The organism is Pseudomonas sp. HK3, from assembly GCF_052920985.1.
On record NZ_JBREXD010000001.1, the window covers coordinates 173014 to 288356 of the forward strand.

Annotated in this window: 108 protein-coding genes and 4 pseudogenes (2 of these 112 only partly in view); 43 read left to right on the forward strand and 69 right to left on the reverse strand. The window is 41.8% G+C overall.

Annotated elements, in window-relative coordinates:
* Window positions 1-417 carry the 5' end (the start) of a murein biosynthesis integral membrane protein MurJ gene (gene murJ, locus ACU6U9_RS00720; protein ID WP_446733174.1) on the reverse strand. 1158 nt of this gene lie to the left of the window's left edge, so 417 of the gene's 1575 nt are visible here — the first part of the coding sequence; the start codon lies at window positions 415-417; its stop codon lies off the left edge, out of view.
* Between the two features lie 188 nt (window positions 418-605).
* Here murJ and rpsT point away from each other — a divergent pair, with 188 nt between their 5' ends.
* The 3 genes from rpsT (at window position 606) to ACU6U9_RS00735 (ending at window position 2423) form a co-directional block, all read left to right on the forward strand.
* Window positions 606-872, forward strand: coding sequence for a 30S ribosomal protein S20 (rpsT, locus tag ACU6U9_RS00725; protein WP_446733175.1), 267 nt, complete (start codon window positions 606-608; stop codon window positions 870-872).
* 266 nt (window positions 873-1138) lie between these two features.
* Window positions 1139-1492: a hypothetical protein gene (locus ACU6U9_RS00730; protein ID WP_446733176.1), complete on the forward strand. Its 354-nt coding sequence runs from the start codon at window positions 1139-1141 to the stop codon at window positions 1490-1492.
* 364 nt (window positions 1493-1856) lie between these two features.
* Complete coding sequence (locus ACU6U9_RS00735) at window positions 1857-2423, forward strand: acyloxyacyl hydrolase (protein ID WP_446733177.1); 567 nt, start codon at window positions 1857-1859, stop codon at window positions 2421-2423.
* Window positions 2424-2733: 310 nt separating this feature from the next.
* Here ACU6U9_RS00735 and ACU6U9_RS00740 read toward each other — a convergent pair whose 3' ends face one another.
* From ACU6U9_RS00740 to kdsA, 3 genes are all read right to left on the reverse strand, one after another.
* Complete coding sequence (locus tag ACU6U9_RS00740; protein WP_446733178.1) at window positions 2734-3921, reverse strand: capsule biosynthesis protein; 1188 nt, start codon at window positions 3919-3921, stop codon at window positions 2734-2736.
* Window positions 3922-3923: 2 nt separating this feature from the next.
* On the reverse strand, window positions 3924-6023 hold the full coding sequence (locus tag ACU6U9_RS00745) for a capsular polysaccharide biosynthesis protein (protein ID WP_446733179.1): 2100 nt from the start codon (window positions 6021-6023) through the stop codon (window positions 3924-3926).
* Between the two features lie 354 nt (window positions 6024-6377).
* A complete protein-coding gene (kdsA, locus tag ACU6U9_RS00750; RefSeq protein WP_446733180.1) occupies window positions 6378-7217 on the reverse strand; it encodes a 3-deoxy-8-phosphooctulonate synthase in 840 nt (279 codons plus the stop codon).
* A 115-nt stretch (window positions 7218-7332) separates the two neighbouring features.
* On the opposite strand from kdsA, the gene ACU6U9_RS00755 reads away from it, so the two are divergent.
* Both ACU6U9_RS00755 and ACU6U9_RS00760 read left to right on the forward strand, forming a co-directional pair.
* Entirely contained in the window at window positions 7333-8346 is a 1014-nt protein-coding gene (locus ACU6U9_RS00755) for a hypothetical protein (protein WP_446733181.1), read from the forward strand.
* A complete protein-coding gene (locus tag ACU6U9_RS00760; protein ID WP_446733182.1) occupies window positions 8343-8987 on the forward strand; it encodes a CatB-related O-acetyltransferase in 645 nt (214 codons plus the stop codon). The genes ACU6U9_RS00755 and ACU6U9_RS00760 overlap by 4 nt, the downstream gene beginning before the upstream one ends.
* An 83-nt stretch (window positions 8988-9070) precedes the next feature.
* Here ACU6U9_RS00760 and ACU6U9_RS00765 read toward each other — a convergent pair whose 3' ends face one another.
* The 13 genes and pseudogenes from ACU6U9_RS00765 to rplU all read right to left on the reverse strand — a co-directional run bounded on the left by ACU6U9_RS00765 (window position 9071) and on the right by rplU (window position 21852).
* Window positions 9071-10504 carry a hypothetical protein gene (locus ACU6U9_RS00765; RefSeq protein ID WP_446733183.1) on the reverse strand — a complete coding sequence of 478 codons (1434 nt, stop codon included), beginning with the start codon at window positions 10502-10504 and terminating at the stop codon, window positions 9071-9073.
* Window positions 10494-10865, reverse strand: coding sequence for a hypothetical protein (locus ACU6U9_RS00770; RefSeq protein ID WP_446733184.1), 372 nt, complete (start codon window positions 10863-10865; stop codon window positions 10494-10496). Before ACU6U9_RS00770 ends, ACU6U9_RS00765 begins: the two co-directional genes overlap by 11 nt.
* Before the next feature lie 91 nt (window positions 10866-10956).
* Complete coding sequence (locus tag ACU6U9_RS00775; protein ID WP_446733185.1) at window positions 10957-11634, reverse strand: hypothetical protein; 678 nt, start codon at window positions 11632-11634, stop codon at window positions 10957-10959.
* A gap of 3 nt (window positions 11635-11637) precedes the next feature.
* Complete coding sequence (locus tag ACU6U9_RS00780) at window positions 11638-12909, reverse strand: nucleotide sugar dehydrogenase (RefSeq protein ID WP_446733186.1); 1272 nt, start codon at window positions 12907-12909, stop codon at window positions 11638-11640.
* 21 nt (window positions 12910-12930) lie between these two features.
* Window positions 12931-13464, reverse strand: a complete 534-nt coding sequence (locus ACU6U9_RS00785) for a hypothetical protein (RefSeq protein WP_446733187.1) — start codon at window positions 13462-13464, stop codon at window positions 12931-12933.
* Between the two features lie 19 nt (window positions 13465-13483).
* On the reverse strand, window positions 13484-14563 hold the full coding sequence (locus ACU6U9_RS00790; RefSeq protein WP_446733188.1) for a polysaccharide biosynthesis/export family protein: 1080 nt from the start codon (window positions 14561-14563) through the stop codon (window positions 13484-13486).
* A gap of 2 nt (window positions 14564-14565) precedes the next feature.
* The gene (locus ACU6U9_RS00795) at window positions 14566-15795 is read right to left on the reverse strand and encodes a hypothetical protein (protein WP_446733189.1); all 1230 of its coding nucleotides are present in this window, start codon (window positions 15793-15795) and stop codon (window positions 14566-14568) included.
* Entirely contained in the window at window positions 15782-16450 is a 669-nt protein-coding gene (locus tag ACU6U9_RS00800; RefSeq protein ID WP_446733190.1) for an ABC transporter ATP-binding protein, read from the reverse strand. The genes ACU6U9_RS00795 and ACU6U9_RS00800 overlap by 14 nt, the downstream gene beginning before the upstream one ends.
* Complete coding sequence (locus ACU6U9_RS00805; RefSeq protein ID WP_446733191.1) at window positions 16447-17223, reverse strand: ABC transporter permease; 777 nt, start codon at window positions 17221-17223, stop codon at window positions 16447-16449. The genes ACU6U9_RS00800 and ACU6U9_RS00805 overlap by 4 nt, the downstream gene beginning before the upstream one ends.
* Before the next feature lie 782 nt (window positions 17224-18005).
* Window positions 18006-19126 (reverse strand): annotated as a pseudogene (gene proB, locus ACU6U9_RS00810) (glutamate 5-kinase).
* Window positions 19127-19748: 622 nt separating this feature from the next.
* Complete coding sequence (gene cgtA / locus ACU6U9_RS00815) at window positions 19749-20975, reverse strand: Obg family GTPase CgtA (RefSeq protein WP_446733192.1); 1227 nt, start codon at window positions 20973-20975, stop codon at window positions 19749-19751.
* 194 nt (window positions 20976-21169) lie between these two features.
* Window positions 21170-21430 carry a 50S ribosomal protein L27 gene (rpmA, locus tag ACU6U9_RS00820; RefSeq protein ID WP_446733193.1) on the reverse strand — a complete coding sequence of 87 codons (261 nt, stop codon included), beginning with the start codon at window positions 21428-21430 and terminating at the stop codon, window positions 21170-21172.
* 110 nt (window positions 21431-21540) lie between these two features.
* Window positions 21541-21852 (reverse strand): 50S ribosomal protein L21, encoded by a 312-nt coding sequence (rplU, locus tag ACU6U9_RS00825; RefSeq protein WP_446733194.1) that lies wholly within the window; start codon window positions 21850-21852, stop codon window positions 21541-21543.
* 339 nt (window positions 21853-22191) lie between these two features.
* Between rplU and ispB the strand changes: the two genes are divergently transcribed.
* Together ispB and dsbD are read left to right on the forward strand one after the other, a co-directional pair.
* On the forward strand, window positions 22192-23160 hold the full coding sequence (gene ispB / locus ACU6U9_RS00830; protein WP_446733195.1) for an octaprenyl diphosphate synthase: 969 nt from the start codon (window positions 22192-22194) through the stop codon (window positions 23158-23160).
* A 90-nt stretch (window positions 23161-23250) separates the two neighbouring features.
* Entirely contained in the window at window positions 23251-25038 is a 1788-nt protein-coding gene (dsbD, locus tag ACU6U9_RS00835) for a protein-disulfide reductase DsbD (protein WP_446733196.1), read from the forward strand.
* A gap of 74 nt (window positions 25039-25112) precedes the next feature.
* On the opposite strand, the gene ACU6U9_RS00840 is transcribed toward dsbD, so the two are convergent.
* The 15 genes and pseudogenes from ACU6U9_RS00840 to ACU6U9_RS00910 all read right to left on the reverse strand — a co-directional run bounded on the left by ACU6U9_RS00840 (window position 25113) and on the right by ACU6U9_RS00910 (window position 36962).
* Window positions 25113-26006 carry a histone H1-like repetitive region-containing protein gene (locus ACU6U9_RS00840; RefSeq protein WP_446733197.1) on the reverse strand — a complete coding sequence of 298 codons (894 nt, stop codon included), beginning with the start codon at window positions 26004-26006 and terminating at the stop codon, window positions 25113-25115.
* 235 nt (window positions 26007-26241) lie between these two features.
* Entirely contained in the window at window positions 26242-27207 is a 966-nt protein-coding gene (gene lipA, locus ACU6U9_RS00845; RefSeq protein WP_446733198.1) for a lipoyl synthase, read from the reverse strand.
* On the reverse strand, window positions 27204-27848 hold the full coding sequence (lipB, locus tag ACU6U9_RS00850; protein WP_446735039.1) for a lipoyl(octanoyl) transferase LipB: 645 nt from the start codon (window positions 27846-27848) through the stop codon (window positions 27204-27206). The genes lipA and lipB overlap by 4 nt, the downstream gene beginning before the upstream one ends.
* A complete protein-coding gene (locus ACU6U9_RS00855; RefSeq protein ID WP_446733199.1) occupies window positions 27848-28123 on the reverse strand; it encodes a YbeD family protein in 276 nt (91 codons plus the stop codon). The genes lipB and ACU6U9_RS00855 overlap by 1 nt, the downstream gene beginning before the upstream one ends.
* 62 nt (window positions 28124-28185) lie before the next feature.
* Window positions 28186-29328, reverse strand: a complete 1143-nt coding sequence (locus ACU6U9_RS00860) for a D-alanyl-D-alanine carboxypeptidase family protein (protein WP_446733200.1) — start codon at window positions 29326-29328, stop codon at window positions 28186-28188.
* Window positions 29329-29397: 69 nt separating this feature from the next.
* Window positions 29398-29649, reverse strand: a complete 252-nt coding sequence (locus ACU6U9_RS00865) for an SPOR domain-containing protein (RefSeq protein WP_446735040.1) — start codon at window positions 29647-29649, stop codon at window positions 29398-29400.
* Between the two features lie 6 nt (window positions 29650-29655).
* Window positions 29656-29913, reverse strand: a pseudogene (locus tag ACU6U9_RS00870) (septal ring lytic transglycosylase RlpA family protein); the annotation flags it as partial.
* Between the two features lie 76 nt (window positions 29914-29989).
* Window positions 29990-30157 (reverse strand): hypothetical protein, encoded by a 168-nt coding sequence (locus tag ACU6U9_RS00875; RefSeq protein ID WP_446733201.1) that lies wholly within the window; start codon window positions 30155-30157, stop codon window positions 29990-29992.
* A complete protein-coding gene (gene mltB, locus ACU6U9_RS00880) occupies window positions 30154-31122 on the reverse strand; it encodes a lytic murein transglycosylase B (RefSeq protein ID WP_446733202.1) in 969 nt (322 codons plus the stop codon). The genes ACU6U9_RS00875 and mltB overlap by 4 nt, the downstream gene beginning before the upstream one ends.
* A 4-nt stretch (window positions 31123-31126) precedes the next feature.
* A complete protein-coding gene (rodA, locus tag ACU6U9_RS00885) occupies window positions 31127-32257 on the reverse strand; it encodes a rod shape-determining protein RodA (RefSeq protein ID WP_446733203.1) in 1131 nt (376 codons plus the stop codon).
* A gap of 55 nt (window positions 32258-32312) precedes the next feature.
* Window positions 32313-34169, reverse strand: coding sequence for a penicillin-binding protein 2 (gene mrdA / locus ACU6U9_RS00890; RefSeq protein WP_446733204.1), 1857 nt, complete (start codon window positions 34167-34169; stop codon window positions 32313-32315).
* An 81-nt stretch (window positions 34170-34250) separates the two neighbouring features.
* The gene (rlmH, locus tag ACU6U9_RS00895) at window positions 34251-34718 is read right to left on the reverse strand and encodes a 23S rRNA (pseudouridine(1915)-N(3))-methyltransferase RlmH (protein ID WP_446733205.1); all 468 of its coding nucleotides are present in this window, start codon (window positions 34716-34718) and stop codon (window positions 34251-34253) included.
* A 6-nt stretch (window positions 34719-34724) separates the two neighbouring features.
* Complete coding sequence (rsfS, locus tag ACU6U9_RS00900) at window positions 34725-35060, reverse strand: ribosome silencing factor (protein ID WP_446733206.1); 336 nt, start codon at window positions 35058-35060, stop codon at window positions 34725-34727.
* A 5-nt stretch (window positions 35061-35065) separates the two neighbouring features.
* Window positions 35066-35725, reverse strand: coding sequence for a nicotinate (nicotinamide) nucleotide adenylyltransferase (gene nadD / locus ACU6U9_RS00905; protein ID WP_446735041.1), 660 nt, complete (start codon window positions 35723-35725; stop codon window positions 35066-35068).
* Window positions 35706-36962, reverse strand: coding sequence for a glutamate-5-semialdehyde dehydrogenase (locus tag ACU6U9_RS00910; RefSeq protein ID WP_446733207.1), 1257 nt, complete (start codon window positions 36960-36962; stop codon window positions 35706-35708). The genes nadD and ACU6U9_RS00910 overlap by 20 nt, the downstream gene beginning before the upstream one ends.
* Window positions 36963-37168: 206 nt before the next feature.
* On the opposite strand from ACU6U9_RS00910, the gene ACU6U9_RS00915 reads away from it, so the two are divergent.
* From ACU6U9_RS00915 to ACU6U9_RS00925, 3 genes are read left to right on the forward strand one after another with little or no spacing between them, the layout of a single operon-like run.
* The gene (locus ACU6U9_RS00915) at window positions 37169-38071 is read left to right on the forward strand and encodes a GGDEF domain-containing protein (RefSeq protein WP_446733208.1); all 903 of its coding nucleotides are present in this window, start codon (window positions 37169-37171) and stop codon (window positions 38069-38071) included.
* Window positions 38064-39041, forward strand: coding sequence for a GGDEF domain-containing protein (locus ACU6U9_RS00920; RefSeq protein WP_446733209.1), 978 nt, complete (start codon window positions 38064-38066; stop codon window positions 39039-39041). The genes ACU6U9_RS00915 and ACU6U9_RS00920 overlap by 8 nt, the downstream gene beginning before the upstream one ends.
* A gap of 1 nt (window position 39042) precedes the next feature.
* Window positions 39043-39657, forward strand: a complete 615-nt coding sequence (locus tag ACU6U9_RS00925; RefSeq protein ID WP_446733210.1) for a DedA family protein — start codon at window positions 39043-39045, stop codon at window positions 39655-39657.
* 140 nt (window positions 39658-39797) lie between these two features.
* On the opposite strand, the gene ACU6U9_RS00930 is transcribed toward ACU6U9_RS00925, so the two are convergent.
* From ACU6U9_RS00930 to mpl, 5 genes are all read right to left on the reverse strand, one after another.
* On the reverse strand, window positions 39798-40457 hold the full coding sequence (locus ACU6U9_RS00930; protein WP_446733211.1) for a thrombospondin type 3 repeat-containing protein: 660 nt from the start codon (window positions 40455-40457) through the stop codon (window positions 39798-39800).
* A 155-nt stretch (window positions 40458-40612) separates the two neighbouring features.
* Entirely contained in the window at window positions 40613-40843 is a 231-nt protein-coding gene (locus tag ACU6U9_RS00935; protein WP_446733212.1) for a hypothetical protein, read from the reverse strand.
* Between the two features lie 96 nt (window positions 40844-40939).
* Entirely contained in the window at window positions 40940-41275 is a 336-nt protein-coding gene (locus ACU6U9_RS00940; protein ID WP_446733213.1) for a hypothetical protein, read from the reverse strand.
* An 88-nt stretch (window positions 41276-41363) separates the two neighbouring features.
* A complete protein-coding gene (locus ACU6U9_RS00945) occupies window positions 41364-41984 on the reverse strand; it encodes a flavin prenyltransferase UbiX (RefSeq protein WP_446733214.1) in 621 nt (206 codons plus the stop codon).
* Window positions 41974-43341 (reverse strand): UDP-N-acetylmuramate:L-alanyl-gamma-D-glutamyl-meso-diaminopimelate ligase, encoded by a 1368-nt coding sequence (gene mpl, locus ACU6U9_RS00950; protein ID WP_446733215.1) that lies wholly within the window; start codon window positions 43339-43341, stop codon window positions 41974-41976. Before mpl ends, ACU6U9_RS00945 begins: the two co-directional genes overlap by 11 nt.
* Before the next feature lie 271 nt (window positions 43342-43612).
* On the opposite strand from mpl, the gene ACU6U9_RS00955 reads away from it, so the two are divergent.
* The 4 genes from ACU6U9_RS00955 to ACU6U9_RS00970 all read left to right on the forward strand — a co-directional run bounded on the left by ACU6U9_RS00955 (window position 43613) and on the right by ACU6U9_RS00970 (window position 47234).
* Entirely contained in the window at window positions 43613-44884 is a 1272-nt protein-coding gene (locus ACU6U9_RS00955) for a hypothetical protein (RefSeq protein ID WP_446733216.1), read from the forward strand.
* A gap of 11 nt (window positions 44885-44895) precedes the next feature.
* Window positions 44896-45321 (forward strand): phosphate ABC transporter substrate-binding protein, encoded by a 426-nt coding sequence (locus ACU6U9_RS00960; RefSeq protein WP_446733217.1) that lies wholly within the window; start codon window positions 44896-44898, stop codon window positions 45319-45321.
* A gap of 246 nt (window positions 45322-45567) precedes the next feature.
* Entirely contained in the window at window positions 45568-46797 is a 1230-nt protein-coding gene (locus ACU6U9_RS00965) for a hypothetical protein (RefSeq protein WP_446733218.1), read from the forward strand.
* 14 nt (window positions 46798-46811) lie between these two features.
* Window positions 46812-47234: a phosphate ABC transporter substrate-binding protein gene (locus ACU6U9_RS00970; protein ID WP_446733219.1), complete on the forward strand. Its 423-nt coding sequence runs from the start codon at window positions 46812-46814 to the stop codon at window positions 47232-47234.
* A 54-nt stretch (window positions 47235-47288) separates the two neighbouring features.
* Here the strand turns inward: ACU6U9_RS00970 and ACU6U9_RS00975 are convergent.
* The 4 genes and pseudogenes from ACU6U9_RS00975 to ACU6U9_RS00990 all read right to left on the reverse strand — a co-directional run bounded on the left by ACU6U9_RS00975 (window position 47289) and on the right by ACU6U9_RS00990 (window position 53775).
* Window positions 47289-48440 (reverse strand): annotated as a pseudogene (locus tag ACU6U9_RS00975) (IS4 family transposase).
* Between the two features lie 133 nt (window positions 48441-48573).
* Window positions 48574-50259 (reverse strand): hypothetical protein, encoded by a 1686-nt coding sequence (locus ACU6U9_RS00980; RefSeq protein ID WP_446733220.1) that lies wholly within the window; start codon window positions 50257-50259, stop codon window positions 48574-48576.
* A gap of 240 nt (window positions 50260-50499) precedes the next feature.
* Window positions 50500-52203, reverse strand: a complete 1704-nt coding sequence (locus ACU6U9_RS00985) for a protein kinase domain-containing protein (protein ID WP_446733221.1) — start codon at window positions 52201-52203, stop codon at window positions 50500-50502.
* 96 nt (window positions 52204-52299) lie between these two features.
* On the reverse strand, window positions 52300-53775 hold the full coding sequence (locus tag ACU6U9_RS00990; RefSeq protein WP_446733222.1) for a NarK family nitrate/nitrite MFS transporter: 1476 nt from the start codon (window positions 53773-53775) through the stop codon (window positions 52300-52302).
* Between the two features lie 436 nt (window positions 53776-54211).
* On the opposite strand from ACU6U9_RS00990, the gene ACU6U9_RS00995 reads away from it, so the two are divergent.
* The 8 genes from ACU6U9_RS00995 to ppa all read left to right on the forward strand — a co-directional run bounded on the left by ACU6U9_RS00995 (window position 54212) and on the right by ppa (window position 64676).
* Window positions 54212-55411 carry a hypothetical protein gene (locus tag ACU6U9_RS00995; RefSeq protein ID WP_446733223.1) on the forward strand — a complete coding sequence of 400 codons (1200 nt, stop codon included), beginning with the start codon at window positions 54212-54214 and terminating at the stop codon, window positions 55409-55411.
* Window positions 55412-55499: 88 nt separating this feature from the next.
* Window positions 55500-56303: a type IV pili methyl-accepting chemotaxis transducer N-terminal domain-containing protein gene (locus ACU6U9_RS01000; protein WP_446733224.1), complete on the forward strand. Its 804-nt coding sequence runs from the start codon at window positions 55500-55502 to the stop codon at window positions 56301-56303.
* Window positions 56304-56556: 253 nt separating this feature from the next.
* Entirely contained in the window at window positions 56557-59103 is a 2547-nt protein-coding gene (gene nirB, locus ACU6U9_RS01005) for a nitrite reductase large subunit NirB (protein ID WP_446733225.1), read from the forward strand.
* Between the two features lie 9 nt (window positions 59104-59112).
* Window positions 59113-59439: a nitrite reductase small subunit NirD gene (gene nirD / locus ACU6U9_RS01010; RefSeq protein ID WP_446733226.1), complete on the forward strand. Its 327-nt coding sequence runs from the start codon at window positions 59113-59115 to the stop codon at window positions 59437-59439.
* Window positions 59440-59614: 175 nt separating this feature from the next.
* Window positions 59615-59998 carry an FAD-dependent oxidoreductase gene (locus tag ACU6U9_RS01015; protein ID WP_446733227.1) on the forward strand — a complete coding sequence of 128 codons (384 nt, stop codon included), beginning with the start codon at window positions 59615-59617 and terminating at the stop codon, window positions 59996-59998.
* Window positions 59995-60885, forward strand: coding sequence for an NAD(P)/FAD-dependent oxidoreductase (locus tag ACU6U9_RS01020; RefSeq protein WP_446733228.1), 891 nt, complete (start codon window positions 59995-59997; stop codon window positions 60883-60885). The genes ACU6U9_RS01015 and ACU6U9_RS01020 overlap by 4 nt, the downstream gene beginning before the upstream one ends.
* Window positions 60882-63614 carry a nitrate reductase gene (locus tag ACU6U9_RS01025; RefSeq protein ID WP_446733229.1) on the forward strand — a complete coding sequence of 911 codons (2733 nt, stop codon included), beginning with the start codon at window positions 60882-60884 and terminating at the stop codon, window positions 63612-63614. Before ACU6U9_RS01020 ends, ACU6U9_RS01025 begins: the two co-directional genes overlap by 4 nt.
* Window positions 63615-64139: 525 nt before the next feature.
* Window positions 64140-64676, forward strand: coding sequence for an inorganic diphosphatase (ppa, locus tag ACU6U9_RS01030; protein ID WP_446733230.1), 537 nt, complete (start codon window positions 64140-64142; stop codon window positions 64674-64676).
* Window positions 64677-64775: 99 nt separating this feature from the next.
* Here ppa and ACU6U9_RS01035 read toward each other — a convergent pair whose 3' ends face one another.
* A complete protein-coding gene (locus ACU6U9_RS01035; protein WP_446733231.1) occupies window positions 64776-66512 on the reverse strand; it encodes an aldehyde dehydrogenase family protein in 1737 nt (578 codons plus the stop codon).
* A gap of 221 nt (window positions 66513-66733) precedes the next feature.
* Between ACU6U9_RS01035 and ACU6U9_RS01040 the strand changes: the two genes are divergently transcribed.
* Window positions 66734-67876: a hypothetical protein gene (locus tag ACU6U9_RS01040; protein WP_446733232.1), complete on the forward strand. Its 1143-nt coding sequence runs from the start codon at window positions 66734-66736 to the stop codon at window positions 67874-67876.
* Between the two features lie 24 nt (window positions 67877-67900).
* Window positions 67901-68905 (forward strand): DUF6976 family protein, encoded by a 1005-nt coding sequence (locus ACU6U9_RS01045; protein WP_446733233.1) that lies wholly within the window; start codon window positions 67901-67903, stop codon window positions 68903-68905.
* A 78-nt stretch (window positions 68906-68983) separates the two neighbouring features.
* Here the strand turns inward: ACU6U9_RS01045 and ACU6U9_RS01050 are convergent, their stop codons facing one another.
* Together ACU6U9_RS01050 and ACU6U9_RS01055 are read right to left on the reverse strand one after the other, a co-directional pair.
* Complete coding sequence (locus tag ACU6U9_RS01050) at window positions 68984-70333, reverse strand: aminotransferase (RefSeq protein WP_446733234.1); 1350 nt, start codon at window positions 70331-70333, stop codon at window positions 68984-68986.
* A gap of 86 nt (window positions 70334-70419) precedes the next feature.
* Window positions 70420-71877 (reverse strand): NAD-dependent succinate-semialdehyde dehydrogenase, encoded by a 1458-nt coding sequence (locus ACU6U9_RS01055; protein ID WP_446735042.1) that lies wholly within the window; start codon window positions 71875-71877, stop codon window positions 70420-70422.
* A gap of 142 nt (window positions 71878-72019) precedes the next feature.
* Here ACU6U9_RS01055 and ACU6U9_RS01060 point away from each other — a divergent pair, with 142 nt between their 5' ends.
* From ACU6U9_RS01060 to ACU6U9_RS01080, 5 genes are all read left to right on the forward strand, one after another.
* A complete protein-coding gene (locus ACU6U9_RS01060) occupies window positions 72020-72949 on the forward strand; it encodes a LysR family transcriptional regulator (RefSeq protein WP_446733235.1) in 930 nt (309 codons plus the stop codon).
* Between the two features lie 246 nt (window positions 72950-73195).
* Entirely contained in the window at window positions 73196-74479 is a 1284-nt protein-coding gene (locus ACU6U9_RS01065) for an NAD(P)/FAD-dependent oxidoreductase (RefSeq protein ID WP_446733236.1), read from the forward strand.
* A gap of 486 nt (window positions 74480-74965) precedes the next feature.
* On the forward strand, window positions 74966-75370 hold the full coding sequence (locus ACU6U9_RS01070) for a DUF4150 domain-containing protein (RefSeq protein WP_446733237.1): 405 nt from the start codon (window positions 74966-74968) through the stop codon (window positions 75368-75370).
* A 166-nt stretch (window positions 75371-75536) separates the two neighbouring features.
* Complete coding sequence (locus ACU6U9_RS01075; protein WP_446733238.1) at window positions 75537-76517, forward strand: contractile injection system protein, VgrG/Pvc8 family; 981 nt, start codon at window positions 75537-75539, stop codon at window positions 76515-76517.
* Window positions 76486-78156 (forward strand): phage baseplate assembly protein V, encoded by a 1671-nt coding sequence (locus ACU6U9_RS01080; protein ID WP_446733239.1) that lies wholly within the window; start codon window positions 76486-76488, stop codon window positions 78154-78156. Before ACU6U9_RS01075 ends, ACU6U9_RS01080 begins: the two co-directional genes overlap by 32 nt.
* 517 nt (window positions 78157-78673) lie before the next feature.
* On the opposite strand, the gene ACU6U9_RS01085 is transcribed toward ACU6U9_RS01080, so the two are convergent.
* Window positions 78674-78832, reverse strand: a complete 159-nt coding sequence (locus ACU6U9_RS01085) for a YqaE/Pmp3 family membrane protein (RefSeq protein ID WP_446733240.1) — start codon at window positions 78830-78832, stop codon at window positions 78674-78676.
* Between the two features lie 294 nt (window positions 78833-79126).
* Between ACU6U9_RS01085 and ACU6U9_RS01090 the strand changes: the two genes are divergently transcribed.
* Window positions 79127-79777: a DUF2959 domain-containing protein gene (locus ACU6U9_RS01090; RefSeq protein WP_446733241.1), complete on the forward strand. Its 651-nt coding sequence runs from the start codon at window positions 79127-79129 to the stop codon at window positions 79775-79777.
* 75 nt (window positions 79778-79852) lie between these two features.
* Here ACU6U9_RS01090 and ACU6U9_RS01095 read toward each other — a convergent pair whose 3' ends face one another.
* The 6 genes from ACU6U9_RS01095 to ACU6U9_RS01120 form a co-directional block, all read right to left on the reverse strand.
* A complete protein-coding gene (locus ACU6U9_RS01095) occupies window positions 79853-80236 on the reverse strand; it encodes a VOC family protein (protein WP_446733242.1) in 384 nt (127 codons plus the stop codon).
* Window positions 80237-80426: 190 nt separating this feature from the next.
* Entirely contained in the window at window positions 80427-80825 is a 399-nt protein-coding gene (locus ACU6U9_RS01100) for an acyl-CoA thioesterase (protein ID WP_446733243.1), read from the reverse strand.
* A gap of 36 nt (window positions 80826-80861) precedes the next feature.
* On the reverse strand, window positions 80862-81413 hold the full coding sequence (locus ACU6U9_RS01105) for a GNAT family N-acetyltransferase (protein WP_446733244.1): 552 nt from the start codon (window positions 81411-81413) through the stop codon (window positions 80862-80864).
* A gap of 225 nt (window positions 81414-81638) precedes the next feature.
* Window positions 81639-82733: a 3-deoxy-7-phosphoheptulonate synthase gene (locus ACU6U9_RS01110; RefSeq protein ID WP_446733245.1), complete on the reverse strand. Its 1095-nt coding sequence runs from the start codon at window positions 82731-82733 to the stop codon at window positions 81639-81641.
* A gap of 157 nt (window positions 82734-82890) precedes the next feature.
* Window positions 82891-83055 carry a hypothetical protein gene (locus ACU6U9_RS01115; protein ID WP_446733246.1) on the reverse strand — a complete coding sequence of 55 codons (165 nt, stop codon included), beginning with the start codon at window positions 83053-83055 and terminating at the stop codon, window positions 82891-82893.
* 48 nt (window positions 83056-83103) lie between these two features.
* A complete protein-coding gene (locus ACU6U9_RS01120; RefSeq protein WP_446733247.1) occupies window positions 83104-83601 on the reverse strand; it encodes a winged helix-turn-helix transcriptional regulator in 498 nt (165 codons plus the stop codon).
* Window positions 83602-83742: 141 nt separating this feature from the next.
* Here ACU6U9_RS01120 and ACU6U9_RS01125 point away from each other — a divergent pair, with 141 nt between their 5' ends.
* The 3 genes from ACU6U9_RS01125 (at window position 83743) to ACU6U9_RS01135 (ending at window position 86864) form a co-directional block, all read left to right on the forward strand.
* Complete coding sequence (locus ACU6U9_RS01125; protein ID WP_446733248.1) at window positions 83743-85011, forward strand: D-amino acid dehydrogenase; 1269 nt, start codon at window positions 83743-83745, stop codon at window positions 85009-85011.
* Window positions 85012-85065: 54 nt separating this feature from the next.
* Window positions 85066-86148 carry an alanine racemase gene (gene alr, locus ACU6U9_RS01130; protein WP_446733249.1) on the forward strand — a complete coding sequence of 361 codons (1083 nt, stop codon included), beginning with the start codon at window positions 85066-85068 and terminating at the stop codon, window positions 86146-86148.
* Between the two features lie 224 nt (window positions 86149-86372).
* Window positions 86373-86864 (forward strand): hypothetical protein, encoded by a 492-nt coding sequence (locus tag ACU6U9_RS01135; protein WP_446733250.1) that lies wholly within the window; start codon window positions 86373-86375, stop codon window positions 86862-86864.
* A 128-nt stretch (window positions 86865-86992) separates the two neighbouring features.
* Here the strand turns inward: ACU6U9_RS01135 and ACU6U9_RS01140 are convergent, their stop codons facing one another.
* On the reverse strand, window positions 86993-87868 hold the full coding sequence (locus ACU6U9_RS01140; protein WP_446733251.1) for a LysR family transcriptional regulator: 876 nt from the start codon (window positions 87866-87868) through the stop codon (window positions 86993-86995).
* 97 nt (window positions 87869-87965) lie between these two features.
* Between ACU6U9_RS01140 and ACU6U9_RS01145 the strand changes: the two are divergent.
* From ACU6U9_RS01145 to ACU6U9_RS01155, 3 genes and pseudogenes are all read left to right on the forward strand, one after another.
* Window positions 87966-88468 (forward strand): annotated as a pseudogene (locus ACU6U9_RS01145) (lactoylglutathione lyase family protein).
* A 118-nt stretch (window positions 88469-88586) separates the two neighbouring features.
* Entirely contained in the window at window positions 88587-89306 is a 720-nt protein-coding gene (locus tag ACU6U9_RS01150) for an AzlC family ABC transporter permease (protein WP_446733252.1), read from the forward strand.
* A complete protein-coding gene (locus tag ACU6U9_RS01155) occupies window positions 89303-89617 on the forward strand; it encodes an AzlD domain-containing protein (RefSeq protein ID WP_446733253.1) in 315 nt (104 codons plus the stop codon). The genes ACU6U9_RS01150 and ACU6U9_RS01155 overlap by 4 nt, the downstream gene beginning before the upstream one ends.
* 8 nt (window positions 89618-89625) lie before the next feature.
* Here ACU6U9_RS01155 and ACU6U9_RS01160 read toward each other — a convergent pair whose 3' ends face one another.
* From ACU6U9_RS01160 to ACU6U9_RS01190, 7 genes are all read right to left on the reverse strand, one after another.
* A complete protein-coding gene (locus tag ACU6U9_RS01160; RefSeq protein ID WP_446733254.1) occupies window positions 89626-90345 on the reverse strand; it encodes a glutamine amidotransferase-related protein in 720 nt (239 codons plus the stop codon).
* Window positions 90346-90475: 130 nt separating this feature from the next.
* Window positions 90476-91195, reverse strand: coding sequence for a glutamine amidotransferase-related protein (locus tag ACU6U9_RS01165; protein WP_446733255.1), 720 nt, complete (start codon window positions 91193-91195; stop codon window positions 90476-90478).
* A gap of 54 nt (window positions 91196-91249) precedes the next feature.
* Window positions 91250-92071, reverse strand: coding sequence for an ABC transporter permease subunit (locus ACU6U9_RS01170; RefSeq protein WP_446733256.1), 822 nt, complete (start codon window positions 92069-92071; stop codon window positions 91250-91252).
* A complete protein-coding gene (locus ACU6U9_RS01175; RefSeq protein WP_446735043.1) occupies window positions 92071-92952 on the reverse strand; it encodes an ABC transporter permease subunit in 882 nt (293 codons plus the stop codon). Before ACU6U9_RS01175 ends, ACU6U9_RS01170 begins: the two co-directional genes overlap by 1 nt.
* 71 nt (window positions 92953-93023) lie before the next feature.
* Window positions 93024-94196, reverse strand: a complete 1173-nt coding sequence (locus ACU6U9_RS01180) for an ABC transporter ATP-binding protein (RefSeq protein WP_446733257.1) — start codon at window positions 94194-94196, stop codon at window positions 93024-93026.
* A 77-nt stretch (window positions 94197-94273) separates the two neighbouring features.
* Window positions 94274-95368 (reverse strand): polyamine ABC transporter substrate-binding protein, encoded by a 1095-nt coding sequence (locus tag ACU6U9_RS01185; protein WP_446733258.1) that lies wholly within the window; start codon window positions 95366-95368, stop codon window positions 94274-94276.
* A 369-nt stretch (window positions 95369-95737) separates the two neighbouring features.
* Entirely contained in the window at window positions 95738-97090 is a 1353-nt protein-coding gene (locus ACU6U9_RS01190) for a glutamine synthetase family protein (RefSeq protein WP_446733259.1), read from the reverse strand.
* Window positions 97091-97307: 217 nt separating this feature from the next.
* Between ACU6U9_RS01190 and ACU6U9_RS01195 the strand changes: the two genes are divergently transcribed.
* The 3 genes from ACU6U9_RS01195 to ACU6U9_RS01205 all read left to right on the forward strand — a co-directional run bounded on the left by ACU6U9_RS01195 (window position 97308) and on the right by ACU6U9_RS01205 (window position 100522).
* On the forward strand, window positions 97308-98021 hold the full coding sequence (locus ACU6U9_RS01195) for a GntR family transcriptional regulator (RefSeq protein WP_446733260.1): 714 nt from the start codon (window positions 97308-97310) through the stop codon (window positions 98019-98021).
* A 241-nt stretch (window positions 98022-98262) separates the two neighbouring features.
* Complete coding sequence (locus ACU6U9_RS01200) at window positions 98263-99633, forward strand: aspartate aminotransferase family protein (protein WP_446733261.1); 1371 nt, start codon at window positions 98263-98265, stop codon at window positions 99631-99633.
* Between the two features lie 70 nt (window positions 99634-99703).
* Window positions 99704-100522, forward strand: coding sequence for a LuxR C-terminal-related transcriptional regulator (locus ACU6U9_RS01205; RefSeq protein ID WP_446733262.1), 819 nt, complete (start codon window positions 99704-99706; stop codon window positions 100520-100522).
* 237 nt (window positions 100523-100759) lie between these two features.
* Here ACU6U9_RS01205 and speB read toward each other — a convergent pair whose 3' ends face one another.
* Window positions 100760-101689: an agmatinase gene (speB, locus tag ACU6U9_RS01210; RefSeq protein ID WP_446733263.1), complete on the reverse strand. Its 930-nt coding sequence runs from the start codon at window positions 101687-101689 to the stop codon at window positions 100760-100762.
* 122 nt (window positions 101690-101811) lie between these two features.
* Between speB and ACU6U9_RS01215 the strand changes: the two genes are divergently transcribed.
* On the forward strand, window positions 101812-102732 hold the full coding sequence (locus tag ACU6U9_RS01215) for a LysR family transcriptional regulator (RefSeq protein WP_446733264.1): 921 nt from the start codon (window positions 101812-101814) through the stop codon (window positions 102730-102732).
* Window positions 102733-102753: 21 nt separating this feature from the next.
* Here the strand turns inward: ACU6U9_RS01215 and lhgO are convergent, their stop codons facing one another.
* A complete protein-coding gene (gene lhgO, locus ACU6U9_RS01220; protein ID WP_446733265.1) occupies window positions 102754-103962 on the reverse strand; it encodes an L-2-hydroxyglutarate oxidase in 1209 nt (402 codons plus the stop codon).
* A 394-nt stretch (window positions 103963-104356) separates the two neighbouring features.
* On the opposite strand from lhgO, the gene ACU6U9_RS01225 reads away from it, so the two are divergent.
* Together ACU6U9_RS01225 and ACU6U9_RS01230 are read left to right on the forward strand one after the other, a co-directional pair.
* Window positions 104357-105604 carry an ATP-binding protein gene (locus ACU6U9_RS01225; RefSeq protein WP_446733266.1) on the forward strand — a complete coding sequence of 416 codons (1248 nt, stop codon included), beginning with the start codon at window positions 104357-104359 and terminating at the stop codon, window positions 105602-105604.
* Complete coding sequence (locus tag ACU6U9_RS01230) at window positions 105594-106142, forward strand: response regulator transcription factor (RefSeq protein WP_446733267.1); 549 nt, start codon at window positions 105594-105596, stop codon at window positions 106140-106142. The genes ACU6U9_RS01225 and ACU6U9_RS01230 overlap by 11 nt, the downstream gene beginning before the upstream one ends.
* 177 nt (window positions 106143-106319) lie before the next feature.
* On the opposite strand, the gene ACU6U9_RS01235 is transcribed toward ACU6U9_RS01230, so the two are convergent.
* The gene (locus ACU6U9_RS01235; protein WP_446733268.1) at window positions 106320-106988 is read right to left on the reverse strand and encodes an energy-coupling factor ABC transporter permease; all 669 of its coding nucleotides are present in this window, start codon (window positions 106986-106988) and stop codon (window positions 106320-106322) included.
* A 121-nt stretch (window positions 106989-107109) separates the two neighbouring features.
* Here ACU6U9_RS01235 and ACU6U9_RS01240 point away from each other — a divergent pair, with 121 nt between their 5' ends.
* Window positions 107110-108636, forward strand: coding sequence for a SulP family inorganic anion transporter (locus tag ACU6U9_RS01240; protein ID WP_446733269.1), 1527 nt, complete (start codon window positions 107110-107112; stop codon window positions 108634-108636).
* A gap of 88 nt (window positions 108637-108724) precedes the next feature.
* On the opposite strand, the gene rimI is transcribed toward ACU6U9_RS01240, so the two are convergent.
* From rimI to ACU6U9_RS01275, 7 genes are all read right to left on the reverse strand, one after another.
* Window positions 108725-109174: a ribosomal protein S18-alanine N-acetyltransferase gene (rimI, locus tag ACU6U9_RS01245; protein ID WP_446733270.1), complete on the reverse strand. Its 450-nt coding sequence runs from the start codon at window positions 109172-109174 to the stop codon at window positions 108725-108727.
* Window positions 109175-109194: 20 nt separating this feature from the next.
* Window positions 109195-110004 (reverse strand): hypothetical protein, encoded by an 810-nt coding sequence (locus ACU6U9_RS01250; RefSeq protein WP_446733271.1) that lies wholly within the window; start codon window positions 110002-110004, stop codon window positions 109195-109197.
* 4 nt (window positions 110005-110008) lie between these two features.
* Window positions 110009-111544, reverse strand: a complete 1536-nt coding sequence (locus tag ACU6U9_RS01255) for a 2-isopropylmalate synthase (protein WP_446733272.1) — start codon at window positions 111542-111544, stop codon at window positions 110009-110011.
* A gap of 154 nt (window positions 111545-111698) precedes the next feature.
* Complete coding sequence (locus ACU6U9_RS01260) at window positions 111699-114023, reverse strand: DUF6160 family protein (RefSeq protein ID WP_446733273.1); 2325 nt, start codon at window positions 114021-114023, stop codon at window positions 111699-111701.
* Window positions 114023-114532: a hypothetical protein gene (locus ACU6U9_RS01265; protein WP_446733274.1), complete on the reverse strand. Its 510-nt coding sequence runs from the start codon at window positions 114530-114532 to the stop codon at window positions 114023-114025. The genes ACU6U9_RS01260 and ACU6U9_RS01265 overlap by 1 nt, the downstream gene beginning before the upstream one ends.
* A complete protein-coding gene (locus tag ACU6U9_RS01270) occupies window positions 114480-114605 on the reverse strand; it encodes a DUF6160 family protein (RefSeq protein WP_446733275.1) in 126 nt (41 codons plus the stop codon). The genes ACU6U9_RS01265 and ACU6U9_RS01270 overlap by 53 nt, the downstream gene beginning before the upstream one ends.
* On the reverse strand, window positions 114595-115343 hold the 3' portion of the coding sequence (locus tag ACU6U9_RS01275) for a hypothetical protein (RefSeq protein WP_446733276.1). Its footprint extends 409 nt past the window's final position; 749 of the gene's 1158 nt are visible here — the last part of the coding sequence; the start codon falls outside the window, past its right edge — the gene reads right to left on this strand; it ends in the stop codon at window positions 114595-114597. Before ACU6U9_RS01275 ends, ACU6U9_RS01270 begins: the two co-directional genes overlap by 11 nt.

Sequence of the window (115343 nt, forward strand, 5' to 3'; positions counted from 1 at the left end):
GGTCAGCGCAAACTTTTCTGGGTTGGATGCAAACCCTGGTGCAAATACCCAAGTTAACAAAGGTGCTGCGGCCACCGCCACAATGGTAAAAGGCCCAATTATGGCCAATAGCGTCCCCGAAACAGCCTTAACTAACCCCTTTACGTCCTTGTCTTGCACCTTGTACTCGGACAAAACCGGCACAAACGCAACACTAAACGCCCCTTCTGCGAATAAACGGCGAAAAAAGTTAGGAATTTTAAACGCCACGAAAAATGCATCCGCGCGCGCCCCAAAATACGATGCCACCAGTACATCACGGACCAAACCCAGCACTCGCGACACCAATGTCATGGCACTGACAATTGACGATGAGCGTAACAGGCCCGATTTTACTGGGGTTGGTTGAGGATTGGCAGGTTGTTCAGAATTACTCATACAAGCAGACTTAAGCCATTGTTTTTATTAAAAGTTGAGCGTCATTGTAATCTGAGCCTGTCATTGGCACGAGCCTTAAATATCATTTAGCCTTAAACAGACAAAGGGTTTGACAAAAAGCTCGCTACTCCGGATAATTCGGCACCCTTAAATCTAATGTAAATACACTTTTTCGAAGGAGCCTGATAGTGGCAAATTCAGCTGGATCACGTAAACGCGCTCGTCAGGCGGTTAACCGTCGCTCTCATAACGCTAGCCTACGTTCAATGGTTCGTACTTATCTTAAAAAAGTACGTGCAGCCATCGATACGAAAAACTACGACGAAGCTCAAACCGCACTAACTGCTGCAGCACCATTTGTAGATAAAATGGTAACTAAAGGCATTATGCACAAGAACAAAGCGGCTCGCGTTAAAAGCCGTTTGAACGCTGCGGTTGTTGCCCTTAAAGGTTAATCGCTCAGTGCGGGCTTGTTTGTAAGCCCAATAAAAAAAGCCAGCATTGCTGGCTTTTTTTATGCATGTCATTCTCGCTCTAATACCATGAATCAATCACAACTTTCACCCTACCAATGAATATGACAACGCATTCAACAGAACTCAAAGCTATGTACAAAATGTCTATTAGCTTATTTTTACCCTAAGCGCCTTTCTGCATCGCCACCTGCCAATCATGAGCTAGAGTTATCAACAGACTCCCTCAACCTTGGCAGGATTTACCGATGAAAATAATACTCGCCAGCTTAATTGTGACCTTGGCCACCTATGCACAAGCCTGCAGCGCTCAAGATATGCAAATGAGCATTTTCAGCGAACAACAAACATTTGATCAGTTCAGCCAAAACACAGTGCAACCCACCTGGCTCATCGGGCAAACAGGCAAACTACAGGTTATGGGTTTTACACAGGTTACTCGCACGCACCGGCATTTAGATAACGACCACCAAGACTCGACTACTAGGCATCATCTTGGCTTTGGTGTGCATCAACAAATAACCTCATTCTTTTACACTCAAATGGTTATAACCGAACACAATGGAGGACAGCCTACTGTGAAACTCGGAGTTGAGTTTTAACTGATCACTCACCTAAACGTTAGGTGATGATAATTGAATACCCCCTAACAAAACCGCCATTCAAAAATGAGTGGTTTTTTAATGTCTAGCTCATACTAATTAAAACGCCATCCTCATCAAAACGAAAAGTTTGGGCTGCATATTAAAATACCAATACGTCAATTTTTCCACGTATAAAAACGCCAATAAAATCGTCTTTTTGACTTATTTTATCTAAGTGTAATGTATTGTTATTTTATTAGACTATTTTGAAACATAACAAGAATTCTGACAGATCCTGACTAATCTCACAGTATAAGGACCTGCATATTTACGCAGACAGCACCAAGGATGCAGGTCGATTCGTAACCAATAGGATGTTGTTATGAAATCGATGATACTAAGCATCACATTTGCAACCATGCTCAGCAGTGTATATAGCCACAGCGATAGCTATTCCTCGCAAAGAAGTCTTGATGACATTATCTCCAACATGCTGCTGAAAAACACCATAGGGTTGCGTTATGGCTCCCCTAGCGGCAAACAAATTATCCCCATCAATACTAAAGAGTTTTATTTTCAGCATCGCCTGCACCCCATAACCGGCTCACTTATTACACCTGCATTTGAACTCAGTGTCAGCCAACTAAATGTTGGGGAAGAAAAAGGCTATGTGTACGGAATGGGACCGGCCATGAGCATTCCCATTGGTGGCTCCAATGGGAATTTGCATTTTACCGCCCACGGTAAAGTGCATTATTTAACAAGAGATGATTTCGGCAGAAAACAATACGGTGGCCCCATACACTGGACTTATGGCTTTGGCGTGAAAACCAATCTAACGATCAATACATTTGCCAGCTACATGTGGCAACACATGAGCAATGGGGATGTGTATGACTATAATCCTGCACTGGAAACACATACCGTGACACTAGGCATTAATTTTTAGGGATGACAACCTAGCATACAAAAATTATAAACCTCATTTGCACTTAAAACGCTAGCAGCACTTTTATGCGTTATCGGTAGAAGAGTGCCTACACCTGACCTAAAGCTTTTTTACAACCCGCATTAATTAGAACAGCGAGCATATTGGATATTGCACACAACAGGCTAAGCAATCATTGAATTAAAGAAAGGCTAATCAAACTATCTAAACGACTATTTTAATAGTCGCGTGCAAGCACCCTCCCACAATAAACAATAAACAATAAACAATAAGCAATAAGCAATAAGCAATAATAACGAATTGAATTCGCTTATTTAAAATCCAACATATTATGACTTTGCATGTATTTAATTATATTGTCGCAGGTAAAGTGGAATTGACAATAAAAACTGCCGTTGATTTGACCATAATCCAACAAGTATGCACGAAAGCGATCTGAGAACTCTGCATCTGGTTTTTGCGGGCTCACCCAAAACTCGGCTAATGCCTTTTGATCGGTAAGTCCTGGCATATTAAAAAATGCATTACCCATTACTTTAACCGGTGCCTGGTGATAAAACGCTTGCAATGCTGTCGTACTGTTAATGGTCACAACACCTTTACACGCTTTTAATAACGTCGGCAAATGCTGATCATGTATGTAAGTAACGTGTTCAGAAATACCTAAATCTTTTGCGAGTGTTTTAATATAAGCGGCATAATTTACATGCCCCCTATCCATCGGGTGGTGTTTAATTACCAAGCGCTCAGAGCCCTGATTTAACGCAAATGACAGCATTACTTCTTGGATAAAGTGCTCAATGGATTCGTACTGGCTATGAAACGCAATCTGCGCATCATTATGTACCTGCAAAGGCACTAAAAAGAAATCACCTTTACGCGCAATACGAGCAGCGGACGACTCCGTAAATTTATACAACTGCTTTCGCGCATACGCACGAATCCAAAACAGAGCCTCGCTCAACGCGCTATAACATCTGTGATGTAAATAGTCAGGAAAGCCCATTTTCTTAAGAGTACTTTGTATATAATACGCAGCCGCATAACGAGCACGCTTAAGAAAATTACCAGGCATCACCACCTCATCATGAATGATATGCATGGGCTGGTATGCATCAACACCTAGATGCTTAATTGGGCTGTGACCGTTTACACCGCCCTCTTCTAACGTGATGTAGTTAGGCCTTAAATAACCCTCTTCTAACGCGATATATTGAATATCGTTGTTTAAACAAATTCGCTTTGCTTCATGATGATAAAAGCGACAATCGCCATAAGCCATCACTAACTGAATATTGTTATCACGAATAAATCGAGCTAAAAAATGAGGCCATTGATCAGGACGCCCACTAAAAGACACCGCATGATTGTGCTTGTAATAGGATTGATCACCCGCATTAAAATGAATCTTGTGCACGTCCAAACCAACTTGGATAAACGATTCAGCGAGATGATCAAAAAATGGCCCTAGAGGCCCTTGTAGCAGCAGTACAGGCAAACTTAGCTCCTAGACCCAAAACGAAGTTTGAATGGACGATGTGATTTAAATAATGCTTGAGATAAGTAACCTATTTTACGTGATTGTCGGGCAACCCAGCTAGTTTTAAGTTGCATACTTTGCGGTCGATCACATACTAAAGCATTAATCGTAGATTCAACTGTGGTGATTTGTCGCGTCTCCCAGCTCACATAACGCCCATAAAGCACAAGTGCGATATAAGCTAACTCTTCTATTGATCGAATTCGATTTCGCCGAGGGAGGTCACACTTATCGTAGGTTAACCCCCAACCTGCATAAAAAGGTAAACCATAAGTAGTAACGTTTATACCTCGTGTAAGCGCCTCAAACCCCGCCAATGAACAAATGGTACATAGGCGATCACTAATACCAAACAAATCCGTCAAACTGGTATCGGTCACATAGGCGTCAGCATAATTAAATACAGTCTGCTCATCTATGCGACCAGGGCGAACACCACTGTAAACATCCGGGTGCTCTTTATAAATAATATATGCCCTAGGGAAGTCCCTTCTCACCTGTTGCAACAAAGTTAAATTATCGCGGATCGATTCGGCACCAAACTCCATGGATAAATCTTGCTGAAATTGGCCTGTCACTAACACTATTTCTTTACCATTGGCCTGGGTAATAAAACGCGCAACATCGCTGCTGCTTTCAACATTGTATTTAGTGATATTCGAATCACGTAATTTTACCAACAAGGAGGCAGCACGATGCTGCTCATAAGCATTAAATTCATAATGTTCTAACAAGGTTTCTAAACGGGAAGCTTGCTTGCCATTGTAATAAATCCCCTGATCATCCAGCACAAGAGAGCTAGGGCGACGTAAGTCCGCACCTAAGCCTACCGAACGAATAAAGCCATCTTCAATACGCCAACAAGACGTCACATCTGGTTTCTTCATCCCCCACAACAGCGTCATATCACTATTTTTAGGCAATCCAAAACGTAAACAAGATGCCGAAGCTGAAACGAATTCAGGAATAAAACTACGTTTCCACAAACTGACATTAGGTACAGCCAGTACATCACACTGCATGTCTCGTGTTGAAAAATGCGCTTGTAAGTAATCTAGGATTTCTTCGATTTCACATTCTTGCTGCGTATCTGGATGCAAATAAATAGGGTAATCAATCAAGGCTGCTTGTAGTAATTTTTCAAGCGAAACCTGCTCCCTTTGATAACTTAAGGGTTTCTCACATTTATCGCTTGTTAAGCCCCGCCCAGCATAAAATGGCCAAGCAAAACAGGTTACCGTTTTATGCTGCCACAGCGCCTCAAATCCCATTTGACTGCTTACTGTTGCCACTTCCCTCGACATGGCAATTAAATCACTCGGGGCGATATCATCACTTAATATATGAATTCGCGATGCAACCGTTTTATCTAATTGCTTCGCGTTTAATGCATCAAATAAATAACCAGACTTTTTACCCAATAAAACATCTGGGTGGATTTTTATCACAGCATGCAAATTTTCATCTTGCTGTAAACGATCAATCGCCCAAGCTAACATGCAATTAAAGCTTTTAGTTGAACCACCTGAAAACGCAATAGAAGCATCACCAGCGGTTTGATCTAACAACAATAAAAAAGGCGAATTACTTTGATTTAAATCCAGCAGCCAAGCTGGATAATTTTTAGGTTTGCAGCGTGCTTGATTATATTTGCTGACTTTTAATTTAAGCAGTTGTGCACGCAGTCGATTAATTCTAGCACTGTCAACATTAGCTTGCTCAATGAGCAACACATCCAAACCCGAAGGCTTCGATGCATCGTAATACATACCCGTTTTATCAATAATATAAGACAAACGCTGATAAGGCTTAGACTGGCTAGGGTGGTTTAACCAACTGATAAACCCATCTTCTAATGCCCAATAAGGCAGCTGATGTTTTTGCGCTAACACACGTGTTTTTAAGGTATTGGGTTTATAACCCCAGCCCACTAAAACCGGATTTGATTTTGCAAAAAGCTTAGGCGATAAAAACGACAAAAGACGAACCTTGTTCGTCTTTAATAAATGGCTAACTTGAGGGTTGCTAGCAATGCCGCGAGATGCTGTAAAAAAATTCATTACTAAAATCTAATTTCACTCATAAAGCTTAATACAGTCACCTATGTGAATATTAAAATCCTAGGCTAGATTATCGCCTGCAAGCAACCATAAAAGGCAGGAGGCTGCTTGCAGGTGACCAAAAACTTACTCAATAATCACAGGCGCAATAACTTAACTTGTACGAGGGTGCCCCGCGCCCGATAATCAAGGTAAAGGATTTAACCAAATCATCAACCGCTTTCATTCAAGCACAGATAAAAAGTGGCTTTAACGCATTACCTGCTCGCTACCGTCGGGCAATGCCCGACCTACTCCTGTACAAGGTACACCCGAAAAATCAAATGTACGAGGGCGCCCCTGCGCCCGAAAAATTTACTCAATAATCACAGGCGCAAATGATTTAACCAAATCATCAACCGCTTTCATTTGCGCTAAATACGGCTCAAGCTTATCCAACGGTAAGGCACATGGCCCATCGCATTTGGCTTCATTAGGATTAGGGTGAGCTTCTAAAAACAAACCAGCAATACCTAACGCCATACCCGAGCGCGCCAATTCAAATGCTTGAGCACGGCGACCACCAGCACTATCCGTGCGACCACCAGGGCGTTGCAACGCGTGGGTGGCATCAAAAATAACCGGAGCCATCACTTTCATGTCGTCCATACCCAACATATCAACCACAAGGTTGTTATAGCCAAAGCTAGAACCACGCTCACACAACATAATGCGCTCGTTACCCGCTTCTTTGAACTTGGTAATAATATGACGCATTTCATGAGGCGCTAAGAACTGAGGCTTTTTGATATTAATAGCCGCACCAGTTTCAGCCATAGCAACTACTAGGTCAGTCTGGCGAGCCAAAAACGCAGGTAGCTGAATCACATCCACCACTTCAGCTACTGGTGCCGCCTGAAAAGGCTCATGCACATCCGTAATGATCGGTACACCAAAGGTATCTTTGATCTCTTGGAAGATTTTCAAACCCTCTTCCATACCTGGGCCACGGTAAGAGTTAATAGAAGAGCGGTTCGCTTTATCGAAAGACGCCTTAAATACGTAAGGGATGCCCAGTTTTTGCGTCACCTCAACGTATTTTTCACAAGTCTTCATGGCAAGATCACGGCTCTCAAGCACGTTAATGCCACCGAACAGCGTGAAAGGCTTGTTATTACTGACTTCTAAATTGGCAACCGTTACTTGATCAATCATCGACTTACCCTATTAAATTTGATGCAGAAATATACCTTAATCAAGCAAAAATCGCCATGCCAAACAGCGCTGAAATTGGTATCATATTGGCTTTTATGACAGGCAGCCAGCCCCCGTGGATTTAAGCGTTATATACCCAGTGCATATCACCTTTGAGACTCGCTATATTTTAAAACGGTTGGAGACCTGCCTAAACAACACTTGCAATGGATTAGCCAACGCCGAACACATCATTGCTCTATCAGGCAAACCTCGCTACATAAAGCAAGCCAAACACATAATTAATAACCTAAAGTTACCTGTACACAACAAGATAATCATCATTGATTACGACACACCTACCACCCCTTACTCACCGGGCATAGCACGTAATTTCGCAGTCAAGCACTGCACTAAAAATCACCTGTTATTTTGGGATATTGATTTATTAGGTAGCGAGCAATTATTTAAAGCCATACCTAACCATATAGCAGGCATCTCAAAACAAACAAACCGCTTTGAAATGTACCCCTGTTTATATTTATGCCAGCAATACACCAAGAACTTAAAAAACTATTCTAACCAAACTATTGAACAAGCATGGGTTGATGCTACAAACTTAGAAGTAAACAGCATTGAACACTTTGCAATGGCAACCTCGACCATACTTTGCAACAAACAACACTTTTTAGATATCGGTGCATTTGACGAAGAGTTTGTAGGCCACATGGGGGAGGATTTAGAATTACTCAATAGGCTATCTATTTCCTATGGAAAATATGATTTCGAGAACGATCACTGTGAAGATAGACCTTCAAAAATAGCATCAGAATTGAAAGGATTTAGAAAACACTTTTTAAGGTATAGCGTAAAGAATTTAAATAACTATGCGTATACAATACATTTACACCATAATACTCGAAAACATACTGAATATAAAAAAAACAACAATACTAACAGGCAAAAATTACTAGAAAAAATTTTCAAGCAAGTGCAGACTAAAAAAAACAACAGACTCCCATTAAAAATAGAATTACCTTTTCACCTAAAAAATAAATCATACACAAGGCAGCCATTCGTCGACAGATTTACCAGAAAAGTAAACAAATTTATTTTAAACCCTAAAAAATTCTTCAAAGATATAAAATGAAAATACTCAAGCGAACAGAACCAAAAATCAACAACCCTAAAAGCAGAAATTTCTTAGTTTTTGCTGAAGATAATGTTAAAATCAATAATACTGAAATTTTTGGTACTATTTTCTTTGGTTTTTCTTCTTATATAAACTCTGGAATAATTCGCTCTTACTGCGAGATTGGCAGGTACTGCTCTATAGGAAGAAACGTTTCAATTGGCCTAGGCAACCATGATATAAATGGCCTATCAACATCTCCATTTTTTGAGCACCTAATCCCTCAAGGATCTTTAAAGCTAGCATCAGAAACACCTATAAGAAGGGTTATAATAGGTAACGACGTATGGATTGGCGATAATGTAATGATTTCTAGTGGGGTAACAATCGGTGACGGAGCAGTCTTAGCCGGTGGTGCAGTTGTTACAAAAGACGTTGAGCCTTATACAATAGTGGGAGGCATTCCAGCTAAACTCATAAGAAGCAGATTTCCGCCCGAAACAATTGAACAGTTAAAAATAATAAAGTGGTGGGAGATTAAACCCGAAAATTTATTGAAGCTAAACTTAATTAATATACATCATACTATCCAAGAATTATCAAAATTCGAAGAATCAAAAGAAAGAGCCCCAATAAACTATCATAGAATTTCTGTGTGAAAATAAAGAGGTAGTTTAGCGCTACCTCAATGTTCATAAATTAAATTTATTAGTACAAACGCAGTTTCATACAACAAATGCACTCAAACTTTCACATCAGGAATAGATGGCCAAGGGTTATGCATAGAAACTATTTTACTTACTTCTGTTTTAATTGATCCATTTAACTGCTTTTCTTCAAATATACCAAAATCCATATCAGGGTGACCTTCCATCCATTTTTCTTTTCGGTGAAGCGAAATCATCTTTATTGATTCATTCCTCATATTGATAGCTAAAAGTTCGTCATTCGCTAGCGGATGATTTAGTAGTAAACCACTATCAATAAATTTTAAAACCTTCGGTGGAAATAATGTTGTACCTGAGCCTAGCATATGAACTTCAGTATCTACATCTAGTCCACTCTGAAAGTTAAAAACACTCTTTCTACACTTGCTCGCATCTTTAACATACGCCTTGAATATAGAACCATGAACCCCTATAACAGCTTCATCATTGTATTTCTTTGAACACTCGACTAGTTTTTTCACGTAGTCTGATGGATACAAGATATCATCGTCAATTGTAACTACATAACAATTAATAGATGAAAGCCATGAGAACTTAGCTGATGCTCTAAAATGACTGCTTGGATCAAGAATATATTCTATTTTTTTAGAGTCTTTATGCTCTAATATTTCACTTGGAACTTCATCATAATTATTTAAGTATATATATAGGCGATCAACTTGATTTAAAATTGTATCAACTGTATCCAAAAAGATATGACGTCTAGCAGGGTAGGTTGCCATACACGCAACAACACTTTCGTTTGATAGAGGCTCTACAGGTTTAAACGAATCACCTATAAGACTAACGTCATCAATGATCAAGTCTAAGTCGACCTCATCATTTACTTTTAATATAATTTCACGAGTATCCAAGGATGTTTGAAAAATAGTATTATAAGATTTCTGGGTCTCAATATTTCTCCTTAAAATCCTAGTACCATCAACATCAAAACCTTCTAGCATTATTTTTTCATGTGACTTCAGTATACTTTGACAGGAGTACTTATATATTTTTCCAGCTTCAACACTATGACGTGCAATGATCTTTTTTTTGCAAGGCTCACCTAAAGATGTAGGAGAAGGAGTACTATCAACTATTTTTTTGACAGGGCTCTTAACACAAGTGCCCTCTTCAGCCTTAACAAACGAACGGTAACTCCCATTCTCAACAATCCCAAACTTTTCAAAATCAACCCATACTTTAGCACGAGACTTGAAATTTATAAATATATTTACATCATACTCAGCATCAAGTGAAACTTTTTTTTCTAAAATATTATTTTTTAGATCAAACTCTCTAAGAAAAACACATTTTTTAGTATTCTTATCAATACCAGCAATAAACATTCGATCAATTTCTCCTAAAAAATCGTATTTCGATTTCAAGAAAAACTGCCCACTAACAACAACACTATCTACTAGTTTATTAGAGGAATATGATTCATCTCCATAATGTTTATACAGCATGATCACTTTCCTTTTTTAATTTCTTAAACATATCTAAAAAAAACAAACTAGGTGTTTTTTTGAATTTTTTAATTTTCTTTGAAAAAGCACTCGGATAAACGTCTCTATTATTATGATCATTAAGTGTAATTTCATCCCAAGGCGAATTAAATGAAATTAAATCTGAAGCCTTTTTTCTTAAGCTAGAATTAATTTGTTTCTCTTCATGCAAACCAAACTCAACACCTTCAGCAGCTAGCATCCAGTTATCTTTTCTCTCTGGCGTATATAAACCAATTTTATTTATTTTTGAAAAACAAGCCAACCACTCATCAGTAGAAGCAGCATATTTCCATAATTCGCTAAAACCTTGAATATTCAACGTTTTCACATTAAAACACAGGGTGCCCGTTCCTACCAAGTGAACCCTCTGAGTAACTGAAAGTTTTCTTCTGAAATTAAACACATGCTCTCTAGAAGCAATAGGGTCGACTGCATTTTGCTTTGTATATTACAGAATGCACACCCAACACACTCCCCTTATCAACAGTAGACAAACAAGAAACCATTTCTTTTACATAGTTTTTTGGATAAATAATATCATCATCACAGGTTAAATGAATGCCACATATTTTATTCACCCAATAAAACTTAGCAGCCGCACGCTTTTCACTTGCACTATCTAGGACATAAGTAATTTTATTTTTTTGAGAGTGATTAAGGATAAACTCAGGGACATCCCTGTAATTATTTAAATAAATATACAAGTGATCTACTTGATCAATTAAGGAACTAACTGCTTTTGGCAATACATTAATTCGCGGAGGGTAAGTTGCTATTGCTGCAGTAATAGAGTCTTCATTAGTCTTATAACCTCTATCTTTATATATCTCACATACATAATTCACTTCAGCAAAATTAATAGATGAGACATTAAAGTCAACCGTAAGAATATTTACTTTAACCTCATTATTACTATCATTTTTAAAGACGGTATTATATGCATTTTTACCAGAGACAATATTCCGACGACAAAGCACCGCTCCTTTATTTGTACGAACAATTACACTCGTTTCGCTTTTTGGCTTACTAATAGTAAAAGATAGCTTATTAATTGAATTAGGCGCTATTATGATATCTTCTAAATTCACAATTTATAACCTCACATCGACAATTGAGTCACTTAAAATAGATTTCATATCAAATACAACATGTTCATTTTTAGCTATCGCGAACAATGTCTCTTTTGAAAAATCTTTAAATTGATCATGGCCAACAGCGCATACAACCGCATCATATTTTTTACCATTATAAATGCCATCCTTTAGCTCCAGTGAGTACTCATGAAATACTTCATCAGAATTGGCCCAAGGATCATATACATCTACATTGGCATTATGATAGCTTAGCTCCTTAATTAAAGTGGCAACTTCTGTATTTCTAACATCGGGACAATTTTCTTTAAATGTAAAACCCAGGACTAAAATATTTGAATCTACAACATGAATTTTTTTAAAGTTCATTGTACGAACAAGCTTTTGAGCAGCATAGCTAGCCATTCCTTTATTAATTCGACGAGCTGAATTAATAATCTCAGGGTAATACCCAACTTTTTCAGCTTTGTGCGCTAAATAATAAGGGTCAACACCAATACAATGACCACCCACCAAGCCAGGGAATAGTTTTTGAAAATTCCATTTAGTTCCAGCAGCCTGAATCACAGCATTAGTATCAATATCTAATTTATCAAAAATAATCGCTAATTCATTAATTAATGCAATATTTACATCACGCTGGGTATTTTCAATAACTTTTGCAGCCTCTGCAACCTTAATAGAAGGTGCCTTATGGGTTCCTGCTGTGATAATGGTTTGGTACACGGCATCAACGTAATCTGCAATTTCAGGAGTTGAACCTGCTGTTATTTTTGTAATGGTTGGTAAACGATTAATTTTATCGCCTGGATTGATACGCTCTGGGCTATACCCAACAAAGAAATCTTTATTGAATACAAGACCTGATACTTTTTCTAAAGCAGGGACAGCTACTTCTTCTGTAGCACCTGGATATACGGTGGACTCATAGACAACAATATCACCGTCAGTAATAATACTTCCAAGCATTTCAGATGCTTTTTCGATAGGCGTCAGGTCCGGTACCATATTTTCATCCACTGGAGTGGGGACCGTCACAATATAAAAATTTGCAGCTTTCAATTCTTCAATACTATCTGTAAAACTGATATGAGTGGCACCTTCGAAATCACTTTTATCTGACTCATTAGTAATATCGATATGTTTTTTAAGCTCTTCCACTCGCTTACTATTAATATCAAAGCCTATAGTCGATGATTTCTTACCAAACTCTAACGCTAATGGCAGGCCAACATAACCAAGTCCAACAACGGCAATTTTTAAGTTATCCATTCTCTAGTCTCCTAATAAAATCTATAAAGCTAAAACAACAGCAGCAGATACCGCCACTTGATAAATTACTTGCATAATATCTTTGGTTAATTGCAAAGACTTCACATCTGGTTTTGCGAGTACAAAAACTTCATCACCTGGGTGAATTTCGTCTTCATCATTTAAATCTGAGTTCACATCAATGAACGAACCGTTTGGCTTCATGATGAGTACGTTCATGTCGTCTACATCAGCTGTGCTGCCACCGGCTTTGTTGATGTACTCTTGGGTATTCATATTTTTATCGTAGGTAATGGCCGTAGGGAACAGTACTTCCCCGTGCACCATTATTAAGCTTTGCTTAGCGGGTACTACAATGCGGTCTCCTTGTTCTAAGGTGACTTGTTTGGCATCGTAACCATCGGCCAACAACACTTGACCTTTTGGTTGTACATCTTTTGCTTTATCAATCCACTGTAAAATAATTTCGGCTTCGGCTTTTCTTAACTGTGCAGTCTCATTAGTTGCTGAGCGAGCGGTCAATACACTTTGTTCTAATGATGATAGCGATGCCATTAACATATCTTTTTGGCGCTTAGCCCACAGACTTGCGATACAGCTGAATAGCGGTTTGATTTGAAAGCTCGGTGAACTCTACTTTTGCTAGTAGCTCCTCAAGTGTGGCCCCCCAAGGTAATACCATTTCATATTGAGAGTTATGCTCACCTACGACTTCAACACTAATACTGTTAGCCCGTAACTGTGATGACACCTTTACGGTAGAGCCAGCTTGAATATTCACATTTTTAAGCTCGCTTAAACCAAACTGCTTTGCGCTGACTTCTTTCATACCGTTTTTATTAAACGGTTGTACTAGGGTCACATGGGTAGCGTTTTCGTTAATGGCGACGGCGGCTAATATTTCATTTAGGTTGGCTTGCTTACCTTTTAGTTCATATTTACCAGCAAAACCCACTTCACCCTCTATGCTGATATCACCGGTTTTGGGGGCTACAAAAATCACATCACCTTCGTGTAGTTGCACACTTGGCATGGTGCCTTCTTGAATAAAGGCGTATAGGTCGATCTCTTTTACGGTTTTACCATTACGCTTAACACTAATATTACGGTAGCTGCCCATGTGCTTGCGGATGCCAGCTGCTTTATCAATAAACGCTAACACACTGTCTGCACTTTGGCCTTCGTATAAGCCTGGGTTGTTTACCATGCCAGATAGAAACACCTTAACCGTTTGGCTTGATAGAAGCGTTACATAGGCTTGTACGTTGGCTTTGTACACGCGCTTAATGGATTTAAGTACTACCGCATTAAGCTTTTTGTTTTCAACGCCCAATACTTTTACTGGGCCAACTTTTGGGATAAATATATTGCCTTGTGCGTCTACTTGCGTTTCTTGTTGGTAATCTAACCCACCCCATAACTGCACTAATAAAGTGTCACCTTGATTAATGCGATATTCTGGATTTACGCCACTAAACCCTTGCTTTGTAAATGCGCCCGAAAACAACCACTGCGCAAACTCTGGTGTGCTATTACGTTCAACTAATACATTTTTTTCTTCAGCTTGTTGATCTTTTTGAATGTTGAGCGCCTGCGTCGTAACTGCGGACAATAAACAAACACTGACCAGCAATCCTTGTAAAAACTTCATCATGATTATTCCTTATGTTCTTTTACAATGGCCCATATCAATCGGCCTAATAAATACACCAATAACAAAGATACAAACCAAGTGAAAATGCTGTAGATACGTCTTGGGTATTGATCGGTTTCTGGTTGTGCTGGGTGCTGCACTATGAGTAAGTGCTTTAATTTGCGGTACGCGTCAGCTCGTACTACCTCCATGCTTGATAAACCTGCTTGGTATAAGCCTGTGGCTAGCTCTGTGCTAAGTTTAATCTCCTGGAAGTTGGCCGTTATTTGATTTAACGATTTCTGATCATCTGAGGTTAATTTACCTTGCTCCTCATTTAACTGCTGCTGCAATGACTTAATTAAAATACGCTGGCTTTTCACTTCAGCTGCATCATCACGCATCACCGCTAACATCTCTTTTAATTTTGCTTGAGCTGTTATGATTTTGCCTTGTAAATTGCCAATTGCCGCTAACATGGCACTGCCTTGCTGCTCTGGGCTGTATAGCTCGTTATTATTTTGAAAAAGCACCAGTAATTGCTGCTGGCTTTTCATATTATTGTATAAGCGCTCAACTTCTTTTTGGGCATAAGCTAGTTGCTCTTTAGCCATTTTATCACCTAGGGAATTAATAAAGCGTTCACTTTGCTCTAATAATGTCTGACCCAGTAACAGGCTATATTCAGGGGTAAAGGCTTGTACTTCTATGTGCACAATGTCGGATAGCTCATCATGGCGAACACTAATATGGTTTTTATAAAACTCTACGTAATCTTCAACAGTGGCATCTTCGCTTAAACGACTTAATGCATCCCAATCGCTATTTTGATAATGTGCTTTTAAATCAATTGCGGTATCCAACGATTCTGCCATTTCACGAGATTCAACATACTCTTTAATAATTAACGCATCGCGCATTGCTGATGATGTGGTACCCAATGCAGCAATACCCATCAAAGCAGCTTCGTTACTGCCAGCTTCTTTCACCACAAATTGTGTAGAGGTCGCATAACGGGGAGAGGCCACTATGGTGTAATAACCTACCACTAAAATAGAGGCCAATAACACCAAAGCAAACGATCCAAATTTGGCCCAAGCGATGTAAGCCGCTTTGCGCGTACCCACATAGGCTTTGCTATCAACCACAAATTGTTTTGGGTCGCGCTTTAACTTACGTACTTTACGCTGTAACGGCGAGAGCTGCTTATTAGCCTCTTGTACCGTAGGCTCTTGCTTATTAGGCTGTGACATAGGTATCTTCGTATTCTTGTATGGCGTCTTCCAGTTTCGGGAAGAATATTAATTTTTGGTTTTTTACAACGATGCCCGCTTCGCAATATTTACGTAGCTCACCCATGGAATGGCTCACCATAATTAACTTGGTGGTTTCAAATTTACTTTTTAATAAAGCTTGGCTTTTATGACGGAAATTCGCATCGCCCACGGCACCTAGCTCATCGATTAATAACACGTCAAAGTCAAAATCGAACGCCATGGTTAAACCAAATGCCACTCGTGAACGCATACCGCTTGAATAGCTTTTTACTGGCTCATCAAAATATGCACCTATTTCGGCAAAGTCATACACCTTTTGCTCAATCTCATTGGTGTCTTTATAGCCATGAATCCGTGCTACAAAGCGGCAGTTTTCGCGGCCGCTCATGCTGCCCTGTAAGCCACCCTGCAAACCTAGCGGCCATGAGATTTTTTTATCACTAACAATCTCACCCTTATTGGGATAATCCGCCCCGCCAAGCATGCGCACCAATGTTGATTTACCCACACCGTTTGGCCCTAAAATGGCAATACTTACATCGGTAGGCAGCGTAATATTAACGTCTTTAAACACATAACGACGCCCTTGCTTGGTTGGATAATATTTACTAACGTTTTCAAGCTTAATCATAAGGTGGCAAACCTTATGCGATTAACGCGGTACAGCATCAAACCAACTGTCACAAAACTTAGCGATGTAAGTGCTAAATACCCCCAACTGCCAACGGGGGTGGTATAACTTGCAAAAAATGCATCACGGCTTAATTCAATGGCGTGAAAAATAGGATTCCAACTAAATAAATACCAGTACTTGGCTGGGATCATAGTGGCGCAAAAAAAGATGCCTGATATAAAAAACATGGGGGTCATCACCATGCTCAATAGTTTATTGGCGTCCCTCCAATATAATAAGGCGCTACTCATGCAGAGGGCTATACCAAACCCAAGTGACATCAATAACAATGACGCTGTAATTAATGCCAATAAATCTTGCGGCCATACATCCAGTCCGAGCCAGGCCATAACACTTAAAATAATCATATAAACAATAAAAAATGTGGCTAGCTCGATCATTAAGCGAGTAATAATTGGGTCTATGGGGCTTACTTGACGATAGGCAAACAAGGCTTTATTGGCAGAAATCCCCGAAGATAATTGAGTCACTGTCTTGCTGAATGTTTTAAAAGGCATAACCCCTGAAATTAAAAATAGTGCAACCGGCACACCTGCTAAACTAGTGCGCCCAATAATGGTAAATAATATTGCAATAATGGAGGCTTGTGCAGCTGGTTCAGCAATCGCCCAGAAATACCCCAACTTGGACGAACCAAAGCGGGTTTTTAGCTCCCGCATTAATAATGCGTGAACGGTGTCTCTCATAATTTGTAGAGAAGAGCGAGCCACGGTGAATCCTTGATTGTTTAATTAACAACCTAAAACAGCAATAAAACTTGATAAGATTTATGAAAACGCATGAAGAGTGTTAGAGCTTCCTTGACTGCAAATTCCATAACTTTTTACGGGGCGCATTATAGTTTCAAAATGTGACACTTCAAATTAAAACGTTACAAAACGACAACACTTTTGGCATATTAATTTATTGACCTATAACTTTGTAGGAGAATACTTACACGTCTGATCATTTTTCAGGCAACTTTGATTTATTTGTATTTACCTTGATCTTTTTTTGCACACATAGTCTATTTATATTTGTGCAAACCATAAAACCCAAAACCAATGCTTTATAATTGATTTGATTGTTAATTAAACTATTGTTGAATTTTTTTGTGATGAAGTTCATCTTTATAAATTAGTACTGTCTATTTCTTACTCAGACTGAATATCAGTAAAAATTCTTAAATAGCACCTTATTAAAGTATCTTTTTGTTTGTTTATTAACTAAATATGAAAGGCTAAATTGCTCAAATACAGCGTATAACTGACCATTTTTTAAGCTAACTAATCAAAAGAGATTCTGGAAAGTTAAATATGCAAAAAGCCTATTCCTCATAAGCACTTCGCTATCAAGTCGCTTAATGAACAATGCGTCTTTTTGGGTCGCGAGTAAGCTCAACACCTACCGTTATTTTTATAACCCTAGGCGCAGATTTTTTAGGCCATAAAAAAAGCAGCCATTGGCTGCTTAATATTTAACCTGTTACTCTTTATTCTACTCAAATGGATCTTCAAACCAAAACTAGGTTATCACGATGTATCAACTCTGGCTCATCCATGTAACCTAGTATTTTGATAATATCTTTGCTGTCTTTTTTTAGAATCTTTTGGGTTTCAAGCGCGCTGTAATTGCTTAACCCTTTGGCTATGATTTGCCCAACTTGATTCACACAGGCAACCACTTCACCACGACCAAAGTGCCCGTTAACGGCAATCGCTCCAACGGGCAGTAAACTCTTGCCGCTTTCTCGTAGTGCTTTTACCGCGCCATCATCAATGGTGATTTCACCACGAGTTTGTAAGTGGCCAGCTATCCATTGCTTGCGTGCAACCATGGGTTCTTGGTCGCTCACTAATAACGTGCCTAGGCTTTCGCCTTTGAACAACCGCATTAATACATTTTCAATACGACCACCTACAATCACAGAGCACGCACCGCTGCGTGCGGCTAATCGTCCCGCGCGCACTTTTGTAATCATGCCGCCACGGCCTAACCACTCCGCCGTCACCCGCCATCGCTTGTATCATTGGGTCTTCTGCGCGAGCACTTTCGATGAGTGTGGCGGTTTTATCGGTACGAGGATCAGCAGTGAATAAGCCGTCTTGATCCGTAAGTATGATAAGCGCGTCAGCTTCAATTAAGTTGGCAACAAGCGCACCTAATGTGTCGTTATCACCAAAACGTATCTCGTCGGTGATGACGGTGTCATTTTCATTGATGATGGGGACAACACCCAAGTCAATTAACGTGCGTATGGCAGAGCGGGCATTCAAATAGCGATTGCGATTAGAAAGGTCAGCATGGGTTAACAGTACTTGTGCTGTTAAATATTCGTGACGAGCAAAGTTGCTTTCGTAACATTGCACTAAACCCATTTGGCCTACCGCGGCGGCCGCTTGCAATTCATGCAGTGCACTTGGGCGTTTTTTCCAGCCTAGGCGAGTTATGCCCTCAGCTACTGAACCTGACGATACTAGGACCACTTCTATACCTTGGCTGTTTAAGCGCGGCAATTTGATCGACCCAGTTTGCGATGCCTTGTTTATCTAAACCGGCGCCGTCATTGGTGAGCAGTGCGCTCCCAATTTTGATTACGATGCGTTTGGCGCTGGTCAGTGCTTGTCTGGACATATGTTTGGTTTTTATCTGATATTGAATATGGGTAATCTTAATGGATTAAGGCCAGCCTATAAATAAGTTTTTCTGTTTACGTGGGGGGGCATGGGGTGAGTACATTGCGATGGGAGTGCTTAGTATGTTTTACGTTGAGGTTTGTTCGGGTATTTTTGTGTGTTTGTGAATCGGGCGCAGGGCACCCTCGTACAGGTTTGTTCGCGTATTCTTGTGTGTTTGTGGGTCGGGCGCGGGGCACCCTCCTACAGGTTTGTTCGCGTATTCTTGTGCCTTTGTGAATCAGGCGCGGGGCACCCTCCTACAGGTTTGGGCTTTGATTTTCGGGGGAGGTGACGTTTAGATTTACAAGGTAGAAAAGCACTTGGCTGCGCTTGTGCCTCGCTTGTAATGAGTACCTGTAAAATAATGCTTAGAGTTAAGTATAGAAAGGAACAGTCATTGTGTCGTGCAAGCACTCTTACAGTATATTTAGACATGCATCTGTACGAGGGTGCCCCGCGCCCAATATTTCTATACAGAAGTTTAAAAATGAACGTAAATTTGAAAGGGCGCTGATTAACGGTGGCCCGCTAACAGCCTCCTACTGCTTAGGAGGCTGTATATTCAGGCTTTTGATTTTTTATTCGTAGGTGTAGATGAATTCTGGGCCGTCACCATCGTCGTCATCATCATCAAGCTCATCGCCTTCTTTGGCAGCCAGCTTGGCCGCTTTACGTGCCGCACGATGCTCATTACGACGCTCGTATAGTTCTTCCATACGGTCTCGGGCTTCATCTTCGACAAGCTTACGATGTACAGCTTCTTCTTCTAGTAATTCTGGGTTTTCGATAGCGGCTTCTGCACGTGCATCTAAGAAGCTCATAATATCAAAACTAATTTGCTGAGTGCCTTCTTTGCTAATGGCGCTGATTTTATAAACCGGGCCTTTCCAATCAAGAGCATCAATTACATCTTGGCAACGCTGCTCACGTTCATCTTCTGGCACAAGGTCTAACTTGTTTAACAATAACCAACGTTCACGATTCACAAGTTCTGGTGAGAATTTTTCTAATTCGTTAACAATTACTTTTGCGTTTTCAGCGGGCGTCGATTCATCAAACGGGTTCATATCTACGATGTGCAATAGAATACGAGTACGTACTAAGTGCTTTAAGAATCGAATACCAAGACCGGCACCTTCTGATGCGCCTTCGATCAAACCTGGAATATCAGCAACCACAAAGCTTTTGTATTTTGCCACACTCACCACACCTAGGTTCGGCACCATAGTGGTAAATGGGTAATCCGCTACTTTAGGTTTTGCCGCAGACACAGCACGAATGAAGGTCGATTTACCTGCGTTAGGCAGACCAAGCAAACCTACATCCGCAAGTACTTTCATTTCTAATTTAAGGTTGCGGCTTTCACCTGGCGTACCTTTGGTTGTTTGACGTGGTGCGCGATTCACTGAACTCTTAAAATGAATATTACCTAAGCCACGCACACCGCCTTCGGCTACTTTTAGAGTGGCACCGTCTTCGGTCAAGTCACCTAAAACCTCTAAGGTGTCTTCATCTATTACCGTGGTACCAACAGGAACTTTAAGATAGGTATCCTCACCTTGCTTGCCGCTCATTTCACTGCCCATGCCGCCTTCGCCATTTTCAGCTTTGTAACGACGCACGTAGCGATAATCTACCAAGGTGTTTACGGCTTCTTCGGCAAGCAAATATACACTGCCACCATGACCACCATCACCGCCGTCAGGCCCGCCTTTAGGAATATATTTTTCACGACGAAAGCTTAAGCAACCACTGCCGCCATTTCCCGCTTCAACACTGATAGAAGCTTCATCAACGAATTTCATATTATTCCTCTGGGCAACCCATACATCTAATAATAGCCCACATATTTTTGTACACGATCATCACTGGCTTGGGCTTAACCAGCAGTTACACTTTTAAAGTGCGATTTTGCAATTAAAAAAAGCCCTGTGCCTAAGCAACAGAGCTTTTTGACTGAATACAGGCATTTACCTGAAACCCAGTTTATAAGGCCGTATTAGTTAGAAGCAACAATGCTTACTTGCTTACGGAAAATGCGACCTTTTTGTTCAAACTTCACGAAACCATCGGCTTTCGCGAATAAAGTGTGGTCTTTACCACAACCAACATTGTCACCTGGGTGCACTTTAGTGCCACGCTGACGAATGATGATTGAACCAGCTGTAACAAACTGGCCACCGAAGGCTTTTACACCTAAGCGTTTACTCTGGGAATCACGACCGTTACGGGTAGAACCACCGGCTTTTTTGTGAGCCATGCCTTTTCTCCTTCACTGATATATCACCGTTACCAACAATATATCGAGCTTTAATTTAGTGTTTGCTTTAATCACATTCGAGATTAAAGCCGTTCAATTCTTTGAAAATATTAAGCAGAGATGCTGGTAATTTTCAGTTCAGTGAACCACTGACGGTGGCCCATTTGCTTCATTGAGTGCTTCCGGCGACGGAACTTGATGATTTTCACTTTTTTGTGACGACCATGAGCTACGACTTCTGCAGTCACTTTAGCACCTTCAACAACAGGCTGACCGATTTTAACGTCGTCGCCGTTGCCAACTAGTAAAACTTTGTCCAGCTGAACAGCTTCACCAGTTGCAGTTTCAATTTTTTCAACTTTAAGGGTTTGACCCTCTTCAACGCGGTATTGCTTACCGCCAGTTACGATAACTGCGTACATGTTTCTCTCCAAAGAGCTTTTAATGGCATAAGCCAATCAATATCGCTTGTCTCTCGGTTGCTGCTTGGCTGCCACCCTTTCGGGCTGATGGCACCTACTTCTATGAACTTCGCTTTGAAGCTCTATGGTAGGGAGCGGACCATGTACATTTAATGCACTACAAGTCGGTCGCGGATTATATAGTAACCCTCATCAATAAGCAAAGATTTACGGACCAAGCGAAAAGCGCTGCCATTTAGGCCTTAAACCCATGAATTTAGAGGCAATTTAGGCAGTTTTCTTGCCTCTTTTAGCATCACTCATTAGGATAGCCATTCCTTGAGGAAAGTGATTTACCCCATGCTAGTAAAAGACATATATCAAGTTGTAGAGCAGGATTTTCAGCAAGTTAATCAGCTGATCTTAGAACAACTCAGCAGTGATGTCCCATTGGTTGTTAAAATCGGTCAACACATCATTGAAAGTGGTGGCAAACGCATGCGTCCACTGCTCGTGCTGCTTGCAAGTAAATCCCTTTCTTATGACAAGCAAGATCACGCACTATTAGCCGCTATTATTGAATTTTTACATACCGCAACGCTTTTACATGACGACGTGGTGGACACCTCTGATTTACGCCGTGGTAAAGCCACCGCTAATGCTAAATGGGGCAATGCCCCTAGCGTATTAGTTGGTGACTTCTTATATAGCCGCGCGTTCGAGATGATGGTCGAGCTTGGCTCACTTAAAATCATGGATATTCTGTCAAAATCAACGCGCGTCATCGCCGAAGGCGAAGTGATGCAGCTAATGAATGTAAAAAACCCCAATGTCAGCGAAGAGCAATATATGGCGGTCATTGAAGGCAAGACAGCCATGCTCTTTGAGGCAAGCTCCCATTCCGGTGCTGTATTAGCTGGCGCAAACACGGAACAAGAAGAAGCATTACGCCTATATGGCCACCACACTGGCATGGCATTTCAGCTTGTGGATGACGTACTTGATTACGTTGGCAACGCAGAAGAATTAGGTAAAAACGTGGGTGACGACCTAGCTGAAGGTAAGCCCACTCTACCGCTCATTTACACCATGCAACATGGCAGCGATGAACAGGTACACATGATTCGTCAGGCCATTCGCAAGGGCGGCACCGAAAATTTAGCGGAAATCATTGAAATCGTACAAGCCTGTGGTGCCATTGATTACACCAATCAAAAAGCGCGCGAACATGTCAGTGCGGCCCAAGCGGCTATTGATGTACTGCCCAACACCCCAGCTAAAGAAGCCTTGGTGGCACTGGCTGAAATGGCGCTTTCGCGTAGCAGTTAACAACTCCAATTAAAATCCGCCATTGCCTCTGGGCAATGGCACTTATTTGCAGCATCATGGTCTGAATAAAAAATTATCGGAACATTTAAGATGCTACAGCGCGTTTTACTCTCTTTATTCTTTTCTTTTTTTGCCGCGCAAGTCAGCTGGGCAGGTTTGTTTTCTGACGATACAGCCGGACCATTGCCAGCTCATGAAGCGATCAAATTCAGCCAAATACAAGACGGCTCGCAACTCAGTATTCAGTTTGAATTATCTGATAACGTTTACCTATACCAAGATAAGCTAAAACTCAGCCTGCTTGATAAAACGCCCTACCCTCATTCACAATTCGTAGAAACACCACAAATTATCAGCGACCCAAGTTTCGGCGATGTAGCTGTCTTTTTTAATTCAGCCACTGCCCAAGTGGAGCTATCGCAACTACCAGACAACACTCAGCAATTAAAAATGCGCTATCAAGGCTGCGATCAAGCCATTGGCCTGTGCTATCCACCACAAACGGCATTACTTGAAATTGAACCTTTTGATCGCACCGCTTCAGCTTCAGATACGACACAGCCAAACAACACAAGCAACCTTGATCAGGCTAACGGTATTTTAAGCTTCTTACAAAGTGCCGGTTTAATTTTAATTCTCGCCACATTTTTATTGCTAGGCATGGGCCTGACGTTCACACCTTGCGTACTTCCGATGATGCCAATTATTTCAAGTATTATTGCAGGACAAAAATCACTAACAGCACGACAAGGCTTTGTACTGTCTGGCGTATATGTTTTAGGCATGGCGCTAACGTTTGCACTGGCAGGCGTATTAGTGGGGTCGCTCGGCGCCAGCTTTAATATTCAAATTTATATGCAGCAACCTTGGGTACTGAGTATTTTTGCAGGCTTATTTGTCATATTGGCGCTTGCTATGTTTGGCTTATTTGAATTGCGCCTCCCTCGCTTTATTCAAGAACCGTTAGATAATTTAAATCAAAAGCAACAGGGTGGCAGCCTAATAGGCGTGCTACTAATGGGCGCACTCAGTGCAATCGTCGTTAGCCCTTGTGTAAGCGCCCCACTTGCTGGCGCACTACTTTACATCAGCACAACTGGCGATGCCGTATTAGGCGGGTTTGCTTTATTTGCGCTAGGCCTAGGCATGGGCTTACCGCTTATCATCATCGGCACAAGTGGCGCATATGCCTTACCCAAAGCAGGCGCCTGGATGGACGGCGTTAAACATTTCTTTGGCGTATTACTATTGGGCGTAGCGTTATGGCTACTGGGGCGTTTTATTCCTGAAACCATTTACATGGCTGGCTGGATTATATTGATCGCAGTCTATGCCGTCGTACTCGGTGCTTTTGAGCCTGCCGCTACTTATGGCAAGCGCTTAATCAAAGGTGTTGCGCTATTAGGTTTTATACTTGCAAGCGCTCTTATATTTAAACTGGTATTGGGGCCGTTAACAGCAACCCCTACTTCGCCCTCTACAACCTCAGCGCAAATCAATGCTCAATATAGCAATGGCTTTTTTCAAACATTAAGTGAGCAAAGCGAGCTGAACGCGGCTTTGAATCAAGCCAAGCAAGATGAAAAAATTGTATTTTTGGATATATACGCTGACTGGTGTATTGAATGCAAAATCATGAGCAATACATTATTCAAAGATGCAGAGGTACAAGCGCAGCTAGAAAATTTTGTGCGCATCAAATTTGATATCACTCGCTTTGATGATTTTCACAAAGCCTATCTTGAGCAACATAATTTATTTGGCCCCCCTGCATTATTGTTTTACGGTTTAAATGGTGAATTAATAGACGAGGCCAATATTTTAGGTGAGATAAGTAAAGAGAAGTTTATTAATCACTTACAACAGTTCGACCCTTAACAGATATATAAGACAGACATAAAAAAACCCAGCATATGCTGGGTTTTTTTATTACCACCAAAACACAGTAAAAACTATTTAGTCTTTTTAGCTGTGGTTTTCTTAGCTGTCGACTTTTTCGCTGTAGTTTTCTTAGCGGTGGTCTTTTTAGCTGTGGTTTTCTTAGCCGTTGTCTTCTTAGCGGTTGTTTTCTTCGCCGTAGACTTAGCTGTGGTTTTCTTAGCTGTTGTCTTTTTAGCAGTGGTTTTCTTCGCTGTCGACTTTTTAGCAGTTGTCTTCTTCGCTGTGGTTTTTTTCTCAGCGCTGTCGTCTTCTGCTTTCACTGCTGCTTTTTTAGCAGTGGTTTTCTTGGCGGTTGTTTTCTTAGCCGCTGTTTTCTTAGCTGTCGTCGCTTTCGCTGACGTTTTTTCAGGTGCGGCTTTTTTAACAGATGATTGCGGTGCTACGCCACTTTTTACGAATTCGGCTATTTCAGCTAAGCGCTTTTTCTGCGCAGCATCAAGCTTACCAATTCGATCTAAGTTCTGTAGACGCTTCTGCTCTTTCTTCGCTTCGACAAGTTGTTTTTTCAACTCTTTCTTGTCTAGCTGCTCGACCTTCAGCTTTTCTTGCTCTTCTTTGTAACGAGCCTCACGCTCTTCTTGCTGCTTAATCAGCTCTTGCTGAAGCTTACGACGCTCGTCTTCACGAGATGCACGCTCTTTAGAACGCTCTACCTCGAGTGCTTCGATTTCTGCCTTACGCGCTGCACGCTCATTTTCTAAGCGCTTTTGTTCCTCAGGATCTTTTTGAGGCTCAGCTTTGGCTTTAACCACATCCTTAGAATCATCACTGCCGCCACCTAGTAGAGCTTCTAATGCCGCGATTTGATCGACAATATTCTCTGGTTGGCTTTCTTGCTGCTTGATGATTTTTTTATAGGAAGGGCGTTTCTGTGATACTTTTGAACGCTTGCCAGGTTTAGCCATGAATCAGTTGCTCACTCCTGAAATAGTTTTGATGACATCTATAAATCTAGTCGCGCATATTATACGCATCTTCGCGCAATAGGCCAAAACTAATACAGTTAAAAATTAAAATACTCTCCATTTACGGTGAGTTATTGTACAAATTCGAGGTATTTCACTCGAATTGCCCAACAATAATCACAAAAATAGGGATATTCAGGTTAATTAAAGACCACTTTCCAACCTGCTGCTGATTTTATTTCAGCAACGGTTCACCTTTCATCTGCTGGTCTGCATGGTATGAGGATCGAACCATGGGACCACTGGCCACACGTTTGAATCCCATTTGTTTTGCCAGTTCACCCAGCTCGTCAAATTCATCAGGGTGTACAAAACGCTCTACAGCCAAGTGATGTTTACTTGGTTGTAAGTACTGCCCTAAGGTAATCATATCGATATCATGGTCACGCATATCTTGCATAACCTGAATCACTTCTTCTTTGGTCTCGCCAATGCCTAGCATCAATCCTGACTTAGTCATGATATCGGGACACAAAGCCTTATAACGCTTTAATAAATCCAAAGACCATTGATAGTCAGAACCCGGGCGCACCTTTTTATATAAGGACGGCACCGTTTCTAGGTTATGGTTAAACACATCTGGCGGGGTTTGCGCCAGAATTTCTAAGGCTACATCCATACGCCCACGAAAATCAGGTACTAATATTTCCATCTCTAAAGTTGGACTTAACTCTCGAGAGTAACGCACACAATCAGCAAAATGCTGAGCACCACCATCGCGTAAATCATCTCGGTCAACCGAGGTAATCACAACATATTTTAGTCCCATGTCGGCAATGGCTGTGGCCAGTTCTTTTGGCTCATCTGCATTAAGCGGGTTTGGACGACCATGTCCTACATCGCAAAACGGACAGCGACGTGTACAAATGTCACCCATAATCATAAAGGTAGCGGTACCACCACCAAAACATTCGCCAATATTAGGGCAAGAGGCTTCTTCGCAAACGGTATGTAAACCATGTTTACGTAGTTTTTGTTTTACCTCATTGATTTTTGGGCTTGCCGGGATACGCACACGAATCCAATCTGGTTTACGCGGCATCGTTTCCGTAGGAATCACTTTAATTGGAATACGAGCGACCTTATCAGCGCCGCGCATTTTTTCACCCTGAACCACCTTGGCTTTTTTCTCTGTACTCATGGTAAGTGATTACCTAATTCTAGTGTGCCCTCGTAAGGCAGGCAGGTTGCAATTTGATCGACTAGCTTTTGGCCAACGACCTTTATATTTGGTTGAGAAGTATGCTCAGCCATGTGTGTCATATTCATTCCGGCATAACCACAAGGGTTGATGCGTAAAAAGGGCTCTAAATCCATATCAACATTAAGCGCGAGTCCGTGGAAACTATACCCTTTACGAATGCGTAAGCCTAATGATGCTATTTTACTTTCACCAACATACACGCCAGGCGCATCTGCTTTAGGGTAAGCCTGGATATCGTACTGGGCCAATAGTTTTACCAAGCTGATTTCGATCCCATCGACCAATGACCGTGGCCCTAAATCCAAGCGTTTCAAGTCAGCCATGATATAGGCCGTGATCTGACCCGGGCCATGATACGTTACTTGTCCGCCGCGGTCTGCTTGAACAACAGGGATATCACCTGTCAGCAGTAAATGTTCTGGTTTACCTGCCTGCCCTTGGGTAAATACTCTTTGGTGCTGAAGTATCCATATTTCATCTTGAGTGTGCGCATCACGCGTATCGGTAAAGGCCTTCATTGCCTGCCATACGGGTTCGTATGCAAGCTCACCTTCCAAATAGCGCACACCTAGCTGCATCACATAACCATCTTTATACGATCATGGCGAATAAAATCAGCATGTAACTCTTCTAGCTGCTTTTGAGATGTCGCCGTTACAAAAAAAGTAACCGATGTAAAACGACCATTACTGCTGTGATTGACTTTGAGTTTGTTAACATCAAAGTCAGGTGCATGCACACGCATGATATCAATCACAAATGATTCGTAGTCGTCACCTGACTGACCCAATACTTTAATCGGGTAATTTGCGCAGGGGAATTCAATTTTAGGGGGTTGTGTTTTCTGAGCCATAATTCGTCTAGTGGTAACCTGTTCAACCCCAATATGGTTGTTAAACAGGCAAATGCAAGGGCCTAACTAAATAAGGAGTAAAAGAACAATTTAATATAATCTAAAATTCGCGAGAAAAAGCCAGCTTCTTCAATCTCACTCAATGCAATCAAAGGTTTATCCATCAAAACTTTATCGCCTAGAGAGACCGTCATATGGCCATATTCCATGCCTTTAATGATAGGCGCTTTAATTACATCATCAATACTGTACTGAACATCTAAGTTACCTTTTTGCCCTCTTGGTATGGTGATATAAGCACCGTTTTTAACACCTAAAGCCAACTCTTCTTCTTGGCCTAGCCATACTTTTTGAGTTTGAAGGGTCTCTTGTGCATCATATAATTTATGGCTTTCGTAATAGCGGAAACCATATGTTAATAACTTTTGTGATTCACGAGCACGGGAACGCTCTGAGCTAGCGCCCATTACAACAGCGATTAAACGCATGCCGTCTTCTGTGGCACTAGACACTAAACAAAAGCCCGCTTCTTCAGTATGGCCTGTTTTAAGACCGTCTACTCTTGGGTCCCAAAAAAGCAATAAGTTACGGTTAGGCTGCTCAATGTTGTTGTATTTGAATTTCTTTTCTTTATAAAGAGGATAGTATGTTTTGTGATCACTGATAATGTGCTTAGCTAAATTGGATAAATCACGAGCTGTGGATGCATGCCCTTTAGCAGGTAATCCAGTTGCATTTTTAAAGCGAGTATTCACCATGCCTAATGACGCTGCATATTGATTCATGACATCAACAAATGCTTCTTCTGTTCCGCTAATATGCTCAGCTAATGCAATACTGGCATCATTACCGGACTGAATAATCACACCTTTTAATAAGTCTTTCACCGATACGTAGGTGCCTTCGCGAATAAACATGCGAGAACCTTCGGCTTTCCAAGCTTTCACACTAATCCGCGTTAGGTCGTCTTCTTTGATATTGCCGTAATCTAGTTCTTCGGTGACGATAAAGCTTGTCATCATTTTGGTTAAGCTGGCTGGTGGCAGCACATTATCGGCATTATGCTCAACTAATACATCGCCACTATTGGCATCAATTAGGATATACGAGCTAGCGGCTAAAGCCGGAGGCTGAGGAATAATATTAGGGACAGCAAAAGACGCAAAAGAAAACAAAAAGACCAAGCAAAAAGTAAGTAAACGCATAGGACCGTAATTAGCTATGAATAAAATGGTGACGCATTGTAGCATGCTTATTGTGTTTGGTAAGAGTTGCTAAGGCACGATCAAGGTAGAATGAATATCTTGTGCTTGTAATGTGCTCTGGACCACGTCTATTTTAGCCGGGTCCAAGGGGCCGATGCGCACCTTGTGTAGAATTTTACCATTGCTTGCATCTTTGGTGATGTAAACCGGCTCTTGCACAGCCGCCGCTAACGTCTCCTGCATTTTTAAAGCCGAAGGCTCGGCTTCAAATGCGGCCACTTGTAAAAATAAATATTCACTTGGAGGAAGCGGTGCGGCCAATAAGTCGACCTTTACGTTGGCTGTCCCCTGTTTATGAAAGCCCAAACGAACCGCTGCGGCATAAGATAAATCAATCAACCTATCACCATGAAAAGGCCCTCGATCATTTACCCTAACCACTAAGCTTTTTTGGTTATCTAGATTCGTCACTCGAACATAGCTAGGTAATGGTAATGATTTGTGCGCGGCGCTAAATTGATAAACATCAAACTTTTCACCGTTGCTGGTATCGTGTCCGTGAAACTTTTCACCATACCAAGACGCAACACCCTGCTGTGAATATTCGGTTAAGCCTTTATGTACATCATAGGTCTTTCCCCATACTTCATACTGGTCAGGATTAACCTCGCCTAGAAAGTGGTTCCCGAATCGGCTTGGGTTCGTCTAGGTTTAAAATGCTTGCTTGAAATAACGGCGTACTATCGTGACGTTGCTGATAGCGCGAAGTGGAGCAAGCTTGCACCAATATTATTAAACCAATAATGCTGCAAGCCTGAATCAATTTCATGGTTGTTTCAATATCTCACTAAAGTCAGACACAGCACGTGCATACATGCTGCTACGATTATAACGAGTGATCACATAAAAGTTTTTATACACAAGCCAATAATCTTGACCTTCTTCTAAGTCATACCGAAAAAGCGCCGCATCGCGATCTTTCATATTCTTTGGCGTATTGACACCGCGCGTCTTCCATTCAGAGACCGTCGCATTTAACGATAAACCGGTATTGGCAAATTTGTCTGCCTCTGCGTTATAAAGCGTTACTGAGCTTGCGACTGGCTCACCCGCTTGCCAACCATGGCGTTTAAAGTAATACGCAACACTTGCGATGGCATCATCTACATTGGTCCAAAGATCTTTTTTCCCATCGCCATCAAAGTCCACGGCATAACTAATGTAACTTGATGGAATAAACTGACCCAAACCCATTGCACCCGCATAAGAGCCTTTAATCGTTAGAGGATCAAGATCATTATCACGAACCATTAGGAAATAATTTTTAAGTTCACGGTAAAATAACGACCGTTTTGGGTAATCAAACCCCAAGGTCGCTAAAGCATCGATAACACGATAACTCCCTGTGATTCGGCCATAGTAGGTTTCAACACCAATAATGGCGGCAATAACTTCACGAGGAATGCCATATTTTTCTTCTACGGCATCAAATGTCGCTTTATGCTCTTTAAGGAATGCCTTACCTGCTTTTGCGCGACTCTCGGTTAAAAATATATCTCTGTATTCATGCCAAGGTTTCACTTTTTCAGCTGGGCGAGAGATCGCTTCAAGGATCTTATCTTTACGCTCAGCTTGTGAGAGCACGTCACGCAATACTTTTTCATCATAGTTATGTTCTTTTATCATCTCCGCGATAAAAGGCTCATATTTAGGGTGGTCTTCATAACCACCCGCAGAAACAGAAATGCTACTTAACAACACAACAAAACCAGCTACTAACACAGTAAACCTCATAACATTAAATCCGACGATGCATATAAACTGACATGATAACGCCAAATGCCGCCATTAGGGTAACGATGGACGTACCACCGTAACTAATTAGCGGTAAAGGCACACCCACTACCGGTAAAATTCCACTCACCATTCCTATATTAACAAACACGTAGATGAAAAACGTGACGATCAACGCACCTGCAAATAATCTTGCAAAGGTATCTCGACCACGCGATGCCATATAAATTCCACGCAGAGTAATGAGCATATACAGTATTAATAAGAGCAACACCCCAATTAACCCTTGCTCTTCTGCATAAACGGCAATAATAAAATCGGTGTGACGTTCAGGTAAAAACTCTAACTGAGACTGAGTGCCCTGCATCCAGCCTTTACCTTCTAACCCACCAGACCCAATTGCTGTCTTGCTCTGTATTATATTCCAGCCAGAGCCTAATGGATCACTTTCAGGGTCTAAAAATGTCAGTACTCGCTGCTTTTGATAATCATGCATAACGCCATACCACATAACAGGAGCGACGGCTAAAACCGTCACAATAGCGATTACAATCCAACGGCCGCTTAAGCCTGCAAATAGTAAAGCAAAGATACCAGCCGATGAAATTAACAGAGCCGTACCTAAATCTGGCTGTTTAAAAATTAATAATGCCGGAAACATAATCAAGGTAAACACGACAACAATGACTTTTAATCTTGGTGGTAATAATTTAGACGACAAATACCACGCAATCATCATAGGCGTTACGAGTTTCATAATCTCAGACGGCTGAAAACGAAACAAACCAAATACACTTAACCAGCGCTGGGCACCTTTTGCCCCCACGCCTGCAACTAATACCAAAATCAAAGCAATAATGCCGACACCATAAACCCAAGGCGCCGACATCTGAAACCAACGAGGATCAATTTGTGCAACCACCACCATGACCAAAAAGCCTAAGCCTAAATACACCATTTGGCGATATACCATGCCCATATTTTGCCCACTGGCACTATATAAAATAAATAACCCACCAGCACACAGCAGCAATAACAAACACAGCATGGTGATATCGATATTTAAGCGCTGCAAAATACCACGACCACTTTGCATACCGGAATCATCAAGCTGACGGATAAAATCACCGGCCATGGCACACCTCGCAAACGCCCATCGACACCTTCATAAGGCAACCGCGTTAATGTTGTTAAAAATCATAGGCGATTCCTTTGGGCCGATCATCGTTTAAAAATTGATCGATCACTTTCTTCGAAATAGGCGCCGCAGTCGCACCCGCTGACTCTCCATTTTCAACCACTGCGGCTATTGCAATTTTAGGGTCATCAACTGGAGCAAAGCTTACAAACAAGGCGTGATCACGCTGACGCTCAAGCAAGGCCTCAGAGTCATATTCTTCGTTTTGCTTAATGCCAACAATTTGTGCCGTACCGGTTTTACCCGCTAAACGATATTTCAAGTTTCGTTTTAAACCTCTGGCCGTCCCCAAATAATGTTTAATAACACCTTCCATAGCATTATTCATTTTATCCCAATTTTCGGGGTTCTTTAGGAGAATATCATCCGGCTTGGTTTCTTCTACTAGTGGCTCGTTATCAATAAATTGAACCAATTTTGCTCGATGCCACTGCCCTTTTGCAGCGTATACATTCATGGCCGTTGCCAACTGCAATGGTGTTGCCAACATAAAACCTTGGCCCAAACCTAAATTAAGTGTATCGCCAGCATACCAAGAGCGCCCTCTGTATATTCGTTTCCATTCTCGGTCTGGTAGCAGTGCAGGCAATGCATTGGCTATATCTAAACCCGTATTTTGACCAAAGCCAAATTTTGATAAAAAGGGATGTAAGTTATCAATGCCGGTTCTAAATGACATTTCATAAAAATAGGTATCACAACTCTGAATAATGGCATCACGTAAATTAATGTGATCACCATGGCCCCGACGCTTCCAATCTCGATAAACACGCTCGTCGTTTTCAAGCATGTACCAACCAGGGTCTTTAATTTCTTCTTTCCAATTGGTCGCACCCGTCTCTAAAAACCCTAAACCCAGGAACGGCTTCATGGTGGACCCTGGCGGGTATTGTCCGCGCGCCGCACGGTCAAATAATGGTGTGTCGAGGGAATCTCTTAATGAATTGTAATCTTTGTAGCTGATGCCGTTTACAAACAGATTAGGGTCAAAAGATGGGCTGGATACCATGGTCAGTACGCCACCGGTTGCTGGATCCATTGCCACAAGTGAGCCACGGCGCCCTTTAAATGCTTCCATGGCGGTACGCTGTAGTCGAGCATCTAAATTTAGAATGATGTTTTTACCCGGAATCGAGCTTTGCTTTTCTAGAACTTTTAAAATACGGCCCTGAGCATTAGTCTCAACTTTTTGATAACCCACTTGACCATGCAATTCTTTTTCGTAATGGCGCTCAATACCAATTTTACCAATGCGTCGAGTGACCTTATATTGAATAGGGTCTAATCGTTTTTTCTCTGCTTCATTCATTTGCCCAACGTAACCAATCACATGGGCGAAATCCTCATCCATTGGATAATGGCGCACTAATTCGGCTTCGACTTGCACACCTTTTAAGAAATAATCGTTCACCATTATTTTGGCAATTTGGGTTTCATCTAGTCGATATTTAAGAGCTATCGCTTCGTAGGGCCGACGGTAAGCCGTTACTCGCTTTTCAAAGCTTTCACGCTCTTCAGGGGTTATGCCTACCAAGGCTTCGATTAGCCCAAGTGTTTGAGACATGTTATCCACACGCTCCGGCACAATGGTTAAACTATGACTGGGCAGGTTTTCGGCCAATAAAACGCCATTGCGATCAAAGATCAAACCTCGAATGGGCTCTACGGTTTTTAATTGCACACGATTGTTTTCAGACTTACTGGCATAGAGATCGTGCTGAGTAATCTGTAAAAATGACATACGTGCTGCCAAAGCACACACTAACAAAAACACACAAAAGCCCGCTAAATAAGCGCGCTTAGTAAATATGTCTTTTTCAATTCGTGCGTCCTTTGAGGCAAAACTCATTTAGTCATCACTTATGGAGCAGATAAATAGATTGCGTACCATTTAGGCTTTTTTATTATTAAAAAACAAGTAGTTACTATCTTACTTGTGATAGGGATGATTGTTCAAAATCGTCCAAGCTCGATAAAGCTGCTCTGCTAACAATATACGCACAAGTGGATGTGGCAAGGTTAACGGCGACAATGACCACTTATATTTTGCTTTCGCTGAGCATTCTTTGCTTAAGCCGTCCGGCCCACCTATCAATAAATCCACATCTTGGCCAATCATGCGCCAGTCCGTTAGCTGCTCAGAGAGTACTTGCGTGCTCCAAGGCTTGCCTAATACTTCAAGTGCCACACAGGTGTTTTGCGGTTTCATTGCCGCTAACATAGCTTGGCCTTCTTTTTCGATGGCTTTAGCAGGCGATTGATTTTTGCCTCTGGGCCCCAGTGGCAATTCCACTAACTCTAGGCGGCATTCGTTAGGTAGACGCTTGGCATATTCATTAAAACCTTGCTCTACCCATGAGGGCATTTTGCCCCCAACGGCGAGAATTCTAATCTTCATGGACGGTTATTGCGCAACGCGCGGCTCACTCCATAAACGCTCAAGATCATAGTGTTCACGAGCTTGGCTGGTCATCACATGAACAATCACATCACCTAAATCGATCAATACCCAGTCGCTATTACCACGACCTTCAGAGCCCAGCGGCATTAAACCTGCGGCTTTTGATTTTTCAGAAACGTTATCTGCGACCGCTTGCACGTGTCTGCTAGAGGTGCCGGTGGCGATAATCATTATATCGGTTACGGATGTGCGGTCTTTTACATTGATGCTCGTAATATCTTGAGCTTTTAAGTTCTCAAGCGCATCAATTACAATTTCACTTAATTTTGCAGTGTCCATTGATTTCAGTTTTTACCTCGATAGAGCCCATGTAGCTCAATATAGTTCATAACAGGCTGTGGCACATGGCCATCCACAGGTTCTTGTTTGCGCAATGCCTGTCGAATCTCCGTCGACGACACTGCAACTGGCTCAAGTGCCACTTGCATCAAACAGCCATTTGCTTGCTGTTTAAATCTTTCGATGTTTGGTTCTTGCTTTGCTGGCCATAGATGGGTGTCTTGGTCAGCCAATACATCGCCCGCACGATTAATCACAATGAGGTTGGCCAACTGAAAAAACAGCGTCCAATCTTGCCATTGCGTTAACCCTTTTGCTGCGTCTGTGCCTAGCACCCAGCAAATATGAGCCGCTTCACCCAGCTCTTTTCGTAATTGAATAAGGGTATCAACCGTATAGGTCGCACCTTCGCGCAGTGTCTCTCTTGGGTCAATAAGTAGCGTCAATTGATGCGCTAGCGCCTGCTTCAACATGGCTACTCGATGCTTAGCGTGTGACGCGCCTCGTTTATGATAGGCATCACCGCAGGGCATCATGTAAATATGGGCATACCCCATCACCTTAGCTAATTGTTGCGCACTTTTTATATGGCCATCATGCACTGGGTCAAATGTCCCACCCATAACCACATAATGTTTCGCCGTATTAGTTGCGGATATGACCATCACCTAATACCACCCATTTTTGCGAGGTTAAGCCGTCTAACCCCACTGGGCCACGGGCATGAATTTTATCGGTACTAATACCAATTTCAGCACCCAAACCATACTCAAAACCGTCAGCAAAGCGAGTCGATGCGTTAACCATTACCGAGCTTGAATCCACTTGGCGCAAGAACTGGCGAGCCTTTGTATAGTTTTCCGTAATAATGCTGTCGGTGTGGTGAGAGCCGTATTGGTTAATATGAATAATGGCTTCATCCATGTCATTCACGACTTTCACCGCTAAAATTGGCGCTAAATACTCGGTAGACCAATCTTCTTGCGTTGCAGGTAACATGCTCGCAACGATAGCACGGCTATTCTCACAGCCGCGTAATTCAACCTCTAACTCGCCATAGGCTCTGGCAAGCTGAGGCAATACTTTTGCCGCAACCGCTTCATGAACCAATAACGTTTCCATCGTGTTGCAGGTACCATAACGATGGGTTTTAGCATTAATGGCCACATTCACGGCTTTGGTTAAATCCGCATCATTATCAATATACACATGACAAATACCATCAAGATGTTTGATGACCGTCACTTTAGCGTCTTTGCTGATGCGCTCTATTAAACTTTTACCGCCGCGAGGCACCACCACATCGACATATTCTTGCATGGTGATCAACTCACCGACTGCCGCACGGTCGGTGGTTTCAACCACTTGTACGACCTGCTCTGGTAAACCGGCTTCTGCCAAGCCTTGGCGAATGCACTTAGCGAGGGCTTGGTTTGAGTCTATTGACTCGGACCCACCCCGTAAAATAGCCGCATTACCAGACTTTAAGCATAAGCTCGCCGCTTCAATCGTTACATTTGGGCGAGACTCGTAAATAATTCCAATCACACCTAAAGGCACCCGCATTTTACCCACTTGAATACCCGATGGGCGGTATTCTAAGTCCGTAATTCCACCAACTGGATCCGCCAAGGCGGCCACCTGATTTAAGCCTTCAATCATGGCGTCGATTCGAGCGGGCGTCAGCTCTAAACGGTCTAGCAACGCTGCGTCTAGGCCATTAGCTTGGCCACGCTGCATGTCTTGTTTATTTGCCACCATGAGTTCATCGCGTGCCGCTTCAATGGCGGTGGCAATGGCAAATAAAGCTTGGTTTTTCTCTCCACTATCGGCTTTGGCAATAGCGGCACTGGCTGCTCTGGCTTGTTGGCCTACTTGCAGCATGTAGTGTTTTACATCCATTAAATCTACCCAATCGCTGCCTACCTGATTATGTGGCCTAGGGCCGTGGAGGCAAATCGTAAGAAAAGTGCCGCGATTATACCTGAACCGCGAGCTTACCCAAACAATGATTCGTCCGTGCTAGTATTAAACCTGTGTGTGTGGGTAATATATGCTCGCATTTATAGGCCAAGGGCAGCGTTTTGCTCTTTATAGGACACTCTTTCATGCAGGCATTAACGGTTAATCACATTCGCATCTTATTTTGCGTCATCGGCACTGTGATTTTAAGTTTGATTGCTTACCTTGAGTACCTGACAGGGGCCAATACCATTGCCTTATTCACCCTGTTACTTGGTCTTGTGCTGACGATTAACGGCGCCTACATTATATTTGGTAAACAAGAGCAAGTTGGTAATCACGTCGACACACTGTTTTTAATATTACTGGCTGTATTTTCCTTATTCACGGCCGACATCAAAGCCGAACACAGCTATTGGTCTTATTTTTTTCCTATTGCCGCATTCTTTTTGTTTTCACTGCGTACTGCCATTTGGTGTGTACTCGCCTACACGCCCTTGGCAATTTACATATTCATCCAGTACAGCCCAGCTCTTATCCAAGCCCAGATTCTATTTAGTTATGCCGCCATTAGCACCATTGCGTTATTTTTAGCCATGGTAAAATCTCGCACCAACCAATTGCTTGAACCACTTATTAGCAGCGATGAAGAAACAGGGGCCCAGCTGGAAAAGTTTTTGCGCTCCGCCCTTAATACCGAAATCAACCGCGCAGAACGTGAAGGAACCGGTTTATTGCTTGTTTATATAACGTATAACAGCAACAGTAAAAAGGGAGAAAAAACCACATCACTAGCCAAGCTCTGCGCTCAGGCTATCGAGCATTTTTTACGCCCCTTTGATCAATACTATCGACTTCAAGGCAACGATTTTGCCATTATTATGCCCCATACTAATTCGCACAATGCACTGATCACGGTAAAGCAAATGGTCAGTGAAATGCCTAAAAGCATTCAAGGTTACACCCAAGTCGGATTTGCCAGTTTAAACGTGGGAGACACTGAAGACAGCTTGATTCAGCAAGCGCATCAGGAGCTTAAGCATGTTTGATATCAGTATGGAGAAAGAACCTGCATTAAGTTTACTGTATGCGCTCATTGCTGGGGCCATGAGTTTATTATGCATTACACATTATTTTTTTGGGCATTTTGATGTATTGCTGATTCAACTCATGACCATTGCTATTTTGATTTTCACCTCCGTTTTTTTATTTCTTAATCGCAATCGTGCAATGAGCCAGTACATTAATTTAATGACCCTCTCATCGGTTGCATTATTAATGCAGTACCAATTAAATTTCAATCCAGAGCTGACCATGCACTGGGTGTATGTCTTTCCCGTTATTAGTTATTTTGCACTGCCTTTAAGCTGGGCGTTTTTATTAAATACGACTGTGGTGCTATGCACACTGTCACAACTCATATTTATAATAAGTACAGAGCAAACATTAAAGTTTGTTTTCATCTATATGCTTATTAGTATGTGCTCCTTATGTTATGCGTATGTTAATACACTGAAGCAAACTAACTTATTGAAATTAGCCGTCACCGATTATCAATCCGGCGCTTATAATAGTCGCTACCTTTTAAAAAAATTACATCAAGAAATTGCCCGAAGCGAAACCACCAGCCGAACGCTCTCTATGCTGGCGATTACCATTGATGATTACCAACAAATTCAAGATATTCATGGTAAAAACGCCAGCAACCGCCTTGTTAAAATTTTTCGCCATAAATTAATCGCACTACTGCGAGCTGGCGATGATATATTTCACAATGGTAAGGGCACATTCTTTATTTTATTACCAAACTGTTCAATGGAGGGTGGCGTCGTATTAAAAGAGCGTTTACTCAAAGAAATGGAGGAGGAGCATTGGGGTGACGTTGGTGACTTACAATTAAACGTTGGTTTAGCCAGCTTAAATCATAAAGAAAGCGCTGAAAGTTTCCTAGATCGAGCCAGTGGCTTTGTTCACAAACAACAGCAAACCGCTTTAAGACTGATGTCATTCAACAATTAATATGATCGATTCTATTCTTATTTTTCTATCGCAAAATCCTGCGTATATTTTTGTTGCTATCTTTGTTGTTGCGTTATGTGAATCACTTGCAGTGGTAGGCATTATTGTACCGGGCGTGGGATTAATTACAGCGGCGAGTATTATGGCTGGCAACTTACAGTTAAATGTTTATTTGCTATTAGCTTGCGCCATATCGGGTGCTTTTATAGGGGATTTAATCAGCTTTTATATTGGTCGTATTTTCCAACCTCATTTACCTAATGCTTGGCCTTTCAAAAATAACCCTCAGTGGATAACAAGTGGTCATGATTTTTTTCATCGCCATGGCGGAAAAAGTATTTTCTTTGGTCGCTTTATTGGGCCCATTCGTCCGTTTATTCCAATGGTGGCAGGCATGATGGACATGCCCGTTCGATATTTCATGCTCTTAAACGGGTTATCCGCTATCGCATGGGGGTTAGCTTACTTATTACCAAGTTACTTATTAGGTGAAGCGGTTAATATTAAGTGGTTATTAAGCTGGGAAGGATTGTTACTTTTGACGCTCATCACACTCATTGCAATGGCCGCAAGCTACACACTCAAGAAAAACAGTGCTAATAAAAAAGATGATTAAAAACACATAAAAAAAGGCCGTGATTCCTTCACGACCTTTCTCACCTAGGGTGCTTCCTTAATAGGCTTAATTAATACTTTAGCCGATTACTTACTTTGCCTTAGATTAAGTTTGTTTAATAAATAAAGTAAACATGTGATTTAAGGATTATAACTTAGGGTGACAAACTGGCGGCTAACATTATTTGCACTGTCGTACGCAGCCACTTGCAACTGATTTTCACCTTTGCTCAAGCGCACTAATACGCTGAAGTGAGTGGTGTAATCAAACTGGCCAAGAAAAATATCACCATCGGCATTCACAACTTGTATCTTTTTAATGCCCATTCCCATATCGAACGCCATACCGCGAATAGCGACAATGCGTTCTTGTACGGACTCTGGCATATCCATAACTTCGAGTACTGGGCCTGACTGATCGGGAAAACTTTTTTTATTGTTAGGATTGGTGCCGGCCTGCTGCTCTTGTGCATTTGTAAAGCCATCGCCATCACTGTCGGTATCTTGTGTATCACCGACGCCATCGCCATCAACATCGGCACTTTCTTGAGCATTACGAGGAAACGGATCTTGCCAGTTATTGACACCATCGCCGTCAATATCCAGATCATAACCATCAGGGATGCCGTCACCGTCTAAATCAGCTGGTTTGCTCTTGGCATTTTTGGGGTCGGTTTTTAACAAACGTTCGAAGCGATCAGCAATACCATCACCGTCACTATCAACATCTTTTGCTTGAGAGTATGAACTGATCAAACCTAATGCGCCGAAACACATTAGTAATAAGGCGAATTTACCCATGGGAATATGCTTTTTTAATTATTATTTTGCGCAAGTCTATCACACAGTCAACGAATGTCATCTATCACACAAGGCGTTGATATTGATTAACTGAGAGTGAGGTAGATAAAAACAGCCAGCACACAGAGCATTCGATCAATCACATAATGGGCTTGTTACTGCCCATACTGATTAGGAGACGTCTGCTGTGAATGTGCGACATCGTCTTGGTTCGATAATAATTTAGCTAATTCGAGTTTTCGTGACGTTATGCATTCTTTATAAGCGTGACGAATACGAGCTTGTGTATCACCTACTTGGCCATCAATGCTTTGTAACCATTGCTCAAACAACCAAATTTCACGTTCTAATTTATGGATCTGCTCGTTTTTATTATTGTTATTCATAAGCTGATTCTTTTAAGTTACGTCCCTTTGCACCTATTTTAAAGCCAGTGCATATTAATCATTAAAGGCTAGCCGTCCATGGCTAACCACACAAGGCTATTGGCCTGGTGCTAGTAATACTTTTGAGCACGCAATCGCTCGATTTTTATCATCAACGATAATTCCGGCAACCGCGTTTCCTGAATTATTTTTCTCTGGTCGTACAAGTAAATAACCATCGACGCAGAACGCTTCTTTATTTGACGATTTAGGTGACACTTTAGTGGTACTCTCTAAATCGACGGACAATACTCTAAGTGTATCTATGACGTTTTCGTCTTCAGCACTCATGTGTTTAATATAGCCTTTCATATCAAGCATAATGACGGCAACCGCAAACGCTAAAATAGCGGCAACAATGGCGACTTTAATATCTCGTTCTGTCAACTTCATTTGGACTCCTAATCCAGTCTCTATCTCATCAATAGTGCATCGACATTATTGCGATGCCACTAACTATTTATGAATATTTAAAATTAATTCATTCGCCCCACAAGGGCATTAGCGCTTGCTCAATCCCCAAGTGATTCAGCATTCTCGCCACCATAAAGTCCACTAAGTCACCAATGCCTTTGGGGTTGTGATAAAACCCTGGGCTGGCTGGCATAATGGTCACGCCCATATTGGCAAGCTTTAACATGCTCTCTAGGTGTATTGGGCTGAACGGGGTTTCCCTTGGTACAAGAATTAACGCACGCTTTTCTTTAATCGCCACATCCGCGGCACGCTCAATCAAATTATTACTCGCGCCTGTGGCAATCGCGCTCAATGTACCCGTTGAGCAAGGGCATACTATCATAGGGCCTTTGCGGCCCGAGCCACTGGCAACTGGCGCAAACCATTGTTCGCGACCAAACACGGTAATCTGGCCGTCTTCTGCTTGGCAGTATTGAGAGAGCACCGCTTGCATTTTTTCAGGTGTACCTGGCAGCTTTAAGTCCGCTTCTGTGGCAAAAACAACCTGCGCCGCCTTACTTACCATCACATAAACCGGTCGTTTTGCGGCCACTAAACATTGCAACAATCGCAAGGCATAAGGCGCGCCCGATGCACCTGTTATAGCAACGGTAATAGGAGCATGCTGTGTGTATTCAAGCGCCATACTTATCCTTTAAAGCCAGAGCTAACTGTTGATGAATCCCAGCAAAACCGCCGTTACTCATTAATACAATCACATCGCCCGCTTTCGCGTTTTCTGTAAGGTGGGCGATTATAGCGTCTACTTCGTCCATTAATAGTGCCGATTGACCTATTTCACGACACCCGTCAATAACGGGCTGCATATCCCAATTAAGACCTTTTGGTTGAAACCAAATACTGGTATCCGCATTTTTAACGGAAGTGGGCAATGCTTGTTTGTGTACTCCCATACGCATGGTATTGGATCTTGGTTCAATCACCGCCCAAATATGTTGAAAACGATCGCTATTTTTAACGCCTGCTAGGGTGCTTTCGATGGCCGTTGGGTGATGAGCAAAGTCGTCATAAACTTCAATATCATTAACCTTGCACACAAGCTCCATACGGCGTTTCACACCTTCAAAGCGATTTAAAGCCGTAATCGCATCTTTAGGTAAAATGCCCACGTGATAAGCGGCGGCGATACACACCAATGCATTCTTGACGTTATGAATGCCCGTTTGTGTCCAATTGACCTCGCCCACCATCTTGTCTTTTTGCAGCACATTAAAACGAGAGCCTGATGCATCAATAAGTTCATATTGCCAATCAACACCTATTTCAACCTTAGGCGTCCAGCAACCCTTTTCTAATGTCGCTTGTAGGTGTGCTTCGTCCGCTGGGTAAATAATTTGGCCATCGCTCGGAATCGTGCGCACTAAATGATGAAACTGCGTTTTGATGGCTTCGATGTCGTTAAAAATATCGGCATGATCAAACTCAAGGTTATTTAAAATCACTGTACGGCCTTGGTAGTGTACAAATTTTGAACGTTTATCAAAAAAGGCACTGTCATATTCATCAGCCTCTACAACAAAAAAATCGCTAGCGCCCATGCGAGCAGACACACCAAAATTCTTTGGTACACCTCCAATCAAAAATCCAGGCTCGAAACCGCAATCTTGTAATACCCACGTCAACATACTTGTAGTCGTGGTTTTACCATGAGTACCCGCGACTGCCATGACCCATTTATTCTTTAAGATATGCTCAGCTAAATAAGCAGGACCAGAGGTATAAGGGATCTGCTTATTTAATACGTATTCAACGGCCACATTACCGCGGCTCATGGCATTACCAATCACCACTAAGTCTGGCTTAGGTTGCAAGTGGCTTTCAGCAAAACCTTGCATGATTTCAATACCCGCTTGCTCTAGTTGAGTGCTCATGGGCGGGTAAACATTTTGGTCTGAGCCCGTCACACGGTGACCTTGTGCGATGGCCAGTTGCGCCAACGACCCCATAAATGTGCCACAAATACCTAATATATGAATATGCATCGTTAATCTGTATGACCTTGTTTTTGTGTTGTCTATTTAAAACTAAAGAGTGACGAATTGGTAGGCATGTCAGCATGCGGCACTTAAACCGTGGACCTGTACGAATTAAAACTCAAATACTGAACAAACAATGTACAACTCAGCCAGTCGCTTACTGCTTTTTTAGTATTTTCAAACCATTTTTAGCGCTTTTAAACATATGTGCTACACCTAATGTATGGCCCCAGCCTTACTTCGGGTTGTTCACTAATCAACATAAACAGGATGAATTATGGCGATGAAACGTATTGTCTGCGCAGCGCTTCCATTACTACTCACTGCGCTGCCAACTCAGGCTGTGACTTTAGAGCAGCTCAATCAGCAGGTTCAACAAATAAATAAACGTATTTCAGAGCAAGGCAACAAGCTGCGCATTAATGGCTTTGCTAGTTTATCGGCGACTATTTCGGATGAAGAGGTAAAGTATAACGACGTTAATGACGAAGTGAACTTCAATCGCTTTAGTAAAGTTGGCCTGCAAATGTCATTTAAAATAGATGACGATAATAGCGTTGTCACCCAGCTGGTTAGCAGAGGTGAAAACGAATGGAACACAAAAGCCGAGTGGGTTTATTTCAAACATCAGTTTAGTAACAATTTTTCAATGAAAGCTGGCCGTATTCGTACTCCAGCCTACATGTTAAGCGAATACCTTGATATCGGTTATGCGGTACCTTGGGCACAAATGCCCGCTGAAACCTATTCGGCACTAGAGCCGTTTTCAAATATGGATGGCTTTGATTTAACCTACGGCACAGACATTGGCGATAATTTGCTTAGCGTGCAGTTTGCTTATGGCCAATCATCCAGTGAATCATTTGCATTAAACGATATTTTATCATTAAGCTCCACCTTTCAAGCTGACACATGGTCCGCTCGTGTTGCCTATGCCATCTCTTCATTGGATGTGGTTGACGCTACATTACAAGGAGCTATCGGCCTTTATGGCTCGAATGAATTAACGGGTATCACAGGCACGTTTACCAGCGCTGGCGTGACTTATGACCCTGGTAATATTTACTTCACCACAGAATACACACAAATAGAAGTAGACGAACAGCTCGCTGATATTGATGCCGTTTATGCTACCTTTGGTTATCGCATAGGACGATGGATGCCTGCATTAACATACGCCATTGCTGAATCGCAAGATGACAAAGAACGTACCTTACAAGCAGCTTTCGATAACAACTCATCTTTAGCGCCATTTGGTAGTGTGGCTGGTTTACAAGCCGCCGCCGCAGGGGGTAATGCGACTGCTCAGCAAGTGATTGGTGGTGTGCAAACATTTCAAGCTGGTAATAACTACGATACTAATCGCATCGGCTTAAGTCTGCGTTATGACATGATGGCCGGCACCGCGTTAAAAGTACAATATGACATTATTGATGCGGGAGATGTGGGTGGCTTATTTACATCAGCTGATTATGCGACTGCGCAAGCAGCTAACAACGAACCTGACAGCGTTAACATGCTGACTGTATCAATTGATACTGTATTTTAAGGGAGGAGATAATGATGAATAATTTAACGTTTAAATTGCTAGCCACTCTAACCTTAATAAGTTGCGTCAGTATTGCGCACGCTGGCGCCGTTGTTGTGGCCAGTAAAAATAGCCCAATTAGTGCGTCGAACGAAAACGATGTAGTCAAAGCATTTTTAGGTAAAAAGAAAGACCTCAACGGTGTCTCGGTTGTGCCCATTGACCAAGGTGAAGGCAACCCTGCTCGTACTGATTTTTATACAAACATCATCAAAAAATCAGAAGCCCAGTTAAAGTCATACTGGTCACGCCTAATTTTTACCGGTAAAGGTCAAGCACCACAAGTGGTGGGTGGCGATAGCGAAGTAAAAAACATGTTGTCTAGCAGCCCAAATATCATCGGTTACATAGATGAGAGTGCCGTAGATGGCTCAGTAAAAGTTATTTATAAACCTTAAAGTTTATACCTCTATCAAAACCAGGTTATTGGCAACGCCATGACCTGGTTTTTTATACCTCAAATTAAGTACGTCATCCGTTCATTTTTAAGTGTCTCAATTTATCTAGGCGCCTTTTATAAGCGTAATCCATTATCTTTTTAATCTCTTATACTTTTTTTAGCACTTTTATACATATGTGCTACACCTAATGTATGGCCCCAGCCTTATAGGGCTGTTCATTAATAACCATAAATAGGATGAATTATGGCGATAAAATATATTGCCTGCGCGGCGATTCCTTTGTTAGCAGCCACATTGCCAACACAAGCGGTCACCCTAGAGCAGCTTAATAATCAAGTTCAGCAAATGAATAAACGCATTTCTGAACAAAGCAATAAATTACGCATTAATGGCTTTGCTAGTTTTGGACTTATACAGTCCGATAATGAAGCAAGCTATCACCGAGATATTACCGACGAGCCTAATTTTCGTCGCTATACCAAGGCTGGTATTCAGATGTCATTTAATATTGATGACAGCACCTCTATCATCACTCAGTTGGTTTCAAAAGGTGAAAACGATTTTAACACCAAGGCCGACTGGCTATACATAAAGCACAGTTTTGGTAATGGCTTAACAGCAAAAGCCGGTCGCTTACGTAAACCTAACTATCTACTATCTGAATTTTTTGATGTGGGCTACGCCATGCCTTGGACCCAACCACCGGTTGAGGTTTATGGGGTACTAGAATCTAGCGCAAATTATGAAGCTATCGATCTAACCTATGATTTTGAAATAGGTGATTGGAGTGCTTATACACAATTTCAATATGGTCGCTCGGAGACATCCGAAACGATTTCAAAGGACTTGCTAGCTTTCAACTTCAGTATGAATAACGGCGATCTCACTCTGCGTGCTGGATACTCTCAGGCTGACGCATCAGTTGTAGCAGGGTCAACTACTGCAGGCTTAGTAACAGGTATCAATGCTGCTATCGCGAATACAAACCTTGCTGGCGAAGCGGTTGAAAGTAGAAACAAGGGAACGTTTTATGGCTTAGCAGCCATGTATGATAATGGTCAAATTCTTGTTATCAGCGAATTTAATTCGCTTGCTGTAGATAGTGCGTTTTCTGACCAAGATGGCTATTACGTAATGGGTGGCTATCGCATTGGTCAATGGATGCCTTATCTAACGCTAGCGCATGAAGAAACCAAAGATGACAGTGACCGTAATGCAACGTCTCTTATCACCTCAACAGGAAGTGCAGCAGGCGATGCGGCAACACTTGCGGCGATAAATGCAAGCCTATCCACATTAAATACTGAGCAAGATCGCACTGCATTAGGCGTGCGTTACGATTTCAAACCTGGGGTCGCTATTAAGGTTCAGTATGACATGGTTGACGTAGGTGATACAGCAGGTGAGTTTGACGCAAAACCTGCCGACGAAAAAGCCAACATTCTTTCAATCACTATCGACACAGTCTTTTAAGGGAGGAGATGATTATGAAAAATTTAACGTTTAAATTACTAACTGCTCTAACCTTAGCAAGCTGCTTCACCATTGCACAAGCGGGCAGCGTTGTTGTGGCCGGTAAAAGCAGCCCTATTGGGGCATCGAGTGAAGATGATGTGGTAAAAGCCTTTTTGGGTAAAAAGAAAGCTTTAGGTGGTGTTTCTGTTGTACCGATCGACCAAGGTGAAGGAAACGCAGCTCGTGATGATTTTTACGCCAACATCGTTAAAAAATCAGAATCTCAGCTAAAATCTTACTGGTCTCGATTGATCTTCACTGGTAAAGGTCAGGCACCGCAAGTTGTAGGTGGTGATGCTGAAGTGAAAAACATGGTTGCTAATAACCCTAATATTCTCGGCTACATTGACGAGAGCGCGGTTGATGGTACTGTGAAAGTCATTTATAAACCTTAACGTTTATTACATTAAAAAACGGGCCTATGGCCACTGCTGTCCCATAGTTTTGGCTCATAAAGCGAACCCCATTTGAGGTTCGCTTTTTTTACGCCGAGAGGAAATAGGCTGGAGAAGTTGCCTGAGTGTTTTGCATTCAAATAAATTGGCTTGAAGCACGCGTAATATACGCTGAACTGTCCAGCCTTGCTTTGCCGAATACCGAGCAAATGACACCAATAAAAAGGTAATCATAGCAATCCAGATTTGTGTCAAAACGGCATTTTTAGAACGCCCTATAAACGCATGGATTTTAAGGTTCTGCTTAAGCGCTTTAAAGAATAGCTCCACCTGCCAGCGTTCTTTATAAATCGCGGCAATGGTCGTAGCAGCCAGTTGAAAATTATTGGTTAAAAATGAATACTATCGACCACTTTCGAAATCAATAAATTTAACCAAGCGCAGCACTGGCGCGTTCCTCTTTTTTGCGTGCTCACTGCTTAGTTCAATAATTTGATCACTGATGACACCCTTATCAGAGTTGCATTCACGCTGCTCGATGACATCAAATACAGTGCCTAATCTCATGCGAGTAACGAAGCTAACCCTTTGATTGGTAAGGTCTGCGAACCATTGATAGTCAATATAACCTTTATCGAAGGCCACCATACTGCCTTGCGGGAAATCAAATTTTCGGCCTTCAATCATGTCATTCTCGTTGCCGTCACTGAGCGCAACAAACTCAGGAATCATATTGCCATGATTCAGTGCCACACTGAGTTTTACATTGGCCGTATCATCTCTATGGGCGGCCCAAGGAAAAAGACTAAGGGATAAATCAATGGCGCTGGCGTCTAAAGAAAATAGCGGGTTTTTGAATCGAAATTTATGCTTATGGGGCGGCTGACGACAACGGTTCTGTAACGTATAAAATAAAGATTGATACAATTCCGAAGGCTGATTTTCATTGATTCTGGCAAGTGTGCTACGAGCAATTGGTTTGGCACCAAGGTGGTACAGTTTGGCTTGTTGCGTTTCTAAATTAGATTCGATATCCCGCAAGCTTTGACGGCCACAAAGTTGCGATATGGTCATGCCGATAAATTGGTCCCATCGAGTTGCAGAGCGCAATTTTTGACCAGAGTGATGTTGCTTTGCCAAGGTTTCAAATTCATGTCTCGAAATAGGTTTTAGCAACTGGTGAAAAGCAGTGTTAGAATGTGACAAAGCCTGATTCCTTGTTATTACAGCGTTTGTTCGCACTCACATTGTAACAATTTGGATTCAGGCTTTCTTGTTTATACGAAACTATGGGACAGCAGTGCCTCAGGGCGCTTTTTTTATGCCTAATACAATATTTTTAGTTCGAATCGTATTCAAAATACTGAGTCTGTTTACCTAAAATATAATGAAAGCCACTAGCGTCTAAAAGTGATCGCGCTCTAATGGGTTCATCTCCCTCATAAGGTAAATACAAAAATTCTGTATGTATTTTTTGTGCCCCCCAACAAGATTTAAGATCAACTACACAATTGGCTTTTTTTGTAATGTCGAATACTAAAAGCTCTAAACCAATATCCGTTGGAACATCTCTTGATCGATCAACTGATTCATCCAGTGTACTAGGAAATGGTGAGCCAAATGTGCTTTGCAACGGAAATATCATTCGGCCTGATGAGTCAGTATTAAAAACTAACTGATGGGTTCTGATATCTGATATAGCAAGTGGTTGATGTGAAAAACCCTCTGTTAAATAAGTAAACATGATTAACTTAGGGTTAAATAAAGCCGTCATATCAAATAAGGTTAAAGCCGTTGTGGGGAGGCTCCCTTGTGAAATTTCAAACTGACTAGAGTAAATAGAGACTATGTTCTGTGCACTAGGAATTATTTTTTCAACATACCCTTTTACAATCACACCATTAGATAAAGCCGGTTTCTTCGCTGATTGAGTCCCTATACTAAAGAGACGCCCATCACTCATATTATCAACATGATTCTGTTCTTCATAACCAATAGCAATATGCCAAACATCATCTAAGTTACTCGATACACTCATTATGTAAGTGTTGTCTTGCTTGTTTTCTGGCGTAAATGAAAGTGACTTTGAAAAAACATCTATTTTTTCAAAGGTATCTACTGAAGCCTCTGAACGATTCAAATTATAAATCTTAAGCCCAGCTTGAATAACATCACCAAACTCAAATAGCCCTACGGCAATAAGCACCCCATTCTTTTCATATAAGTAATCACCTATACTATCGGTGTAAAAAGAATCGTTCAAAATAAATTTTCTATCGTAAACTAGTTTATCATTCGCAACTCTATACCTATGGACATATCTTTTTGAAAAACTTGAATAAGTCAAATACACACTGTCTTTAAATACGCTCAACCCGGCATTTTGCATACCTGAGATATTCGATTGAATACAATGATTACTGTTAACAGCACCATTTTTCATGGATACATTTGATATATTAAACACCAAACTTGATAAATCAGGCATTATTTTATTATTGAGCGAAACATCCTCATTTACGATTAAACAGTTTTTTTTTGTTATGGATGTGACCGAAGACGTCAGCATAAATAAATTATGATTTAATTGCTGACTGTCAATTAACGACCCTGTTAATTTTACATCGTCAATCAGTGTTGGATTCTCAATTTTAGTCACATCAATTAGTTTGGCGTGGGTTACAAAGAAAGCAGATTGATTTGAATATTGAATTCGATTAGTGAAAACATCCATAATCACATTTTTATACTGATACAAAGAATGCTCACTGGAATTAATATTGGTTAAATCATGCTTTGAGAGCAGTTCATATGCTTCACCCTCTTTTTTAAGAATGTGTAAGTCCACCGGAATATTGCAATTAATATCAGAGCAAGCCGCCAATCCTGGTTCATCTGCCAGTACAATATATCCATTATACTCAATAATTCGATCCCCTATAATCACTTGATCAAGCTTATTATTAGAGTAAGCGAAAATTGAAATCATCAGAAAAGAAAATAATATAGTAGGTTTTATTATCATCGAGAGCATTCCTTTTTTACAGTCAATGTCTCTTCAATAGACAGCACCATTATTGAAGTTTTGGCATAACAAACAGCGACTATGCGTTCGTTATCATTAAGTAAAATAAGGTGAATAAATACCCTAAAATGAACTATGACATGCAAATAACCACTACAAAGGGATCATTAACTTGTTCAACAAAAATCATAATGTTAGCAACTGGTTATAACCCTATGAAAAACAAGCAATAATAGATGCCTAGCGACAGTAGTAGTACAAAAACGCCAGAATGATAACAGCTTGAATAAAAGAAAACGTTTGCCAAAATTTTAATGGGTTACGCTGCGATAGTGGTACAAAAGAAGGCTTTTTATATTTAGAGTTAGGGCGTTGTAAATCAAAAATAAATTCAGACATAGCCTCATGCCTTAGCTCTGGCTGAGGCGATAATGCACGCTGCAGGGCTTGGTCCATCCATAGTGGCACCATTGGATTAAATTGTATTGCACTGCGGTATTTCAAGCTGGATAGCTTACGCTGATCTTTCAATTTTTCAAGTTGATCGCCAAATGGCAATTGCCCTGTTAACACTTCGTAAATCACCAATGCCAAACTAAATAAGTCCGATTTTTTTGTTTTACGCAGCCTAAATCGTGTTTCAGGCGCACTGTAAACAGCGGTCCCCAACGCCTGCTCTCGATCAAAAGGTGTATCAATTTCTTCCACACCAGCGGCATAACACGAACCAAAATCAATAATTTTTGGGACGCCGCCAATACTTAATAAAATGTTATCGGGTTTAATATCTTGATGCAGAATATCTTTACGATGAAATGCTCGAATCCCCCGACTCATCATTTCAGCTAAACGCACCACTTCTTTGATATCGGGCTTTGGGTTCTCTTTGATCCATTGCTCTAAGGTTAAACCATCAACGTATTCCATTAATGTGTATAACGCTGATTTTTTTTCAGGCTCAACAATCTTAACCACATAAGGACTGTCGATGCGCTTGCCAATCCATTGCTCTAAAAAAAAGCGTTCAATATAAGCAGGATCATCATCAAAATTCACAGACGGTGTTTTTAATATTAAACGCTTACCTTCTGGGTTTTTAACAAGATATACCTGACTCCTTGGGCTTTCATGCAGTATTTTTTGCACCACTAACCCATCCAAACTTTGTCCTACGCAAAGAGGCGGCGGGAATGGCTGGTCACTTAGCTTTTGATAAACCTCTTGATTATTAGCATCGGGTAAAGCATCAACGCGCACCAGCTGACAACTCAAGTTATCAGCACTGCCATTTGATAATGCTTTATCAATTATACATAAGCAGCTTTCGTTTAAATCTGTGCTATTTTCGATTTCTTGATGAATTTCTTTTGGTGAAACAAAATCATGTACACCGTCTGTACTCAAAAAATAGAGATCACCTTGCTCAATATCAAATTGTTGAAAGTCCATTTCAAGATGGTTATCCATACCCATAGCACGAGACAAATACACGGTATCTTGATTAATACTAATAGAGTGATCGGTGGTTAAGCATTCAAAAAATCCCTTTCTTAAACGATAGATTCGAGTATCGCCGATATGAAAAATAGTCGCCGTTTGTGATTTTAAAATTAACGCACTTAGCGTGCTCACATGCCCTTTAATTTGACTTTGACCTACCAACCAGCGATTTAACGCCAATACAATCTTTTGACCTGAAGTTTTCACCGACCATGCATCCGGTGTTGCATAATAATCACTAATGAAATTACGCACGCACATTTCACTGGCTTCTTTTCCCGCTTCTGCTGCACTGACACCATCAGCAATTACCGCAACGGCACCTTTAATCGTTAACGCAGGTTGGTCTGGTATGCGCATACCAATGCAGTCTTCGTTGGTGTCTTTTAAGCCTGCACGGCTATGTTGCCCAACGGTTAGCGATAATTGAGAATGTAAATGCACAAATACCTCAAACAATAATCTTTATAAAAATAAAGAGCCCAAGTACTTATCTTTGCAACGGCTAAATACTTGGACTCTTCAAATTGTGATACTAGATTATGAACCTACTTGAATAAGCTCAACACTACCATCTTCATTCACTTCCGCAACATGACCTTTTGGCTCTTCAATAAATTGAACCGCCACCAAAATAACCGCCGCACACGCTGCAATCACAATAAAGAATGTACTGTAATCAACAAATGATAATACCGTTAAAAAGATCACTGCACCCACGTTACCATATGCTCCTGTCATGCCCGCTATTTGCCCTGTCATGCTGCGTTTAACCAATGGCACCATGGCAAATACCGCGCCCTCACCCGCTTGAACAAAGAAAGAACAACACATAGTGGCAATAACCGCCAATGGAATCCACCAGGTTCCTTCTATTTGGCTAAGCACTAAATAACCCACCGTTAAACCACAGATCAAAATAGATAGTGTTTTACGACGACCAAATTTATCGCTCAACCAACCACCACCAGGACGTGCCGCCAAATTCATAAACGCAAAACCTGATGCAAGTAAGCCCGCGGTTACGGCAGATAAGCCTTCAAATGTTTCTAAGAAATACAAAGGCAGCATCGATACAACCGCTAACTCAGAACCAAAGGTCACAAAATACGCTAATTGTAGGATCGCAACTTGCTTAAATTTGTACTGCTGTAGCTCAGGTACAGGTTGAGCAAGGTGCTCTTTGTTTGCATTAAAAATCTGTTTTGTTTGCACAAAGAAAAGCACCACTAAGCCCACATAAATAAAACTGGCTGCAAAATCATTGAGCAAACCTAGATTTTCTGGCGAGAGTTTCCACGTTAATACCGCAAGGGCGATATACATTGGAATATTCATAGCAAGATAAAAGTACAAATCTTTTTTACTACTGACCTGCAAGCCACCAGATTTTTTAGGTTTAAAATAAGTAGAGCCTTTTGGTGTATTACGTGCCACTTTAAAAAAGACCAAACCGTAAACAAATGCCACGACTGCTGTACAAATCAAGGCATAACGCCAGCCATTCTCACCACCAAACATAAGCGCAAGTGTTGGCATTAACATGGCCGCCGCCGCTGAACCAAAATTACCCCAACCACCGTAAATGCCTTCTGCTACGCCTACTTCTTTAGCCGGAAACCACTCACCCACTAAACGAATACCAATAACAAAACCTGCACCTACAAACCCCATTAAAAAGCGAAATAAAGCAAGCTGTTCATAAGTTTGCGACAATGCAAACGCGGTACACAAAACACCGGTTGCTAATAATAAGCCGGCGTACACATGCCGGGGGCCAAACTTATCAACCATCATGCCTATCACAATTCGAGCGGGAATCGTCAATGCTACATTCAAAATAAGTAAGGCTTTTACTTCTTGTGTGGTTAGGTCAAATGCTTCTTTTATAAACCCAATCAATGGTGCGTGGTTAAACCACACAACAAATGTTAAGAAAAATGCAAACCAACTCACATGCAGCATTTTTATTTTAGGCTCTTTGACCTTCAATAAATTCAGTCCAACTTCAGACATGTACAACTCCCAATCTCATAAGGTTTAAATTTAATTAACTCAATAGAGCAGGCATCATGCCAATACGATAAAACTCTAAAAATCCCCACTAAATCCCAAAAAAGTGCAGAGATTGTCTAACAATCACTATTGGAACGCCCAGAAAACCCAAATATGAGCACCAATTAAATCTTCCACGCCTTAATTAAGTGCGCATCACGCGCACCAAAAATACATGGATAAAGATTGATCTGCCCTTTTTTAGACCCTTTAAATCGCACCAAGTTAAACGTTTATGTTTAATCACGTTCGATTTTCGAATCAGGTTTGTGCATAACGTGTATTTTTCACTAACTTTTATGTGTTTACTAAATTTGGCATATGCGTTGCTCTAGCTAGTTATCGAATTAGTTTTAAATGAATAAAAATTTATCTTAACCTTAAAAAGGAAATCATCATGAAAAAAACATTATTGGCTACAAGCATTGCTAGCATCGCTTTAAGTTCATCTTTAAGCGTACAGGCACAAAGTTTTGATGAATTTGTGAAAAGCGGCAATGTTGATTTAAATTTTCGCTACCGTGTTGAAAGTGCAGATGTAAAAGGCGGGGCCGATGCTGCACTTGCAAACACACTGAAATCTCGCGCAACGATTAAAACAGGGAATCTATATGGCTTCTCTGCTTTGGTTGAAGGCGATAATGTGTTTCAACTAACCGACGATTTTTTCGATGGCGGCGAAAATGGTACCAAAAATACAGAATATGATTTAGTACTTGACCAAGAAACCACACAACTAAACCAAGCCTACTTGCAATTTGATGCCGGTGACACAAGCATTAAAGGCGGTAATCAACGCATATTACTTGATAACCAACGCCACATCGGTGGCGTCGCGTTCCGTCAAGATGAAGCGACTTTCGATGCCGTCTCTGTTACAACAAAAACCCTTGCCAATACCACTGTATTCGCAGCGGTTGCCAACAATCGCAACAACATCAAAAATGAAAACACAGAAGAATCCATCAGCTTACTTAATATGAAGTACAGTTTTGATAAAGATTTATCTGCCAGTGTGTATTACTACGGCATCACCGATGTCAACACACCCGACTCAGGTGTTGACCTAGATACCTTCGGCATACGCTCAACGGGGGCAATAGAAAGCATTAGCTTTGAAGCAGAACTGGCCACTCAGAATAAAACAACCGCAGGAGGCGGTGACTTTGATTCACTCTACTACCATATAAATGCAGGCACTAAATTAGGTGTCGTTAAAGCCACTATTGGCTATGAAGCCTTTGGCAGTGATAACGGCAAAGCCGCCTTTGCCACGCCGCTGGGTACTAACCACAAGTTCTTTGGCTGGAGCGATGTCTTTTTAACTGGCGCAGACAATGATGGTATTCAAGACTTTTATGCCAGCGGTGTCAGCATGGTCTCAGGCATTAAAGTGGTTGGTCAGCTTCACAACTTTAGTACATCAGAAAACGGGGATGCTCTGGGCAACGAAATTGGCGTTATGGTAGATAAAAAGTTTGGTACTTACGGTGCTAACCTAAAAGTCGCTCAGTATTTTGCGTCTAACTATGCAGAGAATAATTTAAATAAAGCCGATACAACCAAAATATGGTTAACCGCTAGCGCAAAATTCTAATCACCTGCAACCAAATAGTGAAATGGCAGCACATGCCATTTCATTATTACACTGTATCGATTATTTCATTATTAAAAAGGACGTTAAGATGAAAGCTCTTATACTCGTGCTAGCCTTTAGTTTAAGCGCTTTTTCGACACCTAGTTTTGCCGATATCAGCAGTTTATCTCAAGCTATCAATGAATCGGGGCGATTGCGTATGCTCAGTCAGCGCATGGCAAAAGCTTATTTACTTAAAACAATGGATATTCAGCCTGAAAAAGCAGAGCAACAATTTACAAAGAGTGTGCATAAATTTGAAAATAATCTTTTTGATCTAAATACGTTCTCTAAAAAAATTGGCTCATACGCTACCATTGAAACTAGCTTACAAATAATAAAGCAACAATGGTCGACCTATAAATCAGAATTAATTAAAAAAGAAAAACAATTCAATATCGATGCTCTTTTAGAATTAAGCGACAAAACTCTAATGGCTTGCGAAACGTTAGTAAGTGAGTTAGAAAAAATAGCCAAACGCGATAGCGCGCGCTGGGTCAATTTATCAGGCCGTCAGCGCATGCTCAGCCAGCGCATTGCTAAACTCTATAGTGCTATTAGCCTATCGGGCGATGTTCAACGTTATGATCGTTTACTTAAAATCACGGTGACCGAATTTGATCATGCCCTAACAGAATTGATCAACAGCCCAGACAACACCCACTTTGTTAACCATAAATTAAAAAAAGTAGCTACACAGTGGAATTTTTCTAAACAGGGTTTCAAAGTTCTCGATAAAGGCAGCAGCACGCCACTGGTCATATCAATGACAACAGAGAGCATTCTTCGACAAATGAACGATATTACCGCGCTATATGAAGAAATTGATCAAAACAAAAAAACGATTTATTAATCCTTTTTCGATGGACTCATAATCGAGCCTTGATTTTATGCACCATATCCTAGCACCGACCAAATACCCATCGCACCAACTTAGCTCAGTGATTTTTAAATCGCCCTTATATCTATCTCTTTAACCCATAATTTTGTTCATATAATCAATATTATCCTTTAAAAACAACGACTTAAGTTTATGGCACAGCCATTGCTAAACACTTATCAGATATGAACTTGTCCGCCTGTTTAACTCGGCATGGAGAGAGAGAATGACACATAAACAAAACCTCATCGTGATTGGCAATGGCATGGTGGGCCACAAATTCCTAGAAAGTTTGGTTGATCTTGAACAAGCCCAAAACTACAACATCACGGTTTTATGTGAAGAGCCTCGCCCTGCCTACGACCGCGTTTATTTATCATCTTATTTCACAGGTACAACCGCTGACGGTTTAAGCCTAGTCAGTGATGGTTTTTTTGAAAAAAATAACATTGCGTTAAAACTAAACTGTAAAGCAAACAGCATTGATCGCTCAGCTAAAATCGTCACTACTGAAGCCGGTGACACGTTAAGTTACGACAAATTAATTTTAGCCACTGGGTCTTTCCCGTTTGTCCCGCCTGTACCGGGCCACGAACGAGACAACTGCTTGGTTTATCGCACCATTGAAGATTTAGAAGACATCAAAGCCTCTGCCGCTAAAGGCAAAGTAGGTGTGGTTGTCGGTGGCGGCCTTTTAGGTTTAGAAGCGGCTAAAGCCTTGCATGACTTAGGATTAGAAACCCATGTTGTCGAATTTGCACCGCGCTTAATGGCCGTACAAGTTGATGAAGCTGGCGGCGCGCTGCTTAAAACAAAAATAGAAGAATTGGGCGTTAAAGTTCACCTCAGTAAAAATACACAAAATATTACCGACGGCGATGAATGTTTTCATAAAATGGAATTCGCCGATGGCGAAAGTTTAGAAACCGATTTAATCTTATTCAGTGCAGGGATTCGCCCCTCCGATAGCATTGCACGTCAAAGCGCACTTGAGCTTGGGCCTCGTGGTGGCATCAGTATTAACAACCATTGCCAAACATCCGATGAAAACATTTACGCCATTGGTGAGTGCGCGCTTTGGGGCGGCATGATTTATGGTTTAGTGGCGCCGGGTTACAACATGGCAAAAGTCGCGGCGCAGCATCTTTCACAAAGTGGCGATGCCGTGTTTGAAGGTGCCGATATGAGCACCAAATTGAAATTAATGGGCGTGGATGTGGCCTCTATTGGTGATTGTCATGCTCGTAGCGAAGGTGCATTAAGTTACGCTTACACAGATGAAGTGAATCAAGTTTACAAAAAGATTGTGGTCAGCGCCGATAAGAAATTATTACTCGGCGCCGTGATGATTGGTGACGCTGAAGACTACGGCAACCTATTACAAATGGCGCTCAACAACATTGAACTGCCTACCATGCCAGAAGCGTTAATTTTACCGTCATTAGACGGTGCCGCAAAACCAGTACTAGGAACAGATGCGCTACCTGATACCGCCCAAATTTGTTCATGCAATGATGTCAGCAAAGGTGCTATTTGTTGTTCCGTTCAAAACGGGGCACAAACCATTGGCGATGTAAAAGCCGCAACCTCAGCCGCAACGGCCTGTGGCGGTTGCACGGCACTCGTCACTCAAGTTATGAATGCAGAGTTAACGCAACTAGGTGTTGAAGTGAACACCGACATTTGTGAGCATTTTGCGCATACCCGCCAAGATATTTACAATATTGTTCGCATTGAAGGCATTAAGTCGTTTAGCGAATTATTATCGAAACACGGTAAGGGCCGCGGTTGTGAAATTTGTAAGCCATTGGTTGGCTCGGTACTAGCATCATGCTGGAACGAGTATGTACTCGACGACAAACACATTGGTCTGCAAGACACCAATGACATTTACCTAGGTAACATGCAAAAAGACGGCACCTATTCCGTTGTGCCACGTATTCCTGGTGGCGAAATTACACCCGATGGTTTATTGGTCATTGGCCAAGTTGCCAAAGATTATGGTTTGTATACCAAAATCACAGGCGGTCAGCGCATTGATTTATTTGGTGCCCAGTTACATGAGCTCCCTGCCATTTGGACACGCTTAGTGGACGCCGGTTTTGAAACAGGCCATGCCTACGGTAAATCATTACGCACAGTGAAATCGTGTGTGGGTTCAACTTGGTGCCGTTATGGGGTTGATGATTCAATGGGGTTAACCGTTGAATTAGAAAATCGCTACAAAGGGTTACGCTCACCCCACAAAATTAAATTTGCTGTTTCTGGTTGTACCCGTGAGTGTGCTGAAGCGCAATCAAAAGATGTGGGCATCATTGCCACCGAAAACGGTTGGAACCTATATGTGTGTGGTAACGGTGGCATGAAACCGCGCCACACCGATTTACTAGCACAAGGTTTAGATAAAGAAACGCTCATCAAATACATTGACCGTTTCTTATTATTTTATGTGAAAACCGCTGACCGCTTACAGCGCACCAGTGTTTGGATGGACAACCTCGAAGGCGGTCTTGATTACTTAAAGCAAGTGGTGATTGAAGATTCACTGGGCATGGCAGAGGAATTTGAAAGCCAAATGGCCGCGGTCGTAGACAGCTACCAGTGTGAATGGAAAACCACCATTGAGTCACCTGAAAAACTCAAACGCTTTAGTCACTTTATTAACGCTGACAAACCGGATGACAACGTACAGTTTGTTAAAGAGCGTGGTCAAATTCGTCCGGCCAGTGACACTGAACGCATGAATAAAGACAACTTAATCGCCATAAGCTAAGGATTGATCATGAGTAATTTTATCGACGTATGCGCATTAAATGATATCAATCTTGATACTGGCGTATGTGCATTAGTAAATGAACAACAAGTGGCGATTTTTCGCCCTGCTGCAGGTGATGGTGTCTTTGCCGTTCATAACTTTGACCCAATCGGCAAAGCCAATGTGCTGAGTCGTGGCTTAATCAGCGACGTAAAAGGCCACCTTACGGTTGCAAGCCCTTTATACAAACAGCATTTTCGCTTAGACACAGGCGAGTGCTTAGAAGATGAAACCGTGCGCATTGCCACCTATCAAACCAAGATAGAAAACAATCGCGTATTAGTGGCGGTGTAAACAGACACCTCCGAAACATTCAACGACTTAAACATGTGACGTTTTACTTTATTCCAAACGAAAACCGTAAAATGAAACATCGCTTAAGGTAGAGACCCCTTTTGGGTCACCGAATGCCTAATCCGGTGGCCCTTTTTTCTCGCCTTAACATAGTGACCAATATAAAGAGCAAAGCATGACAGCCAAATTAGTGATTATTGGCAACGGTATGGCCGGTGCTAAATTATTAGAAGAAATTATCAGTACCGAACACACCTATGACATCACTGTTTTTGGGAACGAGCCCTACGGCAACTACAACCGCATCATGCTTTCACCTTTACTAGCCGGTGAAAAAACCTTAAACGACATAATGATCTTTGATCGCCCTTGGTATAAAACCCATGGTATTACACTGAACGCTGGCACTGAAAAAGCCATTGTGACCATCGATAGAATCAAAAAATGTGTGATCACTCAAGACGGTGGGCGCACACCTTATGACCGCCTTGTGATCGCAACAGGTTCGAACCCGTTTATGCTGCCGATTGATGGCGTCGATTTAAACGGCGTGTTATGAGTTTTCGCGATATTCGTGATGTTGAGAATATGATCAACGTGGCAAGCCAGCATAAAAAAGCCGTTGTCATCGGCGCGGGTTTATTAGGCTTAGAAGCCGCTATGGGGTTATGTGGTCGAGGCATGGAGGTGACTGTTGTGCACAACAGCGACATCCCACTAAATCGTCAACTAGACCAAGAAGCCGGTGAGTTGCTCAAACACGCATTACAAACCCGTGGCCTGCATTTTAAAATGAATGCCAGCACACAATCGATTCAAGGTAATGTGCGGGTTGAAAAAGTCTGCTTTGCCGATGGCAGCGAACTAGAAGCGGATCTTGTCATCATGGCCATTGGGATTCGCCCCAATATTCAATTGGCCAAAGACAGCGGCCTATATTGTAAAAACGGCATCGTCGTCAGCGACACTCTACAAACCTATGATCCTTGCATTTATGCACTTGGCGAGTGCATTGAACACCGAGGCGATACCTTTGGTTTAGTGGCACCACTGTATGACCAAGCCAAAGTATTAGCCAATCATTTAAGTGAACATGGCGTTGCTCAATTTCAAACCTTACCCACAGCCACAAAATTAAAAGTCACAGGCGTCAATTTATTTTCTGTGGGGAATTTTTTAGGCACACCAAGCAGTGAATATTTATATTACCGCCATACCCAGCAAGGCATTTATAAAAAAATCGTGATTGAAAATAATCAAATCATCGGTGTGGTGTTATATGGTGACACCCAGGAAGGCCCGTTCTATCATTCATTGTTAGACGAGCAAACCAATATTGAATCCATTCGCCCTTATTTAATGTTTGGCAAAGCATTGTGCCAAGCTCAAAGTGACACCATGACCCAATCAAAAAAACGCGCTAACCATGATGAGGTTGCAGCATGAATGTCATTGCCTCAACCCAAAACAAAGCCCATACAACATTAACCACTAAACACACCACCTGCGCTTATTGCGGGGTAGGCTGTGGCATCAAAGCCAGCATAAATGAAACGGACCGTACGATTAGCATCACAGGTACTGATAATCACCCTGCCAACCTTGGGCGCTTATGCTCAAAAGGCAGCGCCCTTGATCAAACCATTTCATTAAATGAACGACTCCTTGAACCCAAAATAAACAATCAAGTGGTTAGCTGGGATCAAGCATTGGATAAAGTGGCCAATGGCTTTAGTGATATCATTAAACAGCATGGCCCTGACGCCGTTGCGTTTTATGTGTCTGGCCAGTTATTGACTGAAGATTATTATGTGGCCAATAAATTAATGAAAGGCTACATCGGCAGCGGCAATATCGACACCAACTCACGTTTGTGTATGTCATCATCGGTTGTAGGTCACAAGCGCGCATTTGGTACCGATACCGTCCCGGGTTGTTATGATGATTTTGAGCAAGCTGAACTAATTACGTTAGTCGGCAGCAACACGGCTTGGTGTCACCCTGTATTGTTTCAACGTATCAAAAAATACAAAGAAGCCAATCCCAATGTAAAAGTCGTGGTGATTGATCCGCGTCGCACCCAAACCTGTGACATTGCTGATTTACATTTACCATTAAACTTGGGCACTGATGTTTGGTTATTCAATGGATTGCTTAATAGTATTAACCAACAAAATAAAATTAATTCCGACTACGTACAACAGCATTGCGATGGCTTAAACGATGCCATAAAAACAGCGCAAGAAAGTACTGGCAATATTCAATCACTTGCCACCACACTTAGTATTAATGAAGACGATTTAAAACAATTTTATAATTGGTTTTGTCATACCGAAAAAAGCATCACGCTTTATAGCCAAGGCGTGAATCAGTCTAGTTCTGGCACTGATAAGGTTAACAGTATTATCAACTGCCACCTTGCAACAGGTCGCATTGGCAAACCAGGCATGGGGCCATTTTCTATGACGGGCCAACCCAATGCCATGGGCGGGCGTGAAGTAGGCGGACTAGCCAACACATTAGCGGCACACATGGATTTTAATGACGAAAACGTTAAGCGTGTGCAAACTTTTTGGCAGTCTCCTACCATGGCCACCCAAAGCGGATTAATGGCGGTCGATATGTTTGACGCTATTGACGCTGGTAAAATAAAAGCGGTATGGGTCATGGCGACAAATCCTGTTGTCAGCTTACCCAATGCCGATAAAGTAAAACGCGCATTAGAAAAATGTGAACTTGTGGTGATCAGCGATTGCATTGATCAAACTGATACAGGTGACCTTGCCCATGTAAAATTACCCGCCACTGGCTGGAGCGAAAAAGACGGCACCGTCACGAACAGCGAGCGCCGTATTTCTCGTCAACGCAGTTTATTTCCGCCTGCTTGCAATGCTATGCACGACTGGCAAATCATGTGTGACGTAGCAAAACGCATGGGCTTCACTGACGGTTTCAATTATCAAACCCAAGCGGATATTTTTCGTGAGCATGCTGCGCTTTCTGGTTATGAAAATTCAGAGGCAACGCAACACAAATTGCGCGACTTTGATATTAGCGGCTTGGCTAATATCAGTAATGATGAATATGAACACCTTGAGCCGATTCAATGGCCAGTGAATGCTGAGTTTCCAAAAGGACGTAAACGTTTTTTTGCACAAGGCGATTTCTTTACGCCTAATCGTAAAGCAAAACTGCTGGCTATCACGCCTAAATTACCCATTAACTTACCAACTAACGATTACCCGCTGCGCTTAAACACAGGCCGCATTCGTGACCAATGGCACACCATGACACGCACCGCGTTAGCGCCTCAATTAAATCAGCACATTAGCCAACCCTTTATTGAAATGCACATAAACGATGCCGCTGCACGTCACTTAACCGAAGGCCAACTAGTAACCGTAAAAAGTAAATGGGGCCAAATGTTGGCACCGGTAACCATTAACCAAAACCCTAAGCCCAGCGATATTTTTGTACCTATGCACTGGACCGCACAATTATCGCGCACAGGTCGAGTTAACCCTGTTGTTAATCCCGAAGTGGATGCCTTCAGTAAACAACCTGAAAGCAAACACACTCCCGTACAGGTCAATGCATTTGATGCAAACTGGTTTGGCTTTGTATTAAGCCGTAACCCAATTGATTGGCCTAATACAGAATACGTGGTGTCCACACAAGGCAACCAACATACTCGACTTGAACTTGCCCATAGCAAACCGATTGATCAACCTATTAAAACCATGATGGCATGGCTAGGCTTTGAAAGCCTTACACAAATCGAATCACAAGAACTTGAAATACTCAGCTACGAAGATGAAACCTCTGGACTATATCGCCTGGCGTTACTCAATAAACAAGGTCAATTAGACGCTGTCGCCATGGTGGCTCCGAACACCCAATTACCTGAACGCACTTGGCTTGCTAGTCAGTTTTCAAACGACATCCTCAGCGAACGTGCCCGTGCTGCACTTTTAAGTGGTTACGCACCCACAGGTGAAGATATTGGCCGCATTGTATGTGCTTGCTTTAGTGTGGGCGAAAAAACCATCGAAGCGGCCGTAAAGTCGGGTTGCTGCACGCCAGCCATGGTGGGTGACACGCTAAAAGCGGGGACTAATTGCGGCAGCTGTGTACCTGAGATTAAGGGGATTATTGCTAGAGTTAATATTAATTGAAACTAAGATTGAATTTGATTATCTCCCAAAATTAATTGATACAAGTTCCGATACTGAGTTTGAAATAAGTTTATATATTTATGTGTATGAACACAGTGGAAGCAATGGAAATTCAAGTACTAGCTGCGCATCAATCGCAAACCCTCACTGAGCATAGACTCTGAGAATGGGACTCTAACGCTCACAATTTTAAATAACCAACACACAAAGCTTCAAACGATTATCAATAAAGCCCGTGCTTATGTTTATGCCAAATACGTAAACATAAACACTAGTCAAAATGATAGATTTCTTGACAGTGGCTATATTAATTTAGTCAATTTAGAAAGCTCAGTAAACTCCATCGGTGACGCCTATAATGCCGATGACTCTACGGTAATTGTTGATATCAAATCCTTATCTATAGAGCTACCAGCAGAATAACATTCTCAATCCCCCCTGATTCACAGCCCCTAGCCCCTAGGGGCCAGTGGCGTTATAATTATCTAAATAATTTGTTAACTGTAACTAATATAGGATTTCACCATGAACTTCGATCAAATCCCAGCAGGCAAAGACGCGCCTGAAGATATCTATGTAGCAATCGAGATCCCAGCCAACTCAAGCCCAATCAAGTACGAAATCGACAAAGATATGGGCGGCGCGCTATTAGTTGACCGCTTCATGGCGACCCCTATGTTCTACCCAGCAAACTATGGTTTCATCAATGACACCCTAGCTGACGATGGCGATGCGCTCGATGTGCTTGTCATTACACCTTACCCAGTACAAGCAGGTTCTGTGATTCGTTGTCGCCCTGTTGGCGTCCTTAACATGACCGATGAAGCGGGTGGTGACGCTAAATTGCTTGCCGTGCCGCACACCAAAATAACCAAAATGTACGATGACATTCACGATATTAACGATGTCCCTAAGTTACTGCGTGATCAAATCGCTCACTTCTTTGAGAACTACAAAGACCTTGAAGAAGGTAAGTGGGTAAAAGTGGAAGGCTGGGGCGACGCAGCTGAAGCTAAAAAAGCAATTATTGACTCTATCGAAGCATACAATACAGCAAAATAATTCGTATTTGTTTTGATATAAAAAAGCCCGCTCAATATAGCGGGATTTTTTTTTCGATGATTATCAGAGATTATCTCAGCCACTTAACATAATGACGCGTTATGCTTTTGCGTAAGCAATGCGCTTAATATTAAGCAAATGCTCATAGCTGACATTATCACCGGTTGAACCGCCACCCTGAGTTCCGCACCCCAGAGTCCAAGATAGTTGCAATCCGTTATTCGCACCAATACAGCCTAATGTACCCGCACCGTTTACAAGCACACGACTCACATCAACACATTGCGCATAAGCCTTAACCAGTGATTCATTTTTGCTATGAATTATCGCGGTATGACCTGCACCTTCGTCGGCTAAAATCATTTTTGCGATATCCATTGCCTGCTCATCACTGTGAATCTTAGTCACCGATAGTACAGGCAGTAACTTTTCTTTTAGCAAAGGTGTATTGGCCGGCTGCCCTTGTGTTTCAGCCAAGATTAGCTTGATCGGATAATCCCGTTTTATGCCTACTTCATCACTTATATCTTGTGCACTTTTTCCGACAAAGCGGCTATCTAAATGATCACCATGAAACACCACATCCAATAAGGCATGTCTTTCAAAATCATTCAGCACAGCCGCGCCGGTATCCGTAGCATGACGTAAAAAATCACTGTAAATACTGGCGTCCACTAACAAATTATTTTCTGATCCACAAACAATGCCATTATCAAAGCTTTTACTGAAGACCACATCGTGTGCAGCTTTTTGCACATCGCATGTTTTCTCAATCCATACAGGTGCATTGCCTTTGCCCACACCAATGGCCGGTGTGCCCGACTGATAAGCCGACTTCACCATTGAAGGCCCACCTGTGGCTAAAATAAAATGCACATGCTCATGAGTCATAAACGCTTGAGTCAAAGCACGAGAAGAAGGCTGTTGAGAAGTTTGAATTAAATTAACAGGCAAGTTTAATTTTTTTAACGTATTTTGAATAATTTCGACAGTTTGATTACCAACGTTTTTCGCTTTTCGATGACTACTAATAACAATCGCGTTACGCGACTTAAGCGCAATTAAACATTTAAACGTCAGCGTCTCGACAGGGTTCGTTACCGGAATCATCGCAAAAACGACCCCCATGCTACTGGCTAGCCCTGTGGTGCCATTTTTTTGCTCAATGATACTGCCCACACCGGGTTTACCTTTTAAATCGTCAGCAACAGCAAGCGTCCCTAATTTAATTTTTTTAACTTTGTGTTCAAACACCCCCATCCCACTTTCTAATACGGTTAATTTGGCTAGATTTTCAGCTTGATTGTTCACCGCTTCTGCAATGGCCATGATGGCATCATCTATTACGTATTCAGATACGTTTTGAATACCACTATGAGCATCATTAGCCCCACTGACAATGAATTCGACTTCTTTAATCGGCGCAGTATTTAAAGCCGCGTTCGCCTCATTTTGTAACGCCACATTTATTTGTTTACTGAGGGTATTTAGAATCAGCGAATAAAAATTAGGCTGCTCTATTAGCAGTTTTTGTAGATCAAGTAATGATAATGTAATGAACTCAATGTCAGAATGGGCAATAACGTTATGCAGTGATGCTTGATCGCTTAGTAATTCTTTTGCTGCGATACAATCGCCAGCGCCAAACGTGGTCGATAACCGTGCTTTTCGATCAAGCTCTTTGTCATAAACCTCGAGTTGCACTTGTCCACTTAAAATATAAAAGCAATGGGAAGGTTTACTCCCTTGGGATAAAAGACAGTGTCCAGCCGCAACTTCTGAGGGCAAAAATCCATTTAATTGATCCAAATTTGGGCGAAAATTTAAAGTTTCCATCTTACTTTCCTTAGTTGAGCGCTGACTCTAATTGTCTTCGGCAATATAAGCATAAAATACTTGTAAGAACAAATCATTAGATTAGAATTGCTATCCATAAAGAAAAAGAATAATGAATAATAAATATTCTCAACTAGGAAGGTAAGATGGAACGGTTAAATCGGCGAGAAGTGGAACAAATACTAGGTATTTATCCCCCTTTTAAGATCAAGGACATGATAATGGACCTTGAGAACGAAGTTCTTGAGATTCAAATCGAAGAGATGGTCAACAAGTCCAGAGGCTTGTTTAGCAATACGCGACAACGCACTCAAAAAGTTCGTTGGCATCACATTAAAACCGGCCGCTTCGATACCATTGTTGAGATGCAAGCATCACACCAAACTTTTTCAAAACACCGTACCTTAAACCCGCCTGCGTTTATTGGGCCTGAGCACAGTAAATATACGTATCAGTTACAGCAAACCGTTTTATTAGCCGCCAGTAAGCAATTAAGTTCTGAAACAATCCATAGTTTAACCGGTATTGATCGCACACTCGTCAGCGAGATTATTTCTGATAGTCAAACAGAGCAGCAAGAAACCCAAGTACAAAGCCAGTTACCACTGCAAACTGACCCGGTATGGCGAAATATCATCAAACACGAAGTCAGCTTTAAAACCAATCTACCTTCTTTAAAGTTCCTACTGTCACGTTTAGAGTTGTCTTGTTTTAACAGCAAAGATGATCCTAGTGTTATGCAGGATGCAGTGGCAACGTTACGTCAATTTTTCATTAAAAACCGTACGCAGCTAAAAAGTGAATACGCACAAATTGGCGTTATAGAAACAAAACCCGTTGCAGCCAACGAGCAAACATCACAGTCACCTCAAAACAAAAAAGTAACACTGACAGTTGACCATCCCATTTGGCACAGCATCTTAAGTGGCGAAGTGGATTTATTATCTAAAAACACCGGTTTAAGTTTATACATCACCCAGCTAAAAAGTTTGTATCGTAAAAACGATATTAACCAAGATGAAAAATTTCAAATTGCCAAAGAACTACTGTCCTATCTTAAAAAGAATATGGCCAAACTTAGACCTGAGTTATTGTCTATTTCAAAAATGGTTCGTCAGTTAAATGAGCAAAATAATGATATGGAATTACCAAATAGCGAGCATGCTATTTGGGGTGACATCATTCAAGGCAAAATTTTTATCGAGTCTGGTCAAATGGCTTTAAAACTATTATTAGTTAAAGCACGTACAACAGACAATGACGCCGAAGCCCGCGAAATGATTCAACAATATTTTGTTCGTAACTTACGCTCGCTGAATAATGAAGTGAAGCAAATAGAACAGCACCTAGCGATGGCTAGCTGATTCACACAGAATTAAGAGAAGTATATGTCAAACGTAACGATTACAAGCCAACTATTAGATTTAAGCAGCACCATTGATCGAATCGAATCAGGTGATTTTTTAATTATCGCTGCTGACGAGTCACTTTTATCTCAGCTGCCTAGCGGTAACTGGATTGGTGGCACCATTCCTTACTTCATGAGTGAAAACGGTGGCTTAGTCAGCAAAGAACAAATTTTTGTAAATGCAATTGAAGGTTTGAGTGGCAATACTCAACCGCGTATCACACCTTACGATACCAAGTCCATTTCTCGTATTGCACAAGACGCACCCGATAATGGTTTTACTATTACCATCTTACCCGCAGGCAGCAGTGTGCACGCAGAGTACGCGCAAAACGCACCAGGTTTTCCTAATATGTTTTTCTCACCACTAGTGGGCTGGATTGCTGGCGTTCACTTGGATGATGTAGAAACGCATCAAGCTAAAACCATTTTTGGTCCTGGCGCCATGGCCATGGCCGATAAAGCGGTTGCGATGCATGTGCCGTTACCGGCTAACCAAATTGCTAATATTCACATTGTGAATTTATTTGAACAAGGTAATGGCCCTAAAGTTGTTTTCCCAACGACCAACTTTAATGTCGATACATGTTTCATTGATGGCGTAGAAACAAACTTTGCCCAATACATCAATAACAATGGCATTGATACACGTTTGCCGTTAGTGGCCGACTATAATGGCATTAATGTAAACGTATCGGTTCAAGCGATTAACGGCGGAGATGTGGCACTTTATGCACCGGTTTTTGCTGACGTTGAATACCAGTTTGCAACGCCTGTTAATGATTATGTGTCTAGCTTCAACCAAGCCATTAAAAGCCAAGAAACAGATCAGGCCAGTTTCGGCTGCAACTGTGTCTTGAACTTCTTATATTCAGAACTTGAAGGCAAACAAACTGGTAATTTAACTGGGCCAATCACCTTTGGTGAAATCGCCTACCAGTTACTTAACCAAACATTGGTTTATATGACGATTGAAAACGCATAAGTTATATAATAACGAAGCTTTCAACGTAAAACGGCCTCAATAGAGGCCGTTTTTTATATTTGATACATTATGTTTAAATTAAGCCACCAGCCGTTTTTCTTTCACTGCATACGCTAACGTATCATCAAGCGCTTTTGCTAATTTTGTCATCATTTCATCGACATGTGCTTGAGTGCAAATCAATGGCGGGCAAAACGCCAGAGATGAACCCGCAACCGCACGTGTGATCATGCCGTGATTCTGACAAGCTTGCATAGCGTAACCGCCAATCACACCACCAGCAAAAGGCTGACCTGTTTTCTTGTTCGCCACCAGCTCAAGTGCTGCGATCATACCGGCACCACGAATCTCTCCCACAAGCGGGTGGTCTGCAAATTTTTGCAGTTCACTTTGTAAGTATTCACCCACAGTGGCTGCTTTTTCAAAAATATTATCGCGCTCGTAAATTTCTAATACTTTAAGTGATACAGCGCAGGCAACCGGATGCCCTGAGTAAGTATAACCATGTCCGAAAACACCGACTTGACTTGAAGGTTCGATCATCGCCTCATACATATCACCGCGAATCACTGATGCGCTAATAGGCATATACGCAGATGATAATTGTTTTGCCAATGTCATCATGGCTGGTTTAATACCCATAGTGGTTGAACCAAAATCGTTACCGGTGCGACCAAATCCCGTAATCACTTCGTCAGCCCAAAATAGAATGTCGTACTTAGCTAAAATCATCTGCACTTTTTCATAATAACCAGCAGGTGGCACGATAACACCGCTGGCACCTGTGATGGGCTCTGCAATAAACGCAGCGATGGTTTCAGGGCCTTCTTCTAAAATTAAGTTTTCTAAATTAGTAGTAATACGATCAACAAATTGCACTTCGGTTTCGTTTTCTTTTTTGCCACGATAATAGTGTGGTGCGTCGGTACGTAAAATACCTAACGCATCAAATGGCAAATCAAAATGAGTATGATTAGGTGGTAAACCGGTTAACGACGCAGACGCAACTGTTACACCATGGTAAGAGCGCTCACGCGAAATAATCTTAAATTTCTCTGGCTTGCCAATGGCATTAAAATAGTAACGTAATAACTTAATGTGACTGTCATTGGCATCACTACCTGAATTGCCAAAAAATACTTTGGCGTTATCCACTGGTACCATGGCCGAGATTTTTTCAGACAAGTCCATGCCAACTTGGTGCGTCTTACCACCGAACATATGCGAATAAGATAATTTACTCATTTGCTCGGTTGTCGCATCAATGATTTCTTGGTTGCCATACCCTAACGACGTACACCAAAGCCCCGCTAAGCCTTCGATATATTTATTACCTTGGTTATCGTAAACATACACACCTTCACCCCGTTCGATGGTTAATGTTTCGGTGTGTTTAAAATTTGTAGTTGGATAAATGATTGTGCTCATGATGATTCCGATAACCTAATCAAGGTTTCAAAAAGACAACCATGCAAAGCATGCATCGTTGTCGTTAATAATATTATTCGCTGGTACTACTTATTTATACCGCCGATACAGATGTATTTAATTTCTAAATAATCATCTAAACCGTACTTAGAACCTTCACGCCCTTGGCCTGACTCTTTCACACCACCAAATGGAATGACTTCAGAACTAATGGCAGTTTCGTTTACACCCACCATGCCATAATCAATGCTCTCGGCCACACGCCAAATACGGGATAGGTTTTCACTGTAAAAATACGCAGCCAAACCAAATTCAGTGTCATTGGCCATTTCAATGGCTTCTTCTTCGGTTTTGAATTTAAAAATAGGGGCAACTGGGCCAAAAATCTCTTCACGAAAAACCCGCATAGAGCGATCAACATTGGTTAAAATGGTTGGCTCATAAAAATAACCATTGCCACCTTTTGGTTTACCACCTGTCACGACTTTCGCACCTTGCTTCACTGCGCTTTCGACTTTCGCGTGAATATCGTTCATGGCTTTTTCAGTAATCACAGGCCCATGAGTCGTGCCATCTTCTAAACCGTTGCCAAAGTTAAAGTTATTAACGGCCTTGGTAAATTTTTCCACAAAGGCATCGTAAATACCTTCCTGTACTATTAAGCGATTCGAACAGATGCAGGTTTGCCCAGAGTTGCGGTATTTAGACATAAGTGCACCTTGCACCGCAGCATCTAAGTCAGCGTCATCAAATACAATCACGGGAGCATTGCCGCCTAGTTCCATGGACGTGCGCTTAACTGTTTCGGCGCATTGTTTCATCAATAATTTGCCGACCGGCGTAGAACCCGTAAAGGTGACTTTTTTAACGTCAGGATTCGACGTTAATTCACCGCCAATAGCGGGTGCATCGGTGCCCACAACCACATTAAATAAACCGTCTGGCAAACCCGCTTGCTTGGCTAGTTCGGCTAATGCCAACGCCGATAACGGTGTTTCTGCGGCTGGTTTTAATACCATGGCACACCCCACGGCTAAGGCCGGTGCGGCTTTACGTGTAATCATGGCATTTGGGAAGTTCCACGGTGTTATTGCTCCCACAATACCTATAGGTTGTTTGATCACAATGCCGCGACGATCCGGTGTTCCCTGTAATACGTCGCCGTAAATGCGTTTGCTTTCTTCGGCAAACCATTTAATAAACGACGCACCATAAGCCACTTCTCCTGACGACTCCGCTAAGGTTTTACCTTGCTCTAATGTCATCAACGTTGCTAAGTCGGCCTGATTAGCCATGACTAAGTCATGCCATTTTTCGAGAATCGCTGCACGCACTTTGGCTGGCTCTGCTTTCCACGCTGGCATGGCCGCTTTTGCTGCCTCTATCGCGCGCAAGGTTTCACCTTGGCCTGAGTCAGCCACTTGGGCGATCTCTTCCCCTGTGGCGGGATTCACCACGGCAAAGGTCTTACCACTGTCGGCATCGCACCATTGACCATTAATAAAGGCTTGAGTCTGTAACAAGCTTGGATTGCTTAATTGAATACTCATGTGAATTCCTTATGGCCCAACGGCCCTTGCGTTTATGAATGGATTTATAAAGCAGTATTTCTTTGGCTTATATAATGATTTAATATAACTTACATTTAAATATACAATTGTAAAACAACAAATTACTGGATGCTTTATGGGCCGCAAAAAAGCCGCTATCTCGGGTCAACTAGCCGACATCGACCTGCGTCTGCTGAGAGTATTTAAGTCGGTGGTTGAAGCCGGCGGGTTTACCGCAGCCGAACTGCAACTGAATTTAGCAAACTCGACTATCTCTAACTATATATCTGATCTGGAAAAACGCTTGGATATGCGTCTGTGTGAGCGCGGGCGCAGTGGCTTTAGTCTCACCAGTCATGGCCAAGTGGTTTATGATGCAACATTAGACTTATTAGGGGCCCTCGATAGCTTTCGCAATCGAATTAACCACAGCCATAACCGCTTAATTGGCCAGCTTCACCTTGGTTTTGCCGAACACATGCTGGGCGGTCATGACTCATGTGTTGTGAATGCATTGGACCTATTTTCTAAGCTTGCTCCTGATGTCAATGTTCACATTAGTACCCTGTCGTCTGATGAAATCACCACCGCAGTATTGGATAAAAAAATCGATATCGGCATTACTGTGCTCACCCAAGCGTTCAGTGAACTTAAACAAGTTAACTTATTCGATGAACACATGTCTCTTTATTGTGCTCTAGGGCACCCGCTGCATAAAAAAAACGACAGTCAAATAAAGCCCAATGATTTATTGGCGTATAAATTCGTTGAGTCCCCCCGCTTAATGCCAGGGCGAGAAATGCACCCTGATATGCTCAAATGGGAAAAACACGCAAAAGCACACCACCAAGAAGCCCGTGCAACACTCATTTTAAGTGGCCACTATCTTGGCATGCTGCCGACCCACATGGTGAATAATTGGGGGCTAGATAAGCAACTGAAACCCATTTTGAGTCAACGTTATGGTTATACAAATACCTTCAGTGCCATCTATCGTAGCTCTCACCCAAATCAAATGATTATAGAGAAATTTCGTCAATGTTTAGAGCAAGTAAAGCCGCTATAAAACATAAAAATAATGCGTGCTTATTTAATTAAAAAGTCGCACTATTGCCTCGATTTTTACGCTTACTAAAACGGCATAACCCCCGTGGTTGAACGCGCTAAAACAATATATCCCCTACTGGGTATATCAGCGTTGCCACTGGCGCAGTATCGTAACAGCATGAATTAATTGAGCTTAAAAACTAAGCTTGTTGCCTTAATAAACTAACCTAGATAGGTAAGAAGCACCCTAGGTCGAGGTAAAAGAATGACAACCCCAGAACACACAACATCGTATTACGCTGATTCCGCCAATGATAAAAATTTACGCCCATCGTTAAACGACAACATTACTTCTGATATCTGTGTTATCGGAGCGGGTTTTACGGGTTTATCAACCGCAATTCACCTTGCCGAAAAAGGGTTTACGGTTACCGTACTAGAAGCTAAACGCATTGGCTTTGGTGCTTCTGGTCGAAACGGCGGTCAGATCGTTCATTCTTATAGCCGTGACATCGACTTCATCGAAAAACATTATGGCAAAGAAGTTGGCACCCAAATGGGGAAAATGGCATTTGAAGGGGGTCGCATTATTCGCCGTTTTACCGATCAATATAATATTGATTGCCATCTTAAAGATGGTGGTATTTTCGCAGCCTGTAACGACAGACAACTTAAAGAATTAGAAAGCAAAAAAGCTTTATGGGAAGCCCATGGCCACAAAGACCTTGAATTATTAAGTGCCGATAAAATTAAAGAACACGTAGGCTCCGAACGTTACACCGGCGGCTTATTAGATAAATCAGGTGGTCACTTCCACCCATTAAACTTAGCCCTTGGTGAAGCAGCTGCGGTTGAATCAATGGGCGGCACGATTTACGAAGACTCTGAAGTCATCCGCATCGAAGAAGGCGACAAGCCTGTTGTTTATACACAAAACGGCAGTGTCACATGTGATTATATTGTTGTGGCCGGTAATGCTTACTTAGGTGGCTTGATCCCTAAGCTGCAATCAAAAGCCATTCCATGCGGCACACAAGTGATCACCACTGAAGTATTAAGCGAAGCACAACAAAAACAATTATTACCAAAAGATAACTGCGTAGAAGACTGCAACTATCTTTTAGATTACTACCGTTTATCAAATGAAGGGCGTTTAATTTATGGCGGCGGCGTCACGTACGGTGCACGCGAACCAAGCAAAATTGAATCTATGATTGTGCCCAACATGTTAAAAACGTTCCCTCAATTAAAGGGTACTAAAGTGGATTTCGCCTGGACAGGTAATTTCTTACTGACATTAATGCGTTTACCCCAGTTTGGTCGTATTGGTAAAAACATGTATTACGCGCAAGGTTATTCAGGTCACGGCCTAACGTGTACCCATCTTGCCGGTAAAGTATTAAGTGAAGTGATTGCAGGTGACAGCCAACGCTTTGATGTATTTGCAGGCTTGCCGCAATACCCATTCCCTGGTGGTCGCACTTTCCGTGTACCGTTCACCGCAATGGGCGCGTTCTACTATAATTTGCGCGATAAAATGGGTTTTTAAAGTAGCCCATTCGAACTTAAGCATTAAAAATAAAAAATACCCAGCACGGCTGGGTATTTTTTTGCTCATGTAAATACATCTACTCATTCTTTAAATGCTTACTTAGCGGTTGGCGAATAGCACCTGGTATTCGTCTTTTCATTTTCGTAGTAATGAATAAATCATAATGGCTAAGCCTTTAGCTACCATTATTAATTTTTTACGACAGCCTTTCAAAACGCATAACCCTAAATTGCACTATATGATTTACAGTGAATTCCACTATTATTGCCTTATTAAATAACAGTAGACAGACTGTTTTTCTCTATTTATTTATAAAAACGATAGAGGTAAGGGTAATGGCGTATTAGGTTCATTGCACAATACCCTCGCCAAAGTACTGCTCATAATAAAAATAACAACTTAGACCATGACAACAAACAGGCCTCAACACTGGTAGACATTTAAAAACCAGCGGCTGCACAATACATAAAATAAGGAAATATTATGTTCGCAAATTGTCAATTGGGTGGCACAAACATGGCTATGCCCGATGTATGTAAAACTCCGGTAGGCCCTTCCATCGTGCCAATCCCTTATCCGAATATTTCAATGGGGGCAACAGCTAACCCTTCCACTATAGCGAGTAAAATTCTAATTTCGGGCGCCCCTGGTCACACGATAGGAACTGAAATACCCATGAGCGCTGGAGGCCTGCCAGGCGTTGCAGGGGGGATTGTTTCAGGGAAGGTCATGGGGCCAACAAAAGTATTAATGGGCAGTACCTCTATTTTTTTTGGGGGAAAGCCTGCTGCACGATTAACCTCAATGACAGGTCAAAATGGTAGCAGCATGAACGCTGTAGGGGTCACGCTATCACCGTCTCAAGTGAAAATACTCATTCTTAAATAACAAACAATTATCGATTTAGTCGTAATTAAAAATAAATCTATTATTTTTCATTTAATGGTCATTCCAACGTTTAATTAAAACGATGACCATAGGAAAATTTTTTAGACTTAAAAGTACTTAGTGAATAATCGACTATTTATAACCCCATTAAAATAAGGATATTTTTATGAGAAAACCTAAATTTGAGCTATCAAGTGACACCTATAAAACTGAGCTAGAAATCATGTCCATATCAGGGACAGAATCAATATCAACGTTATTTAGCATAAAAGTTGGCTTTAAAATTGTTGAATCAGTCGCCAACAAACTCAACCATGCATCTTTAACTCAAGATGATATAAAAATCTTGGTAACAAATATAAGCAATCGTAGCGATTACACTATTAAAGGGGTTTTCATTCAAGTAGAAGAGGAATTTAAAACACTAAATTCACCAAAACCGTTAGCCCAACAAAAAAAATATAAATATTATTCAGCAACCTTAGTGCCAGCCGTTTGGCGTCAGTGTCATAATCAGTCGTACGATATTTTCACCAATACGACCGTTCCTGATATTTTAAGAGGTGAATTAAGCAATGACCTGAATTTGAACCATCAACTCTCTCTAAATGGCGATTACCCTGTTAAAGATTTTATATGCCAATACAGCGAATCTAACTTTCAATTTATTTCCCGTTTAGCAGAACACTGGGGGGTATATTATTATATTGATCACGACCAAGACGGTAAGCTAATACTCGCGGATGATACACTCTATGACATGCTGCCTATAGGTGTTATAAATTTAGATCAAAATAAAAACCCTAGTCAAAATTACAATTCCATTCGTAATCTAAAAAGACAATTTAATACCGTCCCTACCAGTGTGGTGATTACTGAAACAAACCCTGACCAAGCACGAGAAGGATTCCAAGGGACGGCTGGCAAGCTAACCAATGGAAAGGCCAGCATTAATATGGTCAATGAAGGGGTTGATAATAAAAAGGAAGCTGAAGATCTGGCTCAAATTCGTTTAGAAGAACTGCAGTCTCAAGCTGTTGTTTATTCTGGCACCTCAGGGCTTGCATGCATTACGCCTGGCTTTATATTAACGGTTCGCACGCCTACTGAAGAAATTGCAAATCCTTATTGTAAGCGTCACCCATAATGGTAATAACCTTGATGATTCTGCACAAACACAAATTCTGGCGAATAGCCCGCCATATTACCAGTGTTCATTTACTGGCATTCCCAGTACAACTCAATACCGCCCCAAGCGGAACGAAAAAATACCCAACATTGTATCAACTACCGCACGGGTATATTCCGCCGCAAGCGATCAAACATTAGCACAACGAAATGAAGTAGGCCGGTATCAAGTCAGCTTTGATTTCATGAGCCCAGAAGCGGGTAAGGTTTCAAACTGGATTCGCCATGCTAGTCATACTGCTCGCAATAATCACCTTGATATGCCATTAACACCCGGTACAGAAGTTCAAATTGGATTTGTCGGTGGAAACCCCAATAGGCCCTATATTCTAAATGCATTAGAAAATTCTCAATCGTTTATTCATCCTGTTACCAGTGGGAACCCACATCATGCAGCAATAATAACTGATGGTATGTTGTATACAGCAGCACTTAAATCTAGCCAGACGCTTCATATTACAAGCGAATTTGATCCTGCTGTAGTGAAGGATCACATCAATAAAAATGCGCTGCAACAACTCGACGTAGATGGTGGAAAGTCACCAAGGCATCCAGTCGATGTGTTAAAAGGGGATGTTCATATTAACCGCATTTACGGAGATCAATACCAGTGGAGAGAAGGGGTAGACTTTAACTACGGAGCAAATGCCTCATTTTCCTTTGGTTCTCAATATGTTGAAAACCATGCATCACAAACAAGTACGGATGGGGAAACTTTTGATATTGAACTTAACAAAGATGACTTCTGCGCAGCAGATAAAGCAAGAGGCGAACAAGGTGAATTAGGTGGTGTTGCAGCCTATGAACGCTTAGCCGGTTTAATACAAAAAGACTGGGGCAATACCTACACGTACCATGAAGGTTATGCATATAACTGGTCGTCTGGCCCCAAAGGCAGTATACATAAAACGTTCAATTTTGGTGGTTGCTATGTTGAAAACAATACAATCGCAGAGAAGCCAAATGATTTACTAAATACACCGCCTTTCGCAGGCTTTAGCAAAACCCCCACTAAAAATGACTTAATCACTAAGACCATAGGCCATACTTTCGATTTACATAAAGGTAACAAAGTAGATGTTCATGAAGGTGACGTAACCAGTGAAATGACGGGCGATACTAAAGAGTTTATAGTTGGTAACTTAGATACGGTCACACATGGAGATGTTGAGGCGTTTATTTTAGGCGATGTCGAATCACAAATAACGGGGGATGTCATAGACACTACAATCGGTAATATCAAAGATATTATAACTGGAGACACAGATAGTCTTCACACTGGTGATCAAAAAAATGTCTCGATTGGGGATATTATAAATTCTCACATTGGGAAAATCAGGTCGCAAGATCAAGGCTCTGAAAATTTATCTATGGGAGCCTCTGGTGATATATTTTTAGGAGAAAAAATTGATATTTTTGGTGGCTTATTATTCGAAAGCGCCTTACAGGGTCTAATATCTCAGACCGGTAAGATGAACGTAATAAAAAGAAAGGTTGTTATTAATGATGATGATGTGAGTTTAATGAAAACTAAAAAAGCAAAAGTAGAAAAAAGCAAAGTAAACATCAATAATTCAAAACTTTCAATGTTTGGCTAGACTGTATAAGTCAAGACTTAGCCTAGCACTTGACATTAAAAAAGAGAGAGTTACCATATTTAATATTGATGTCGAATCAATAATCAAAACAAAGGTAACTCTCATACTTCGCACTAAAAATCCTATCATAATACATAAATCTGGCTTGCTAAACATTGGCTAAAGAAGCTGTACGCTCTGTATTCCGCTTACTACCATGATCGCGTCTCATTATAATTTTTACAATAAGGTTTGGTCATAAATAAAAGGGATTTATTCGTGTCTATAAAAAACCATTAGAACCGCTAATGATTCTTTATCGACATAGATAAATTAAATTCAATAGTGAAACCGTAAATTGAATCCATAAAGTAAAAAAAATTAATTTTTAAAAAATAGCATCGCAAAAATTGCTATTGACGATACTATCATTGATCAATTTAAAGCCACATATAAAGCTAAATTAATAGCTTATCTCCCAAGTAAAAAACATGCACGCAATAGCGCCATTCTTCTTACAAATCATAATATGGGTGTTTTATTTTTTACCAATGATATAAATTGCGTGAATAATGCCCGGGAAATATCCTAACAAAGTTAGAATGATGTTAATCCAGAAGTGCTTCCCTATCCCTACTTGCAAAAACACACCTAATGGTGGCAATAAAACTGCAAAAATAATTCGAAAAATATCCATAACTTTCCCTTAAATAATGAAGTGAATGATGTGGCGAGGCATAAATCTAACATAAAATCATTAAATAATGCTATCCCATTGCCAATATGAGAATCAGCCAGATTATTTTTTGACTTAGATAATTTAGAATTTTTGCTAAATGCAGGCTAAAAATCAGTTTACATGATATGTAAGTCTATTTACGTTATGATCACAATGAGTATCGACCATACTTAAATAAAGCCAATAACGGCTTATCCATTGAATCTATCTTAAATTGGTTAAAACTTCACTCACAACAATAGGAATCGATGAATGCATTCGTTACATAAAAGAATACCACTACTGATACTTTGTTTATGCCTAACGGCATGTGAATCCGTTTACTTTAGTGCTATGGAAAAAGTAGGCATACATAAACGAGATATTCTTGTTGATCGAGTAGGTAATGCAAGGGATTCTCAGGTCGAAGCAAAAGAAACGTTCAAGTCAGCATTAGAGCGCTTTCAATCAGTATTAAGTGTAGAGGATTCTGATTTACAAGAAAAATATGACATCATTAATTCGGAGTATCTAGAAGCCGAAAAGTCGTCCATTAAGGTAAGTGAAAGGATTGACGAAATCAAAGAAGTTGCAGAAGCACTGTTCGATGAATGGTACGATGAGCTTGATCTATACACAAATAAAAGCTTGAAGAATCAAAGTAAGCAACAACTTAACGATACAAAAACCAAATATAAACAGCTAATGCGCTCTATGCGTCGGGCAGAAAGTAAAATAGAGCCGGTATTATCCGCACTAAGAGATCAAACATTATTTTTAAAACATAATTTAAATGCACAAGCCATCAACACAATGAAGGGTGAGCTAGCTAATATCCAAGGCAATGTATCGCGTTTAGTTAAAGATATGGAAAAATCCATTGCAGAGTCAGAAGCCTTTATTGCGCAACTTGAAAAGAGTTAATATACATAAAATCAGGAGTAAATCACACGACTCTTAAAGAGCTAAAAAAGCCCCAGTTAAACTGGGGCTTTTTATTTAAGATTCCATGCGATGCAGAGCGCAAATTTTATTCCCAGAAGGATCCCGTAAATACGCTAAATATAATTTAAACGGACCGCCTTCACGTACACCAGGAGGCTCTTCACAACTCATCCCCCCATTATCAATACCAGCCTGATGCCATGCATCAACGAGTGCTATGGTAGAACTCGAAAATCCAATCGTACTGCCATTACCATGGCAAGCGTCCTCGCCATCAATGGGTTTGGTTAAGATAAATATTCCCTTGCTCGACGTATAAAAATAACGACCTTTTGGGTCCATAACGCCTTCGCTGTAGCCTAATGCCCCCAAAGTAGCATCGTAGAATTGCTTTGAGACTTCAAGATCATTTGCCCCTAACGCTACATGACTAAACATAGTTTTTCGCCTTTTTGCTATTCATTACTTGAAACCGCGTAATCCAGTATTCAACAAATAAATAAAATTAAATACCTATGATGCCGAATAACACTGTTCGAATGTTAAATATGCACCGCGCTTTAGGCCAGTTTTAACTGAGTAAATATCATGTTCATTATTAGATCAATCAATGTTCAGTTTATGTACCCTATGTCTTATCGCTCAGATGCTCTGTTAACTTAGCACGTACATCATCGGGTAGCGCCATGGCTTTTTCATTTTTATAATCAAAATAAATCATAACGGCTAAACCTTTCGCAACAATTTTACCCCTTTGCCATGCTTCATGACTCACATGGCAAGAAGAATTACCTAATTTACTGATATAGGTTTTGATTTCTACATTATCACCCCAGTATGTTTGGGCAAGTAAATCAAGTTCTATTCTCGCAATAATTAATGGCCAAGATTTAACATCTAATGATGGGTGGCATATTTCAAACAGAGGCGTACGCGCTTCTTCAAACCAAATGGGGAAAGCCGTATTACTAATGTGCCCAAGAGCATCTGTATCACTAAACCGTGGAACAATAATATGTGAAAGCATTTTAAAAGCTCTTTAAATTTGATTGACTGTGAAATACTAACGTATATTCGCCGCCCATTGTGATTTAGTTATTGTATACAGACAGTGCTTTGATAACTCATGGGATTCAGCTAACGCTGGATGATAAAACGTTTGCTTATTATCATGCATTCCCAGTTTTTCCATTACGCGTCTCGAAGGGAGATTTTGCAAAGCAGTAAACGCACAAACTTTCTGTAATTGCAGGCAATCAAACGCATATTTTAACGACTCTTTTGCCGCCTCGGTTGCATAGCCTTTCCCCCAGTGATCATTGCTCAATCGCCAGCCAATTTCGACAAATGGTGCATTAGGGAACCCACTCTCTTCAACTATGTTATTCAGCCCTACAAACCCGATAAATTGGCCTGAGGCCTTAATTTCTACCGCCCAAAACCCCCAGCCTTGTTTATCGATTGCTAGCTGACCTCTTTGCGCTTGAGCATTACTTTGGTTTTCTGTTAAAACCGATGGAAAGTAATGCATCACGTCAGGGTTCGCATTCATAGATGCGTAAATTGGCAAGTCGCTCTCTTTCCATTGCCTTAAGGTCAATCGCTGGGTTTCCATTTTTTACCTTTTAACGGTGACTTCATTTTACTAAAACAAGAACAAGTAAACTGCATCATCCGTTTACTTATGCACAAAGACAGAGACTAGGTTTTCACTATTTAAATCTACACAAAAAATCGAAAACCCTACTACCCTAAACTGCAAAGTCATAACAGCCATATAAAATTATTTAGGCACTCAGCGATAAAACAGATGCTAATATAAAGTAGATTAAAACACTCGCTAATCTAACATATCACTTAACTGGTCAATTAAGGTTTGGGTTTGCTCCCAACTAATACACGCATCGGTTATCGACATGCCGTATTTTAAACAGCCATCATGTTCACAACCTTCCATGGATTGTTTACCCGCTTCAATGAAGCTTTCTAACATGATGCCACTGATATTTTTATTGCCGTTAAGGATTTGCTGCACAACTTCTTGTGCAATTTGTAATTGTTTATCATGGTTTTTTTGTGAATTATCATGGGAGCAATCAACGATTACTTTTGCATGCAATGAGTTACCCGCTTTTGCTTTTTGCAATTGAGTGAGCGTCTTTGCAATGCTCGCTTCATCGTAATTTGTGATGTTGCGCCCGCCACGTAATACAACATGGGTATCTGGGTTCCCTGGTGTATCGAGCATGGCAATATTTCCGTGGGCATCCATACCTAAGCAATGATGCTCTCGACTGGCCGATATCATGGCGTTAACCGCTGTATCAACGGAGCCGTCCGTACCGTTTTTAATGCCTACGGGCATGGTTAAATGGCTTATCATTTCACGATGTACTTGTGATTCGGCTGTACGTGCACCAATAGCTGTCCATGTGATGACATCGTCTAAGTACATCATTGTCATTGGGTTTAACGCTTCTGTTGCCAATGGCAAGCCTTGCTCGACGAGTTTTAGCATGAGTGCACGTGAACGGCGTAAACCTTGTTCAATATCGCCCTTACCATCACGATCAGGGTCATAGGCTAAGCCTTTCCAACCTGTGGTGGTGCGGGGTTTTTCAACGTAAGCACGCATAACAATGAGCATTTTATCGCTGACTTGATCACTTAAATGCTTTAAGCGACGTGCATAATCTAATGCGGCAATTTCATCGTGCAACGAACAAGGACCGGTTATGACGAGTAGTCGATCATCTTTACCGTCTAAAATATCTCGTAACTGTTGTCTGTGATCCTCAACTTGAGAACGCAGTGCCTCACTTAACCCTAAATTTTGCTTTAGCACGTTTGGGGATGGCAGTGCCCGTGTCGAAACATTTGATTCGTTTAAGCTAATGTCTTGTGTCTTGAGCGCTGAGGCTTGAGCCGATTGCATATTGTTTTCCTTTCATTTTTTAAGTTTTCCCCTATTTGTATTTGATTTATGTGTCGATCAAATGACCGCTAAAAAAAAACCCCGATCAGCTGACTGCTAATCGGGGTTTTTAGGCAGTCGGCTGATTGAGCCGAACTGCCAATTATTTAGTTATATCTCAATGGCGATTCGGCATTTGGCTAAAATAGCCAAAATAAAACACAACCGAATACCAATAAGACGCCATTAAGGTTACTACTTTTTGCACGCACGCTGAAACACTCGCAAGGCTTACCATGCGGGAGTTTAAGTTGCTTTTAATCGTAGTCATCAATGTTTTCATACTTTTTATCATAAACCCATGCGTTTATTTTGCAAGACTGTTTTTACTTTAAGATTTTTTTTGTCTAAATTCGAGTGGTAACGACTGTGTTTCTTTGACCTCTTCCATCACGATATAACTCTTAGAATGCTTCACCCCTGGCAAAGTGAGTAGCATATCGCCCAATAGCGCCCGATACTCAGACATGCCATCAATACGGGCTTTTATTAGGTAATCAGCATCACCCGATACCAAATGGCACTCTAAAATATAGGGCAGTTTTTTTACCGCCTGATTAAATGCTAAAAAAGCATCTGGTGATTGATATGACAAAGATATCTCCACAAAAACCAGCATACTAAAGCCCAGTGCTTCTGGGTTTAAGCGGGTGTAATAGCCTTCAATGTAACCATCTTTTTCTAAGCGCTTCACTCGCTCAATACAAGGGGTCGAGCTTAGGCCCACCTTTTCGGCCAAATCCACATAACTTATACGAGCATCATTTTGCAGTGCCCGCAAAATATTCATATCTAGCCGGTCTAATTCTCTTTTTTTCAAGTTCTTCATCAGCAACCTTTTTCACTGCATAAAATTACATATGGAGTGTTTTATCCTTTTATTAGATAAAAATCAAAGCATTATTCTCATATTTTTCACCTAAACTAGCCGTTATCAATACTAACAATAATACGGTTTCTCGAGGCGATCATGCACATTACGATATTAGGTGGCGGTGTATTAGGCGTAGCCAGCGCTTGGTATTTAGCGAAATCAGGGCATCAAGTCACCGTAATTGACCGCCAAAGCAGCGTGGCGCAAGAGACCAGCCATGGCAACGCGGGCATGATTTCACCTGGTTATAGCTCACCATGGGCGGCACCTGGTGTCCCCATCAAAGCCATTGGCTGGATGCTGCAAGACTTAGCACCCTTCATGATTAATCTTAAAGAGCTCGACGGTTACACCCTTTCTTGGATGACTAAGATGTTGGCCAACTGCAATACCCGCTCTTATCAAACCAACAAGGCCCGTATGTTGCGCATTGCAGAATACAGCCGCGATTGCTTTGTGGATATCCGCAAAGAATTAAACCTAGATTATGACGCCCGCCAACGCGGAACATTACAGCTGTTTCGTAAGCAAAAGCAGGTTGATGCGTTGCAAAAAGACATTAAGGTATTACAAGATTTAGGCATTAAACACCAAGCACTCGACATGAATGGCTGCATTGAATACGAACCCGCACTGGCCCATGTAAAAGAAAAATTTGTTGGCGGTTTAAGATTACCCGGCGATGAAACCGGTGACTGTTTTAAATTCACCACCGCGCTTGCGGAAGAATGTAAAAAACTGGGCGTGAATTTTATGATGGACACCCGCATTGAACGCTTAAATGCCGCCGGTGGAAAAATTACCAGTGTAACAACTGATGCGGGGGTCGTGATGGCGGACGCATTTTTGTGCGCTCTGGGTAGCTACTCACCACAGGTATTAAAAACCGTTGGTATTAATGTGCCTATCTACCCGATAAAAGGGTATTCACTCACACTTCCCATTGAAGACGAAAGCCGCGCGCCGCAATCCACCATAATGGATGAAACATACAAGGTCGCGGTTACTCGTTTTAAAGATCGCATTCGCGTGGGCGGTACTGCCGAGATCGCATCGTACAATTTAGAATGCCCCACTAAACGTCGTGCCAGTGTGGACTTTGTGATTCAAGATATGTTTCCCGGTGCCACTGATGTAAGCAAAGCTGAATTTTGGACAGGCCTGCGCCCTATGACACCAGACAGCACCCCTGTGCTTGGCGGCACAACTTACTCTAATTTATACCTTAATACTGGTCACGGTACATTGGGCTGGACCATGTCACTGGGTTCTGCAAAATTTGTCAGCGATATTATTAATCAAAAAACGCCTGACATTGATCCAGAAGGTTTATCCATCGAGCGTTTATTACGCTTAACATTATGAAATTTATTAGTGCTGCCAAAACACTTTTATTAAAAAGAATACGAGAGAAGTTCCATGGGTAGAGCCGCCACCGCCACCATTAATCTAAACGCGTTTCGCGATAATTATCGTTTGGCAAAATCCATTACGCCTGCACAACGCGCTGTCGCTATTATTAAAGCCGATGGTTATGGCCATGGCGCCGTAAAATTAGCCTTCGCACTTGAAAATGAAGCCGATGCGTTTGGGGTTGCTTGCATCGAAGAAGCTCTCGAATTAAGAAGTGCAGGCATTAAAAAACCCATCTTATTATTAGAAGGGTTTTTTACCTCTGACGAATTACCCGTTATTAGCGATAATGATTTTTGGTGTGCCGTGCACAGTCTTGAGCAAATTGAAACCATTGCTCAAGCGACCTTAACCAAACCTCTTAACATTTGGCTGAAAATGGACAGTGGCATGAATCGGTTAGGTGTTATGCCCAAGGATTATCGTCACGCTTATGAAACCTTAAAATCACTGAAACAAGTAAACTCTGTGGTGTTAATGAGTCACTTTGCAAGCGCAGATGATTTAACCAGTAAATTAACTGCGCAACAGATTCAATGTTTTGAGTCTGCGTCTGCAGGTATTGATGCCCCCATAAGCCTTGCGAACAGTGCTGCGACATTAGGTCATAGCAGTGCACGCCATGCGTTTCAGCGCCCCGGTATTATGCTATATGGCGCAACACCATTTGAACATTCACACCCATTAGCCGACCAACTAAAATCTGTTATGACATTAACCTCTGAAGTGATCGCCATACGAGAAACGACTGCCGGAGACGGTGTGGGTTACAGCCATCGATACACATGCAAGACACCTACTAAAGTTGGCACCGTCGCAATGGGTTACGCTGATGGATACCCACGCCATGCCAAAGATGGCACACCCGTTATTGTAAACGGTCAACGTACCACCATTATTGGTCGTGTTTCTATGGATATGCTTACGGTGGATTTAACACAAATAAAAGATGCAAAAATAGGATCGAAGGTAGAGCTATGGGGGGAGAACTTACCTGCCGCAGAGATCGCTCCCTTTGCTGATACGATTCCCTATACATTATTCACCGGCATTACCCGAAGAGTGCATAAAATATACATCGATGATTAAAAAATAAACGAGCATGTCTTTATTTTTAAGCAATCCTTTTAATCTTAAAGTAATACTTGTGCTTATTTATATAAAACAGTCTTTTCGATACATTTATTTACGACCTAAATCATAGTTTATGTAATAATTTGGATTCAATTAACGTTCATTGACAGGAAGTCACTAATCAAGTCATTCCATCTCTGCGCCTTAACTTGACTCTGTATTTTAATTAAGGAAGTAAAATGTTACGAATTATAGTGGCTGTATTGTGCCTTCAACTGGCTGGCTGTATTACTATCACCAAAGGAGAACAGTTCAATACAAACGTTGCGACCGTTAATTTTAAAGACTCAAAAATAGTCGGCCTATCCTACGTTCAAGTATATGAAACTAACTTGAATAACAGCGAAGAAAAAGAAAAGTTTGGCCTGAGCCTTGATCAAGGTGAGGATAGCATTAACATCTTCCCTAAAAATATCACTCAGTTGCAAAGTGACATACAAGTAAGCATGACCCAAACAACGCCAACAGGTATCACATTACCAAATTTTGCTGATATTCAGAAAGGTTATTCTGTTGATGTTTTCTTTACCGAAGGCAAGCGTTTTATCTCTTTAAAAACGGGTACTGCTTATATGGTTTTTGATGAAAACAACATCAATAAACTGTTAGTCATCATCAATAAAGTGGCAGCTAAAAACGAAAGTTTAAACAACACAGCATCTGCATTATAATATTAAACCTAAAGGCGTTTGTTACGTAACAAGCGCCTTCAACATGTTGTTAAAAAATACACGCTAAACCATTCCCAATTCTGCATTCTCTCTCACCTTTAATCATTACGTTTTTAAGTATCAATTTTTTATCCATTTAAATATTGTTTTGCTTCATCGATTACGGTTTCTATTCTTTTAGGTGAACGTTTATTACGTAAACGTGCAAGGTATAGCGTCTCAGAAACGGGTATCGTTAACCTGTGTACCTTAATCAATTCAGTCTGTTTAAACGCCTCTACCGCATAAGCGGGCAACACAGTAAAACCCAGGCCTAAACTGACAGGCTCTAGTATTAAGTGGATTTGATTTGAAAAACCCGTTTTATTAAACATATCGCTGTGTTGAAACTCTGAGAAATTCTCACCTAATAATAATTGCGCATGATGCACGCCATCGGGATGATCAATAAAGCCCAAGTTTTGTAACTGTGACCACGTGGGATTCACAACCGATTTAGGGGTGACTAGCAACAGCGGCTCTTTTGCCACGGCTTCACAAGTTATATCACCGATATTAGATATTCGAGTCATAAAACCAAGGTCAATCTCATTATTCATTATGGCCTTTTCGATACTGGCATTGGGTGCAAAGCGATAATCCATTACTAATTTTGGATGCTTTTTCTGTAAGGCAATAAGCTGTGGATACAACTTCAAGCCAACACTGCCAGGGGACATCAACCGAACGAGCCCCTCATGGGTAGGATCCAAGGCAATCTGCTGCTTTAAATTGGAAAGTGACATAACAATATGGCGTGCTTCGTCATATAAACGCTCACCCGCCTCTGTGAGCGTAAATTGCTTACCCTCCCTTGCTAACAAGAGCTGCCCCAGCTGCTCTTCTAACTTGTGAATATGCTGGCTCACACCTGATTGTGTCATGTTCAGCTGCGCTGCGGTGCGGGTGAAATGCCCCACTTCCACTAGCGTGCAAAAGCTGCGTAGCCATACTGGATTTATCATTACAAAATATACTCATAATTATGAATTTTGATAATTTTAAGTAATTATTGACCTTGTGTATTCTTTATTCAACCTTAACCAACAAAGAGGCATAAAGATGAACAATGTTTACCCCCGCAACTTTTTTCCCATATCGGTATCTCTGTCCCTGATTTGGAGGCCGCCGTTAAGTTTTACACTGAAGTGCTAGGTTGGTATCGCATCATGGAACCCACCGAGATTACTGAAGATGACAGTGCCATCGGTGAAATGTGTACCGATGTATTTGGTGCAGGGTGGGAAAGCTTCCGCATTGCGCATTTATCCACAGGGGATCGAATTGGTGTTGAATTATTCCAATTTAAAAACCAGAAAAATCCAGAAGATAATTTTGAATATTGGAAAACGGGTGTCTTTCACTTTTGTGTACAAGACCCCAATGTTGAAGAACTTGCTGAACGAATTGTCGCCGCTGGTGGTAAAAAGCGAATGAAAGCGCCACGTTATTATTACCCAGGTGAAAAACCTTATCGCATGATTTATATGGAAGATCCATTTGGTAATATTCTTGAAATTTACAGCCACAGCTATGAGTTAATTTACAGCGACGGCGCTTATTGATTAACCCATAACTATCATGGCAGCAGTCGCTGCCATGATGTAAATACTTCAATTGCACTGCACAAAATAGTTTTAATATAACGTATAATTTCGCCCTTACTCTTTTATTAGTTTATTTATGTCTTCCTCAGAAACACATTCACCTTCTCAACGATGGCTCAAAGGCGCATTAGCTGTCATGCCATTAAGTATTGCCGTTATTCCTTGGGGTATATTAGCGGGCTCACTTGCATTAGATGCCGGTTTAAACCCATTTGAAAGCCAAGCAATGTCAGCCATTGTATTTGCTGGTGCCGCTCAACTAGTGGCCGTTGGCATGATCAAAGCTGGCATCGGACTGGGCAGTATTTTAATCACCACACTGCTCATTACCTCTCGACACTTTTTGTATTCTATGGCCATGCGCCCAAACATTAGTCCGTTGCCATTAAAATGGCGATTGATTTTAGGCTTTTTACTCACTGATGAATTGTTTGCCATTACCGCTAAATCAAAGTCATCGAAAGAAACACCACACAATTTTGATCGCTGGTATGCATTAGGGGCTGGATTAAGTTTTTATTTAGTTTGGAATATCGCCACAGCAGCGGGTATTTTAGTCGGCAATACGATTCCTGATCTTGATAGCTGGGGATTAGATTTTGCCATTGCTGCCACGTTCATCGCCATTGTGACACCGCAGATTAATAAACCGTCTATTTTAATGTGTGTATTAGTCAGTTTAGTCACCTCTGTAGTGTGCGAATTATTTCAAATCCCATCAGGGTTATTAATCGCAGCACTCTTTGGTATGACGGTAGGTACCTTATATGCAAAGGCAATGGGGGAAGATAAATGATCACACTGACCATTTTACTCATGGCAAGCATTATCTTTTTTAGTCGTTATAGTTTTTTAGAGCCTCGTTTGCCTATCACATTAAATTCGGCAACCTTAAAGTTTCTAAGTTATTCGGCACCGGCTGTGCTTACTGCCATTTGGGCACCGATTGTATTTGTAAGTGAACACTCTTTAAATATTAGCTGGGACAATCATTACTTACTGTGCGCTATTGTGGCAACAGTGCTGGCCGTTACCACTCGCAATACATTGCTAACCACCATATTAAGCATGGCATTATTTTTTAGCTTACGCTTTTGGCAAGTGTAAGCACGTTCTCATCTTGGGTTTTGTGTTTGTAAAAGTACACGAGCCATCCAACGTGCAATGGTTAGATCATCCATTGATATGATCTGATCATTCATTTTATGTAATGCCTTTTGTGAGGGCTCAAGCGCAATGTTTTTACCTTTATGAAACTCTAATAATGTTTTTTCATATTCACAGGTAAATTCAGGATGTGCCTGTATGGTTAAAATTGAATCCCCGTACATTAATATGGCATTTTCACAAAATGAAGAACTCGCTATACACCTCGCGTTTTCCGGCTTCTCGATCACTTGATCTTGATGTACGGCATTTAACTGAATCTCGATTTTACCGTCTAATTCAAAGTTATTGAGCTGATACACTTGCGGCCCAAGACTCCAACCGCCTGAATACTTTTCGACGACACCCGCAAAAGCTTCTGCAATAATTTGATGGCCAAAACAAATACCGACCATAGGAACACCCTGCTCGTGAGCATGGGTAATCCACCGCTTTAATTTCTGCATCCACGCTGTATTATCGTATACACCACTTGCCGAGCCAGTAATTAACCAGCTATCACAACTATCGATGGTTTCTGGCCATTGATCATCAATCACATTAAAAACAGCGTATTCAAACGTAACATCTGCTTTTTTGAATAACTGCTGAAACATGTGTGCATAACCTACATGGTTACTTTTATGGGGTTCATCAATATGGCCTGTTACTAAAATACCAATTTCCATATCGCTCCCCCTCGATTATTCACACCACAAAAAAGCCGAAGCAGACCACTGCATCGGCTTTTCTATTTAATAAAAAAATGGGCCACCATTAGGCATAACACTGACCCATATAAAACGAATGACTATCGGATTAAACGCGCGCCTTAATAAAATCAGCCATCCAGTGAGCAATTTTATCTGATTCCGTTTTAGCACCAGCCTCTCGTAAGGTTTTAAGCCCTTCTTCGGCAACATCAATTGGCACCACTGGGCCTTTACGCGCTTCAACTAACGCATCTTCATAGTCCAGCGTAAACTCAGGGTGCGCTTGAAAAGTAAGAATACGATCATCATAAACAAGGCCCCCATATTCACAGAAATCAGACTCAGCAAACACCACTGCGTTTTCTGGTTTAACCAACACCTGATCTTGATGCATAGCATTTATGATAAATTCATTAGAGTCATCTGTAATAAAGTCATGGTCACCCGATAATTTATAGGCGTGTAAACCTACGCCCCAGCCACCAGAGTATTTATCAACCTTACCACCAAATGCTTCTGCAATTATTTGATGGCCAAAACAAATACCAACCATTGGCTTTTTACTGGCATGCACCTCTAAAATAAATGCTTTTAGTTTTTGCATCCATTCAAGGTTTTGATATACGTTAAATTTTGACCCTGTGATCAACCAGGCATCACACTCCTTTTCTGATTGAGGAAACACATCATCACGTACATCATAAACTTCGTATTCAAACTCATAGCCGTTTTTTGAAAACAGATCCATAAACATATTTGAATAAGAGCCAAACTGATGAATTAATTCATCTGGCGTAATACCTGTGGCTAAAATACCAATTTTCATTTTTTAACCTACTGACTTTAAGGTGTTGCTGGCAACACCTTGTATTAATTATGACTAGCCCTCTTGGGCTGCCGCCAACATTTTGTTTTGTTTACGCATATACAACATTGCAAAGATGACACCAATAGCAACAATGGCAATCATCAAGGTGGCCAACGCATTCACTTCTGGTGTAACGCCTAAGCGTACCTTAGAGAAAATTACCATTGGTAATGTGCTATCACCTGGGCCCGATACAAAACTGGCAATCACTAAATCATCAAGCGATAACGTAAATGACAATAACCAACCAGCAATAATCGCAGGGGAAATCAGTGGCAATGTTACTAAGAAAAATAACGAAGAAGGCTTAGCGCCTAAATCCATTGCCGCTTCTTCTAGCGTGTCATCTAATACCACCAAGCGTGACTGCACAATGACCGCCACATACGCTAAACAAAACGTAGTATGGGCAATGATCACCGTCATTTCACCACGGCCAGCAGGCCAGCCAAACGCACTTTCCATTGCCACAAATAAGAGCAGTAACGATAAGCCGGTAATCACTTCTGGCATCACCAGTGGTGCACTGACCCAACCGGAGAATAATAATTTACCGCGAAAACGACCCATGCGTGATAATGCAAAACCTGCCATGGTACCCAACACGACCGCAAGGGTCGCACTGATAAATGCAATTTTTAAACTTAAAAATGCTGCATCCATGATCTGATCATTTTTAAATAGCTCGCTATACCACTTAATAGACCAGCCACCCCAAACCGTTACCAGTTTGGATTCGTTAAAGCTGTAAATGATCAGCGAAATAATAGGCGCATATAAGAATATAAATCCAAAGGCCGCCGTTGAGTTTAAGAATATAGAACGTCTTTTCATTACATGGCCTCCTCTTTACCAGACTTATTACGTATTAACATGATTGGTAATACCAAGAATACAAGCATAACGGTCGCAACCGCTGATGCCATTGGCCAATCACGATTTAATGAAAACTCATCCCATAACACACGTCCAATCATTAGAGTGTCAGAGCCACCTAACAAAGCAGGTATCACGTATTCGCCAACCGCTGGAATAAATACCAACATACAACCGGCTATAATACCTGGCATAGCTAACGGTATGGTGATCATAAAAAAGCTTTGAATCGGACGCGCACCTAAATCTTCGGCGGCTTCTAATAATGAGATATCCATTTTTTCAAGGGCTGAATATAAGGGTAAAATCATAAACGGCAGGTAGGTGTACACAATGCCAATGTAAACCGCAAAATCCGTTTGTAGCATTGTTAGTGGCTCGTTAATAATCCCAAATGACAACAATACTTCATTGATTAAGCCTTGGTTTTTTAATAAGCCCACCCAAGCATAAACCCGTAACAGAAACGAAGTCCAAAAGGGTAAAATAACCAATGCTAATAATATACCGCGAATTTTTTCATCACTTCTTGCTATCAAGTACGCAATAGGAAAGCCAACTAACAATGTAAAAAATGTTGAAATTGCGGCTATCTTTATCGAGCTTAAGTAAGCATCAAGATAAAAACTGTCTTCCCAGAGATAAAGATAATTACCAAGATTTAACTTCATGCTGACGTAGGCTTCTTCAACATTAAAGTCTAAAAGGTCAGTATACGGTGGAATCGCAATGGCCGACTCAGATAGCGATATTTTAAACACCACTAAGAACGGCACAAAGAAAAACACAGCCAACCAAAGGTAAGGAACCGAGATCACACTCAAGCGACCCCAATTTATTTTAGAAAATATATTTAAGCGCGCTTTCCAACTTGAGAATCCAGAAAGCCACACGTTTCCAGAAAATGAACTCATGATGTCAGTACCACGCTACTGTCTACATCCCAAGACAAGAAGACTTGTTCGTTCCAAGTGAAACGTTCACCCATATCACGTGCAAAGTTTGGTTGGGTCACGCGAATTTCTTTACCGCTTTGCAAATTCACTCGATATACTGACAAACTTCCCATATAGGCAATTTCAATGATCTCGCCTTTCATTAGGTTTTCTTCTTGCGTTGGCTTAATGCGCGTCATTTTAATTTTTTCAGGACGTAACGCTACATGTACTCGCTGTTGAGGTGCACAGCTAATCCCATGGGGCACAAAAAATTCGCAATCGGCTTCTGTTGATTTGATTCGCACACTGTCAATATTGTCTTCAGTGATGAAGCCTTCAAGTAAGTTAACCGAGCCTACAAATTCAGCCACAAATCGACTATTCGGATATTCATACACATCATGAGGCGCATCCGTTTGTACAATTAAACCTTGATTCATCACGCCAATACGGGTGGCAAGTGTCATGGCCTCTTCTTGGTCATGGGTTACCACAACAAATGTCACACCAAGGTCTTCTTGCAGATTCATGATTTCAAACTGGGTTTCTTCGCGCAGTTTTTTATCCAACGCTCCGAGTGGTTCATCAAGTAATAATAATTTAGGGCGTTTCACTAACGAACGGGCTAATGCAACACGTTGGCGCTGACCACCTGAAAGCTGATGAGGCTTACGTTTACCTAAATGCCCTAGCTGAACCATATCTAACATTTCAGCAACACGTTTTTTAACATCGTGTTTGTTAGCACCTTCACGCTTTAAACCAAACGCGATATTGTCTGCAACGCTTAAATGAGGAAAGAGCGCATACGATTGAAACATCATATTAACTGGGCGATTCCAAGGCTGAATGCCTTCCATATCAACGCCGTCAATAATAATACGTCCACTGGTTGGGCTTTCAAAACCGGCTAACATGCGTAGCAATGTACTTTTACCAGAGCCTGATCCGCCCAGTAAACAAAACAATTCTTTTTTATAAATATTTAGTGAGACATTATCGACCGCTGTAAAGTCATCAAATTTCTTGGTGATATTTTCGATGCGCACAAAAGGGGCCGCATCCGGTTGTTTCCATAGAGGTAGTTCAGTATTCACAGGATTCGCCACACCGGTTATGGTTGATTTTAGTTCAGATACATTCATGGTTTACCGCCAGTATTCCGCTTATGGCCACAGGCCATTTCAAATTAAGTTGCCTGCCTTGCAGCAGGCTCTACTTATTAACGCCCGGTTTTAATACCGGTCCATGCGCGAGATAAAAGACGATCAAACTTCGCTGTATGTGCTAACTGCGGGAACAACTTTGCTTTAACAGCATCAGTTGGATAAATACCCGGGTTATCAAGTACGGCTTTTTCTATAAATGGCGTTGCCGCTGTGTTTGGTACAGCGTAATAAACATAGTTCGCAATATTCGCAGCGGTTTCACCACGTAAAACAAAATCAATAAACTTGTATGCGTTTTCTTTATTAGGCGCATCAGCAGGAATAGCCATCAAATCAAACCATACCTGTGTACCTTCTTTGGGAATTGAGTAGCCGACTTTAACACCTTGACCGGCTTCTTCTGCTCGGCTTTGCGACTGTAAAATATCACCATTATAACCCAGTGCTAAGCACACATCGCCATTGGCTAAATCGGAGATATACTGGCTTGAATGAAAATATTTATAGTTTTGACGATTATCTTTAAGTAACTTCGTTGCTTTTTTTAGGTCGGCTTTTTTTTCTGAATTAGGATCTAAACCTAAGTAGTTCATTGCAACCGAAAGCATATCCGCTGGCGCATCCAATAACGCAATACCACAGCCCTTCAGTTTAGCGCTGAGCTCAGGTTTGAAAATCAAATCCAGCGTGTCAAACGGCATGTCTTTGCCTAAACGAGATTGTAGCATGTCTAGGTTGTAACCTAAGCCAACGGTTCCCCATGCATAAGCGACGTTATGAGCATTTTCTTTGTCGCTACGCGCGGTTTTTTTTGCTAATTCAGCATCAATATTTTTATAGTTTTTAAGCTTGGTTTTATCAATTTTTGCATAAACGCCCGCTTGTAGTTGACGCTCAAGAAACGCACCGGTTGGTACAACTAAATCATAACCGCTGTTACCCGCCATTAATTTTGCTTCTAACATTTCATTAGAATCATAAACATCGTAGTTAACTTTAACGCCGGTTTCTTTTTCAAATTTTTTGACATCAGTAGGATCAATATAATCCGACCAATTATAAATATTTAAAACATTGTCTTGTGCAAGGGCTGTCTGCCCTAGTGCAAGTGTTAACGCAGTTGCAATACCTAGCTTAAACGGATTCATGTTGTTATCTCCAGTTTTCAATGTGTAATGTGGGGCCACATTGTCTTACCTTGTCCCAATTTTGATGTTTCAATAAACATATAAAAAAGAACGGGTATTATTTTTATTTTTATAGTTTTAGCTGAATCCGTCAGACTAAAACCTGCACGTTTCAAGTCTCTCTTTGGAGACTTTTAATTCGGTAAACACATCCCGTGTTTCTCATTTCAATGTACGTAATGGGTGGTTTAGACTATATACCCCTCATTGGGTATTCAGTCTATATACGCCACACCAAAGTAGCAACTGTGCACGATTAAAAGCACTCAGGTCTAAGCACGCATTATTTTTGTGCACTTAAACCTGACCTCTCGCGAATATCAGCGAGGGTTACAACAGACCTAAATACGACTCGTATTCCACGTCCGAAATTCGATCATCAAAGCGCAGTTGTTCTTGCTCTTTAGCCGCTGAAAATACGCGAATAAATTCTTCACCTAAATATTGGTTTAACACATCAGAATTTTTAAATATTTCTGTTGCTTGATCCCACTTATTAGGCAGCTCATATGCATCACTATAATCTTCTGCTTCGGTTTCAGTATAAGCATCGCCTTCGATAGGTTGTGGTGGCATTAATTTATTTTCAATACCGTACAAAGCCCCCGCAAGAATCGTTGCTAAAACCAAATATGGGTTTGCATCCGCACCAGACACACGATGCTCAATACGACGAGCAATGCATGGGCTTTCTGGAATACGTATTGCTACCGTACGATTTTCATAACCCCAACACGCAACCGTTGGTGCATGCGCACCTTTCATAAAGCGACGATAAGAGTTTAAGTGAGGTGCAAATACCAACATACCGTCTGCCATCGTGTGTATTAGACCAGCCACTGCATGTTTTAAAATATCGGTACCTTCATCCGTACCATCATCAAAAATATTGTTGCCGTCTTCATCTAGTAAGCTGAAGTGCACGTGGAAACCATTACCACTTTGATCAGCATAAGGTTTCGCCATAAACGACGCGCTAATACCATGTTTACGAGAAATGCCTTTGATCAAGCGTTTGAACATAATCGCTTGGTCAGCCGCTAACATTGGATTAGCCACATGATTTAAATTAATTTCAAATTGCCCAGGCCCTAATTCAGAAATAATCGTATCGGCTGGTACACCTTGAATTTCACATGTCTCGCGCACTTCTGTAAAAAAGGCCTCTAAGTTATCCATTTCATCAATGGAATAACAATCCGTTTCACTTAAACGACGACCATGGCCATCCAACATTTTTGGCGGGCGCGGACGTTGACTCTTTTCAGACTCAGCATCCATTAAGTAAAATTCTAGCTCCGTCGCCATCACAGGTGTTATCCCAAGCTTTTTGAAGCGCTCAGTAATGTGAGTCAGTATTTGTCGAGGGTCGGCCAAGAATGGTGAGCCATCAGGGTTAAACATCATGGCTAAAATTTGGTTGCGCGGTGATTGCGCCCACGGCACAGGAATAGGGTCTAAATGCACAGGCATACAAACGCCGTCACTATCGCCAGTTTCGAATACTAAACCGTTTTCCCAAACGTCATTACCCCAAACGTCCATACCTACAACTGAGCGCGGTAGTTTAACGCCTTCTTTCGCCATTTTTTTACTGGCATTAGGTGGCATACGCTTACCACGCAAATTGCCATTTAAATCAGTAATAAATAAATCAAACTCGGTATCGCTATTAGATGACATGGTCACTTCTCTTTGATCATAACCGCCAAGCGGCAAGGCAGGATTAACTGCAATTTACTAACTTTTTTGATTTCTACAACATTTTTGTGATCACAATAATTTATAAATTGTGATCACAAAAATATTTAAAGGCGCACCACAACCGAGTAACATACGCTTTATTCAGCAAAATGCGATCTCATTATGATCCGTACGAATCAGGGCCACTAAATACAATATGGACAAAAACTCTCCTATAGAATTTACCTTAGCTGAGCGCACTGCATCTGTAACTATCACTCAGTGGGTATATGCTACTTTGCGCAATGCCGTCATGTACGGAAAGATACTACCAGGGCGCGCGTTGACCATCCGCGAACTCGCTAAGGAGCTTAACGTAAGCCCTATGCCCGTCCGAGAGGCCCTGCGCCAACTCGCCGCTGAAAACGCATTAGAAATACAAGGTAATCGCCGCGTTATTGTTCCTAAAATGACCGCTATGAAATTCAATGAGTTATGCCAAGCACGCATGGCACTAGAAAGCCATGCAGCGGAGCGCGCACTACCTTATATAGACGAAACAAGGTTACAGCTTTTACAGCAAATCGACGCTCAAATCGATGACACCCAGATCAGTGGAAACCATGAACCGATCAGCGCACTCAACCAAGAATTTCATCGCACCTTATACACCGCAAACCCCCATCAAGTCACGCTTCCTTTGATAGAAAGTTTATGGCTGCAGCTTGGCCCCTTCATGAAATTAGCAAGTGCCCACTTAGAGCTGTCAACTCAAGTGGATCGTCATACTGAAGCCATGGCCGCCATTGAAAGTCGTGATGCGTTTGCCTTGCAATTAGCCATCAAAGCCGATATTCGAGAAGGCTTTAATTTTGCGAGCACCCCTGAATCACTGCAATGTTTTATTGATGAGTCAAATCGTCACAATTAAGCCAATCACTCATCCATTTACGCTCATCCCAGCAAACCCTTAACGCGGTGCTCGTCAGCCCCGCTGGCGTCATAATGCATTCGTTGTATGTGCCCTATTGCTTAGACCCTCTTTTAATAAGCGGCACTTCTTAACCGGGCAAATCGCTAATACTATTGACATATTCATTTTGTGATCACAAAATGAAACATAAAAATAACAAGCTAAACTTGATATTCGGCGATCTTAATAAGGAGCGAACATGTCAAAGCAATCATTAAACACCCAAGATATTCAGCAAATAGACGCCCAACACCATTTACATCCTTTTTCGAACACCACGGCGCTGAATGCCAAGGGCGCACGCATTATCGAAAAGGCCGAAGGTGTATATATTTGGGACAGCGAAGGCAAAAAACTGCTCGATGGTATGGCGGGCCTGTGGTGCGTCAACATGGGGTATGGCCGTAAAGAGTTAGCCGATGTCGCCTACAAACAGATGCAAGAGCTGCCGTACTACAACACCTTTTTTCAAACAAGCCACCAAAACGCCGCCGAACTCGCCAAAGAAATCGCCAGCGTTACGCCCCACGACTTAGATCATATTTTCTTTGCCAATTCAGGCTCTGAGGCTATCGATACGATTATGCGTTTGGTTCGTCATTATTGGGTGATTAAGGGTAAGCCTTATCGCAACATTATTATCGCTCGAGATAATGCTTACCACGGCTCTACACTCGCAGGGGCAAGCTTAGGCGGCATGGGTGGCATGCATAAACAAGGCGCGCCGTTAGTGCCCGGAATTGAACACATCCGCCAACCATATTGGTACGGTGAAGGCGGTGACATGAGCGAAGAAGAATTCGGCCTCGCTTGCGCCCAAGCACTTGAAGATCGCATCTTAGAAGTGGGCCCTGATAACGTCGCCTGTTTTATTGGCGAGCCAATTCAAGGCGCTGGCGGTGTTATCGTCCCACCCGCTAACTATTGGGCTGAAATACAAAAAATTTGTAACAAGTACGATATTTTATTAGCCGCAGATGAAGTGATTTGTGGCTTTGGCCGCACAGGTAGCTGGTTTGGTAGCGATACCTTCGGCATTAAGCCTGACATTATTTCGATGGCAAAAGGTTTGTCATCAGGATACTTACCCATTGCCGCCGTTGCCGTAGGCGGACGCATCAGTAACGCATTGATGGCACACGATGATGATTTTCATCACGGCTATACTTACTCAGGTCACCCAGTGAGTGCCGCGGTTGCGCTTGAAAATATTCGCTTAATGAAAAAAGAAAACATTATCGATTACGTAGCCAATGATATTGGCCCTTATTTTCAAAACGCATTGCGAGAGCGCTTAGGCGATCACCCATTAGTGGGGAATATTGTTGGTACGGGTTTAATTGCGGGCATGGCATTAGTAAAAAATAAAGCACCAAAAGCGTTTTTCGGTGACGACATCGATATTGGTTTAATTTGTCGTAATCATTGCTTTGATAACGGTTTAATCATGCGTGCAACGGGCAGCCGAATGGTGCTATCACCGCCATTGATTATTAGCCGCGATGAAGTCGACGAGCTCGTGGATAAAGCCCTTTTATGCTTTAACTTAACTTTGAAAACTGTCAGCTAATACAAATTAAAGTGCAGCCAAACTATTTGGCTGCAAAATTTTTTGACAGTGTATTTTTGACCGAGGCACCATGAATCCCATTATAAGCCAAGACCCTCATAAGGTTAATTGGCAAAAGCAGTTAGCATCATTAATTGATCATATTCGATTGCGCAGTTTTCCCAATGCGCTCGAAGATTTTCTTGCCAGTCAATGTCACTTTGATAGTGTGTTGATGCTGACCTTTAAGAAGTCGTTTAAACCCATTGTGCTTCACCCTACCAATCAAGCTGAACACAGCCCGACCTTGCGTAGCTATTTGAAAAAAGAATACATTCTTGACCCTCTGTGTACGGCAATAGAACAAGGCACGATTCCCAACATCAGCCGTCTAACTGATATTGCACCGGACTCATTTGAAACCACAGAATATTATCAAACCTGCTATAAAGATTTTGATTTTGTCGATGAAATAAACATCATTATTCATTTAGATAACGATGTGGCATGTGCCATTACCATTGGCCGAAAGACGCGTCTGGGCACCATCACCCGTGCAGAGCTAAAACGCTTAAACGATGTGTATCCGATTATTAATTCGCTAGTGCGCCAGTTTTGGCTATCGCAATCGCAAGAATATGTAAAATATGAAACAGAAGCAGGCGCCATGAATCATGCGCTATGTACGTTTGCAAATGGCGTATTAACCAAACGCGAGCAAGAAATTACCGCCCTAATTTTACAGGGTCACTCTTCAAAGGCCATTGCCAATCAATTAAGCATCAGCTTAGGTACGGTAAAAGTGCATCGTAAAAATATTCATACACGTTTGAATACGTCTACCCAGTCTGAGATTTTCACACTGTTTTTAAGCCATTTAAATGAGCTAGACTCGTCACCGTCTGCCTAGCCGCTCTCTTATTTATACTCAAATATAAAAAAAGCGCGACCAAAGGAAGAACTTGGCCGCGCTAAAAACACTCGATAAAATAAAAGACAGCACATCTAAAATTTTAATCAGTAAAACGAGTTTACTGCACTAAAATTGGCATCACTATATGTCTGAATAGGTAGACCATTAGCGAGACATTTAAGTTCCTATAACGGTCAATTTAACTAAACATCAGCGGTACTAACATAAAAACAATTAAGACTGCTTATTAGCCGCCAGCACATATAAATACTCTAATGCTAACGTCGCTGCAGCCAACGAGGTAATCTCGGCATGATCATAAGCCGGCGCCACTTCGACGACATCCATGCCAATCAAGTTAAGCCCTTGCAAACCTCGAATAATTTTTAATGCACAATCTGTGGTTAAACCCGCTGCCACTGGTGTGCCTGTGCCTGGTGCATAGGCTGGATCTAAACAATCTATATCAAACGTTAGATATACTTTTTTATCACCTACACGCTCTTTAATTCGCTTTAGAGTTTCATGGGGGCCGTTATCCCCCACCCAAGCACCGTCTAGCACTTCAAATGGATAATCTTTACGGGTGAAGTTGGTACGAATACCAATTTGCAATGAATGTTCGGTATCCACAATGCCTTCTTCAACCGCATGGTGTAAAAAGGTGCCGTGATCGTATTTACTGCCACCGCTGTAGGTATCGGTATGGGCATCAAAGTGAATCAATGCAACCGGGCCGTGCTCTTTAGCCACAGAGCGTAAAATGGGCAAGGTAACAAAATGATCGCCGCCAATGGTTAATGGATTTTTGCCCGCTTTTACAATATTTAAAATATGCGCTTCAAGGCTATCGACTAAGGTTTGCGGCTCACCATGCAGAAAGTTTACATTACCCATGTCGCCGACTTTTAAATGATCATCTAGGGCAAAATCCCACGGCCAGCGTTCGCCTTCCCATGCCATATTAATAGACGCTGCACGCACGCCTTGCGGGCCGTTACGCGAACCACCGCGACCCGTCGTCGCCATATCAAACGGCACACCGCTGACAATCACGTCTGCGTCCGAGGTCTTTAAATCGGTTACTAATGGGAATTCTAAAAACGTGACACCCAATGCACCATAAATTGGATAGTTCGCATTTGCAGCATTTGAGCTCGACATAATAAACCTTAGTGCAGGGTAAAAGATGAGCTAAGTGTAGACAGACCATGATAATTAGTGAAATGCATATTTTAAATACAAGTATGTATATAATTAATACTTAATCTAAAAGGATGCATCCGATGAATCTGCGCCAATTTGATTTAAATTTACTGATTATCTTTGAAGCCCTCGTGAGTGAATGCCATGTGAGCCGAGCAGCCAATAAAGTATTTTTAAGTCAATCTGCCATGAGTCATGCGCTTAACCGCTTACGCGAACAACTGGGCGACCCCATTCTTGTGCGCACCGAACAAGGTTTGCAACCCACACCAAGAGCATTGGCGATGGCACCACAGGTACGAAGCGCCTTACAACTATTGCAACAGAGCATCACCCCCAGCGATGAATTTGATGCCACCAATGCACAGCGCACCTTCACTATTGCCAGTACCGATTATTTTGAAGCCGTTATCTTCCCTGAGCTACTCAGCCACTTATTAAGCATTGCACCGAATATCAAAATTGAAATTGAAATGATTGCCGAAGATGCCAGCCAAACTCGTTTAGCCAATGGCGCGGTGGATTTAGTGGTAGGCATGGATGCCGAACAACCCTTACCCAGTCATTTAATCAGTGAGCACTGGTTGAATGAATCTCAGGTATGCCTAGTGGCAAGCGCTCACCCTAGTGTTAAACACAGTTTAAGTTTGAAACAATATTTAAAGTTGCATCATGTGGTGTTTTGGGATGTCAGCCAAGTAAGTGCTAACTCGGTAGATACTTGGCTTGAGCAACAAAACCTATCGCGCCAACACGTGGCCCGCACCGTTAACTATATGGCCGCGGCCCGTATTGTTGAGAAGACCAATGCCATTATGACCCTACCACTTCACATGGCGCAGCTATTTAGTGAGATGATGAGCGTACGTATTGTAAAGCCGCCTAAAGGCATTCCTACTATTAATATGACCATGGTGCACCACCCGCTTTATAGCGAAGACCCTGCCGTTAACTGGCTAGCCAAACATATTCATGATTTTAGCCAAGCCATTGACTGGTAATGCCAATTTATAAAATTGATATTAAGATTGCGCCTGTGTGACTTTCTCACAAATGTAAGCACCAATGGGTAATGCCGATGTGGCCGCAGGGCTGGGCGCATTACACACATGCAACGAGCGTGGACTTTGAGCAAATAAAAAGTCATGCACCATACTGCCATCCTTCATGACCGCTTGGGCACGAATACCAGCGGGATAAGGTTCTAAATCTTTAAGCGTTAAACTTGGGCAGTATTTTTGTACGGTTTTTAGGTAACCGGGTTTCCACCAAGAGTTCCGTGTTTCGATTAGGCCAACTTTAATGTTATTTTTTAGCACGCGCCAAAAACCGCTAAAGCACACCATATCGAAAATATCGTTTAAGCTTACATTGATTTTGCCATAACCTTCACGCTTCCAACCTTGTACCGCATTAGGACCAACGGTCACACTGCCATCAATCATACGAGTTAAGTGCACCCCCAAAAATGGCAGATCGGGATCTGGGATGGGGTAAATCAAATGATTCACAATATGGTTATGCTTCGCGGGCAAACGATAATACTCACCGCGAAACGGAATAATTTGAAAGTCCGTTTTAATACCTAACATTTTGGTGGTGCGATCAGCCATTAAACCCGAACACGCCACTAAAAAATCAGCGGTTAACATGACCTCTTGATCACCATTCATGGCTTTAACGCTTACTGCGTTGGCATCTTCGCTTAAATCCACTGCTTCGTGTTGCAACAAAACCGTGCCGCCCAATTGCTGAAATCGTTCAGCTATTTTTATGGTTACTTCTTGGTAATTCACAATGCCGGTTTGCTTAACAAAAATTGCCCCTATGCCACTAATATTAGGCTCACGCTGTTTAAGTTGTGTTTGATCTAATAGTTCAGCCTCTATGCCGTTGTCAGCGCAACGTGCGTACAAAGCAAGCATGCGCTCGTGTTCTAAAGCATTCGTTGCCACCAGTAACTTGCCACATTGCTCATAATGAATATTATTATCTTGGCAAAACTTGATGGTGGCTTGCACCCCTTCTTTACAGAACTTAGCTTTTAAAGAACCTGGCTGATAATACACCCCCGCGTGTATCACACCGCTGTTGTGTCCTGTTTGGTGACAAGCAAATTGAGTTTCTTTTTCAATAATGGCGATACGCTTTTGAGGGAATTGCTGCTGTAATTGCCATGCGGTGGAAACTCCGACGATTCCACCACCGATTATTATATAGTCAAATTTCATCAAGCTGCCTGTCACGTTATATTGCGCTAATTAACCACGAGTCTAACAAGAATACATTGTGTATAAGTAGCGTTTACCTGTTTTATCGGGCTTGGGATCACCGCAGAGCCTTAATCATTCCCCCCACATAAACGACAACCCTACTTTTTTTGCCTTTTCGCAATAAAGATCACTGGCAGATAATAATCATTCATTCTGGTATGACAACAATATATAACATCCCGTAGAATAGTCATGGTTATCCCCACTCACTTTATTGAGAACACCATGGCCAGCACTGCTTTAAATAGCAACATCAAACGCGTTATAGGCCAAGTGGTGAACATATTGCGCTTTCAGGTACATTCGACCTCAAAAGCAAGACTTAGCGAACCCAACAAAAATGAGTACCAGCATGCATAAGAATACCAACATGCTAACCACCCCTATTATTCAAAACCTAAAGCGTCTTGCCGTGCTGCGCTTAATTGTGTGTTGCGGCATAGCATTAGCACTTACTTTAATTGGCTTAGACCAAACCCCGCCCATGCAACAACTGATGTTATGGGGCGTGCTAACCACTCTTACATTATTAAGCTTACTTAACTTATGGCGCGCCAAACACAACCAAGCGGCGCCCTATGAGCTGTTTGTGTATCTATTAGCCGACACGCTATTAATCGCCGCCCTGATTTATGTAAGCGGCGGTGCCAATAACCCGTTTATTACCTATTTATTAGTCCCCATCGTCATCAGTGCTGCCACATTAAGCTGGGCCATGACTTGGATGCTGTGCATGTTGTCCATGGCGTTATATGGGGTTTTATTATTTTTTTACTTTCCACTGCCTGCTCTTGATCACCACCTTGCCCACGCAGGTTTAAGTTTCCATATTATTGGTATGTGGTTTACCTTTATTTTAAGCGCCTTATTAATTGCGTATTTTGTAGTTGAGATGGCGTTCGATATGCGCGAAAAAGACAAACAAACGGCCCACTATCGCGAACAAGTTTTGCAAAATGAACACCTCATGTTGCTCGCTAGCCAAGCCGCCAGCACCGCTCATGAGTTAGGCTCTCCGCTGACCACCATAAAAATGCTGAGTCATGAATTACAACAGTTAGCAAATTTAGATGACGACAGCCGCGAAGATCTGCAATTAATTCATCAACAAATTGAACTGTGCCAACAAAAATTAAAACGTCTCAGTCAACCCAGCCAACTCGATATAAGTGATGCTCAAACACTGCATACCTTTTTACACAGCACCACTCAACAATGGTTATTACTGCAACCAAAAGCCCAATTTAATTGGCAAAATGATTTAAAAGAAATAAAAAACAGTCCACAGGTACAATATCCACTGGTATTAATGCAGGCCATTATTAATCTATTAGATAATGCCAACCATTCGTCTAAACAACCCATTGAATTATCACTAACGTGGGACACACAGCAATGGCAATTGGATATTCAAGATTATGGTGATGGCATTGCAGATGATTTTTCACTGCCCAACCAACCCGTAGAGTCCAGTAATGGTTTAGGCATTGGTTTATTATTAAGCCACAGCAGTATTCTGCGCTTAGGTGGCAGTATCTCTTTGCGTAATCATGAGCAAGGTTGTTTAACCACTATTAAGGTGCCGTTTCATGTCGAATAATGACAATACATTTTTAGTGATTGATGATGACACCACCTTGTTAAGCGTTATGGTACGCAGTTTAAAACGTCGAGGCTTTAATGTTTTACAAGCTGAAAATGGCGAACAAGCCCTCAGCCTTTGCGAACAACACCAGCCTAAATATATCTCCCTTGATTTAAAACTCGAACAAGAAAGCGGTTTGCATTTAATTGAAAAATTGAAAAATCAATCTCCACTTTGCCAAATCGTAATGCTCACCAGTTACGCCAGCATTGCCACCGCGGTGGATGCGATAAAATTAGGCGCTCACCAGTATTTATGTAAGCCCGTGGATATTGATGAGCTATTGAACGCATTTGATGACTCATCAAATACAGAGTCATCAACTGATGCCGAAGTCGCGGATAAACCAACATCGGTAAAACGATTAGAGTGGGAAAAAATTCAACAAACCTTACAGGCAAATGACGGTAATATTTCAGTGACAGCACGTGAGCTGGGCATGCATCGTCGAACACTGCAACGTAAGTTACAAAAGCATCCGGTTAAACATTAATGTCATTTAAAAATGAATTAAAACACTCATGTACGAGGGTGCACCGCGCCCGATTGATTGATCCTCCCTTACCCTCTCTCATAATGACAACTATAAAGCTCAATAAATTTTTAGTGGTAAATCGTTTTACCGGGCGCGGGGCACCCTCCTACCGTTAGCGTCAAAAACATGAGTGTCTCAATCATCACTAAAATACTTATCCACATTAAACGAGCTTAATAAATGAGGAAACGTTCCCATTACCCCTGCCACCACCATGCCGTTGATAAATGCTTCGGGAAACAACATTAGAGGCAGGTACATAAAATATTCTTCATAGACCGCTTCCCACGAATACACCTGCAATAACACCAACATAACAGATGTGGTACACGCCACTGCCAATAGCGCAAAAGCGCCATTAAAAAAGCCGCATAAAAAAATGTACACAAATGGGTTGGCTGGTAATTTACGCTGAACCAATTGCAGGACAGCAAACGAGGTGAGCACGGGTAAGACTACCGATACCACAAAGTTGACCGCAAAACCGGTGTAACTTTCTAACCCAATAATGGTGACGCACAATAAACCAATGGCACCTGCTATTATGGCTAATGGCCAGCCCATCACAAGTGTGGCCGCCGTAAGCCCCATAAAATGAATGCCTAAACCGCTGCTTAAACCCGCTCGAATCGACCATAAAATAGCAAGTGCCAAGCAGGCGCTATAAAACACATGTTGTAATAACGACTGCTCTTTAAGGGCTAACCAATTTACTCGCCACAACGCCCAACCTAATATCAAAACACTGGGGATAAATAGCAGGTAAATAAACCATGCGGGTAGCAAACCAGATTCTATACTCACAACAGGCTCCCTTAATTTAACTGAATACCGCGCCTTAACTGCCTTAACTGGTTATTTTACGGCATTTTAGGTACTCTACGCCGCTATTTTCCGCTGTGCACAAAATTTAATCGAGGATCAGATGTTTAATCTCATCAGAAAAACCACCGACAATCCGAAAAACGATATTTTATCTGGTCTAACGGTCGCCCTCGCACTTGTGCCAGAGGCCGTAGCCTTTGCCTTTGTTGCTGGCGTTAACCCATTAGTGGGCCTATACGCAGCCTTTATGGTGGGTATTATCACGTCTATCTTTGGTGGTCGCCCAGGTATGATCAGCGGTGCAACCGGCGCGATGGCGGTTGTAATGGTGGCACTGGTTGCTGATCACGGTGTGCAATACTTATTTGCGGCGGTGGTGCTGTGCGGCTTTATTCAAATGTCCTTTGGTATATTTAAGCTAGGTAAGTTTATTCGCCTCGTGCCTCAGCCTGTTATGCTCGGTTTTGTAAACGGCTTAGCCATTGTGATTTTCTTAAGCCAGCTAGAGCAATTCAAGTTTGTTGATGATGCTGGCATGAAAGCTTGGTTAGACGGTAACGCCATGTACATCATGCTGGGGCTTGTTGCGTTAACAATGGCAATTATCCAGTACTTACCTAAGTTAACCACCGTGATCCCATCTGCGTTAGCCGCTATTGTCGTGGTGAGCTTTGGTGCGATTTGGTTAGGCTTAGATACTCGCACAGTGGGTGATGTAGCTAATATTGCGGGCGGCTTGCCTGAGTTTAGTATTCCTGCCGTACCCTTTACCCTTGAAACACTTTGGATCATCTTACCTTATAGCCTGATATTGGCAGGTGTTGGTTTAATCGAATCATTATTAACGCTAACTTTAATTGACGAGCTAACTCAAACCCGCGGCAACAGTAATAAAGAATGTATTGCTCAGGGCGCTTCAAATACGGTTAACGGTTTCTTTGGTGGCATGGGCGGTTGCGCCATGATTGGCCAATCGATGATTAACATCAACTCGGGTGGTCGTGGTCGCTTATCCGGTATTACCGCTGCCGTTGCTTTGTTATTGTTTATTTTGTTTGGCTCAGACATTATTGCGCAAATTCCATTGGCCGCTCTTGTGGGCGTCATGATGATGGTGGTACTAGGAACATTCGAATGGTCTAGCTTCCGCATTTTAAAGAAAATCCCTAAAAGCGATGCCTTTGTTTTGATTTTGGTGTCGGGTATTACCGTTGCAACTGACTTGGCCATGGCGGTTATTATTGGCGTGATCGTTTCAGCATTGGTATTTGCTTGGGAGCATGCAAAGCATATTCGTGCTGATATCAAAGAAGAGAACGGCGTGAAAACCTACGAACTACACGGCCCATTATTCTTTGGCTCTACGTCTTATTTCCTTGAGTTGTTTGACCCTAAAAATGACCCTAACAATGTGGTTATTGAATTCAAACACTCACGTGTTGCTGACCATTCAGGCTTAGAAGTCATCGATACGCTTGCTGAACGCTATAATAAAGAAGGCAAAACATTAAGCCTTAAACACTTAAGCCCTGAGTGCCGAACTTTACTTTCAAAAGCCGGCAACATGGTTGAAGTAGATGTGATTGAAGATCCAAAATATCATGTAGCAACCGATAAGCTTGGCTAAACGTTATTAGCAATATGCTGAACGCAAAAAGCCGTTACTGTTTACAGTAACGGCTTTTTTATTGGTTTAATTTTATTGGCTAGGTCACCTAGTCTTTAAACAATGGCAGCGCCATTAATATAGCGTCTTCTTTACCAGCGGTTGTAGGATAATAATTCTTACGTCGGCCTATTTCATTAAAGCCAGCTTGTTCATAAATATGCAGCGCTGGAGCATTACTCACTCGCACTTCTAAGTACATTTCATGGTTATCTTTATGGGCCGCATCATCAACTAAATGCTGTAGTAACAGCTTTGCAAATCCTTTGCCTTGCGCACTTGGGTCAACACAAATATTCAACAGCTCCGCTTCGCCCACCACATAAGACAGAATGCCATAACCAATAATACGATTTTCATATTCAGCCACCGCACAGTATTTTGTAGACTTTATCGCCTGTTCAAATAAGTTATGTGACCACGGGAAGTCATAACCTTGTTGCTCAATGTTCAATACAGCTTCGATATCGTCCAACGACATAGGGCGAAACGCAATCATGGGGTTACTCTAATTTAGTATTAATAATCTAGCTTATGAGGAATCAATTGTTGCCAAAGCGCTTTTTTAGCCATAGGCTCGTGCAGTAATTGTTGCAAGCTAACATCTAATTTAATATGAGGGGTTTGGGTTGGAAAATAATCACAATCGTTAAAAACGATCACGACATTTTTTTCACATGCTTGTTGCAGACGATCAATATGAGCCAATAAATATTTCGAGGCAATGTCTTCACCTTGATCAACATTCGGACTATCGATCATAGGCCAAGAAAATACATTAACATGACGTGGACGACGTTTTTTCCCTTGCATAAACTGAGCAAGGTTGTGCACTAACTTATGCTGTTCTGGCGTAATATTTACATCACCACTAATTAGCCAAACGCCCGAGCTGTAACACCAAAATTGAATATTAAACTCAACGCGTGCGACAGCATCTGCCACTTGCGTGACGGGTGGTGCCGGAAAAGCAGGAGCCGGAATAGAAGACGTCAATGCTGAACTTAATGCACTGGCTGCCGCAGGTTTATTTACCTGAGCCTGTCCTAACGAACTAGCCTGAGGCGACTGAACGGGCGCTGCATGTTCTGGTGCGAAGTGTGGTGTACCTGTTGTAGCCGTTCGAGCAGCAGGCACATCTTCAAAATGACTGGGCGCCACGTACGCCGTCGTATCATTTACATTCACTGCAACCTTAGCCGTCTCAAGTTGTGGTTGAGGTGCTTGAGATACTTCAACCGCAGCAACGTCTATTTGCATATCCTTAGGCACCCAAACATCAATGCCCAAGTGCTCAAGGTAGGTTAATTGTGCTGCGGTATATAACATTTAACTAAACACCTTCCGATTGCGGATGTGCTTTGCCACTATTATTTTCTAATAAGTTAAGAGCATTGATATACGCTTTTGCTGATGCCACCACAATATCGGTATCACTGCCTAAACCGTTGACAATACGGCCACCTTTTTCTAAACGGACTGTCACTTCGCCTTGGCTGTCGGTACCTTGGGTAATAGCATTCACCGAGTACAGTTGCACATTGGCACCCGACTGAGCGTTTTGTTCAAGAGCTTTGAATACGGCATCAACAGGGCCACTACCATCTGAGCTAACCACATGCTCTTTACCATCTACAGCGATGGTCAATTTCGCTTTCGGTGTTTCACCTGTTTGGCTGTGCGCTTCTAGTGTCACCAGTTGGTATTTTTCATCCATATTACGTGTAGCACTGACCAGTGCCTGCAAATCTTCATCAAAGATTTCATGTTTCTTATCGGCCAGTTCTTTAAAGCGAGCAAACGCAACATTCAATTCTTGATCACTATCAAAGCTAGTGCCTAATTCTTCTAAACGTGAACGAAAAGCAGCTCGACCTGAGTGCTTGCCCATCACCATTTTATTCGCGCCCCAGCCAACATCTTCAGCGCGCATAATTTCATAGGTTTCACGGTGCTTTAACACGCCGTCTTGGTGAATACCCGATTCATGGGCGAACGCGTTAGCGCCTACAATGGCTTTGTTTGGTTGCACAGGGAAGCCTGTAATCGTCGACACCATACGTGAGGTAGGAACGATGATTTCGGTATTAATCGCAGTTGTCACATTGAATAAATCACTGCGGGTTTTAATCCCCATCACAATTTCTTCAAGGGCTGCATTACCGGCACGTTCGCCCAAACCATTTATCGTACACTCAACTTGGCGCGCACCATTTGCAACAGCGGCTAATGAGTTAGCAACTGCCAACCCTAAATCGTTATGACAATGCACAGAAAAAATGGCTTTATCCGCGTTTGGAATACGCTCTAAAAGGGTTTTGATTTTGTAACCAAACTCTTCCGGAATCGCATAACCCACGGTATCAGGAATATTTATCGTGCTGGCACCTGCATCAATAGCCGCTTCGATAATGCGACACAAGAAGTCCATATCAGAGCGACCCGCGTCTTCACATGAAAATTCAACATCCGCAACAAGATTACGTGCACGCTTAACCGCATAAATAGCACGCTCAACCACTTGGTCTGGCGCCATACGTAATTTGTGCTCCATATGAATAGGGCTAGTAGCAATGAATGTATGTATACGTGAACGCTCAGCCGCTTTTAGCGCTTCAGCCGCTCGATCGATGTCACCATCAACGGCACGTGCTAGGGAGCAAATCGTGCTTTCTTTGACGGCAGCAGCCACAGCGGCAATAGATTCAAAGTCACCAGGGCTAGCAGCAGCAAAACCGGCTTCAATGACATCGACACGCATTTTCTCTAGTGCTTTACCAATGCGAACTTTTTCATCACGGGTCATTGACGCGCCAGGGCTTTGCTCGCCGTCACGCATAGTTGTATCAAAAATGATTAACTGACTCATGGTCACTCCTGCTGTACATCTACGCTCAAGATCAGGTCATAAAACAGACAAATATGAGGTATTTAGATGCAAAAAAGATTAGAAATAATGAGGCAAACTATAGCGGGAATGAGGTCTAATTTCCATGATTTGTATGGGGGTTAAGCCCTAGAAATTAAGGTATAGGGCTAACAGACAGTTGAGAGGTGAAATCAACATTTTGCATTTTTATGCCTTGCAGCATATTTGAAGAAGTCGAAGATGGGCCGTGCAACAGCTGTACGCTGTCTATGTTTAATTCTTTAAACTTAACATTATGGGTCATAAATAGTTCGGCAGCACCTGTTGTGCCCGCTGACGCAACATCAACTGTCACAGTGTTCTCGACTCCAAATGTGTTGGTGCTGTCATCATAGCCATCGGCTGTGTACATGTTGTTTAGCTTGATAGCCTGGCCCGTTCCTGCGACGCCGGCCGTGCGATTAACTTCATACGTGACCGAATTAGCCTTACCTTCGACGATGTTTTCTTGCAATAAAATGCGTTTATTTTTAATGGTTAAACCTTCACCGTCAGTGCCGATGGTATCAATCCAAGTACCACCATTCGCCGAGCATGCTGTTGCATCAGCGCCATTTGCTCCCATGCAGCGATTAACATTCGCTCCACCACCGCTGATGATGATTTCAGAACCTTTTTGGTACTGAGTCATGGCAATACCACCTAAGCTTTTACCCGTCGTGCGATCACCAAAGCGAATATCGTTAGCGGCAAATTCGCTCCACAGTTCGCCCAGCACAAGCTTGATACCGTCATTATCAACATCCATAGTCATATCACGCATATGAAACTCATACGTCACGGCATCTAAATGAATACCAACAGCACCAGACTTGGTCACGGTGAAATTACCATCCGTAATCAACATATCGGCATCAATGTTAATACCGCTGCCACTGGCACCACCACCACGCACTTCAATAGCACCATTTAATGTGAAGCTAGCATCACTGTATAAGCCAAGCATTTCATGACCATTTTGTAGGGGGGATGTTTCATCACCGACACGTAAACCATCTAAGCCGTAGTTGACCTTGTAATTACGAATACCAATCGCCAAAAAATCATCGTTGGCATCATTGGTATTATCGATTGATAGGCTGCCGTCACGAATATCAAGCGTTGAGTACCCTTCGCCATAAGCATAAAAGTTATCCGCCATCAGTGTATTGGTATCGTCGGTATAAAAATAATCCGCCGTCATATTCCACTGGTTGTATAAGCTAATACCATCAGATACAGAGCTCACCTTTGCATAAAAATTTGTCATAAAACTATCAAAGCCCGCAGCGGCAAGATTTGCATCGCTAAAAAAATCATTACCCGCAAACGCGATACCAGGTGCAAGCTTCAACTGGTTTTTATAATCAACCGAATTATGAGTCCCATCGCTGAAGTCAAAGCGGACTTCAAAAGCACCCACTTTATTACCCGCTATCTCAACTAAATCGGTTTTAAAATTACCTGTAACACTATCCCACTGCATGGCAATGTGATCACCTAAATTGGTCTCAGCGGTTCCAATATCAAACGTAAACCCAACCACATCAACCACACCAGACTGTTTAGCTATTTTAACCGTCGCATCATCCGTATAACTAGACACGTTACCGTCACCGGATGCATTCACACTGTCATCAAATTCAAAATGCATATCCATGGTAATACCCGTGCCTTCACGACCACCACCATAAACAAAGATGCTGCTATTTTTGTACGTACGAGATTGAGCAAAGTTACCCAATGAATTAGCAGCAACACAATCAACGTCAGAAAAACACACCGAACCTACGTTATAGTCATACGACATCGTCGGCATGCGTAACGCTAAGTAAGCCTTAACTCCATTATCTTCGATATCAATGGTCATATTGGTGAGGCTGCTGTTATATACTATGTCATTGACTTGCAACGTATTACCGTTGGTTGTCCAACGAAAATCACTGTCTGTAATACTGGTATCACTAGAAATAATAAAACCAGACTCACCCGCCGTTTTACCGTTAATGCTGAGTGTGTTTGTGCCCGTCCAATCGTATTGAATTTGGCCGAAGCTTTGGCGAGTGGCAAAATTATCTGCAACACTGCCACGGTGATTACCAACCGACATCGAACCAATTTGTAAACGTGTTGCTTGAAAGTCACTCACAATAACCAAACCGTCATTACCGTCAATATCAACTGTATGAACAGAAACCGCTTGTTTATTATTGATATCACTTGGATGACCAATCGCAATATCTTTAAAGTCTAAAATTTCACCTGACGTACCGTCTTTATCTGAATAGCGAATATCTTCAACTTTAATTAATTTATGCATCTCTACGGTTAAGCCAGTTTGACCAGAGACCGATTCAAGAAAGGTCTCATCCATACCAACCAGTTCGGCATTGGCAAGACTGACACTTAAAGACAAGGGAATAATCAATAGTGATTTCATTAGGGATTCCCCGTTGGAAACACAAGCATGTTCCCTTGCATATTAACGGAGCCATTAAAATTCACACCATGACGAATTTGTTGCTGATAGCCTGTATCCGTTGGGCGACCTTGTGAGCTAGTCACCACTGAATATTGAAATTTCTCAAACGTCACTTTATCCGGCAAACCAATTTCAAGTACGGTCATGCCATCAATGCCAACTTCGTTTTCGTCGCCGCCAAAATCATCAAGTACACCATCAATCGTGCGCGACTTGAGTGTTAGCCCTTCGAAAGAAATTTTACCTTTCATTTCATCTAAAGCGATCCAACCACCGTTTTCATTAGGCTGAACAGCAATTCGGGCGCCACAGCGTTCAGCTGATGCGGCTTGTTTTTCTACACAGGTCCCCCACACGCCAGTATTACCTATATCAGCTGATGTAAGTGGACCACCATTTTCGTTTAAATTTAATTCACCAGAAAAGTGACACGCCACTTTGGCCACTAACATTCGCCAAACTTTCATCCGATATTTCTTCTAATGCTTGAGCAGAAAAAGAAAGAAACACAAACAAGAACGTAAAGATTTTAAAGGTCATGGCTGGTGACCTCCAAGTACTGAATTTGTAAACCCTGTAACGATGAACTACCAAAACTCTCAGCACCAACCGTTAGGTTTGAGATAGTAATATTTGTCTTACGACCGTTTTCATAATAATCGTTATACCAGTTCCAAGTAGCCGCATCAGATGATGCTAACGTACCATCACTGCCGATAGTCCCTGTAGTTGAGCTAGGTACACGACTATCACCAGGTGAAGGCAGCGGCTGAATCATTATGCTAAGAAAACCTTGTTCCGTTACCGCAATGGTCATAGGCTGATAATACTTGGCGTCGCCTAAGGCTAATTCCATAGAAAAGCCTTCAAAGCCCACTTGCTCGCCACAAGCTGAACCATCAAGTTCACAACTATCAAACATCAACTTGCCTGCGTAAAAATTAATTTGTGCTTCCATCATCAATGTCTCAACAACACCGCCTGGGCCAGATGCACCATCTATGTCTGCATCCCCACCCCAGAAACGCCAGAAGCTACCGTCCATATTGGCGGACTGAGCATGAAAATTAAGATTAATGTCTTTAGTACTATCTGAAGGGAATTGACGATTAATACGAAAACCCATATCAAAACGTTCACCACGAAAAGAGCCGTCGCTAGGACGACTAGAACAGGTACCAGAACCCGCAACTGCGTTAGGGTTTGTACAATCGTAACCAACTGAAGCATTCACATGTGTCGGCATCGCAACTTGTAGTACTGATTTGTCTGCCCAAC

What these genes read in the sequence shown, in the direction of transcription:
- ACU6U9_RS01065 (WP_446733236.1), top strand. Translation starts at nt 73,196, where the DNA reads ATGACAACCCCAGAACACACAACATCGTATTACGCTGATTCCGCCAAT.
- ACU6U9_RS00980 (WP_446733220.1), bottom strand. Translation starts at nt 50,259, where the DNA reads ATGATAATAAAACCTACTATATTATTTTCTTTTCTGATGATTTCAATT.
- lipA (WP_446733198.1), bottom strand. Translation starts at nt 27,207, where the DNA reads ATGAGTACAGAGAAAAAAGCCAAGGTGGTTCAGGGTGAAAAAATGCGC.
- ACU6U9_RS01265 (WP_446733274.1), bottom strand. Translation starts at nt 114,532, where the DNA reads ATGAAAGTTTGGCGAATGTTAGTGGCCAAAGTGGCGTGTCACTTTTCT.
- ACU6U9_RS01115 (WP_446733246.1), bottom strand. Translation starts at nt 83,055, where the DNA reads ATGAAAACATTGATGACTACGATTAAAAGCAACTTAAACTCCCGCATG.
- ACU6U9_RS01205 (WP_446733262.1), top strand. Translation starts at nt 99,704, where the DNA reads ATGAATCCCATTATAAGCCAAGACCCTCATAAGGTTAATTGGCAAAAG.
- ACU6U9_RS00745 (WP_446733179.1), bottom strand. Translation starts at nt 6,023, where the DNA reads ATGAATTTTTTTACAGCATCTCGCGGCATTGCTAGCAACCCTCAAGTT.
- ispB (WP_446733195.1), top strand. Translation starts at nt 22,192, where the DNA reads ATGCTAGTAAAAGACATATATCAAGTTGTAGAGCAGGATTTTCAGCAA.
- ACU6U9_RS00790 (WP_446733188.1), bottom strand. Translation starts at nt 14,563, where the DNA reads ATGATGAAGTTTTTACAAGGATTGCTGGTCAGTGTTTGTTTATTGTCC.
- ACU6U9_RS00920 (WP_446733209.1), top strand. Translation starts at nt 38,064, where the DNA reads ATGTTTGATATCAGTATGGAGAAAGAACCTGCATTAAGTTTACTGTAT.
- ACU6U9_RS01185 (WP_446733258.1), bottom strand. Translation starts at nt 95,368, where the DNA reads ATGAATCCGTTTAAGCTAGGTATTGCAACTGCGTTAACACTTGCACTA.
- ACU6U9_RS01195 (WP_446733260.1), top strand. Translation starts at nt 97,308, where the DNA reads ATGGACAAAAACTCTCCTATAGAATTTACCTTAGCTGAGCGCACTGCA.
- kdsA (WP_446733180.1), bottom strand. Translation starts at nt 7,217, where the DNA reads ATGATTGATCAAGTAACGGTTGCCAATTTAGAAGTCAGTAATAACAAG.
- mltB (WP_446733202.1), bottom strand. Translation starts at nt 31,122, where the DNA reads ATGAGGTTTACTGTGTTAGTAGCTGGTTTTGTTGTGTTGTTAAGTAGC.
- ACU6U9_RS01040 (WP_446733232.1), top strand. Translation starts at nt 66,734, where the DNA reads ATGGACCTTGAGAACGAAGTTCTTGAGATTCAAATCGAAGAGATGGTC.
- ACU6U9_RS01075 (WP_446733238.1), top strand. Translation starts at nt 75,537, where the DNA reads ATGAGAAAACCTAAATTTGAGCTATCAAGTGACACCTATAAAACTGAG.
- ACU6U9_RS00860 (WP_446733200.1), bottom strand. Translation starts at nt 29,328, where the DNA reads ATGCGTTTACTTACTTTTTGCTTGGTCTTTTTGTTTTCTTTTGCGTCT.
- ACU6U9_RS01170 (WP_446733256.1), bottom strand. Translation starts at nt 92,071, where the DNA reads ATGAAAAGACGTTCTATATTCTTAAACTCAACGGCGGCCTTTGGATTT.
- ACU6U9_RS00780 (WP_446733186.1), bottom strand. Translation starts at nt 12,909, where the DNA reads ATGGATAACTTAAAAATTGCCGTTGTTGGACTTGGTTATGTTGGCCTG.
- ACU6U9_RS00800 (WP_446733190.1), bottom strand. Translation starts at nt 16,450, where the DNA reads ATGATTAAGCTTGAAAACGTTAGTAAATATTATCCAACCAAGCAAGGG.
- ACU6U9_RS01050 (WP_446733234.1), bottom strand. Translation starts at nt 70,333, where the DNA reads ATGAGCACAATCATTTATCCAACTACAAATTTTAAACACACCGAAACA.
- ACU6U9_RS01090 (WP_446733241.1), top strand. Translation starts at nt 79,127, where the DNA reads ATGCATTCGTTACATAAAAGAATACCACTACTGATACTTTGTTTATGC.
- ACU6U9_RS00925 (WP_446733210.1), top strand. Translation starts at nt 39,043, where the DNA reads ATGATCGATTCTATTCTTATTTTTCTATCGCAAAATCCTGCGTATATT.
- ACU6U9_RS00935 (WP_446733212.1), bottom strand. Translation starts at nt 40,843, where the DNA reads ATGAATAACAATAATAAAAACGAGCAGATCCATAAATTAGAACGTGAA.
- rodA (WP_446733203.1), bottom strand. Translation starts at nt 32,257, where the DNA reads ATGGCCGGTGATTTTATCCGTCAGCTTGATGATTCCGGTATGCAAAGT.
- ACU6U9_RS01230 (WP_446733267.1), top strand. Translation starts at nt 105,594, where the DNA reads ATGTCGAATAATGACAATACATTTTTAGTGATTGATGATGACACCACC.
- ACU6U9_RS01025 (WP_446733229.1), top strand. Translation starts at nt 60,882, where the DNA reads ATGAATGTCATTGCCTCAACCCAAAACAAAGCCCATACAACATTAACC.
- ACU6U9_RS00730 (WP_446733176.1), top strand. Translation starts at nt 1,139, where the DNA reads ATGAAAATAATACTCGCCAGCTTAATTGTGACCTTGGCCACCTATGCA.
- ACU6U9_RS00995 (WP_446733223.1), top strand. Translation starts at nt 54,212, where the DNA reads ATGAAAAAAACATTATTGGCTACAAGCATTGCTAGCATCGCTTTAAGT.
- lipB (WP_446735039.1), bottom strand. Translation starts at nt 27,848, where the DNA reads ATGCAGCTAGGTGTGCGCTATTTGGAAGGTGAGCTTGCATACGAACCC.
- ACU6U9_RS01120 (WP_446733247.1), bottom strand. Translation starts at nt 83,601, where the DNA reads ATGAAGAACTTGAAAAAAAGAGAATTAGACCGGCTAGATATGAATATT.
- ACU6U9_RS01260 (WP_446733273.1), bottom strand. Translation starts at nt 114,023, where the DNA reads ATGAAATCACTATTGATTATTCCCTTGTCTTTAAGTGTCAGTCTTGCC.
- rlmH (WP_446733205.1), bottom strand. Translation starts at nt 34,718, where the DNA reads ATGAAGATTAGAATTCTCGCCGTTGGGGGCAAAATGCCCTCATGGGTA.
- ACU6U9_RS00910 (WP_446733207.1), bottom strand. Translation starts at nt 36,962, where the DNA reads ATGGATGTAAAACACTACATGCTGCAAGTAGGCCAACAAGCCAGAGCA.
- ACU6U9_RS01250 (WP_446733271.1), bottom strand. Translation starts at nt 110,004, where the DNA reads ATGTTATATACCGCAGCACAATTAACCTACCTTGAGCACTTGGGCATT.
- mrdA (WP_446733204.1), bottom strand. Translation starts at nt 34,169, where the DNA reads ATGAGTTTTGCCTCAAAGGACGCACGAATTGAAAAAGACATATTTACT.
- ACU6U9_RS01240 (WP_446733269.1), top strand. Translation starts at nt 107,110, where the DNA reads ATGTTTAATCTCATCAGAAAAACCACCGACAATCCGAAAAACGATATT.
- mpl (WP_446733215.1), bottom strand. Translation starts at nt 43,341, where the DNA reads ATGCATATTCATATATTAGGTATTTGTGGCACATTTATGGGGTCGTTG.
- rplU (WP_446733194.1), bottom strand. Translation starts at nt 21,852, where the DNA reads ATGTACGCAGTTATCGTAACTGGCGGTAAGCAATACCGCGTTGAAGAG.
- ACU6U9_RS00955 (WP_446733216.1), top strand. Translation starts at nt 43,613, where the DNA reads ATGGCGATGAAACGTATTGTCTGCGCAGCGCTTCCATTACTACTCACT.
- ACU6U9_RS01105 (WP_446733244.1), bottom strand. Translation starts at nt 81,413, where the DNA reads ATGGAAACCCAGCGATTGACCTTAAGGCAATGGAAAGAGAGCGACTTG.
- ACU6U9_RS01070 (WP_446733237.1), top strand. Translation starts at nt 74,966, where the DNA reads ATGTTCGCAAATTGTCAATTGGGTGGCACAAACATGGCTATGCCCGAT.
- ACU6U9_RS00960 (WP_446733217.1), top strand. Translation starts at nt 44,896, where the DNA reads ATGATGAATAATTTAACGTTTAAATTGCTAGCCACTCTAACCTTAATA.
- ACU6U9_RS01180 (WP_446733257.1), bottom strand. Translation starts at nt 94,196, where the DNA reads ATGAATGTATCTGAACTAAAATCAACCATAACCGGTGTGGCGAATCCT.
- nirB (WP_446733225.1), top strand. Translation starts at nt 56,557, where the DNA reads ATGACACATAAACAAAACCTCATCGTGATTGGCAATGGCATGGTGGGC.
- ACU6U9_RS01015 (WP_446733227.1), top strand. Translation starts at nt 59,615, where the DNA reads ATGACAGCCAAATTAGTGATTATTGGCAACGGTATGGCCGGTGCTAAA.
- ACU6U9_RS01200 (WP_446733261.1), top strand. Translation starts at nt 98,263, where the DNA reads ATGTCAAAGCAATCATTAAACACCCAAGATATTCAGCAAATAGACGCC.
- ppa (WP_446733230.1), top strand. Translation starts at nt 64,140, where the DNA reads ATGAACTTCGATCAAATCCCAGCAGGCAAAGACGCGCCTGAAGATATC.
- ACU6U9_RS00795 (WP_446733189.1), bottom strand. Translation starts at nt 15,795, where the DNA reads ATGTCACAGCCTAATAAGCAAGAGCCTACGGTACAAGAGGCTAATAAG.
- ACU6U9_RS01255 (WP_446733272.1), bottom strand. Translation starts at nt 111,544, where the DNA reads ATGAGTCAGTTAATCATTTTTGATACAACTATGCGTGACGGCGAGCAA.
- ACU6U9_RS01020 (WP_446733228.1), top strand. Translation starts at nt 59,995, where the DNA reads ATGAGTTTTCGCGATATTCGTGATGTTGAGAATATGATCAACGTGGCA.
- ACU6U9_RS00735 (WP_446733177.1), top strand. Translation starts at nt 1,857, where the DNA reads ATGAAATCGATGATACTAAGCATCACATTTGCAACCATGCTCAGCAGT.
- ACU6U9_RS01085 (WP_446733240.1), bottom strand. Translation starts at nt 78,832, where the DNA reads ATGGATATTTTTCGAATTATTTTTGCAGTTTTATTGCCACCATTAGGT.
- ACU6U9_RS01155 (WP_446733253.1), top strand. Translation starts at nt 89,303, where the DNA reads ATGATCACACTGACCATTTTACTCATGGCAAGCATTATCTTTTTTAGT.
- ACU6U9_RS00785 (WP_446733187.1), bottom strand. Translation starts at nt 13,464, where the DNA reads ATGGCATCGCTATCATCATTAGAACAAAGTGTATTGACCGCTCGCTCA.
- ACU6U9_RS00840 (WP_446733197.1), bottom strand. Translation starts at nt 26,006, where the DNA reads ATGGCTAAACCTGGCAAGCGTTCAAAAGTATCACAGAAACGCCCTTCC.
- rsfS (WP_446733206.1), bottom strand. Translation starts at nt 35,060, where the DNA reads ATGGACACTGCAAAATTAAGTGAAATTGTAATTGATGCGCTTGAGAAC.
- ACU6U9_RS01270 (WP_446733275.1), bottom strand. Translation starts at nt 114,605, where the DNA reads ATGACCTTTAAAATCTTTACGTTCTTGTTTGTGTTTCTTTCTTTTTCT.
- ACU6U9_RS01095 (WP_446733242.1), bottom strand. Translation starts at nt 80,236, where the DNA reads ATGTTTAGTCATGTAGCGTTAGGGGCAAATGATCTTGAAGTCTCAAAG.
- nadD (WP_446735041.1), bottom strand. Translation starts at nt 35,725, where the DNA reads ATGGTCATATCCGCAACTAATACGGCGAAACATTATGTGGTTATGGGT.
- ACU6U9_RS00940 (WP_446733213.1), bottom strand. Translation starts at nt 41,275, where the DNA reads ATGAAGTTGACAGAACGAGATATTAAAGTCGCCATTGTTGCCGCTATT.
- ACU6U9_RS01215 (WP_446733264.1), top strand. Translation starts at nt 101,812, where the DNA reads ATGAATCTGCGCCAATTTGATTTAAATTTACTGATTATCTTTGAAGCC.
- ACU6U9_RS01225 (WP_446733266.1), top strand. Translation starts at nt 104,357, where the DNA reads ATGCATAAGAATACCAACATGCTAACCACCCCTATTATTCAAAACCTA.
- cgtA (WP_446733192.1), bottom strand. Translation starts at nt 20,975, where the DNA reads ATGAAATTCGTTGATGAAGCTTCTATCAGTGTTGAAGCGGGAAATGGC.
- speB (WP_446733263.1), bottom strand. Translation starts at nt 101,689, where the DNA reads ATGTCGAGCTCAAATGCTGCAAATGCGAACTATCCAATTTATGGTGCA.
- ACU6U9_RS00990 (WP_446733222.1), bottom strand. Translation starts at nt 53,775, where the DNA reads ATGTCTGAAGTTGGACTGAATTTATTGAAGGTCAAAGAGCCTAAAATA.
- ACU6U9_RS00765 (WP_446733183.1), bottom strand. Translation starts at nt 10,504, where the DNA reads ATGCTGTATAAACATTATGGAGATGAATCATATTCCTCTAATAAACTA.
- ACU6U9_RS01150 (WP_446733252.1), top strand. Translation starts at nt 88,587, where the DNA reads ATGTCTTCCTCAGAAACACATTCACCTTCTCAACGATGGCTCAAAGGC.
- ACU6U9_RS01000 (WP_446733224.1), top strand. Translation starts at nt 55,500, where the DNA reads ATGAAAGCTCTTATACTCGTGCTAGCCTTTAGTTTAAGCGCTTTTTCG.
- nirD (WP_446733226.1), top strand. Translation starts at nt 59,113, where the DNA reads ATGAGTAATTTTATCGACGTATGCGCATTAAATGATATCAATCTTGAT.
- ACU6U9_RS00965 (WP_446733218.1), top strand. Translation starts at nt 45,568, where the DNA reads ATGGCGATAAAATATATTGCCTGCGCGGCGATTCCTTTGTTAGCAGCC.
- ACU6U9_RS01060 (WP_446733235.1), top strand. Translation starts at nt 72,020, where the DNA reads ATGGGCCGCAAAAAAGCCGCTATCTCGGGTCAACTAGCCGACATCGAC.
- lhgO (WP_446733265.1), bottom strand. Translation starts at nt 103,962, where the DNA reads ATGAAATTTGACTATATAATAATCGGTGGTGGAATCGTCGGAGTTTCC.
- ACU6U9_RS01160 (WP_446733254.1), bottom strand. Translation starts at nt 90,345, where the DNA reads ATGGAAATTGGTATTTTAGTAACAGGCCATATTGATGAACCCCATAAA.
- ACU6U9_RS01045 (WP_446733233.1), top strand. Translation starts at nt 67,901, where the DNA reads ATGTCAAACGTAACGATTACAAGCCAACTATTAGATTTAAGCAGCACC.
- ACU6U9_RS00970 (WP_446733219.1), top strand. Translation starts at nt 46,812, where the DNA reads ATGAAAAATTTAACGTTTAAATTACTAACTGCTCTAACCTTAGCAAGC.
- ACU6U9_RS01035 (WP_446733231.1), bottom strand. Translation starts at nt 66,512, where the DNA reads ATGGAAACTTTAAATTTTCGCCCAAATTTGGATCAATTAAATGGATTT.
- ACU6U9_RS00760 (WP_446733182.1), top strand. Translation starts at nt 8,343, where the DNA reads ATGAAAATACTCAAGCGAACAGAACCAAAAATCAACAACCCTAAAAGC.
- rimI (WP_446733270.1), bottom strand. Translation starts at nt 109,174, where the DNA reads ATGATTGCGTTTCGCCCTATGTCGTTGGACGATATCGAAGCTGTATTG.
- ACU6U9_RS01100 (WP_446733243.1), bottom strand. Translation starts at nt 80,825, where the DNA reads ATGCTTTCACATATTATTGTTCCACGGTTTAGTGATACAGATGCTCTT.
- ACU6U9_RS00930 (WP_446733211.1), bottom strand. Translation starts at nt 40,457, where the DNA reads ATGGGTAAATTCGCCTTATTACTAATGTGTTTCGGCGCATTAGGTTTG.
- ACU6U9_RS00915 (WP_446733208.1), top strand. Translation starts at nt 37,169, where the DNA reads ATGCAGGCATTAACGGTTAATCACATTCGCATCTTATTTTGCGTCATC.
- ACU6U9_RS01165 (WP_446733255.1), bottom strand. Translation starts at nt 91,195, where the DNA reads ATGAAAATTGGTATTTTAGCCACAGGTATTACGCCAGATGAATTAATT.
- ACU6U9_RS00855 (WP_446733199.1), bottom strand. Translation starts at nt 28,123, where the DNA reads ATGGCTCAGAAAACACAACCCCCTAAAATTGAATTCCCCTGCGCAAAT.
- ACU6U9_RS01140 (WP_446733251.1), bottom strand. Translation starts at nt 87,868, where the DNA reads ATGATAAATCCAGTATGGCTACGCAGCTTTTGCACGCTAGTGGAAGTG.
- ACU6U9_RS01110 (WP_446733245.1), bottom strand. Translation starts at nt 82,733, where the DNA reads ATGCAATCGGCTCAAGCCTCAGCGCTCAAGACACAAGACATTAGCTTA.
- ACU6U9_RS01125 (WP_446733248.1), top strand. Translation starts at nt 83,743, where the DNA reads ATGCACATTACGATATTAGGTGGCGGTGTATTAGGCGTAGCCAGCGCT.
- dsbD (WP_446733196.1), top strand. Translation starts at nt 23,251, where the DNA reads ATGCTACAGCGCGTTTTACTCTCTTTATTCTTTTCTTTTTTTGCCGCG.
- ACU6U9_RS01190 (WP_446733259.1), bottom strand. Translation starts at nt 97,090, where the DNA reads ATGTCATCTAATAGCGATACCGAGTTTGATTTATTTATTACTGATTTA.
- ACU6U9_RS01135 (WP_446733250.1), top strand. Translation starts at nt 86,373, where the DNA reads ATGTTACGAATTATAGTGGCTGTATTGTGCCTTCAACTGGCTGGCTGT.
- alr (WP_446733249.1), top strand. Translation starts at nt 85,066, where the DNA reads ATGGGTAGAGCCGCCACCGCCACCATTAATCTAAACGCGTTTCGCGAT.
- ACU6U9_RS00875 (WP_446733201.1), bottom strand. Translation starts at nt 30,157, where the DNA reads ATGAAATTGATTCAGGCTTGCAGCATTATTGGTTTAATAATATTGGTG.
- rpmA (WP_446733193.1), bottom strand. Translation starts at nt 21,430, where the DNA reads ATGGCTCACAAAAAAGCCGGTGGTTCTACCCGTAACGGTCGTGATTCC.
- ACU6U9_RS00945 (WP_446733214.1), bottom strand. Translation starts at nt 41,984, where the DNA reads ATGGCGCTTGAATACACACAGCATGCTCCTATTACCGTTGCTATAACA.